The organism is Vibrio sp. 1CM7H, assembly GCF_023161645.1.
Taxonomy (GTDB): Bacteria; Pseudomonadota; Gammaproteobacteria; order Enterobacterales; family Vibrionaceae; genus Vibrio; species Vibrio diabolicus.
In genome coordinates this window covers 57,672-173,014 of the sequence record NZ_JALNTV010000002.1, presented here as the reverse complement: position 1 = coordinate 173,014, position 115,343 = coordinate 57,672, and the positions used below count along the sequence as shown (strand labels likewise).

The 115,343-nt window shown below is 44.1% G+C and carries 109 protein-coding genes and 1 pseudogene (1 of these 110 only partly in view); 38 read left to right on the top strand and 72 right to left on the bottom strand.

Translation table 11 applies throughout. The annotated features are described in order from the left end of the window. Positions 1–10,432, bottom strand: partial view of a tandem-95 repeat protein gene (locus MSG33_RS09165; protein ID WP_248380748.1) — the 5' portion only. Its footprint begins 3,584 nt before the window's first position; only the first 10,432 of its 14,016 coding nucleotides appear in the window; it begins with the start codon at positions 10,430–10,432; its stop codon lies beyond the left edge, outside the window. Positions 10,433–10,832: 400 nt separating this feature from the next. On the opposite strand from MSG33_RS09165, the gene MSG33_RS09160 reads away from it, so the two are divergent. The 4 genes from MSG33_RS09160 (at position 10,833) to MSG33_RS09145 (ending at position 15,442) form a co-directional block, all read left to right on the top strand. After that, positions 10,833–12,143 (top strand): TolC family outer membrane protein, encoded by a 1,311-nt coding sequence (locus MSG33_RS09160; protein WP_005395046.1) that lies wholly within the window; start codon positions 10,833–10,835, stop codon positions 12,141–12,143. Positions 12,144–12,145: 2 nt separating this feature from the next. Further along, positions 12,146–12,760, top strand: coding sequence for an OmpA family protein (locus MSG33_RS09155; protein WP_046874949.1), 615 nt, complete (start codon positions 12,146–12,148; stop codon positions 12,758–12,760). Positions 12,761–12,927: 167 nt separating this feature from the next. Then, positions 12,928–13,281 (top strand): DUF2750 domain-containing protein, encoded by a 354-nt coding sequence (locus MSG33_RS09150; RefSeq protein ID WP_005395049.1) that lies wholly within the window; start codon positions 12,928–12,930, stop codon positions 13,279–13,281. Positions 13,282–13,468: 187 nt separating this feature from the next. Beyond that, a complete protein-coding gene (locus tag MSG33_RS09145) occupies positions 13,469–15,442 on the top strand; it encodes a diguanylate cyclase (RefSeq protein ID WP_248380746.1) in 1,974 nt (657 codons plus the stop codon). A gap of 12 nt (positions 15,443–15,454) precedes the next feature. On the opposite strand, the gene queC is transcribed toward MSG33_RS09145, so the two are convergent. Then, a complete protein-coding gene (gene queC, locus MSG33_RS09140) occupies positions 15,455–16,150 on the bottom strand; it encodes a 7-cyano-7-deazaguanine synthase QueC (protein ID WP_065646445.1) in 696 nt (231 codons plus the stop codon). A gap of 14 nt (positions 16,151–16,164) precedes the next feature. After that, positions 16,165–16,815: a 7-carboxy-7-deazaguanine synthase QueE gene (gene queE / locus MSG33_RS09135; RefSeq protein WP_041852955.1), complete on the bottom strand. Its 651-nt coding sequence runs from the start codon at positions 16,813–16,815 to the stop codon at positions 16,165–16,167. 216 nt (positions 16,816–17,031) lie between these two features. On the opposite strand from queE, the gene MSG33_RS09130 reads away from it, so the two are divergent. Further along, entirely contained in the window at positions 17,032–17,841 is an 810-nt protein-coding gene (locus MSG33_RS09130; protein WP_046874945.1) for a Cof-type HAD-IIB family hydrolase, read from the top strand. A gap of 160 nt (positions 17,842–18,001) precedes the next feature. Here the strand turns inward: MSG33_RS09130 and MSG33_RS09125 are convergent, their stop codons facing one another. From MSG33_RS09125 to MSG33_RS09080, 10 genes are all read right to left on the bottom strand, one after another. Beyond that, entirely contained in the window at positions 18,002–19,447 is a 1,446-nt protein-coding gene (locus MSG33_RS09125; RefSeq protein WP_006741551.1) for a bifunctional NUDIX hydrolase/phosphatase PAP2 family protein, read from the bottom strand. Between the two features lie 388 nt (positions 19,448–19,835). Beyond that, on the bottom strand, positions 19,836–21,167 hold the full coding sequence (locus tag MSG33_RS09120; RefSeq protein ID WP_248380744.1) for a trypsin-like serine protease: 1,332 nt from the start codon (positions 21,165–21,167) through the stop codon (positions 19,836–19,838). A gap of 194 nt (positions 21,168–21,361) precedes the next feature. Further along, positions 21,362–21,838 (bottom strand): GNAT family N-acetyltransferase, encoded by a 477-nt coding sequence (locus MSG33_RS09115; RefSeq protein ID WP_012841786.1) that lies wholly within the window; start codon positions 21,836–21,838, stop codon positions 21,362–21,364. A 190-nt stretch (positions 21,839–22,028) separates the two neighbouring features. Continuing rightward, on the bottom strand, positions 22,029–23,906 hold the full coding sequence (locus MSG33_RS09110) for a propionyl-CoA synthetase (RefSeq protein ID WP_248380742.1): 1,878 nt from the start codon (positions 23,904–23,906) through the stop codon (positions 22,029–22,031). 57 nt (positions 23,907–23,963) lie between these two features. Continuing rightward, positions 23,964–25,160 (bottom strand): 2-methylaconitate cis-trans isomerase PrpF, encoded by a 1,197-nt coding sequence (gene prpF, locus MSG33_RS09105; RefSeq protein ID WP_248380741.1) that lies wholly within the window; start codon positions 25,158–25,160, stop codon positions 23,964–23,966. A 9-nt stretch (positions 25,161–25,169) separates the two neighbouring features. Continuing rightward, positions 25,170–27,773, bottom strand: a complete 2,604-nt coding sequence (gene acnD / locus MSG33_RS09100; RefSeq protein ID WP_248380739.1) for a Fe/S-dependent 2-methylisocitrate dehydratase AcnD — start codon at positions 27,771–27,773, stop codon at positions 25,170–25,172. Positions 27,774–27,929: 156 nt separating this feature from the next. After that, positions 27,930–29,072 (bottom strand): 2-methylcitrate synthase, encoded by a 1,143-nt coding sequence (gene prpC / locus MSG33_RS09095; protein WP_005395067.1) that lies wholly within the window; start codon positions 29,070–29,072, stop codon positions 27,930–27,932. A gap of 130 nt (positions 29,073–29,202) precedes the next feature. Then, a complete protein-coding gene (gene prpB / locus MSG33_RS09090) occupies positions 29,203–30,099 on the bottom strand; it encodes a methylisocitrate lyase (RefSeq protein WP_005395068.1) in 897 nt (298 codons plus the stop codon). 12 nt (positions 30,100–30,111) lie between these two features. Beyond that, positions 30,112–30,825 carry a GntR family transcriptional regulator gene (locus tag MSG33_RS09085; protein WP_005395069.1) on the bottom strand — a complete coding sequence of 238 codons (714 nt, stop codon included), beginning with the start codon at positions 30,823–30,825 and terminating at the stop codon, positions 30,112–30,114. A 265-nt stretch (positions 30,826–31,090) separates the two neighbouring features. Continuing rightward, a complete protein-coding gene (locus MSG33_RS09080) occupies positions 31,091–31,489 on the bottom strand; it encodes a GFA family protein (RefSeq protein ID WP_053807462.1) in 399 nt (132 codons plus the stop codon). 259 nt (positions 31,490–31,748) lie between these two features. On the opposite strand from MSG33_RS09080, the gene MSG33_RS09075 reads away from it, so the two are divergent. The 5 genes from MSG33_RS09075 (at position 31,749) to MSG33_RS09055 (ending at position 36,645) form a co-directional block, all read left to right on the top strand. Then, positions 31,749–32,720: a tripartite tricarboxylate transporter substrate binding protein gene (locus tag MSG33_RS09075; protein ID WP_005395072.1), complete on the top strand. Its 972-nt coding sequence runs from the start codon at positions 31,749–31,751 to the stop codon at positions 32,718–32,720. A 239-nt stretch (positions 32,721–32,959) separates the two neighbouring features. Continuing rightward, positions 32,960–33,454 carry a tripartite tricarboxylate transporter TctB family protein gene (locus MSG33_RS09070; RefSeq protein WP_012841781.1) on the top strand — a complete coding sequence of 165 codons (495 nt, stop codon included), beginning with the start codon at positions 32,960–32,962 and terminating at the stop codon, positions 33,452–33,454. A gap of 19 nt (positions 33,455–33,473) precedes the next feature. Next, positions 33,474–35,000: a tripartite tricarboxylate transporter permease gene (locus MSG33_RS09065; protein WP_248380737.1), complete on the top strand. Its 1,527-nt coding sequence runs from the start codon at positions 33,474–33,476 to the stop codon at positions 34,998–35,000. 277 nt (positions 35,001–35,277) lie between these two features. Continuing rightward, complete coding sequence (locus tag MSG33_RS09060) at positions 35,278–35,793, top strand: adenylate kinase (RefSeq protein ID WP_248380735.1); 516 nt, start codon at positions 35,278–35,280, stop codon at positions 35,791–35,793. Positions 35,794–35,874: 81 nt separating this feature from the next. Continuing rightward, a complete protein-coding gene (locus MSG33_RS09055) occupies positions 35,875–36,645 on the top strand; it encodes a sulfite exporter TauE/SafE family protein (protein ID WP_005395076.1) in 771 nt (256 codons plus the stop codon). Between the two features lie 305 nt (positions 36,646–36,950). On the opposite strand, the gene MSG33_RS09050 is transcribed toward MSG33_RS09055, so the two are convergent. From MSG33_RS09050 to sctW, 13 genes are all read right to left on the bottom strand, one after another. After that, positions 36,951–37,922, bottom strand: a complete 972-nt coding sequence (locus MSG33_RS09050) for a TAXI family TRAP transporter solute-binding subunit (RefSeq protein WP_006741544.1) — start codon at positions 37,920–37,922, stop codon at positions 36,951–36,953. Between the two features lie 1,059 nt (positions 37,923–38,981). Beyond that, on the bottom strand, positions 38,982–39,986 hold the full coding sequence (gene vopD, locus MSG33_RS09045; RefSeq protein WP_248380733.1) for a type III secretion system translocon subunit SctB: 1,005 nt from the start codon (positions 39,984–39,986) through the stop codon (positions 38,982–38,984). Between the two features lie 10 nt (positions 39,987–39,996). Continuing rightward, on the bottom strand, positions 39,997–41,196 hold the full coding sequence (vopB, locus tag MSG33_RS09040; RefSeq protein WP_248380731.1) for a type III secretion system translocon subunit SctE: 1,200 nt from the start codon (positions 41,194–41,196) through the stop codon (positions 39,997–39,999). 7 nt (positions 41,197–41,203) lie between these two features. Continuing rightward, positions 41,204–41,689: a SycD/LcrH family type III secretion system chaperone VcrH gene (vcrH, locus tag MSG33_RS09035; protein ID WP_005377258.1), complete on the bottom strand. Its 486-nt coding sequence runs from the start codon at positions 41,687–41,689 to the stop codon at positions 41,204–41,206. A 12-nt stretch (positions 41,690–41,701) separates the two neighbouring features. Continuing rightward, positions 41,702–43,750 (bottom strand): virulence-associated V antigen, encoded by a 2,049-nt coding sequence (locus MSG33_RS09030; protein ID WP_281190184.1) that lies wholly within the window; start codon positions 43,748–43,750, stop codon positions 41,702–41,704. Between the two features lie 19 nt (positions 43,751–43,769). Continuing rightward, on the bottom strand, positions 43,770–44,054 hold the full coding sequence (locus MSG33_RS09025) for an LcrG family type III secretion system chaperone (RefSeq protein ID WP_054867031.1): 285 nt from the start codon (positions 44,052–44,054) through the stop codon (positions 43,770–43,772). A 60-nt stretch (positions 44,055–44,114) separates the two neighbouring features. Beyond that, on the bottom strand, positions 44,115–44,528 hold the full coding sequence (locus tag MSG33_RS09020; RefSeq protein WP_248380726.1) for an LcrR family type III secretion system chaperone: 414 nt from the start codon (positions 44,526–44,528) through the stop codon (positions 44,115–44,117). After that, positions 44,528–46,654, bottom strand: coding sequence for a SctV family type III secretion system export apparatus subunit VcrD (gene vcrD, locus MSG33_RS09015; protein WP_281190183.1), 2,127 nt, complete (start codon positions 46,652–46,654; stop codon positions 44,528–44,530). The genes MSG33_RS09020 and vcrD overlap by 1 nt, the downstream gene beginning before the upstream one ends. Beyond that, a complete protein-coding gene (gene vscY / locus MSG33_RS09010; RefSeq protein WP_248380722.1) occupies positions 46,638–46,982 on the bottom strand; it encodes a tetratricopeptide repeat protein in 345 nt (114 codons plus the stop codon). The genes vcrD and vscY overlap by 17 nt, the downstream gene beginning before the upstream one ends. Positions 46,983–46,987: 5 nt before the next feature. Then, a complete protein-coding gene (gene vscX, locus MSG33_RS09005) occupies positions 46,988–47,365 on the bottom strand; it encodes a type III secretion system protein VscX (RefSeq protein ID WP_005377246.1) in 378 nt (125 codons plus the stop codon). After that, positions 47,362–47,736 (bottom strand): type III secretion chaperone SycN, encoded by a 375-nt coding sequence (gene sycN / locus MSG33_RS09000; RefSeq protein WP_248380720.1) that lies wholly within the window; start codon positions 47,734–47,736, stop codon positions 47,362–47,364. The genes vscX and sycN overlap by 4 nt, the downstream gene beginning before the upstream one ends. Further along, positions 47,723–48,007, bottom strand: coding sequence for a TyeA family type III secretion system gatekeeper subunit (locus MSG33_RS08995; RefSeq protein WP_012841775.1), 285 nt, complete (start codon positions 48,005–48,007; stop codon positions 47,723–47,725). The genes sycN and MSG33_RS08995 overlap by 14 nt, the downstream gene beginning before the upstream one ends. Further along, a complete protein-coding gene (gene sctW, locus MSG33_RS08990) occupies positions 47,988–48,881 on the bottom strand; it encodes a type III secretion system gatekeeper subunit SctW (RefSeq protein ID WP_048626445.1) in 894 nt (297 codons plus the stop codon). The genes MSG33_RS08995 and sctW overlap by 20 nt, the downstream gene beginning before the upstream one ends. Before the next feature lie 185 nt (positions 48,882–49,066). Between sctW and vscN the strand changes: the two genes are divergently transcribed. The 9 genes from vscN to MSG33_RS08945 all read left to right on the top strand — a co-directional run bounded on the left by vscN (position 49,067) and on the right by MSG33_RS08945 (position 56,652). Further along, complete coding sequence (gene vscN / locus MSG33_RS08985; RefSeq protein ID WP_005395117.1) at positions 49,067–50,389, top strand: SctN family type III secretion system ATPase VscN; 1,323 nt, start codon at positions 49,067–49,069, stop codon at positions 50,387–50,389. Beyond that, a complete protein-coding gene (locus tag MSG33_RS08980) occupies positions 50,386–50,847 on the top strand; it encodes a type III secretion protein (RefSeq protein ID WP_048626446.1) in 462 nt (153 codons plus the stop codon). The genes vscN and MSG33_RS08980 overlap by 4 nt, the downstream gene beginning before the upstream one ends. A gap of 9 nt (positions 50,848–50,856) precedes the next feature. Next, a complete protein-coding gene (locus tag MSG33_RS08975) occupies positions 50,857–52,005 on the top strand; it encodes a type III secretion system needle length determinant (protein WP_248380717.1) in 1,149 nt (382 codons plus the stop codon). After that, positions 52,002–52,970 (top strand): type III secretion system cytoplasmic ring protein SctQ, encoded by a 969-nt coding sequence (gene sctQ / locus MSG33_RS08970; protein ID WP_203342390.1) that lies wholly within the window; start codon positions 52,002–52,004, stop codon positions 52,968–52,970. The genes MSG33_RS08975 and sctQ overlap by 4 nt, the downstream gene beginning before the upstream one ends. Further along, positions 52,967–53,617 (top strand): SctR family type III secretion system export apparatus subunit VscR, encoded by a 651-nt coding sequence (vscR, locus tag MSG33_RS08965; protein WP_005377232.1) that lies wholly within the window; start codon positions 52,967–52,969, stop codon positions 53,615–53,617. Before sctQ ends, vscR begins: the two co-directional genes overlap by 4 nt. A 13-nt stretch (positions 53,618–53,630) precedes the next feature. Continuing rightward, positions 53,631–53,897: a SctS family type III secretion system export apparatus subunit VscS gene (gene vscS, locus MSG33_RS08960; RefSeq protein ID WP_005377227.1), complete on the top strand. Its 267-nt coding sequence runs from the start codon at positions 53,631–53,633 to the stop codon at positions 53,895–53,897. Beyond that, positions 53,894–54,679, top strand: a complete 786-nt coding sequence (gene sctT / locus MSG33_RS08955; protein ID WP_031780447.1) for a type III secretion system export apparatus subunit SctT — start codon at positions 53,894–53,896, stop codon at positions 54,677–54,679. The genes vscS and sctT overlap by 4 nt, the downstream gene beginning before the upstream one ends. A 15-nt stretch (positions 54,680–54,694) precedes the next feature. Beyond that, entirely contained in the window at positions 54,695–55,750 is a 1,056-nt protein-coding gene (gene vscU / locus MSG33_RS08950; RefSeq protein ID WP_248380715.1) for a type III secretion system export apparatus subunit SctU, read from the top strand. 299 nt (positions 55,751–56,049) lie between these two features. Then, positions 56,050–56,652 carry a TetR/AcrR family transcriptional regulator gene (locus MSG33_RS08945; protein ID WP_248380713.1) on the top strand — a complete coding sequence of 201 codons (603 nt, stop codon included), beginning with the start codon at positions 56,050–56,052 and terminating at the stop codon, positions 56,650–56,652. Positions 56,653–56,703: 51 nt separating this feature from the next. On the opposite strand, the gene MSG33_RS08940 is transcribed toward MSG33_RS08945, so the two are convergent. Further along, the gene (locus tag MSG33_RS08940; RefSeq protein ID WP_248380711.1) at positions 56,704–58,236 is read right to left on the bottom strand and encodes an MFS transporter; all 1,533 of its coding nucleotides are present in this window, start codon (positions 58,234–58,236) and stop codon (positions 56,704–56,706) included. Between the two features lie 5 nt (positions 58,237–58,241). Beyond that, the gene (locus tag MSG33_RS08935) at positions 58,242–59,255 is read right to left on the bottom strand and encodes an HlyD family secretion protein (RefSeq protein WP_005395128.1); all 1,014 of its coding nucleotides are present in this window, start codon (positions 59,253–59,255) and stop codon (positions 58,242–58,244) included. A 446-nt stretch (positions 59,256–59,701) separates the two neighbouring features. Here MSG33_RS08935 and MSG33_RS08930 point away from each other — a divergent pair, with 446 nt between their 5' ends. The 3 genes from MSG33_RS08930 (at position 59,702) to MSG33_RS08920 (ending at position 61,762) form a co-directional block, all read left to right on the top strand. Next, entirely contained in the window at positions 59,702–60,154 is a 453-nt protein-coding gene (locus MSG33_RS08930; protein ID WP_248380709.1) for a MarR family transcriptional regulator, read from the top strand. Positions 60,155–60,217: 63 nt separating this feature from the next. After that, complete coding sequence (locus MSG33_RS08925; RefSeq protein WP_248380707.1) at positions 60,218–60,961, top strand: SDR family oxidoreductase; 744 nt, start codon at positions 60,218–60,220, stop codon at positions 60,959–60,961. Positions 60,962–61,558: 597 nt separating this feature from the next. Further along, entirely contained in the window at positions 61,559–61,762 is a 204-nt protein-coding gene (locus MSG33_RS08920) for a hypothetical protein (protein WP_005395134.1), read from the top strand. Between the two features lie 75 nt (positions 61,763–61,837). Here the strand turns inward: MSG33_RS08920 and MSG33_RS08915 are convergent, their stop codons facing one another. From MSG33_RS08915 to MSG33_RS08820, 20 genes are all read right to left on the bottom strand, one after another. Beyond that, positions 61,838–63,316 carry a hypothetical protein gene (locus tag MSG33_RS08915; protein ID WP_048626456.1) on the bottom strand — a complete coding sequence of 493 codons (1,479 nt, stop codon included), beginning with the start codon at positions 63,314–63,316 and terminating at the stop codon, positions 61,838–61,840. Positions 63,317–63,325: 9 nt separating this feature from the next. Continuing rightward, a complete protein-coding gene (locus MSG33_RS08910) occupies positions 63,326–63,784 on the bottom strand; it encodes a CesT family type III secretion system chaperone (protein WP_248380705.1) in 459 nt (152 codons plus the stop codon). Between the two features lie 230 nt (positions 63,785–64,014). Next, positions 64,015–64,989 (bottom strand): type III secretion system effector VopR, encoded by a 975-nt coding sequence (gene vopR, locus MSG33_RS08905; protein WP_248380703.1) that lies wholly within the window; start codon positions 64,987–64,989, stop codon positions 64,015–64,017. Positions 64,990–64,999: 10 nt separating this feature from the next. Beyond that, a complete protein-coding gene (locus MSG33_RS08900; RefSeq protein WP_248380701.1) occupies positions 65,000–65,446 on the bottom strand; it encodes a type III secretion system chaperone in 447 nt (148 codons plus the stop codon). Between the two features lie 264 nt (positions 65,447–65,710). Beyond that, the gene (locus MSG33_RS08895) at positions 65,711–66,874 is read right to left on the bottom strand and encodes a VopS family T3SS effector adenosine monophosphate-protein transferase (RefSeq protein ID WP_248380699.1); all 1,164 of its coding nucleotides are present in this window, start codon (positions 66,872–66,874) and stop codon (positions 65,711–65,713) included. Positions 66,875–66,877: 3 nt separating this feature from the next. Beyond that, entirely contained in the window at positions 66,878–67,363 is a 486-nt protein-coding gene (locus MSG33_RS08890; protein WP_226421728.1) for a CesT family type III secretion system chaperone, read from the bottom strand. Between the two features lie 131 nt (positions 67,364–67,494). Continuing rightward, positions 67,495–68,133, bottom strand: coding sequence for an HrpE/YscL family type III secretion apparatus protein (locus MSG33_RS08885; protein WP_248380697.1), 639 nt, complete (start codon positions 68,131–68,133; stop codon positions 67,495–67,497). After that, a complete protein-coding gene (vscK, locus tag MSG33_RS08880; RefSeq protein ID WP_124008916.1) occupies positions 68,112–68,777 on the bottom strand; it encodes a SctK family type III secretion system sorting platform protein VscK in 666 nt (221 codons plus the stop codon). Before vscK ends, MSG33_RS08885 begins: the two co-directional genes overlap by 22 nt. Then, positions 68,770–69,516, bottom strand: a complete 747-nt coding sequence (gene sctJ, locus MSG33_RS08875; RefSeq protein WP_086015689.1) for a type III secretion inner membrane ring lipoprotein SctJ — start codon at positions 69,514–69,516, stop codon at positions 68,770–68,772. The genes vscK and sctJ overlap by 8 nt, the downstream gene beginning before the upstream one ends. Beyond that, positions 69,516–69,860, bottom strand: coding sequence for a SctI family type III secretion system inner rod subunit VscI (vscI, locus tag MSG33_RS08870; protein ID WP_005377202.1), 345 nt, complete (start codon positions 69,858–69,860; stop codon positions 69,516–69,518). The genes sctJ and vscI overlap by 1 nt, the downstream gene beginning before the upstream one ends. Before the next feature lie 8 nt (positions 69,861–69,868). Further along, positions 69,869–70,504 carry a YopR family T3SS polymerization control protein gene (locus tag MSG33_RS08865; protein WP_248380695.1) on the bottom strand — a complete coding sequence of 212 codons (636 nt, stop codon included), beginning with the start codon at positions 70,502–70,504 and terminating at the stop codon, positions 69,869–69,871. Further along, positions 70,501–70,860, bottom strand: a complete 360-nt coding sequence (locus MSG33_RS08860) for a YscG family type III secretion system chaperone (RefSeq protein WP_145473958.1) — start codon at positions 70,858–70,860, stop codon at positions 70,501–70,503. Before MSG33_RS08860 ends, MSG33_RS08865 begins: the two co-directional genes overlap by 4 nt. A gap of 3 nt (positions 70,861–70,863) precedes the next feature. Beyond that, the gene (gene sctF, locus MSG33_RS08855; RefSeq protein ID WP_005377199.1) at positions 70,864–71,112 is read right to left on the bottom strand and encodes a type III secretion system needle filament subunit SctF; all 249 of its coding nucleotides are present in this window, start codon (positions 71,110–71,112) and stop codon (positions 70,864–70,866) included. A gap of 18 nt (positions 71,113–71,130) precedes the next feature. Next, entirely contained in the window at positions 71,131–71,334 is a 204-nt protein-coding gene (locus MSG33_RS08850) for an EscE/YscE/SsaE family type III secretion system needle protein co-chaperone (RefSeq protein WP_012841766.1), read from the bottom strand. After that, on the bottom strand, positions 71,321–72,622 hold the full coding sequence (sctD, locus tag MSG33_RS08845) for a type III secretion system inner membrane ring subunit SctD (RefSeq protein WP_012841765.1): 1,302 nt from the start codon (positions 72,620–72,622) through the stop codon (positions 71,321–71,323). The genes MSG33_RS08850 and sctD overlap by 14 nt, the downstream gene beginning before the upstream one ends. 5 nt (positions 72,623–72,627) lie before the next feature. Further along, positions 72,628–74,511, bottom strand: a complete 1,884-nt coding sequence (sctC, locus tag MSG33_RS08840) for a type III secretion system outer membrane ring subunit SctC (RefSeq protein WP_139060541.1) — start codon at positions 74,509–74,511, stop codon at positions 72,628–72,630. Beyond that, the gene (locus MSG33_RS08835; RefSeq protein WP_074191269.1) at positions 74,499–74,927 is read right to left on the bottom strand and encodes a YscB family type III secretion system chaperone; all 429 of its coding nucleotides are present in this window, start codon (positions 74,925–74,927) and stop codon (positions 74,499–74,501) included. The genes sctC and MSG33_RS08835 overlap by 13 nt, the downstream gene beginning before the upstream one ends. 12 nt (positions 74,928–74,939) lie before the next feature. Next, positions 74,940–75,920 (bottom strand): T3SS regulon anti-activator ExsD domain-containing protein, encoded by a 981-nt coding sequence (locus MSG33_RS08830; protein ID WP_006741518.1) that lies wholly within the window; start codon positions 75,918–75,920, stop codon positions 74,940–74,942. 148 nt (positions 75,921–76,068) lie between these two features. Next, positions 76,069–76,929: an AraC family transcriptional regulator gene (locus tag MSG33_RS08825; RefSeq protein ID WP_248380693.1), complete on the bottom strand. Its 861-nt coding sequence runs from the start codon at positions 76,927–76,929 to the stop codon at positions 76,069–76,071. A gap of 615 nt (positions 76,930–77,544) precedes the next feature. Further along, positions 77,545–77,952, bottom strand: a complete 408-nt coding sequence (locus MSG33_RS08820) for a YscW family type III secretion system pilotin (RefSeq protein ID WP_237311615.1) — start codon at positions 77,950–77,952, stop codon at positions 77,545–77,547. 387 nt (positions 77,953–78,339) lie between these two features. Here MSG33_RS08820 and exsC point away from each other — a divergent pair, with 387 nt between their 5' ends. Continuing rightward, the gene (gene exsC, locus MSG33_RS08815; RefSeq protein WP_248380685.1) at positions 78,340–78,786 is read left to right on the top strand and encodes a type III secretion system chaperone; all 447 of its coding nucleotides are present in this window, start codon (positions 78,340–78,342) and stop codon (positions 78,784–78,786) included. 8 nt (positions 78,787–78,794) lie between these two features. Continuing rightward, positions 78,795–79,100 carry a T3SS regulon translocated regulator ExsE2 gene (gene exsE2 / locus MSG33_RS08810; RefSeq protein WP_005397379.1) on the top strand — a complete coding sequence of 102 codons (306 nt, stop codon included), beginning with the start codon at positions 78,795–78,797 and terminating at the stop codon, positions 79,098–79,100. A gap of 134 nt (positions 79,101–79,234) precedes the next feature. Here the strand turns inward: exsE2 and MSG33_RS08805 are convergent, their stop codons facing one another. Further along, entirely contained in the window at positions 79,235–80,755 is a 1,521-nt protein-coding gene (locus MSG33_RS08805) for an aldehyde dehydrogenase family protein (protein ID WP_248380683.1), read from the bottom strand. 239 nt (positions 80,756–80,994) lie between these two features. On the opposite strand from MSG33_RS08805, the gene MSG33_RS08800 reads away from it, so the two are divergent. Beyond that, positions 80,995–82,755 (top strand): sigma-54-dependent Fis family transcriptional regulator, encoded by a 1,761-nt coding sequence (locus MSG33_RS08800; RefSeq protein ID WP_248380681.1) that lies wholly within the window; start codon positions 80,995–80,997, stop codon positions 82,753–82,755. Positions 82,756–82,815: 60 nt separating this feature from the next. Here MSG33_RS08800 and MSG33_RS08795 read toward each other — a convergent pair whose 3' ends face one another. Then, positions 82,816–82,953 carry a hypothetical protein gene (locus tag MSG33_RS08795; RefSeq protein ID WP_005464410.1) on the bottom strand — a complete coding sequence of 46 codons (138 nt, stop codon included), beginning with the start codon at positions 82,951–82,953 and terminating at the stop codon, positions 82,816–82,818. Positions 82,954–83,528: 575 nt separating this feature from the next. Here MSG33_RS08795 and MSG33_RS08790 point away from each other — a divergent pair. Beyond that, on the top strand, positions 83,529–83,732 hold the full coding sequence (locus tag MSG33_RS08790; RefSeq protein ID WP_005464314.1) for a hypothetical protein: 204 nt from the start codon (positions 83,529–83,531) through the stop codon (positions 83,730–83,732). Positions 83,733–83,742: 10 nt separating this feature from the next. On the opposite strand, the gene MSG33_RS08785 is transcribed toward MSG33_RS08790, so the two are convergent. The 4 genes from MSG33_RS08785 to zwf form a co-directional block, all read right to left on the bottom strand. Continuing rightward, a complete protein-coding gene (locus tag MSG33_RS08785; protein ID WP_225461723.1) occupies positions 83,743–84,270 on the bottom strand; it encodes a hypothetical protein in 528 nt (175 codons plus the stop codon). Between the two features lie 231 nt (positions 84,271–84,501). After that, the gene (gene gnd / locus MSG33_RS08780) at positions 84,502–85,950 is read right to left on the bottom strand and encodes a decarboxylating NADP(+)-dependent phosphogluconate dehydrogenase (protein ID WP_005397369.1); all 1,449 of its coding nucleotides are present in this window, start codon (positions 85,948–85,950) and stop codon (positions 84,502–84,504) included. A gap of 37 nt (positions 85,951–85,987) precedes the next feature. Next, on the bottom strand, positions 85,988–86,704 hold the full coding sequence (gene pgl, locus MSG33_RS08775; RefSeq protein ID WP_152814862.1) for a 6-phosphogluconolactonase: 717 nt from the start codon (positions 86,702–86,704) through the stop codon (positions 85,988–85,990). Further along, positions 86,701–88,203 carry a glucose-6-phosphate dehydrogenase gene (zwf, locus tag MSG33_RS08770; protein WP_005397367.1) on the bottom strand — a complete coding sequence of 501 codons (1,503 nt, stop codon included), beginning with the start codon at positions 88,201–88,203 and terminating at the stop codon, positions 86,701–86,703. Before zwf ends, pgl begins: the two co-directional genes overlap by 4 nt. 539 nt (positions 88,204–88,742) lie before the next feature. Between zwf and MSG33_RS08765 the strand changes: the two genes are divergently transcribed. Then, a complete protein-coding gene (locus MSG33_RS08765; RefSeq protein ID WP_248380679.1) occupies positions 88,743–89,675 on the top strand; it encodes an AraC family transcriptional regulator in 933 nt (310 codons plus the stop codon). A 118-nt stretch (positions 89,676–89,793) separates the two neighbouring features. Then, a complete protein-coding gene (locus MSG33_RS08760) occupies positions 89,794–91,929 on the top strand; it encodes a TonB-dependent siderophore receptor (RefSeq protein WP_248380677.1) in 2,136 nt (711 codons plus the stop codon). Between the two features lie 77 nt (positions 91,930–92,006). On the opposite strand, the gene MSG33_RS08755 is transcribed toward MSG33_RS08760, so the two are convergent. Continuing rightward, a complete protein-coding gene (locus MSG33_RS08755) occupies positions 92,007–92,693 on the bottom strand; it encodes a response regulator (protein WP_006741509.1) in 687 nt (228 codons plus the stop codon). Continuing rightward, entirely contained in the window at positions 92,690–94,309 is a 1,620-nt protein-coding gene (locus MSG33_RS08750; RefSeq protein ID WP_248380675.1) for a sensor histidine kinase, read from the bottom strand. The genes MSG33_RS08755 and MSG33_RS08750 overlap by 4 nt, the downstream gene beginning before the upstream one ends. Before the next feature lie 477 nt (positions 94,310–94,786). On the opposite strand from MSG33_RS08750, the gene MSG33_RS08745 reads away from it, so the two are divergent. The 7 genes from MSG33_RS08745 (at position 94,787) to MSG33_RS08715 (ending at position 102,189) form a co-directional block, all read left to right on the top strand. Beyond that, the gene (locus MSG33_RS08745; protein ID WP_005377125.1) at positions 94,787–95,014 is read left to right on the top strand and encodes a hypothetical protein; all 228 of its coding nucleotides are present in this window, start codon (positions 94,787–94,789) and stop codon (positions 95,012–95,014) included. 130 nt (positions 95,015–95,144) lie between these two features. Further along, on the top strand, positions 95,145–96,563 hold the full coding sequence (locus tag MSG33_RS08740; RefSeq protein ID WP_248380673.1) for a TolC family protein: 1,419 nt from the start codon (positions 95,145–95,147) through the stop codon (positions 96,561–96,563). 3 nt (positions 96,564–96,566) lie between these two features. Next, on the top strand, positions 96,567–97,547 hold the full coding sequence (locus MSG33_RS08735; protein WP_248380671.1) for an HlyD family efflux transporter periplasmic adaptor subunit: 981 nt from the start codon (positions 96,567–96,569) through the stop codon (positions 97,545–97,547). A 22-nt stretch (positions 97,548–97,569) separates the two neighbouring features. Then, the gene (locus MSG33_RS08730) at positions 97,570–98,736 is read left to right on the top strand and encodes an ABC transporter permease (RefSeq protein WP_248380669.1); all 1,167 of its coding nucleotides are present in this window, start codon (positions 97,570–97,572) and stop codon (positions 98,734–98,736) included. Beyond that, entirely contained in the window at positions 98,733–99,884 is a 1,152-nt protein-coding gene (locus MSG33_RS08725) for an ABC transporter permease (protein ID WP_248380667.1), read from the top strand. The genes MSG33_RS08730 and MSG33_RS08725 overlap by 4 nt, the downstream gene beginning before the upstream one ends. 258 nt (positions 99,885–100,142) lie before the next feature. Then, complete coding sequence (locus MSG33_RS08720; protein WP_248380665.1) at positions 100,143–101,207, top strand: HlyD family secretion protein; 1,065 nt, start codon at positions 100,143–100,145, stop codon at positions 101,205–101,207. After that, positions 101,197–102,189: a DUF2955 domain-containing protein gene (locus MSG33_RS08715; RefSeq protein ID WP_248380663.1), complete on the top strand. Its 993-nt coding sequence runs from the start codon at positions 101,197–101,199 to the stop codon at positions 102,187–102,189. Before MSG33_RS08720 ends, MSG33_RS08715 begins: the two co-directional genes overlap by 11 nt. A 221-nt stretch (positions 102,190–102,410) precedes the next feature. Here the strand turns inward: MSG33_RS08715 and MSG33_RS08710 are convergent, their stop codons facing one another. Next, positions 102,411–103,328 carry a LysR family transcriptional regulator gene (locus tag MSG33_RS08710; protein WP_114324197.1) on the bottom strand — a complete coding sequence of 306 codons (918 nt, stop codon included), beginning with the start codon at positions 103,326–103,328 and terminating at the stop codon, positions 102,411–102,413. A 302-nt stretch (positions 103,329–103,630) separates the two neighbouring features. Here MSG33_RS08710 and MSG33_RS08705 point away from each other — a divergent pair, with 302 nt between their 5' ends. Genes MSG33_RS08705 through MSG33_RS08695 form a run of 3 tightly spaced genes read left to right on the top strand, consistent with a single transcriptional unit; the run spans position 103,631 to position 106,087 of the window. Further along, positions 103,631–103,843: a DUF1656 domain-containing protein gene (locus MSG33_RS08705; protein WP_048626481.1), complete on the top strand. Its 213-nt coding sequence runs from the start codon at positions 103,631–103,633 to the stop codon at positions 103,841–103,843. Between the two features lie 10 nt (positions 103,844–103,853). After that, complete coding sequence (locus MSG33_RS08700) at positions 103,854–104,717, top strand: HlyD family secretion protein (protein WP_031780619.1); 864 nt, start codon at positions 103,854–103,856, stop codon at positions 104,715–104,717. 14 nt (positions 104,718–104,731) lie between these two features. Next, the gene (locus MSG33_RS08695) at positions 104,732–106,087 is read left to right on the top strand and encodes an FUSC family protein (RefSeq protein ID WP_114324198.1); all 1,356 of its coding nucleotides are present in this window, start codon (positions 104,732–104,734) and stop codon (positions 106,085–106,087) included. A gap of 47 nt (positions 106,088–106,134) precedes the next feature. Here MSG33_RS08695 and MSG33_RS08690 read toward each other — a convergent pair whose 3' ends face one another. From MSG33_RS08690 to MSG33_RS08615, 15 genes and pseudogenes are all read right to left on the bottom strand, one after another. After that, positions 106,135–106,476, bottom strand: coding sequence for a hypothetical protein (locus MSG33_RS08690; protein WP_114324199.1), 342 nt, complete (start codon positions 106,474–106,476; stop codon positions 106,135–106,137). A gap of 141 nt (positions 106,477–106,617) precedes the next feature. Next, positions 106,618–107,244, bottom strand: coding sequence for a LysE family translocator (locus MSG33_RS08685; RefSeq protein ID WP_248380661.1), 627 nt, complete (start codon positions 107,242–107,244; stop codon positions 106,618–106,620). Positions 107,245–107,542: 298 nt separating this feature from the next. Next, positions 107,543–107,896, bottom strand: a complete 354-nt coding sequence (locus MSG33_RS08680; protein ID WP_012841750.1) for a DUF1428 domain-containing protein — start codon at positions 107,894–107,896, stop codon at positions 107,543–107,545. A 97-nt stretch (positions 107,897–107,993) separates the two neighbouring features. Then, complete coding sequence (locus MSG33_RS08675; protein ID WP_248380660.1) at positions 107,994–108,599, bottom strand: hypothetical protein; 606 nt, start codon at positions 108,597–108,599, stop codon at positions 107,994–107,996. A gap of 81 nt (positions 108,600–108,680) precedes the next feature. Next, the gene (locus MSG33_RS08670; protein ID WP_176320614.1) at positions 108,681–108,977 is read right to left on the bottom strand and encodes an antibiotic biosynthesis monooxygenase; all 297 of its coding nucleotides are present in this window, start codon (positions 108,975–108,977) and stop codon (positions 108,681–108,683) included. 143 nt (positions 108,978–109,120) lie between these two features. Then, positions 109,121–109,408: an antibiotic biosynthesis monooxygenase gene (locus tag MSG33_RS08665; protein ID WP_170903382.1), complete on the bottom strand. Its 288-nt coding sequence runs from the start codon at positions 109,406–109,408 to the stop codon at positions 109,121–109,123. Positions 109,409–109,551: 143 nt separating this feature from the next. Further along, positions 109,552–110,193 carry an alanyl-tRNA editing protein gene (locus tag MSG33_RS08660; RefSeq protein WP_248380659.1) on the bottom strand — a complete coding sequence of 214 codons (642 nt, stop codon included), beginning with the start codon at positions 110,191–110,193 and terminating at the stop codon, positions 109,552–109,554. 448 nt (positions 110,194–110,641) lie between these two features. Further along, on the bottom strand, positions 110,642–111,055 hold the full coding sequence (locus MSG33_RS08655; RefSeq protein WP_248380658.1) for an RDD family protein: 414 nt from the start codon (positions 111,053–111,055) through the stop codon (positions 110,642–110,644). Positions 111,056–111,206: 151 nt separating this feature from the next. Then, positions 111,207–111,815, bottom strand: a complete 609-nt coding sequence (locus tag MSG33_RS08650; RefSeq protein WP_248380657.1) for a pyridoxamine 5'-phosphate oxidase family protein — start codon at positions 111,813–111,815, stop codon at positions 111,207–111,209. Positions 111,816–111,962: 147 nt separating this feature from the next. Beyond that, on the bottom strand, positions 111,963–112,370 hold the full coding sequence (locus MSG33_RS08645; protein ID WP_248380656.1) for a DUF2007 domain-containing protein: 408 nt from the start codon (positions 112,368–112,370) through the stop codon (positions 111,963–111,965). Between the two features lie 23 nt (positions 112,371–112,393). Then, positions 112,394–112,915: pseudogene (locus MSG33_RS08640) on the bottom strand (GNAT family N-acetyltransferase). Positions 112,916–113,061: 146 nt separating this feature from the next. Continuing rightward, entirely contained in the window at positions 113,062–113,658 is a 597-nt protein-coding gene (locus MSG33_RS08630; protein ID WP_248380655.1) for a glutathione S-transferase family protein, read from the bottom strand. A gap of 174 nt (positions 113,659–113,832) precedes the next feature. Beyond that, positions 113,833–114,324, bottom strand: coding sequence for a hypothetical protein (locus MSG33_RS08625; protein WP_248380654.1), 492 nt, complete (start codon positions 114,322–114,324; stop codon positions 113,833–113,835). After that, on the bottom strand, positions 114,324–114,896 hold the full coding sequence (locus tag MSG33_RS08620) for a hypothetical protein (RefSeq protein ID WP_248380652.1): 573 nt from the start codon (positions 114,894–114,896) through the stop codon (positions 114,324–114,326). The genes MSG33_RS08625 and MSG33_RS08620 overlap by 1 nt, the downstream gene beginning before the upstream one ends. Positions 114,897–114,962: 66 nt before the next feature. Further along, entirely contained in the window at positions 114,963–115,214 is a 252-nt protein-coding gene (locus tag MSG33_RS08615; protein WP_248380650.1) for a hypothetical protein, read from the bottom strand. Positions 115,215–115,343: the final 129 nt, after the last annotated feature.

Here is a 115,343-nt window from a genome sequence, read left to right as displayed (position 1 = left end):
GAGTCTCTCCATTGACCCCCATACCATCACTAGAACCAACTTGAACATTACTCCATGTCGTAACGTTAAACTCTTGTTGGGGTAATGAGTTCTCGTGCGTCACTGCGATTAAGTTCGGTTTATCAGCGATAGGGTTTACGTCTATTGTCAGTGTTGACTCTTGACCGGTACTCTGTCCATCTGTTGGTTTAAAGCCAATTTGAGCGTAACTAGACTCCTGGTCTCCGACTTGATTTCCGCCGAAACTGTCACTGCCAGACTCATTTAATTCAGGTACAAAACGAACACTGTTTTCATCAAAGAGCGATTTATCAAGCACTTGATCGATTTGGACAGACTGCCAATCGCCCTGCGAATCTTTATACTCTAATGACCCATCACTAGGAAGCGTTGTGATTTGGACGGAGAGCTCTGATACGTTAGAGTCCACATCGCTAATACCGAATGATGACCAATCAAGCATCACTTGGGTATCTTCACTCATCTCAACCGCGGAAGGCGAAGATTCAGGTGCATCATTCACATTTACCAGAGAAACATTGACCTCGGCAGTATCAATCCCGCCAGTTCCATCGATAACCTCAACCTGAAGCGTATAATCGCCCAAGTCAACATCATCGATTGTCTTGTTCAATGAAATCTCTCCGCTTGTCGGGTCGATATCAAAAATACCATTAGTGGTCGAGCCATCTGCAAAGCGGTATACAAGCACGTCATTATCGTGATCTTCAGCAACGACCGTACCAATAACGGACCCACTCACCGTGTTTTCGTTAACTGACCCGAAGTCGTAAACATCATCATTTGGTTTGTCACCAGCACTATCGCCGCCAGAAATAAACTCTGGAGCGTGCTGAGCATCTATAATAGAGACTGTTGCTTCATTCGAGTCACTTGCAAGCGTCGAATCTGCACCAACCGTACCAATTAGAGTCACAGTTAGGTTTTCAAGATCTTCGTAAATACCATCATCGAGAGTTCTTATATCAATCGGCGCCGACGTTTTACCCGCTGGAATCGTGACTGTGTAAGTACTTGGAGCAATATAATCTTTGTCATCAACATTTCCGCCGATTGTGAATGTTACCAGTACATCTTCATCTGCTTTTTGGCCAATGTTGACGATAAATTTTGCATCACTACCTTCATCAACTGAGGATTGATCTGAGCCAATAGTCACTTTCGGTGCACTTTGGGCATCAACGATCACAACACTTGCGCCGTTATTTGAAGCAATGCTCGCATCAGCGCCATCCACCTCTTTAATGGTTACTGTGACAGATTCTGCGCCCTCATAAATACCATCGGTGAGCGTCAGTAAGTCAAGAGCAGCTGAAGATTGACCCGCAGGAACTTCAACACTCAGAACGCCAACAAAATCTTTTCCATCTTGGGCCACGCCACTATATTCGACATGAACCGTAACGCTCTCATCTGCAACTTTATCAAGTGTCAGCGTAAAGCCTGCCGTTTCACCTTCATTTACGCTGTTTTGATCGGCACTAATACTAACTAAAGGTGCAGGATCAGAATCCACAATATTTGCGTTACCAGTTGCAATACCATTACTGGTGACACTACCGATTTCCGTAACCGTCAGACCAAAGCTCTCATCACCTTCATGGACATTATCTAGTTTGGTCGAGACTGCGACTTTAATTTCAGCGACACCTGGAGGTATAGTAACGTCTCCATTAGGCGCTATATCTAATGTTTGAGTTTGACCATGAGTATCCACATAGGTCACTACCATAGTGCCTAGATCAACATCTTCCGCAGTATAGCTATCATTTGTTGTTGACTTCAGATTGACGACAACGGCCTCTTGAACAGGGTTAGAGAGTAAAACGGTAAATATTGCGTCAGTTCCTTCAATGACATCGCCGGCATCTACTACGCTAAGTTCTGAACTATCATTATCAAGAACTGTTGCCGTCCCCGTTTCACCGCCGAGCTCAAGAACGATCGTTTCGCTGCTTTCCACAACCAAGTCATCAATAGTCGGAATCGATATTTCGAAGCTACTTATACCTGCAGGAACAATCAAGTAACCACCTAAGAAAACAACACCATTTGTGTAGGTTGCATTTGATAGATTTACGTCATTCTTATCAACTGAAGAACCTTGAGCAAGCATATCAACTTGGTACTTAACAGCAGTACTGGTGACTTCATCTAGAACAACCGAAAAAGTGACATTGTCACCCTCAGTCACGCTATCACCGACCACAGACAGACTTGGCCCATTTTCAGCAACATTACCATCTAGCATTTCATTAACGATATTGACTGTAGATGGATCGCTAACGCCACTTTCAGAGTCGACGGCCACATATCCAAAGCTGTCCTCTGCAGGAACACCTTCTACATAACGTAACTCCCAGTTACCTTCATTTTTCGTAGAAAAATCTAACTGAGTAATGACCGAACCTTCAGGAAGAGCTAGATCTTTCCCATAACCAACGCTTGTTTCTTGGAATAGCATGAAGTTGCCTTCAGGCTTCAAAAACTCGAACGTTTGAGTCTGTTGGACATTATTTGAATCTAAGTATGTAACCGTAATAAGCGCTGCGTTGTCATCACCGTAATCAAACAATCCACCTAGTCCATCTAGTCCAAGGTTTACGCTGCCCACAGGGTTATTAGACAAATCGATCGTAATCGTTTCACCCTTCTCAATACCCTGCCCATCATTGTCAGCGATACCATTGCCGATGTGTGACACCTGGCGGTTGTATTGCGCAAGCTCATCGCTATCAGAAGAAATGGTGATAGAGGCTCCATTTGCTAAATGCTCAGTACGGGAATGTGATGGACCACCATCTTCACTTAATCCCCAGTTATTGAAATCTGTTGTAGATTCCGAGCCATTAGGCGTATTTGGACGATCTTTGATACCTAATAAGAAGCCAACATTATCAGCTTCATAGTAAAGGCTGTCTTTGTCATAAAGCGTATCGCTTACTTCTTTAATTTCGTGCAACTCACCATCACTATCTTTAAAGAATAACGTACCTGAGGTTGGCAGTTCAGTAATTCGGACATGTAGATCGTTGCCTTTTAAGTCGTCTTCAACATCCGCGATATGATCTTGAGAGTCACCGCTACCCAGAGGTTTCGTATCGGTATCAAACACAATGTGCGTAAGCTGATCATCGGCCACATGCGTAAAGTCTTCACTGTCAGGTTTGTCGTTTACTGGCGTGACATCAACTTTAACAATGGTGAATTCACTGACACCACCAGAGGTGACGATATAGGTGAAGCTGTCTGTACCGTGGTAGTTGTCGTTTGGCGTGTAGGTTACGCTGCCGTCAGGGTTGACCGAGACCGTGCCGTTAGCTGGGCCTTTATTGGTATCAAGCGACACTACTTTATCGTCGCCATCAAACGTGTCGTTACCTAAGACTTTAATGATGGTTGGCGTGTCTTCCACGACTGTCGCGCGGTCAGATTCAATATCCGCCACAGGTGCAACCGTAAAGTTCACCGTTTGGCTAATACTCTCGCCGCTTGGATCGGTGGCAGTAAAGGTTAGGATTTCTGAGCCGTTCCAGTCTGCAGTCGGAGTGATATTGGCAACGCCATTCACAATAGAGACTTGGATGTTGTTATTGCCAGAGACGGAGAATTCTAGCGAGGAATCGGAATCTTTAAATACTTCATTCAAGTCGATCGTGTATGCATCGAAATCTTCCGATAAAACTTGGTCTGCAATCGCATTTTCAACAGTCGGTGCATCGTTAACACGATTCACAATCAAACTATCACTGTCGTTAGCCGTTGGATTAACACCATCCGATACTGACGCGCTTATAGTCAGATCTTTAAGGTTGAGTTCATCGTTGTTAACTGCATCAACGCCCGCTTGAGTTAGTTTGACTTCATTGCCAACCAACACGAAGTAACCGTTTGAATTGTTCTCTAAAGAAACGGTTAATTGGTCTTCTGGCGTATCAGAATCAGCGACTTCCAACGTCGCCACTACCGTATCCGTGTTCACTGCGTCTTCAGTAATGCTTTCCACGGCATCGACCTTGATGGTTGGCGCATCGTTTACTGGGTTAACGCTAACTACCACTTTCGCTTCGTCGGTCAATTGACCATCCGTTACGATGTAGGTAATTTCAGCGTCGCCATTGAAGTTTTCTGCAGGAGTGAAAACGAGTTTTCCATCCACCACTTCAACCGTACCCTGCTCTTTAGGTACAGAGGCTGATTCAATACTCAGCTTATCGTCATCCACATCAGTGTCGTTTGGCAGAACATCAATAGTAACTGCGGTGTCTTCTTGTGTCGTAGCGATGTCATCTTTCGCCACTGGCGCGTCGTTGACCGGCGTCACATTGACTTCAACGGTAGTGAATTCGGATACACCGCCTGATGTCACGACATAAGTGAACGTATCTTTGCCGACGTAGTTGTCATCTGGTGTGTAGGTCACCGTGCCGTTGTTATTCACAATGACGGTGCCATTTTTAGGACCATTATCGGCGTCCAAAGACACCACTTTATCAGTGCCTTCGAACGTGTCGTTACCTAAGACGTTAATGATGGTTGGTGTGTCTTCGACTACATCCGCACTATCAGCCTCAATGTCAGCTACTGGTGCTACCGTAAAGTTCACCGTTTGACTGACGCTTTCACCGCTTGGGTCTTTAGCTGTGAACGTAATTGTCTCTTTGCCATTCCAATCCGCAGTCGGAGTGATGGTAGCAACACCATTCACAATAGAAATTTGGATGTTGTTATTGCCAGAGACTGAGAATTCTAGCGAGGAATCGGAATCTTTGAATACTTCATTCAAGTCGATCGTGTATGCATCGAAATCTTCCGATAACACTTGATCTGTAATGACATTATCAACTGTTGGCGCATCGTTAACACGATTCACAACCAAGCTATCACTGTCGCTAGCCGTTGGATTAACACCATCCGACACTGACGCGCTGATAGTCAGGTCTCTAAGGTCGAGTTCATCGTTGTTAACCGCGTCAACACCCTCTTGAGTTAGCTTGACTTCATTGCCAACCAACACGAAGTAACCGTTTGAGTTGTTTTCTAGCAACACCGTAAGCTCATCTTCCGGCGTGTCAGTATCGCGAACCGTTAAGGTTGCCACTACCGTATCAGTGCTCACTGCGTCTTCAGTAATGCTTTCCACGGCATCAACCTTGATGGTTGGCGCATCGTTTACTGGATTTACTGTAACAGTTACTTTCGCCTCGTCGGTCAATTGGCCGTCCGTTACGGTGTAAGTGATTTCAGCGTCACCATTGAAGTTTTCTGCCGGTGTGAACACCAGTTTGCCTTCAACAATCTCGACTTTACCTTGTGCTTCAGGTACGGACGCCGAGTCAATAGACAGCTTATCGCCATCAATATCGGTGTCGTTTGGCAGGACATCAATCGTCACTGGTGTGTCTTCGTCAGTAACGGCATTGTCATCTTTCGCCACTGGCGCGTCATTGACTGGCGTCACATCGACGTTCACCGTGGTGGATTCCGATACCCCGCCTGACGTAACGATGTAGGTGAAGCTGTCTGTACCGTGGTAGTTGTCGTTTGGCGTGTAGGTTACGCTGCCGTCAGGATTGACCGAGACAGTACCGTTAGCTGGGCCTTTATTGGTATCAAGCGACACTACTTTATCGTCGCCATCAAACGTGTCGTTACCTAAGACTTTAATGATGGTTGGCGTGTCTTCCACGACTGTCGCGCGGTCAGATTCAATATCCGCCACAGGTGCAACCGTGAAGTTCACCGTTTGGCTGATGCTTTCACCACTTGGATCAGTAGCAGTAAACGTTAGGGTTTCTGAGCCGTTCCAGTCTGCAGTCGGAGTGATATTGGCAACGCCATTCACAATAGAGACTTGGATGTTGTTATTGCCAGAGACGGAGAATTCTAGCGAGGAATCGGAATCTTTAAATACTTCATTCAAGTCGATCGTGTATGCATCGAAATCTTCCGATAAAACTTGGTCTGCAATCGCATTTTCAACAGTCGGTGCATCGTTAACACGATTCACAATCAAACTATCACTGTCGTTAGCCGTTGGATTAACACCATCCGATACTGACGCGCTTATAGTCAGATCTTTAAGGTTGAGTTCATCGTTGTTAACTGCATCAACACCCGCTTGAGTTAGTTTGACTTCATTGCCAACCAACACGAAGTAACCGTTTGAATTGTTTTCTAAAGAAACGGTTAATTGGTCTTCTGGCGTATCAGAATCAGCGACTTCCAACGTCGCCACGACCGTATCCGTGTTCACTGCGTCTTCAGTAATGCTTTCCACGGCATCGACCTTGATGGTTGGCGCATCGTTTACTGAGTTAACGGTAACGGTCACCTTCGCTTGATCAGTCAGCACACCGTCGGTGATGGTGTAAGTGATCTCAGCATCACCATTGAAGTTTTCTCCCGGAGTGAAGACGAGTTTTCCATCCACCACTTCAACCGTACCCTGCTCTTTAGGTACAGAGGCTGATTCAATACTCAGCTTATCGCCATCCACATCACTGTCGTTTGGCAGGACATCAATCGTCACTGGTGTGTCTTCGTCAGTAACGGCATTGTCATCTTTCGCCACTGGCGCGTCGTTTACTGGCGTGACATCAACTTTAACAATGGTGGATTCACTGACACCACCGGAGGTGACGATATAGGTGAAAGTATCTTCACCATGATAGTTGTCGTTTGGCGTGTAGGTTACGCTGCCATCAGGGTTGACGGAGACTGTACCGTTAGCTGGGCCTTTACTGGTATCAAGCGACACCACTTTATCGTCGCCGTCAAACGTGTCGTTACCTAAGACGTTAATGATGGTTGGCGTGTCTTCCACAACCGTCGCTTTGTCTGCCACGATGTCCGCCACAGGCGCTACCGTGAAGTTCACCGTTTGACTGACGCTCTCGCCGTTTGAATCGGTAGCAGTAAACGTTAGGATTTCTGAGCCGTTCCAGTCCGCGGTTGGAGTGAACGTAGCAATGCCATTGACGATCGCCACTTGAATGTTGCTGTTGCCAGAGACGCTAAACGTTAACTCGCCATCGGCGTTATCCACATCGCTGAAAGCGGTATTTAGATCGATGGTGTATGGCGTGAAATCTTCCGCCAAGGTTTGGTCTGCGATGTTGCTTTCAACCACAGGTGTGTCGTTCACCGCATTCACGGTGACGGTGACCGTCGCTTGGTCAGTCAGCGAACCATCGGTGACGGTGTAAGTGATCTCAGCATCGCCATGGAAGTTCTCTGCCGGTGTGAACACCAGTTTTCCATCAATAATTTCGACTGTACCTTGTGTTTCAGGTACAGACGCTGATTGGATAGACAGCGTATCGCCATCCACATCGGTGTCGTTTGGCAGGACATCAATCGTCACTGGTGTGTCTTCGTCAGTAATCGCCGTGTCATCTTTTGCCACAGGCGCATCATTGACTGGCGTCACATCGACGTTCACCGTGGTAGACTCCGATACCCCGCCGGACGTAACGATGTAGGTAAAGCTGTCTGCACCGTGGTAGTTGTCGTTTGGCGTGTAAGTCACGCTGCCGTCCGGGTTGACCGAGACCGTGCCGTTAGCTGGGCCTTTATTGGTATCAAGCGACACTACTTTATCGTCGCCGTCAAACGTGTCGTTACCTAAGACGTTAATGATGGTTGGTGTGTCTTCGACTACATCCGCACTGTCTGCCTCGATGTCGACTACTTGTGCAACCGTAAAGTTCACCGTTTGACTTACGCTTTCACCGCTTGGGTCTTTAGCTGTGAACGTAATTGTCTCTTTGCCATTCCAATCCGCAGTCGGAGTAATGGTAGCAACGCCATTCACAATAGAGATTTGGATGTTGTTATTGCCAGAGACTGAGAATTCTAGCGAGGAATCAGTATCTTTGAATGCTTCATTCAAGTCGATCGTGTATGCATCGAAATCTTCCGCTAGCACTTGATCTGCAATGACGTTATCGATAGTCGGTGCATCGTTAACACGATTCACAATCAAACTGTCACTGTCGTTAGCCGTTGGACTAACACCATCCGATACTGACGCGCTAATAGTTAGGTCTTTAAGGTTAAGTTCGTCGTTGTTAACTGCATCGACGCCTGCTTGAGTTAGCTTGACTTCATTGCCAGCCAACACGAAGTAACCGTTTGAGTTGTTTTCTAAAGAAACGGTTAATTGATCTTCTGGCGTATCAGTATCAGCGACTTCCAGCGTCGCCACTACCGTATCCGTGTTCACTGCATCTTCAGTGATGCTTTCTACAGCATCAACTTTGATAGTTGGTGCATCGTTTACTGGATTTACTGTAACGGTCACCTTCGCTTCGTCGGTCAATTCACCGTCCGTAACGGTGTAGGTGATTTCAGCGTCACCATTGAAGTTTTCTGCCGGAGTGAAGACGAGTTTGCCATCAACGATCTCTACTTTACCTTGCGCTTCAGGAACAGACGCAGATTGGATCGACAACTTATCGCCATCCACATCAGTGTCGTTTGGCAGGACATCAATCGTCACTGGCGTGTCTTCTTGTGTTGTTGCCGTATCATCTTTCGCCATTGGCGCATCGTTCACTGGCGTCACATCGACATTCACCGTGGTGGATTCCGATACCCCGCCCGATGTAACGATGTAGGTGAAGCTGTCTGTACCGTGGTAGTTGTCGTTTGGCGTGTAGGTTACGCTGCCGTCAGGGTTGACCGAGACCGTGCCGTTGGCTGGGCCGTTATTGGTATCGAGCGACACCACTTTATCGTCGCCTTCGAACGTGTCGTTACCTAAGAGTTTGATGATAGTTGGTGTGTCTTCCACGACTGTCGCGCGGTCAGATTCAATATCCGCCACAGGGGCAACTGTGAAGTTCACGGTTTGACTAACACTCTCGCCGCTTGGATCGGTGGCGGTAAAGGTCAGTGTTTCTGAGCCGTTCCAGTCCGCAGTTGGAGTGATCGTGGCAATACCATTGACTATCGCTACTTGAATGTTGCTGTTGCCAGATACGCTAAACGTTAACTCGCCATCGGCATTATCCACATCGCTGAAGGCCGCATTCAGATCGATCGTGTATGGCGTGAAATCTTCCGCCAAGGTTTGGTCTGCAATGCTACTCTCAACCACTGGCGTATCGTTCACGGCATTCACCGTAACTTTGACCGTCGCTTCGTCAGTCAGCGCACCATCGGTGACGGTGTAAGTGATCTCAGCGTCGCCATTGAAGTTCTCGGCTGGCGTGAACACCAGTTTACCGTCAATAATCTCGACTTGACCTTGGTCACTCGGCACAGACGCCGATTCGATGCTTAACACATCGCCATCGATGTCAGTGTCGTTTGGCAACACATCAATCGTTACTGAGGTATCTTCCTCTGTAATTGTTGCGTCATTAAGGGCAATAGGCGCATCGTTAACTGAGTTTACTGTTACCGAGACTTGAGCTTCATCCTCTAGCTCACCATCTGAGATGGTGTAGCTAATAGTTGCATTACCATTGAAGTTTTCAGCCGGAGTGAAAACAAGCTTACCATCGACAATCTCAACGATACCTTGCTTTTCTGATACAGAAGCAGAAGTAATGGATAAATCGTCACCTTCAATGTCACTGTCGTTAGCGAGCACATCAATTACAACCTGGGAATCTTCGTCAGTTTGAATCGCATCGTTAGTCGCTATTGGCGCGTCATTAACAGGCTTAATATCTAAATTAGCAGTGCCATTAATAACACCCCCATCGTCATCAATGATGTCATAGGAGAATGACACTTCAGTATCATCATCAGCTTCTGGGATATAAGTCCAAGATCCATCGTTGTTATCAATTAAAGTACCATTCCCACTCTCAATAGTGACGTTTGTAACGATAAGAGTATCAGCATCGTCAATATCGACATTCGATAGTAATTCTTCGGTAGTTATCGTGATGGGATCGCTATCTTCTTCGATAGCGCTTAATGTCACTGGAGAATTAGTAAGTGGTTTATTTGAGCCATCTCCACTGGTTTCTATATTTGTTGCGAAAAAGTCATTTAAGGTCAACGCTTGTGTTTCAGATAAACCGAGGGATTCCAAGCCAATAGTTTCAAAATTTGTTGAGGCCAGTACTTCAGTGCCATCCCGTGCAATCGTGGCACTATTTTGTAAACTTGAACCACTGTTTTCACCCGCAGCTGGCGCGAGTTCTTCATCAACTATAGAAGGGTCTTGACCTTGCTCAATAGCACCAATAATTCGTGCCACATCATCAGAAATATCTTTTGAGCCTTGCTCTTCAGTTAGTTGAATGTTCAAATTTAGAGGTGCAGCATCTGTCGTTGCCACTACCACTTCACCTGGTAGGGGCTGTTGTCCTTCTGTTAGGACTCTCAGCTCCCCATCTAAACCTATTACGACGACTTGATTACCGAGTGACACTAACGCTGTACGATCCATATAAATCTTAACCCTAAATAACTGTCAAGTTTTTGACTAACAATACTAATTTGCTATATATTGCCTGATTATATAGTGCAATAACAGCAATTTGATGCTCAATTAAGTAATTATGTGTCATACATCAATAGGAATCTATGCGCATATTTGTCTTGTTTTAATAAAAGCCACTCAACTCTTGTTAAACATCAATTTCACTTTAAAATTGGGATCCTTATTCAAAATTTATACCCACCAAATGAATTGATTTATCAAGAATGAAACAAATGAACAATGAATCAACAGGTTACTTCATCGTGTATTAATGTTATTGTGCGCTAAATTATTGACGCCCTTATAGGTATCCCACTTATAAGCCCTCTCACCTCGAGAAATTTTATTATTATCTAGGAGAATCACAGTGAAGTGGACTCGTGCCAACGCCTTTTGCATTGGTGTGTTCGCAGCTAGTCATGCTTTTGGGCAAACACTAGAGCAAGCGGTTGAAAACACATTAAAAACCAATCCTGACATCAAAAGTGCGTTCAATGAATTCGTTAGCAAGCAGTATGTGAATGAAGCATCTGGCGGTGCTTACCTCCCATCCGTAGATTTAGACGCCGGTATCGGTTATGAAGGCATTAACCCAGCAGAAGCAGGGCGAGATTCAACGGATCTGACAAGAAAAGAAGCCACCGTGACACTAACCCAGTTGATATGGGACGGTTCTGCGACACTTAACGATATGGATCGAACAGCAGCTGACGCAGAATCAGTTCGTTATCAACTGCTCGCTGATGCTCAAGACACGGCACTCGAAGTGGCAAAGGTTTACTTAGATTCAGTAAAAGCTTATGAAATTCTTACACTTTCAGAAAACAACTTGAAGGTTCATAAGAAGATCTACGAAGACATTAAAAAGCGAGTTAACTCAGGACTTGGGTCTACCGCTGACCTAACTCAAGTAGAAGCTCGTTTAGCAAAAGCTCACGGTAACTTGGTGGCGGCTCAGAACAACTTATATGACAGCCACACCACGTTTACACGCCTTGTCGGACAGTCCCCACAAGGATTGATTTTTCCGCGAGCGGACCAGAACTTTATTCCCTACACCATAGATGAAGCAATTGACTTGGCATTTGAATCGCATCCAGTAATCAAAATTTCGATGGCAGATGTAGACTCAGCTAAGTTCCAATATAAGCAATCTAAGGGAACTTACTATCCAACGATATCTGTAGAAGCGGCTCAAACGTGGCGTGATGATGCAAGCGGTATCGAAGGAAGCAGCGATGAAACGACAGCGATGCTGCGTATGCGTTACAACCTCTTTAATGGTGGTAGTGATGTCGCCAATGCTGAAAACTTTGCCTATCAACTAAACAAAGCCAAAGATTTACGAGAACGCGCATACCGCAGCGTTGAAGAAGGGCTTCGTCTATCATGGAGCGCGTTAGATTTAACGCTTCAGCAAAAAGAGTTTCTGGCGGATCACGTAGATTCGGCATCTGAAACTGTTATCGCCTACGAGAAACAGTATCGCATCGGTAAACGAACCCTTTTGGATTTGTTAAATACTGAAAACGAGTTATTTGAAGCGAGAAAAAACTACTTGGATGCTCGATATTCAGAGCAATACGCGAAATACCGTGTAATGAATGCGACCGGCCAATTGTTAAATGCCTTGCGAGTCGATGTGCCTACGGAATGGAATGAAAAGGTGGAGTACTAATCATGAAACCAATGAAAATTCTATTTGCATTAAGCCTTCTCGCCGTTACTCAACAGGTTGTTGCTGAAGACGAGTATGACTATCGACCTGTACCAAGTGCAGAGCAAATCGCTGACCTTCAAGATGAAGATAACGATGGCGTCATCAACGCTCGAGATATGTGCCCTGGAACACCGGAAGGCTCAGAAGTCGACAATGACGGTTGCGGCGAATACATTAAAGCATCAGATAACATGCAAGTAAGAATACTTTTTGCCAATGATTCTGATGAAATCAATCCCGTGTTCAGAAGACAAGTACGTGAACTGTCCGATTTTTTAAAAGAATACCCTACTACGTCGATCGAACTGCACGGCTACGCGAGTAAAGTTGGTGGCTCTCAACACAACCAAGATCTATCAGAGAGACGAGCACGCAATGTCCGTGAGGCGCTATTGAGCTACAACATCGAACCGAGCAGAGTTCGTATTGTTGGCTTTGGAGATACTCACCTAGCGCAACAAGGTACCGATGAAGTCAGCCACGCTTTAAACCGCCGAGTAACTGCTTCTGTCGTTGGTTATAAAGGCGAGATTAAAAAAGAGTGGACAATATTCACTACCCTCCCTGAAAGGTAAAAATATCTGTATTAATGTTTGTTCAAACAAGCATTAATAAACCTAGAACGACATAAGAAAAGGAGCTTCGGCTCCTTTATTTTTACTCATTGCAATAACCGTATTATGCTTTAGGAATCGGCACTTTAGTGTTACCCTAGCGGCGTCATAACAACGAGAGTTTTGAAATGAGCAAACTTACATCAGATATCCAAGCAAACCTTGACCTTTTTGTTGCAGAAACAAAAGAAAACCAACTGGTTTGGGGTTTACGCAATGAAGAAGGTTGGCTATCTTGCGATTCAACTGAATTCGAAAACAGTGAAGTCATGCCTTTCTGGTCTTCGAAAGAAGATGCAGAAGCGCACAATGTTGAAGAATGGGCTGACTTCACTGTACTAGAAATCCCACTAGATATCTTTGTTGAAGATTGGCTTTTAACTCTTGCAGAAGATGGTGTTCTTGTTGGTACTAACTGGAACGATCAGCTAGAAGGCAAAGAAATGGAGCCTCAAGATCTAGCAAAGCTTTACATTGCATAACGACTCCTAGACCTCAACTTTATGTTGGGGTCTTTCTTTTGATGCTCTTTTTTTGATATATCGACCAAGTGCATAGTTTTCCTATTCTTTTTCTTCGTACACCCAACTCAATCACAACGCTGATCAATTAATAGCGCTATGATTCTCCAATTCCAAAGCAACAAAAGAACATAAGGCACGTTTAAATATGCGCACGCTCTATCCTTTGCTTGCGTCACTCTTACTCGCCCCGGTATATGCTAGTGACACTCAAGATATTGAGCCAGAACAAAATATCACGCAGTGGCACGCCGTTTATCAAACCACATTGAGAAGTAATCCTGACTCAGCATTAAGCATGCTTCAAGATCGATACCACACCGCGAAATCGCACAGCGAAAAACTCTACGTCAGCGGGCTGATTTATGAATACATGTCGAACATAAAGCAGCCGTACTATGGAAGCAGCCAAGTTCTCAACAATAACTTTGCTCAGTTAGAGTCAGAGTACATTCTTGCCTTAAATGAACGTAAGCATGGTAGTTATGACGCCTCAGTAAATAGCTTTTCTTCATTGCGACAAAAAATGAAGCAGACTTCAGATTCTGAAGGCAAAGCTTTGATGAACTATCAGCTCTGTTATACGTTGAATCAACAAGGTCGTTATCACAAAGCAAACTTTTATTGCTCGTCGTTAGAAAGCCATCTAAGTCAACAACACCAAGAAAACTTCCCTATTGATCTCGCGTTACGTGTGGTAGCGAATAACTATAACTATCGTGGTGACTATGAAAAAGCGCTGAGCCTTTATCGAAAGCTGCTGGCCAACATGTCTGCTCAAAGCGATCCTTCTGGCATTTACAATGACGTCGGAAATTTGCTAGCAGAGCTTGGGCAGTTTGAACAATCAGAACAATATCTCATCCAAGCCCTACTCGCTCGTCAAGATGAAGGGACACCACTCAAAGTCGCCCAGGTCGAACATAGCCTTGGGGCAATGTATAAGAAATCCAAAGAATTCGATAAAGCCATCAATCATTATCAAAATGCATTAACAATACTCAACCAGCTCCACTACCCATATGGTCAAGGGTTAAGCTACTTAGGGCTGTCTGCGGTTTTAGCCGAAAGTGGGCAACTGGATACCGCAGTAGATTACATTAGAAAAGCTTTAGACATTGCTGAAACGTATGAAAATACGCACCTCGAAACGGAAGGGCATTTAGCTGCTGGGTTCGCGTATTTGAAAAACCATGCTACTGAAAAATCGATTGCACATGGCAAAGTCGCGTTAACACTAGCGATCAATAACTCTAGGCCATTATTACAGGCACAAGCTCAATTACTCCTTTCCAAAGCGTACCAAGCCCAAGGTGATTATAAACTGGCATTAGAGCACCACGAAGCCTATTCAACCATTGAATTGGCCAACCGAGACGCTAGCAATATTAAAGCATTAGAGGCATTAGACCTCACAAAGAAAGAGTACGAATATGATCTTCAAGTCGCTCGGTTGAATAATGAAAAAAGCTTAAATCAGCATCAATTTGAGAAGCTTACCGATCAAAAGCGCACTTATAATTTTGTGGTTTCCTGTTTGTTGGTCTTGCTCATTCTGGCATTGATACTTCAGCGACAAACACGACAAAAAGCCAAAATAGATAGTCTAACATGTGCGTTGAATAGAGCGGCAATTATAGAGACCATCAAAGGTCAAACCTCCAAAGCGGACGAAGACTTCCGCTATGTTTTAGCATTAATCGACCTTGATGACTTTAAGACGATAAATGATCAATACGGTCATCCGACTGGCGACTTGGTGTTACAGCAAGTTTGCCAAGTGCTTAAAGCTAAGCTCAATAAGGGAGAGTATATCGGCCGTTTGGGTGGAGAAGAGTTTATCTTATTATTGAAAAACGTCGATGAAATTGACGTTCCTTTCCGGGTGCAAAGCCTACACAAAACGATTTCAGAGAAGTGCGTACGCACGGTAAATAATAGTGATTTGAGTGTAACTGCTAGCTTGGCCTATCTCTCAACATCAATGCCGCTTACCAACTTTGATGAACTTTATTCGATACTAGACCAAGCTTTATACCAGGCTAAAAAGCAGGGAAAAAACATCATTATAGACGCATACGATGAGCCAATTAGCCTAAGTTCTGACTATGTTAGCCAGTAAAGCAAGGCACGACTAAACGTCAGCAGCCTGCTTGTTCACAAGAGACTGCATTACGGTCTCTTTATTGTTTAGGTAATCATCTAAGCCAGCTTTGCGCAAATCGCACGATGGGCAATCACCGCAACCATCACCAATGACCCCGTTGTAGCAGGTCAACGTATTTTCACGAACCAGTTGCAACGCGTCATATTGATCAGCTAACGCCCACGTTTCTGCTTTATTTAGCCACATTAACGGTGTTTTGATCGTCAGGTTACGGTCCATCCCTTTCACCAAAGCCGTGTTCATTGCTTGCACAAAATCGTCACGACAATCTGGATAACCACTAAAGTCAGTTTCACACACGCCAGTAATTACGGTTTCAGCCCCAATTTGGTAGGCGTAGATTCCTGCGAGCGTTAAAAATAGAATGTTACGGCCAGGAACAAAAGAGTTTGGTAGGCCGTTTTCTTGCAATTCGTGTGAGACAGGGATGTCATCGCGCGTGAGAGAGCTAATCGCAAGTTCGTTTAAAAGGCCAACATCCATCACTTTATGCGCTTTGACACCAAGATCCTTTGCGATCTTTTGTGCCACTTCTATCTCTAACTTGTGGCGCTGACCATAATCAAAAGTAATGGCATGAACTTCATCAAACTCTTTAAGTGCTTGAACCAGACAAGTCGTGGAATCCTGACCACCACTAAAAACAACAACGGCTTTTTTCATTTCTCTCTCCGCTCTTAAGCAATACTTAGGTATTTATGAGTTTGAACAGACAAGCGCCAATTGCGAGCAATGCACGTTTCAATACACAATTGCGTTGCACGAGGCTTTTGGCTAATAGGCTGCAATGCAATGACAGTCTCAACCGCGACATTCGCATTTGCCAATAGCTCATCAAGGTGGTCGATGTCTTTTTGCGTACCAACTGGGTGCTTAATCTCATTCGCACGCTCTAACGCGCTATTGAGAACTGGCAGTTTACCCTTCATCGCCACTTTTGGTGACACGGTCACCCATGTATTTTCTGACGTGATGACTTCTGATGTGCCACTGGTTTCGATTTGGCATTGGCAACCCATATCTTCAAACGCCTTTGTTAAAGGGCGTAGATCATAAATACAAGGCTCACCACCAGTAATCACGATATGTTTAGCATTAAAGCCTTGCAGTTGATATTGCTCTACGATGTTCTCGGCAGATGCGACGCACCATGTCGGAGAATCTTCCGTCTTCACCAAAATATCACCAATTTGACGTTGGTCATTCTCATCTGCATACCAAGTTTGTTTGGTATCGCACCATGAGCAACCAACCGGACACTCTTGAAGGCGAACAAAAACAGCAGGTACTCCAGTGAAAACCCCTTCCCCTTGGATGGTTTCAAACATCTCATTTAGCTTATACAACGTAGAACTCACTCAACTCATAATACTTCGAGGCGAAGACCTTAATGGACACACGTGTCTAGGTCAATTTAAACCAAAAATTAATTGTTAAAATAGACCATTTTGTAGTTTCATAGTCGCGGTGAGCGTAGGTTTCTGGTTAGCGTTATACCAAACCTTATTCACTTACAGTTCCCAAAAACTTTAAGGTAAGAAATGATGTATAAACTGATCGCATTAGATATGGATGGCACACTGCTTAATAGTGATAAAGCAATCTCTGAAGAAAACAAACAAGCGATCGCAAAGGCTCGAGAAGCAGGCGTTACTGTCGTTCTCGCTTCTGGTCGCCCATTAGAAGGAATGCAAGGCAAGCTCGACGAACTGAATATCCATTCCGATAAAGATTTTGTCCTTTTCTACAATGGCTCTATGGTTAAGAACGTAGGAACAAATGAAATCATCCACCAGCAAATCATTGATGGTAAGGCAGCAAAATTAGTCGCTCGTAAAGCGAAAGAATTAGGCGCTTATGTGCACGCATTCAGCCAAGTACATGGCTTGATCACCAATGAGAAAAACCCATACACTGACATCGAAGCCAACATTAATGGCTTAAATGTAACAGAGATTAATTTTGAATCGCTAGAAGATGATCATCCAATCATCAAAGCAATGATGGTTGCCGAGCCAAGTAAGTTAACTGAGGTCATCGCTGCGCTGCCGTCTGAAATGCGTGAAGAGTTTACGGTGGTTCAAAGCGCTCCGTTCTTCCTGGAATTTCTTAACCCAGCGAGCAACAAAGGTATTGGTGTTGCTGCAATTGCTGAGTATCTAGGTATTCAACCGGAAGAAGTAATCTGTATGGGTGATGCTGAAAATGACCACCACATGCTGAAGTACGCTGGCCTTGGTATCGCGATGGCAAATGCAATGGAAGAGACCAAACAAATCGCTGATTACATTACGGCAAGTAATGATGAACACGGTGTAGCTAAAGCTATTGAAAAATTCGTCCTTAACGCTTAATTCTCTCCGCCGCTATGGCATCAACGTTATTACCTTTAACTCAGCCATGGCGTCAGATATGCGCAAAGCCACATTGTTGAGCTACTCAACGAACAAAAAAGCCTTGCTGTAAAGCAAGGCTTTTTTTACTCGTATGCCTGAGAAAGAAAGCATACAACCATCAATCTAGCACTGTTTCTCTCTGTTGTTTTTCATGAATCAGCTTTCTTGCAAGCAAGATAAACAGCAACATCAACAATGGATAATGCAACGTCGACAATACCAATGACCACAAACCACTAAACGAGACAACAGAGCTTGAGTATAAATAAAGTTGCTCAACGAATACCAACGCAAGCGTTACAAAAATCATCTGACGAGAATCCAAATGCACTTTTGACTCTCTAAACGTCATAACCAATGCTGATGCCGTAATTAAAATAGCCAACCAACGACCAAACACAGGTAATGGCCAGATAACAGAGATGACCGCCGTTACCGCAGTCATAATGAACCAGACGCCTTTTGAGCTCAACACTTGATCAACATTCACGTCTTGATTTGTTTCCAATCGCAGAACATGCCAGGCCACCAAGCTTCCTAACAGCGCACCAAACAGCATATCTAAGAAAAAGGCGCTACCAAGGAAAAACTTACATAACATAATAGTAAGCGTGATGAGCATCATGACAGCGGTCGTACCATTCAAACCGAAATAATGCGTTCTCTGAAATAAAAAGGTTAAAACACAAAACCAAACGGCAATAGGCAAACTTGGAAAACTAAATCCAAAGCTGTGTGTTAACTCCATCATTGGTATATAGACATGCGGGCGAGGAAGCGCAAAGCCCTGTTGAGCTACAAGTACCATCAGGGACGTCGCGCTAATAGCGAAAAAGAGTCGGAATACAAATCGACTGCCAAAACGCATCATTACTAACGGAAATAGAAAAAGCAGTATCGTAGGTTCTGTCAGTTCTATAACAAGATTTGAGATCTGATTCGCTACCTCGAAACTCGTTTCTGATAAAGCCCCTACCCAACTTTGTAAGTCTTTCATCCACCTCAATTCAATCTGACGAAATGAAGGCGCGGATTCGATCAGCTGAGTCACATAAGATGCGGACTGCTGAGTAGCTTGTTCAAAAAACTGAATGGCTTGTGGCCATTGAGCGGGATAGCGGTACAAAAATGATGGCAGCTCGGATGGTCCAAGTAACATAGCTGATGCGATTTCTACTCCATAGTGAGGAGCAAACCAAATAGGTAACTCATTCCCACCTAAGGAATTGTTCATCGAAAAAGCAATAATCTCAGAATCTGATATGCAATCGTAATAAACCGCGGTGTCAGTTCTGCCAAGTTCCTCCCCAACCGTGACCACTAAACCCGTTTCTTCCCACGTTTCTCTTTGCGCAGCAACTTTGGGAGATTCTCCATCAATAATTGTCCCACCAGGTAGAGAAATCTTATCCGTCAATATTTCATGAACTAGCACTAACTTGTCGTCAGCACGAACAACGCAGAGCGCCCCTTTTACTTCGCTCGCGGCAGCTTTAGCCGTAGAGATTGGTGAAACAGGTAACAAAATAAAACAAAGGATGAGTAATAACAGCTGTCTCAACACAAAATATGACCTTAAGTAAACATTATGATAGCCAATGAATAATGGCAGTTAATCTTATCTTTTTCGATAAAAATTAAGTAACGAGTTATGCCAAACAACGTTGATCGAATAAAGCATGATCTTGAAGCTCATTGGAGAGTAATTTAATGCAAACCTGACAAAAATCAGACAAAACATGAAATGTTGATCGCAATTCTGCCAGTTATATGAAGGTAGCGTCAGGATAAAGTCATACACATTTTATGGGTTCTCAAAGTTGGAACAATAAAAAAGGGCTTATTATTCGAAAACAATAAACCCTGCTTATGATAACTATGCGCTGCTCGTTGAAACCAAGAATGAATTCTACCTCAAGTCACCAACGAATCAGCTTTTGAATGCTTGATGGTTAGTTAGACTTGCAATGTGCGTCGCGAACTTCTTGCCAAACACCCCAAGGTCCAGAGTCTGCTGGGTTATCGCCTTGAGTCCACCACTGCGCGTGCCACACTTTGCCATTCCAAGTAACGTTATCCCCTTTGAGATACACCGTACTCGCTTGCCATTCTGCTGCGCAGTTATCTGTTGGAGGCGTTGTCACTGTTTTCGCTTGAGCCGACACTAGCGCCTGATATTGTGTACTGGTCTTATCAACGTTGAAGTTCAAAGCAACTCTTGCTTCTCCCGCCTGAGCTGCTCCAAATTCGACATCGACACGACAGCTTGCATTCATTGCTAACGTCGCCTGAGAACACTGATCATATGCAATAACGGCAGCATCAGCAACGCCAGAAGCAAACGCGCGAACGTTTTCTACAGTGAACGTCGTGTTACCTGAATTTTTGATAACAAAACTATGTTGCTGCAACTCGCCAACATTAAATGATGCCAATGTCTGTTCGGTGGTATACCCAACAGAAACATTCTCTTTCGGAGGTGTAGTCGTGCCAATGACACCATTAACAAAATTGCGCATGGCGGCGATATCGCTATAAACACCATACATACCCGGACGAGCACAACCTATCCCCCAACTGACCACACCAAGTTGAGTAATTACGCCACCACGATTAATAACGATTGGGCCACCGCTATCTCCCTGACAGGAATCTATCCCACCTTGAGGAATTCCCGCGCAGAAAGACACCTCTCCAACGGTTGTGTAATTACCACCGGCTTGACGACAAGTAGTGTCCGACACGAGCGGAACGTCAACTTCTTGCAATCGAGATGGAGAGCTTCCTCCTTCAGAGGTTCTCCCTAAACCTGCGACTGTAAGCCAATCTCCGATGCTGGCGTATTGCGTTAGACTGCCATCGGCAATTTCAACCGCAGCAACACCTTGAGGTACAGAGTCCAACTTTAATACTGCGAGATCGTGAGAAAGCGTTGCTCGGCGATATGCCGGGTGCATGTGGATTTCACTCACGTTAGCTCGAACACCGTCAGTGCCATTGTAGACGACGCCACCAATTTTAACCGCAATCTGATTCGGTGAATCACCCTCGACACAGTGTGCCGCAGTCAGGACGTAGCCATTCCCAATATAGCTGGCACCACAATATGATCGGTTACCATAACGGCTAACAATTTGGGTGTAGAATCTCCACTCACTAGGATCAGCAGTGATGCCGCCTACGATCTGGGGTTGTATAGTGTGATTTTGTGTCTGTGACAAATCATCAGCACTTGCGAACATTGGCAAAACAGCCAACGCAAGTAACGATTTTGTTAGTTTCAAAATATTGTCCTCTTGTTTTTGTAAGCACGATCCTCGTGCTACTAATAAACAAGCAGACAAAAACGCCAATACCAATGTGGGCGCATATTAATTTACTAACATTGCGAGCAACTTATAGAGAAAAGTCTATTGACGAACTGAATGATTTCAATTCGCTAGAATGTGTATCACAATATTAAAATTAAGCATGGTCATTAGCTCAACGGCTTTCTTAGATAGTGAATATGGTGTGCAAACCCTTGTTTTTCATACAAAGAGACTGCACCCTGGTTAAAGTGCCATACTTCAACAAACATCTGTTTTGCACCGTAATCAGAGAACGTTGACTCAATTTTGTTAATCAATGCCTGAGCTGTGCCTTGTTTCCGAAACTCAGGTAATACATAGAGCTCATCCACACTTCCCATCATAACCGGCTGACTGACGGTAGAAACAAGTTCACAGAAATGACCAGAGATAAAACCAATAATTTCATCTCCTTGTTTTGCTACATAAACAAGACATTCAGGATCATCAATGTATCGAGCAATACTCTTTTCTTGCTCTATCTCCTCTGCAGTTTTGAACAGCTCAGGAGATTGAAGATGATGCTCATCATGCAGCTCAAACATAAGGTCGTTGAGCGACTCAAGGTCGCTAAAACACGCAGATTTAATTACAAACGTGGTCATACAAAGGGTCACTAAAAATTGAATGGCTGTAGTTTGTGAGGAAAATGCCGTATTGGCAAGTCACAAAATTGCCTGCACGAGACGTTTACGCTATCTACAAACAAAAAAGCCCCTGCACTTAATAAGCGTACAGAGGCAGAACCAACCTACAGAGTTCGAGGATCAGGGGTTAGTTAGAATTGAGTTTTAATTAACGTCTTAACACTCGTTCAATTTCGTTCAAGCTACTTGGGTCATCAATCGTTGACGGAACGGTGTATTTTTCACCATCGGCTATTTGACGTATGGTTCGGCGCAGAATTTTACCCGAACGTGTTTTCGGTAGGCGATCTACAACCAATGCATGCTTAAAGCAGGCAACTGCACCGATCTCACTACGTACCTTGCCAACAAGCTCACCTTCAAGATCAAGCTCGTCCACTTTGACACCATCTTTAAGTACCACAAAGCCCAGTGGAAGCTGTCCTTTCAGGTCATCGTGAATACCAACTACCGCACATTCTGCGATGGCTGGGTGTCCACCGACAATTTCTTCCATTTCGCCTGTCGATAAACGATGCCCCGCGACATTAATCACGTCATCAATACGTCCCATAATGAACAGGTAACCGTCTTCATCCAAATAGCCACCATCACCTGACACATAGTAGCCAGGGAATTGGCTGAGGTAACCGGTTTCAAAACGGTCATGGTTACGCCAAACCGTTGGCAGACAACTCGGTGGCAGCGGACGTTTTAATGCGACAAAGCCTTGTTGGTTAGGCCCGACCGACTCTCCAAGTTCATTCAGAATCTCGACCTGATAACCCGGAATTGGCTTCGTCGAAGAACCCGCTTTAACTGGCATCATTTCAACACCTGTTGGGTTGCCCGCGATAGCCCAACCCGTTTCCGTTTGCCACCAGTGGTCAATAACGGGTTTGTCTGCTTTGCTCTGAACCCATTCCAGTGTTGGAGGGTCAAGGCGTTCTCCTGCCATAAAGATGGTTTTCAATTTAGAGAGATCATACTGTTTTAAAAACTCACCTTCTGGGTCTTCTTTCTTGATCGCACGGAACGCTGTCGGGGCAGAGAACAACGCATCTACTTTGTATTCGTCACACACTCGCCAGAATGCACCAGGATCCGGTGTTCGGACGGGCTTGCCTTCGAATAAGATTGTTGTGCAACCGTGAATCAGTGGCGCGTAAACAATGTAAGAGTGCCCTACTACCCAGCCAACATCAGATGCCGCCCAAAATACGCCATCTTGAGGAATGTTGTAGATTGCGCTCATAGAGTACTTCATCGCGACGGCATGGCCACCGTTGTCACGCACAACGCCTTTTGGCTTACCTGTCGTACCCGAAGTATAAAGAATGTAGAGTGGATCGGTTGCTAACACCGGAACACAACCGTGTGGCAACGCTTGGTTGTACTCTTGCTGCCAATCCAGATCTCTTTCTTGGTTTAGATCGGCTTCGCACTCAGGACGCTGGAATATAAATACTTTTTCAGGCTTCCATCGGCTGTCCATAATGGCCTTGTCTACCATTGGCTTATATGGAATAACTTTGTTGATCTCAATACCACATGACGCCGTCATGATGACTTTCGGCTCTGCATCTTCAATTCGTACAGCAAGTTCATTAGGTGCAAAACCACCGAATACAACGGAGTGAATCGCCCCCAAACGCGCACAGGCTAGCATCGCCATTGCGGCTTCTGGAATCATCGGCATGTAAATAACGACTCGGTCGCCGTTTTCAACGCCTTGGGCAGACAGCATGCCGGCAATTTTTGCCACTTGGTCACGCAGGTTACTATAGGTATACGTGGTTTTATTGCCGGTTACTGGCGAGTCATAAATGAGTGCCGTATTATCACCGCGTCCTTGCTCGCAATGGTAATCCAATGCTAACCAGCACGTATTCATTACACCATCTGGAAACCAACGTTCTATGCCGTTTTCATCAGATTTCAAGATAGTTTTAGGAGATTCGAACCAATCGATATTCTCCGCTTGAGCGCGCCAAAAACTCTCCGGTTCGTTTTTCGCCCATAAATATTCTTTTTCGTATGAAGACATATTGCTTCCTCCAGTATGTCCTGACATTGCTCTCGTTCTATTCAAAGACCGTTCTTTTCACTCAAAGACATCAGAGGGTACACGCACAAATCCCTCCATTAGTATTCTCGCACTTCGGCTCATGATGGCTTTTTGTACCACCCAGCCCTGTTCAGCTTGCTTCGCTCGTGCTCCAACTTTTAACGTTCCTGAGGGGTGGCCAAAAGTCACTGACTCTTTTTCACCGCCACCAGCCGCCAAGTTAACCAACGTACCCGGCACACACGCCGCTGAAGCGATAGCAACGGCTGCTGTTCCCATCATTGCATGGTGAAGTTTGCCCATCGACAACGCACGAACCAACACGTCTATGTCCGACTCATTTACCGCTTTGCCACTTGAAGACAGGTAACTTTTCGGTTTAGAAACAAACGCAATTTTCGGTGTGTGCTGGCGTGTTTGAGCTTCTTCTAAATCAGAAATCAGGCCCATTTTTAACGCGCCATGTGCACGGATGGATTCGAACATCGCTAATGCTGTGTCATCGTTGTTGATATCGTCTTGCAGCTCGGTGCCCTGATATCCAATCGATTCAGCATCAATAAAAATGGTTGGTATGCCCGCGTTAATAAAGGTCGCGTTGAACGTACCCACATCCGGCACCACTAAATCATCGACTAAGTTGCCTGTTGGGAACATGCTGCCCTCGCCATCAGAAGGGTCAACAAAATCGACTTGAATCTCGGCGGCCGGAAACGTCACGCCATCGAGCTCAAACTCGCCGGTTTCTTGGACAAAACCATTAACAATTGGAACGTGAATCAAGATAGTTTTGCTGATGTTCACCTGCCAAACACGCACCGTCACAATGCCATTTTCTGGAATGCGATCTTGTGGAATCAGCCCAGCATGAATGGCGAAAGGACCGACAGCGGCAGACAAGTTGCCGCAGTTACCACTCCAATCGACGAATGGTTTGTCGATCGACACTTGTCCAAACAAGTAATCAACGTCATGATCGTCTTGGCTACTGCGCGAAACAATCACTGTTTTACTGGTGCTGGAGGTTGCACCACCCATACCGTCGATTTGCTTCGCGTAAGGATCCGGGCTGCCGATAACACGTAACAACAGCTTGTCACGCGCGGCTCCAGCCACTTGCGCTTCTTGAGGCAAATCCTCTAGGTTGAAAAAGACACCTTTACTTGTGCCGCCACGCATGTACGTCGCCGGCACTTTGATTTGGCTCATTTGATTCGGAGTTTTGCTTTCCATAACCGCTCCTTATTGCGCCAAGAAATCTTGCGCGAAACGCTGCAAAACACCACCTGCGTTGTACACGTGAACTTCGTCAGCGGTGTCTAGGCGGCAGGTAACAGGAACGTCAACTTTATCGCCGTTGCTACGCGTGATAACCAAGGCCAGATCCGCACCCGGTTTAATCTCGCCAGCTACGTCGTAAAGTTCCGTACCATCCAGTTCTAACGTATTACGGTTTACACCTGGTTTGAATTGCAGCGGCAGTACGCCCATGCCAACCAAGTTAGTACGGTGAATACGCTCAAAGCCTTCAGCAACAATGGCTTCTACGCCTGCCAAACGAACACCTTTTGCTGCCCAGTCACGAGATGAACCCTGACCGTAATCCGCGCCGGCGACAACAATCAATGGTTGTTTACGATTCATGTAGGTTTCAATCGCTTCCCACATGCGTACAACCTGGCCTTCTGGTTCGATTCGCGCTAGAGAACCCTGAACCACTTCACCATTCTCTTTCACCATTTCGTTAAATAGTTTCGGGTTAGCAAAGGTCGCACGTTGCGCCGTTAAGTGATCGCCACGGTGAGTCGCATAAGAGTTAAAGTCCTCTTCCGGAACGCCCATTTTGGCAAGGTATTCACCCGCAGCACTGCTCGCCATGATCGCGTTGGATGGCGATAAGTGGTCGGTGGTAATGTTGTCACCAAGAATCGCTAATGGACGCATGCCAGACAGTGTTCTTTCACCCGCTAGCGCACCTTCCCCCTCTTTTTGCCAATAAGGAGGACGGCGAATGTAGGTACTCATCGGACGCCAGTCGTAAAGCGGACTAGAGCTTTTCTCTGCGTCATCCAGCTTAAACATCTGGATGTAAACTTGCTTAAACTGCTCTGGCTTAACGTGTTTGCCGACAACTGCATCGATCTCTTCGTCACTTGGCCACAAATCATTTAAGTAAATTGGTTTACCGTTTTGGTCAATACCCAGAGCATCGCGCTCGATATCAAAACGAATGGTTCCTGCTAGCGCATAAGCGACAACTAACGGTGGAGATGCTAAGAAGGCTTGTTTTGCGTAAGGATGGATTCGGCCATCGAAGTTACGGTTACCAGACAGAACGGCTGTCGCATATAAATCGCGATCAATGATCTCTTGCTGGATTTTTGGATCCAACGCGCCACTCATGCCGTTACAAGTGGTACATGCGTAACCGACGATACCAAAGCCAAGCTTTTCTAACTCTGGTAATAAGCCCGCTTCTTCCAGGTAAAGACGCGCTACCTTAGAACCCGGAGCAAAAGACGACTTCACCCAAGGTTTACGTACAAGGCCGAGCTCGTTGGCTTTCTTCGCGACAAGGCCAGCAGCGACGACGTTTCTAGGGTTACTGGTGTTAGTACAAGATGTTATCGCAGCGATGATCACTGCACCATCTGGTAACTCGCCTTCTTTCTCTTCCCACGCACCAGAAATGCCACGCTGCGCCAACTCAGATGTTGGTAAACGGCGGTGAGGGTTTGACGGGCCGGCCATGTTACGACTTACTGATGATAAATCGAATTCCAGTACACGCTCATAAACGGCAGTATCTAGATCGTCAGCCCAAAGACCGGTTTGTTTTGCGTATTTCTCAACTAAGTTAACTTGCTGTTCATCACGACCAGTCAGTTTTAAGTAGTTGATGGTCTGCTCATCAATATAAAACATGCCAGCTGTCGCGCCGTATTCTGGTGTCATATTGGAGATGGTTGCACGGTCACCAATTGTTAGGTCGCGAGCACCTTCACCAAAGAATTCAAGATATGAAGAAACAACCCGCTCATTACGCAAGAACTCGGTAATTGCCAGAACGATATCCGTTGCGGTAATGCCAGGTTGACGTTTACCCGTTAGTTTTACACCGACAATATCAGGTAGACGCATCATTGATGGTCGGCCAAGCATTACGGTTTCAGCTTCCAGACCACCAACACCGATCGCGATAACACCGAGGGCGTCTACGTGAGGCGTATGACTGTCCGTACCCACACAGGTATCTGGGTAGGCAATACCCTGCTTTGCTTGCACCACAGGAGACATTTTCTCCAAGTTAATTTGGTGCATGATGCCGTTACCCGCAGGAATCACGCTTACGTTCTCAAACGCTGTTTTACACCACTCGATAAAGTGGAATCGGTCTTCATTACGGCGCTCTTCAATCGCGCGGTTTTTGTCGAAGGCATCAGGTTCAAAGCCCGCATGCTCAACCGCTAAAGAATGGTCAACGATCAATTGAGTCTCAACCACAGGGTTCACTTTTGCAGGATCGCCGCCCTGATCCGAAATAGCATCGCGCAGACCCGCTAAATCTACCAGAGCGGTCTGACCAAGAATGTCATGACAAACAACGCGTGCTGGATACCAAGGAAAATCAAGATCACGTTTACGTTCAATTAACTGTTTCAGGCTATCCGTCAATGTGTTCGGATCACAGCGACGGACCAGTTGCTCAGCTAGCACGCGGGAGGTATAAGGGAGTTTTTCATAGGCTCCAGGAGAAATGGCATTGACGGCTTCGCGTGCATCAAAGTAATCCAGTTGAGTTCCCGGAAGCGGCTTACGATATTGGGTATTAATATTTGTGTTCATGGTTTGCTTCCATTCAGTCTGTACATCTTGCCTTCATCAACGTTTTTCCATTGCTCCAGAAACATCGTGATGAGAGGGACTCCTTCCTCTGTCAGAGAGAGGTACAAAGGAAGGAGGTGGTCAATCAAAGCGTATGTGCCCTGATTGGCCTTCGCGCTAGCGATTCTCGATAGGTACCCATTCTTGATGATCTGGGCCTGTGTAATCAGCACTTGGGCGAATGATGCGGTTATTGGCACGTTGCTCATAAACGTGTGCCGCCCAGCCCGTTAAACGACTCATCACAAAAATTGGTGTGAACAGCTTGGTTGGAATGTCCATGAAGTGGTAAGCCGATGCATGGAAGAAGTCCGCATTACAGAACAGACCTTTCTCTCGCTTCATCACTGATTCCACACGCTCAGAAACAGCATATAGATGTGTATCACCGACTTGCTGTGACAGCTCTTTCGACCATCGCTTAATCAACGCGTTGCGAGGATCACTTTCGCGATAGATGGCATGGCCAAAGCCCATGATCTTGTCTTTGTTGGCCAGCATTTTCATGATGTTCGCTTCCGCCTCGTCTGGCGTTTGCCAATCTTCAATCATTTCCATCGCCGCTTCGTTTGCGCCGCCATGAAGTGGCCCGCGAAGCGTACCGATTGCTGCCGTGATACAAGAATGAATGTCTGATAACGTTGATGCACAAACACGCGCTGCAAAAGTTGATGCGTTGAATTCATGCTCAGCGTAAAGGATTAAGGAACAGTGCATCACTTGCTTGTGCAGCGCTGATGGCTTTTTATCTGTAAGCAATCGCAAGAAGTAACCGCCGATGCAGTCTTCGGTTTGATCTTCTGTATCGATACGAACGCCATCGTGACTAAAACGATACCAGTAACAGATGATAGCTGGGAAAAGCGCTAGCATACGTTCCGTCGAATGCAATTGCTCATCGAAGCTCATTTCTTGCTCTAGGTTTCCTAACACAGAACAACCAGTGCGCATCACATCCATTGGATGAGCAGTAGCAGGAATAAGCTCTAACGCTTGCTTAAGCTCAGTTGGTAAGCCGCGAAGGTTTAAGAGATGTGTCTTGTACGCATCCAGTTCTTTCTGAGTTGGTAAGTGACCGCGTAACAGAAGATGTGCAACTTCTTCAAATTGAGCATTATTGGCAAGGTCAGTAATATCGTAACCGCGATAAGTCAGACCGGTCCCCGTTTTTCCGACAGTACATAAAGCTGTGCTTCCGGCGCTTTGACCGCGTAGGCCTGCACCACCTAACTCTGCTTTCTTTTCTGCAGTTTGAGACATTGTTTGAACTCCTTTTCTGTCTGGCTTTGCCCTCTTTGGAGCGTTTTTTAGCCAGACGAATTTCACGTTATTGAATTAGATAAATTCCGATTATCTTTTCTTGGGCTTCCGTCTATCTTTTCTTTTCCCGCTATTTTCCTTCAGAGAATAGCTGGTCAAGTTTGTCTTCGTAATCGTGGTAGTTCAGGTGCTGATACAACTCTTTGCGTGTTTGCATTGAATCAACCAAAGCTTCCTGATTGCCCACTTCTAGCAAATGCTTATAAACCGTTTCAGCGGCTTTGTTCATGGCACGGAACGCACTTAATGGGTAAAGCACCATATCGACTTTCGCTTTTGCAAGCTCGTCGCAGCCGTACAGTGGCGTTGCGCCGAACTCGGTAATGTTGGCCAGAATAGGAACGTGCTTTCCAGTTGCTTGCTCAAGTGCGTTTGAGAACTGAAGGTACTGATCCAGCTTGGTCATCGCTTCTGGGAAAATCATATCCGCGCCAGCTTCCACACACGCAATCGCACGCTCAATTGCACTGTCCATGCCTTCAACAGCTAGCGCGTCTGTACGAGCCATAATCACGAAACTTTCATCATTGCGTGCGTCAACCGCGGCTTTTACGCGATCAACCATCTCTTGCTGGCTCACAATTGCTTTGTTCGGACGGTGCCCACAACGTTTCTGTGCGACTTGGTCTTCCATATGAACCGCAGCAGCACCCGCCTTTTCCATTGCTTTGATCGTGCGAGCAATATTAAATGCGCCTCCAAAACCGGTGTCGATGTCGACCAATAGCGGTAAATCACACGCGTTAGTGATGCGGTCAACATCGACCAGTACGTCGTTCAATGTTGTAATACCGAGATCCGGCAATCCGTATGACGCGTTTGCAATACCGCCGCCAGACAAATAAATCGCTTGATGCCCCAAGTTTTTCGCCATCATGGCGCAGTAAGGGTTAATGGTGCCAACAATTTGCAGCGGATTGTTTTGTTCAATAGCGAGTCTGAACTTCGCTCCCGGTGTTAAGCTCATGACGAATTCCTTCTAGTCTTTGTCTAAACTTTCTGTATGTATAATTTGCGATTGGATGAGCTTTCGACTTCCTGAGATGTGTCTTCTCATCAGCATTTCTGCAAGCTCTTCATCGCGATTACGGATGGCTTCCAGAATGAATTTGTGTTCAGTCAGCGCTTCATTTGGACGAGATTGCGCGCGCGGTGACTGATAGCGATACATGCGTAACAAGTGGTAAAGCTCGTCGCACAGCAGAGAAATCAGCTTGCTGTTTCGGCTTGCTTGGATGATGCGATAGTGAAAATCAAAATCTCCATGCTGATGGAAGTAAGAGGCTCCCTCCACTTGATCGATGTGCTTAGAATGTGTCGACAATAGCATTTCCAAGCTCAAGAGCTCTTCTTGCGTAATATGTCGCGCTGCTAACCTTGCCGCCATACCTTCTAGCGCTTCGCGAACCGCATAGAGTTCTATCAGCTTTTCTGGAGAAAAAGTGGTCACTCTAGCCCCGACATGAGGAATACGTTCAATGAGCCCTAGCCCCTCTAAACGCATTAATGCTTCACGCAAAGGGCCACGGCTGACTTGATATTTCTTCGCCAGTTCAGGCTCCGAGATTTTATGACCAGGCTTAACATCGCCATTCACAATGACTTCAATCAGTGTTTCTGTCAGTGTTTCTGACTTGGTGTGTTCTTTCTCAGAACCCAGTACTTTATAACGAGTTTTCAACTCAGAGTTCATACTCAGATACTCACGTTACCGACATCAAAATGTCTACAATTTCTTAACCTGAATATAAAGTAGTCGATCAAAGTGTCGACAATCAAGTAAATTGTCGACAATTTAGACTAAGGTCGTAATTTAAATCGACGAAAATCGTCTATTACGGGCTTAATGGAGGGATAATTGCGAAGGAAAAAATAAATTGTCGACACCCAAACACCTCTTAACATAATGATATAAAAGAAAAATAATTAAGCCGTCGAACAATTAAGGATACAAAAGGCTATTCTTTAGGTGAAAATTGCTCAAAAACTTGCTGCGATGTCATCTTTTGTGAGGTGGGATTGAGGTCATAATACGCGGGCTTTTCATCGGTAAAGATCTCTAATGAGAGTTTGAAATCTGGATTGTCGAACAAACCAGCGGAGAGAATGTACTCGCCTGTCGGTAACAAATGATAGAAAAGGTTTGTGCCGCATTCACCACAAAAACCTCTCACCGCCCAGTCAGACGATTGATAACGCTTTGGCTCGGCCCCCTTAAACGTTACGTTAGGACCACAATGCACAGCATGGAGTGCTCCACTCGACCATTTTCGACACATCGAGCAGTGGCATAGACTCACTTCATTCTTAGCATCTGCGATCACTTCAATAGCGCCGCACAAACATGTCCCTTTCATTCTCTGTTTCCTTATTCGTTTGATGCCATTCCATTATGACGCAATTGTTAGCACGCACGCGTGATGTGCAACCAATTTTTCAGCGTGAACTTTATGAACAAAATATCCGTTATGCTCAATATTCTCTTTATCGACGTTTTAAAGACATCAATTTAACACTTGATTAACCTTTGACACATCAGCATCCAGTTCGAGTTAAAAGCTGAAACAAAAATAAGACTCATCTAAAAATAGAGTCACCAACATAAGGAACGTGAACATGTTAAAGGTAATCAAACCAACGCTCGCCGCATCGATCATCGCAGCTTCATTTTCATTTAACGCTTTTGCTGCTGATGTAGAAAAAATGCATTTCTTGATCCCTGGAGGTGCCGGGGGCGGCTGGGATATGACCGCACGAGGTACAGGTGATGTGCTACTCAAATCAGACATCGTTGAGACGGTATCTTTTCAAAACCTTTCTGGTGGCGGCGGCGGTAAAGCCATTGCGCACTTGATTGAAACGGCAGATCGTCAAGAAGATACACTCATGGTGAACTCAACACCGATCGTCGTTCGCTCTCTAACAGGTATTTTCCCTCAATCCTTTAGAGATCTCACTCCCGTTGCAGCCACCATTGCGGATTACGGTGCCATCGTAGCCTCTGTTGATTCGCCATACAATTCTTGGGAAGACGTAGTAAAAGCATTTGAATCTAACCCTCGCAAAGTGAAAATTGCGGGTGGCTCTGCTCGTGGTTCTATGGATCACCTCGTCGTTGCCGCCGCATTTAAAGGCGAAGGATTTGATGCGCGTAAAGTGCGTTACATCGCTTACGATGCGGGCGGTAAAGCCATGGCAGCCCTTCTTTCTGGCGAAACTCAACTGCTCTCTACGGGCCTAGGTGAAGTACTGGAGATGTCAAAATCTGGTCAAGTAAAAGTGCTAGCGGTAACTGCACCAAAACGCCTAGAAGCCGCACCAAACATCCCTACGCTAACAGAATATGGTAACGAAACGGTCTTCGCTAACTGGCGTGGATTCTTTGCTGCACCAGGTACTAGCCAAGAAAAGCTGGATGAATGGAATGCAGCATTTACCAAAATGTACAACACTGACGAATGGCAAGTCGTCCGTGACCGCAATGGTTGGATAGACAACTACAAAGCGGACAAAGCGTTCTTCGCGTTCCTTGAAGAGCAAGAGCAGCAAATGGGTGACCTAATGCGCGAGTTAGGCTTCCTAAAGTAACAGTCGAACAGGGTCCCTAAGATTCCAACCTCACCCAATAACGTGAGGTTGGTATTTCCCCAACTGTATTTGCACTCTAAGTTTCACCGTATATGGATATTGTCGACAATCGGCATGCACACTCCTTTGTTTATATACCCAAAGCAGCTCGACTAGCAGCGAAATGCTTAATTGTTAATGGTTTAGTTTATTCATTAACGTCCATATGCGGTCTTTTTTATTTTTGTTAGGAGTTGAATATGTCTCGTTCAACCAACTTTTTCACCAAAGAATATTTGCTCTGTCGTGACCGTGTCGGCGCAATGATCTTTCTACTCTTCTGTCTTTGCTACGGTTATCAAACCTCACAAATTCCATTGTTCCCTGGTGATGAATACGAACCGTTCACCGCACGTACTTTGCCAACCATCCTGACTTACGTTGGTGCAGGCCTTTCTTTGTTATTGCTGGTAACAGGACAACCAGATAAACAAAGTGGCGCGGTGCTGAACTTTAATTGGAAGTTACTGATCGCTTTCTTGGTTTTGATGGCGCTTTACGGCGTAGGCCTGACTTACCTAGGCTTTGTTATAGCTACTGGCTTCTTTTTATTGGCTGGCTTTTATCTGCTGGGGGAAAGACGTAAACCCGTTCTGTTCGGCGCGTCGTTTCCATTCGTGATCGCGTTCTATTTATTACTCACTCAAGGTTTGGACATCTATCTCGAACCGGGTTTGATTTTCACCATCTGGTAGTCAAAGAAAGGACTGAATTATGTTAGATGGAATTCTACAAGGTTTATCCACTGCAGTAATGCCAATGAACATCATGATGGTGATCGTTGGTTGTTTCGTCGGTACATTTATCGGCATGTTACCAGGGCTTGGGCCGATCTCAGCCATTGCTTTGATGATCCCAATTACTTATGGCCTAGAGCCCTCTTCTGGCCTTATTTTAATGGCGGGTGTTTATTACGGTGCGGTATTTGGTGGTTCTACATCGTCGATTTTAATTAACGCGCCGGGTTGTTCTTCAACCGTGGTGACAGCATTCGACGGCTACCCGATGGCTCAAAAAGGCCAAGCAGGTAAAGCATTAGCTTTGGCAGCTTATTCGTCTTTCACTGGCGGTACGCTATCTGCCATTATGTTGCTTGTCGCAGCACCAGCATTGGCTAGCGTTTCACTTAGCTTCCAATCGTCGGACTATTTTGCGTTGATGCTACTTGGGTTATCAGCAGTCGCAGCTTTTGCTGGGAAAGGTCAGGTAATCAAAGCGTGGATGATGACCATTCTTGGTTTGATGCTATCTACAGTTGGAATCGATAAAGGCGTAGGCATTGAACGCTTTACCTTCGGTTTAACGGATTTAATGGATGGCTTTAGCTTCTTGTTGCTTGCAATGGCGACATTCGCACTGGGTGAGACGCTGATGGACATTCTTAAACCATCAAAAGACACCAGCGATGAAGAACAGGAAAAGCTGAGTAACATTGGCTCAATGAAAGTGACGAAGGAAGAAATCAAAGACGTCGCGCCTGTTTCAATTCGCTCTTCAATATTAGGTTTCTTCACTGGCGTTCTTCCTGGCGCAGGAGCAACCATTGCTGCTTTTTTAAGCTATGGTATGGAGCGCAACCTCGCACCTAAAGAGAAAAAGGAAGAGTTCGGTAAAGGCAGTATCCGTGGTTTAGTCGCGCCAGAATCAGCGAACAACGCAGCGTCTAGTGGTTCATTTGTTCCACTGCTAACGCTTGGCATTCCAGGTTCTGGTACAACAGCAATAATGCTCGGCGCGCTGATCGCTTACGGTATTCAGCCGGGCCCTCGCCTGTTTGTTGAGCATCCAGATGTGTTCTGGTCAGTGATCATTTCCATGTACTTCGGCAACATCGTACTCGTGATCCTGAACTTACCGTTGATTCCGTACATCTCAAAGCTTTTGGCGGTTCCTAGAACGGTACTTCTGCCGATGATTTTATTCTTCTCAATCACCGGAGTTTATTTGGTCTCCTTTAATACTATGGATGTGTTCGTGATGCTGATTGTCGCTATGGCTGCCATTGCACTTCGACTCGCTAACTTCCCACTTGCGCCTTTATTGCTGGGTTTCATCCTTGGGGGATTAATGGAAGAGAACTTACGCCGCGCATTAATGATTTCAGACGGCGAATTAAGTTTCCTATGGGAGCGCCCTATTACCCTTACCTTTACTGTTTTAGCCGTATTGGTACTGGCAAGTCCACTAATCGTAAAGCTGATTCAAAAGTTTAAAGCACAGCCAGTGAGCGTTGAGCAGTAATAGCTGTCTCTTTCAACCTAGACAAAGCCATCCATCGCGATGGCTTTTCTTTCTCCTATCAAATCGTTCACTTATTAAGCAAAACAATATTGACAAGTCATCGCCTATATATAAGAGTAGTTGCATGAATACACACTTAGCGCAACTTAACCAACGAATTATCATCATTCCATAGGAATGGTGGGATATTTGATGCGCTCAATATTTATCGAACCCACCCATAACGGTGGGTTTTCTGTCTCTGCCGTATGGGAAATATTCTCTTGGAGGCGGTCACATGCAAAAAGTAGCGGTTTTTGGTAAGCCCGGCAGCGGAAAATCGACGATAAGTAAAGCAATCGCGTCTGCTACCGATCTCCCTCTTCATCAATTAGATTCCATGGTCTATAAACCAAACGGTGAGCCCGTTGAGCGTAACGTTTTTGATGAAGCACATAGCAATATACTTCACTCAGATCGTTGGATCATAGATGGTCTGGGGCCTATCAGCTCCTTTAATGCTCGTTTAGATGCAGCCGATACTCTCGTTTATATTGATCTACCATACTCCGTAAGCTATTGGTTTGTGACGAAACGTCTCCTTAAAGGACTATTCATTAAACCCGAAGGTTGGCCTGATGGCAGTTCGGTATTGAAAGGGACATTACAAAGCTACAAAGTTCTTCAGCAATGCCCTGCATTCTGGAATGATGACTTTATGTCTCGTCTCGAAGGGTACTCTCAAAGTAAAACCGTTCATGTCATCAAAAACGTCACAGAACTGAACAATTTTGTTTTAGAGCGGGTAAAGTAAACTTCATATCAGAACACTAGAGCATGTGGGATGGGCCATCTAAAGCTCTAACAATGAAAAAGAACATAACAAGGATTGTTTATGCTTTTAGAACTAGCGCTTTTATTCGTTGCCGGCGTAGTTGGTGGGATCATTAACTCCATTGCGGGAGGCGGAAGCTTTATTACTTTTCCGGCCCTATTGGCGGTTGGTGTGCCTCCAATTATGGCCAACGCAACAAATACTTATGCTTCATGTGCAGGGTACATTAGCGGAGCCGTTGGCTTCAGAGAAGAGATCATGAAGAACAAGCAAGAACTGTTGTTCACAGTCTCATTCAGTTTAGTAGGTGGCGCTGTCGGAGCATATCTGCTGCTCAACACACCAGAATCGCTATTTTTGGAAGCCATTCCTTGGCTACTCTTGTTTGCCACCGTGCTTTTCCTGACTGGTTCTCGTTTAACAATGCTTATCAAAACTGTCGCGAAAGAGCACAAACACGCAGGAATACTCGGAGCAATCGCTTTGGGTCTATTACTTGTTGGTGTCTCTGCTTACGGTGGTTTTTTCAACGCAGGTTTAGGGGTTATTGTTCTGAGTTATCTGGTAGTAGCGGGTCACCAAGACATTAATTTAATGAACGGTTTGAAATTGCTGGTATCTACGTGTGTTTCACTCATTGCTATCGTGATTTTTGTTGCGAATGGTTCCATTGACTGGCGCACAGGTAGCGTTGTTTTGGTCGGTACGTTGGTGGGTGGTTATCTTGCAGCTCGTGTATCTCGTCAACTTAATCCCAATCATGTTAAAGGGTTTGTTGCTCTTTCTTCTATTCTCATCACTATCTACTTTTTCATTGATGTTTATGCTTAAGTAAAACTTGCACATGTAGATAACACTCCTATAAAAAACGCCATCGCGAATGATTAATGCTGATCGCTGAACGAGGTTTTTGTGTCATTACAGCGAGCCTTGGCGTGACTAGGGATCTAATAGCAGTACGCTGAGCGGCTAGTGAAACAATTTTGACCATAAAGGGCTCGGATAGAAGATCCTGTATCACGCTCCTCCGTCGCTGTACAGGATGACGAGAGATAGAAATATGCCACTCGCTGTTAAACGAGTGGCATTAATCGAGAAAGATGGCGTTTTACATCAATAAGAAGAGAAAGTAACGGTTACTTAATCAGCCCTACTTCTTTGTAGTATTTGAGCGCACCTGGGTGAAGAGGCGCAGATAAACCGTCTTTTACCATTTCCTCTTTCTTCAAGTTCGCAAACGCTGGGTGGAGACGGCGGAAATCATCGAAGTTTTCAAATACCGCTTTAACCACGTTATAAACCACATCTTCTGGTACAGCAGTAGAGGAAACAAACGTCGCACCCACACCAAAGGTTTGAACATCACTATCTGTGCCACGATACATACCACCCGGTACATTTGCGACACGGTAGAAGCTATTGTCTGCAACCAATTTTTCTACATTAGGTCCAGCTACCGTTACGATATTACTATCACACGACGTAGTGGCTTCTTTAATCGCTCCACTTGGGTGACCAACGGTATAAATCATCGCATCAATTTTGTTATCACAAAGTGCTTTTGATTGCTCTGCTGCTTTTAACTCAGACACAAGCTTAAAGTCATCGTTACTCCAGCCATACTGGCTCATTAACACTTCCATGGTGCCTCGTTGACCTGAGCCAGGGTTACCAATGTTGACGCGCTTACCTTTCAAATCATCAAAAGTTTTGATGTTCGCGTCTTTACGTGCAACGACAGTGAACGGTTCTGGATGAACGGAGAATACGGCGCGTAGTTCTTTAAAAGGCCCGCTTTCCTTAAACTTACTGGTTCCTTTGTAAGCATGATACTGCCAGTCTGATTGAGCGATACCGAGATCCAATTCACCAGCACGAATAGTGTTGATGTTATAAATCGATCCCCCAGTACTTTCTACCGAACAACGGATACCGTGATCTTCTCGCGATTTGTTAACCAAGCGACAAATTGCTCCACCAGTCGGATAATAAACCCCTGTTACGCCACCAGTACCAATCGTGACAAACGTTTCTTCCGCAGACGCAGAAAAGCCAGTTGTGAGTGCCGCTAAAGAAGCAGCAAGTGCGATTTGCTTAAACTTAAACATTGAACATCCTTTTTACCTGTGTTGATGACCGTTTAAGTATAGCAACCGTTAACAATTTGATAACGTTTGAGTTCTCATCCTTGCAGATTGGCTTAGCAAGCACCATTTTTATCAGCATATTCTGCCATCATACAAGGCTCTATATAAGATGTAATCGCAACCCGTATCGCATAGAAAATTAAATCTTTTTAAAATTTTTCATTTATGAAATGTTTAGACAGACATATCTATTCGAAATTATCTATTAAATAGAAACAATCAGGTCAATTACAATAATCTTGTTAAACAACCTTTATTCTATATAAATATGATGAATTATAACTCCAGACAAAAGACATGAGGCACTTGAAATAAACAAGACGAAAGAGAGAACAAATAATCGTTTAATATGCTTTGGAACTTTATCTCTCTTCTCTAGCATTTTATACCGTTTCGCATGAAACTTGCTCAGAAAGACAGTGCCATATTGTAGGACACCTTGACCTGATAAGAATATATTCAGAGTGTAGTATCGGACTCCATTATCAAGAGTATCTTCAAGATACTTCAACCAGTTGGATTTCAAATAAATAACAAACAAAACCCAAGTGAATATACCTAAAATTCCAACCGTAGTCAGATAAATAACTAAATCTGATGCTAAACTGATATCTTCCATCTTCGACTACTTATTAAGTTGAGTTTTATATAATTCTGTTCCCAAATACTCACCAGTCGAACCGCCATATTTTCCTTTTAAGTACTCCCACTACAAAAAACACTTTTTGTGAGTAATAATGACACTCTAACTCAATTTTATGCAACAAAGCCACTATGGAGTGATAACTTTGAGCTGAGTTCAACAAAAACAACAACTTCTATGCAAGATAAATCTCTTTTAGCATGATGATCAGATCATTGATGATTACTAAGGAAGCGGGATAGAGTAAATGTTTAACTACGTTATATTGTGTTACAAACCAATTCCTCAGTAAGTATCAATATCTAGTTGTTAGCTTAGATAACTGAAACAAAAAAAGCGTTGTATAAACAACGCTTTGTAGTTAATGAGATGGACGGTTACACCGTTGGGACTGACGCTCGCCACGCTTGGTTCTGACTATCTGAGATAGAACGGAACAATTCACGTAGCTCTTTCAACAGACCTTCTTGGAAACCAATGTTTTCATCGGCTTTCTGTTTGGCTGCTTGTGCGCGAGTCGCTTGTACTTCATCATCTTTGCTGCGCGCTTGCGCTTTGGTTTGCTCTACATTCGATGCTGAGTTTGCCATCTGGCCCAAAGCTTGAAGAATAGCGTTCTTCGCTTGGTTTGAGCTCATCAACTTATCGAACTTACGGCCACCACTTGTCAGCTGCGCTGTCGTGTCTGCGATATTGTCTTTCGCTAGTGAGTGCGCACGCTTAACCTGATCTTGCTGAGTTTTAGACAAGCTATTGTTATTCAATAACTCTTCTGCTTGATCGAAGCCAGCTTTTTGCGTTTTCAGTACATTATTGCTCGCCATTTCATTCTTGATTTCTTTCCCTGCTTTGAAAGAACCAAGGGCACCAATAATTGCAGTAGCACCCGCTAATACACCCGAAACGACTGCCATCGCGATCATCGCACTTGCCGAGTTGTTTAGTTCTGCCGCTTGGCTTTCTAAACTCGCGACGTTTGCTTCAACAGCAATTTCACGTTGTAGCACTTGCTGCTCACGGCTCAGCTTTGATACTTGATACAACAATGTTAGTAGCGTCAACGATTGTGATACCGCATCTGATGGTGACTTGATCACCTCTTCACCGTTAAGCGCTTTCATTGTTGTGCTCATTAGCGAACTGACCGTCGGTGCAAGAGCGTTCATTAAGTTTGCAACAACTTGAGCTTGGTTGCTCACTGCTGGTGCTTTAGGAGCCTCTAACTGGTAGCGTGCAGCACCAGAAACACCTGATTCACTATGGCTTTTAATAGAGCCCGCTTCAAGCTTTGTTTCTGGTGTTTTTTCTGCTTTGGTTGTTTTAATAGTGTCGCCTAAACCATACAGTTCGCCGCGTCCCGTTCCGCCTACTTTATCTAGCATAATAAACTCCTTATACCGTTGCAGGACGGCTTAACACCGTTTGCATGGTTTCACTTTTCGCTTGGATCATTTGCATGATGACGCTCATCAGCTCTTGGAAATCTTCCATCAACTTGCCAATTTCTTCTTTAAGCTTGTCGATGACGGCCTGGCTTAAGGTCATTTTGGCGCGAAGGTCCGTGATATCTGCCTGAATCTCTGTCACTTGAGCATTGTTAGCAGCATGGACACTGTCCGTTGCGCCTTTACCCACATTGACGGCAAGATCGACGGTTTCTGCTCCGTAACGAATCGCTTTCGCTGTTGTTGTCGCAGCTTTTGTGCCCATATCCGCCACTTTCGCCATGTTTGCAGCGGCTTTCGTAGCGATTTCCGTGACCTTTTGAGCTACCTTACCAGCACCTTTTGCTGCAAGTTTCGCGATACCGCCAGCTGCTGCACCACCAAACGTCACAACAGCTCCGATAACCGCGACTGCGATTTCTAATGCCATTACGACTTTGTTTAGCACATCGACATTTACGCCCGCTTCTTTTAGCGCATCTTGAACGGCTGGCTCTTGCAGCGCCATGCTCACTGCTCCCATGACGCCACCAGCGATCATAAGAGCACCAGCTGCTGCACCAACACCCGTTGCCACCATTACGGCACCAACAACAATAGAAACCACCGCACTGATCCAACCAAAGATCTTCGCTGCTAAGCCTGATTTTTGGGCTTCTTTTGCAGCGGCTTCCGATTCTTTGATTTTGTCTTGGTTTTCCACCATCTCTTTTTCGTGCTTAGCTTTTGCGACCTTCACTTCCTGAATTTTCAGCTCGTTTTGAGCACTTTTCAGTTTATCCGTGATAGCAGCAAGCTCTACTTCAAAATCATCAGCAGAACCTGCGATGATTTTGACTGCAATCGAACCTGTTTGATCTGCAACTGCATGGAGAGATTTTGCAATGGTATCGACGATCTTTTGCAGCTGTGCCATGGCTTTTAGCGTCAAATCATTCACTTTGTCGCTAACAGCTGCGTTAGGTGCATCTAACTGAACTTTTACTTTTCCGGTGTTCAGTACATCTGCATCTTTACTCTTCACGTTTTCTACCGTCACAGAAGGCGTCGCTGTAGACGCCGTTTTCTGCACGTTATCTAACGTGGCTTGGCCAGATTCAGGGCTATAAACCTGTGTCTGGATGCGGTCAAGTGCAATAGAACTCATAGTCTAATTACTCCTTTTTATTTCTCACCGCTTCTAACATGATGCCTGCACGCTCATGCAAATCTGCATATTGTGATTTTCCGGCAGACATCTCCTTCGCGCTGTAAAACCCACTCTCTGCTTCTGTCAGTTGTTCCAGTTTCAGGTGACATTCAGCAGAGTGAAAAGGTGGACGTGGATCATTTACGTCCACTAGCGCTGCGTAGCTGTAGGCGTCTATTGCCTGCAGATACTCACCCAACTCCTGACGAGCCGCGCCAAGGCCAATGAAAAATCGCGCCTGATAATGATCAAGCATGCTGAGTAATTGAAATACTTTCGCTGCTTGCTCAATCTTTCCCGATTGGAAAAAGTTGTAACCTACGGCATAAATATGTTCGATGGTGTCCTGAGACACATCGTGCAACATTTTTAGCGTGCCTCCCTCTTCAAGAAAAGACAGCAGCTCTTCTGCTTGCATTTGGGATGGATCGGTCGCGTTTGTTTTAGTCATGGTTGGTTATCCTTAAATGGCTCGTAGGATTTCTTGTAAAATACTGTGGTACTTCTGAACAAACTTGTTCATCGCTTCAACGGTCGAGTTGTATTGGGAGCTTGTATCATTTAGCTCTGTCGTTTTGATTTGAACTTCGTCGTTGAGTAGTTTGGATTTGTCACTGATCGAACTGGAAAAGTTAGATAGTTTTTTAACCTTTTCACCATCTTGATAGCTCTGATCTTTTACATCGACACCTTCATACTTTAAAAACATAAGGTGAGTGACCCTTACATCTTCAGGAGCGGGATTTACTCCACCATCAAGAGCTTGGTATTCGGGCTTAATATATTTCTCAATGTTTTCTTTGGTAAAAACAAACTCTACCCCATAAGTGTCGGCACTCTTGTAGACACTATCGGTATCAACGTTGTCTCTGCGTATTGCATCAAAATCGATGTAACTGTTGTTCAGTCTTAGAGTCTTACCTGGTCCAGGGGATCCCCACCCTTTATCACTACGGAAAACTTCCGCTAGATGTTTTAACTCAGGTGATTTGTAGAACTCTTCTCTTGAACTGTAGTTAAAACTGCTATAGTCAAAGGTATAATCTTTAGGGTTATAACTTTCACCATATGTACCGCCTCCGCTTTGTTTGCTATGAACCAAAGACTGCACTTCACCAAAGATTTTTAGCCTCGCTGTAAAAGATTGAAGCTCCTCTTTTTGCTGATTACGTTTCTCTAAACGGTTAACACGACGCTCATTTAGTGCAAGCAGCACTTGCTCATCAAAACGATCACCAATGCTAGATTCAACAACGGCCAACAAATCACGAGCCGTTAGAGAGTGCTCTGCTCTCACCTCGCGATCCGCTTTCTCTTTGTCGGTGATATTGAGTAGACGCTCTTTCAATGCCCCTAAGTTCTTGCGCAATGCCTCGTATCGCTCAGCAAATGAAGCCCCGGTAGATTCATCTTTTACTATTTTTTCAAACTGTAATCGGATGTCTCGTTCGGTGTTTTCTTTGATCAAAGTAACTTGAGCTGACGTTATTTGTGTCTTTTGGACATCGGCTATCGCGCTGTCCTGGTAAAAGTCGTCGATTTCTATATTTGTTAAACTCACCGCGAAGTTGGCGAACAGACTAGAAAGGGTCAAAGGCTCGGTTCCGCCAATGACGGTGTTAAGTGCTGCTTTTAGGTTGTTTGTTCCAGCCGCCTCCCCATAAGCTGCGCTATATTGGCCTTTCACTTGAGCGGCCATTTCATCTAACGCTTCTTTAAGCTGCTGTTTAGAAATACCAGGAGTCCATGTAATTCTGTTAGCTAGCGCACTTGCGTCATCGGTGCTTAAAGTAATACCGATACCTTGAAAACTACTTTTTAATTGAGCTGAGACTTGAAGAGCGAAACTCTCTTTAGTCAACAGGAAGTCCGAGATCTTCAGTTGCGCGAGATTAAGGGAACCTAAGCTACTAAAGGCATTGCGAAGAAAAGAAATAGAAGCATCTCTCACTTCACGGGAGCTCATTTGATTAGCAAGCTCTGCAACAAAAAGAGAAATTTCTTTGGTGGCATTAGCCAGACCTGTCTCGGAGAGGTTGGCGATCTGCTCCGCTTGGTTACTCTGAGTGCCCAAATTAAATTGACTAACAAACTCAGTAGATAACGAGCTATCTACGTTTTCCGTCAGTAACTTACTAAACCAAGACTGAAACTGATTTGATAGCGTTTGGTTTGTTTGAGCATTGAACTCGGCTGCGGTTAATTCGCCATCTGAATTAGCACTTTGTAGCGACTTTATCCAAACAGATGCGGTGTCGGTCAATGATATACCAGCAAACGCGTTATTTTTCGCTTTTAGGTTTTCAAGTGTATCAACATAAAGCGCGATGCTTTGTGATTCCGTTTGTCCCGAGATAGTTGGCAATGAAGAGATTAGAGAGGCAAGTTGCTGAGTCTCTGCTTCACCCAGTACAGGGGTAAATGCCTCTATCAAGTTTTGTTGGAAAGTGGGTAATGGTGCACTACTCGCAGCTGTGTCTGTTGCTCCTGTCGTAGAGCCAGTCGTTTTCATATTCGTCATTTCCAAACCTCTAAATCATCATGCCGCGCATCACTGTGGGACGCTTTCTGCGTTTACCTGACGTACCTTGTAGCTGATTTTGTTGTTGCCGGCGGCGCTGGACTTCGTCTATTAGCTCTTGCTCTGCACGTTTCATGGTATTTACTGGCGCTTTTATGCCGCCAAGTAAAACATCACCCGCAACAGGACCAACACCTAAGCCTTCCAATAGCTCGTTAAAAATATCGGTTCTGTCTTCAGCTTTTCTAATGGCAAGCTCAGCGTTCTCAATCGCATCGGTAAACGGTTGCTTCATCTTGATTCCTATCTTAAAGCGGGTCATCTCATCGGTGCTGTCAGTAACAGTCGTGAGTTTTTACTTTTTCAACTTTTTCAAAGGTCTATAATCTGCTAGGCGTAAACAGTACCAGTCTTCTAGCTCATCATGGCTTGCACCGCATGCTTTTAGATAGAACTGTGCCAATCGCTGGCTGCTCATATTGCTACCACGTAATACATCAACGTTTCCGCGAATGACCCAATCGGAGGGATAAAGTTGAATAGCATGCTCAGCTAAGAGAAATAAGCCTGCAAAAGGGTTACTCAACCCTAGGTTTGGATGCACACGTTTCAAAAGAACGATGATGATTTCACCGTCCTCCACACGAAAAACGAGCTCTAAACCCTCAACTTCAATTCGATAACCAAGTTGAATTTCACTTTTTTGCCAAAAGTATGGCGTCACTTCGATCCCCGCTTGCGCGAGCGAGAGCATTAGTTTTGTTTTCATTACATCCCCACCCTTCCAAGTGGCTGAATATTGATTTGCTGAGTTAATTCTTGAAATGACAAAACGGGCAGATCGTAGTACTCCGATTCAATAAGCTTTCGCACATATCGGCGTACATCCATAGACACAACTAACACAGGCTTATTCGGCATGCGGCTTAAGTCACCAATGGTCTGTTTCACATCACTGACAAATTGTTGCGTTACTGACGGATCTAACGCCAAGTAACTCCCTGCTGAGGTTTGACGAATACCGCTGCGTATTGTGTCTTCGAGACTTTGATCCAATAAGTAAGCGGGCAACATGTTTTGTCCGCTCGCGTATTTGTAGCAAATGTAACGTTTTAAGCTGGAACGAATGTACTCCGTCAGCTGTACAACATCTTTCTCTTTTTGGCCCCACTCAACCATCGCTTCCAAGATCACGCGAAGGTTTCGGATAGAAATGTCTTCAGAAACCAAGCGTTGCAAGATTTCCGTCATTTTTTGCAACGGAACAATACGCTGGGCCTCTTTAACAAGCTCCGAATAACTGCCTTCCATCTGCTCCAATAGATAACGCGTCTCCTGAATACCAATAAAGTCTTGTGCGTACTCCTTGAGAACATGAGACAAGTGGTACGTTAAAATTCTGTCGGGTGTGAGAAAGCCGACATGGCTAGTCGTGAGTTTTTGCTCGTAACTTTGTGCCACCCAAATGCTAGAAATACCGGGTAGAAAATCTTCATCTTGCTCATAAGGCACGCCTAATAAGTCGATCTGCTCATTCCCTTCTGTCACCAAGAGTTGGTCTTTTACAATTCGTCCTCGTGCAACCGGAACTTCTTGTAACTGAATTAAATATTCGCCATTTTGCATCCCCTCGTTAAAACGCAGGTGGATACCCGGGAAAGGCACGCCGAGATCGAGATATAGTGCGCGCCTCACCCTTGCTAGCTCTTCATTCAATGCGACCGCTTCCAAGCTTTCCTGAAGGCTCGCGTCAAGATCGATCAAGAGTGGGACCGTCATAGCGAACTCTTCTTGCTCACCTAATTTTCCTTTACTGTTTCTAGATGGGGTTGGTTTGCTTGGCTTCGCTGCTGGTGAACCCGCCCCTTGCGAAACAAAGCTTGATAAGTCGGTACTATCTGATTCAGTCTGTTTTTTCTGTTGATAGAAAAGGAAGAAACCACCACCACCAACCACTGTGGCCAAGACCAGAAAAGTAATTTTTGGAAAACCAGGAATCAGTGCGAACAGCACCAAAAGCACACCGCCAATAAGAAGCGCACGTGGCTGAGCAATGACCTGCCCACCAATGTCCGAGCCAAGATCAGAAGAGTCTTCATGAGATACACGCGTCACGATAATACCGGCCGTAATCGCGATAAACAGTGCCGGAATTTGCGATACCAAACCATCGCCAACGGTCAAAATCGCAAACAGCTCAAGCGCTTCAGAAGCACTCATACCTTTTTGCGTAACCCCGATAGTGACGCCACCTAAGATGTTGACCACAATGATGACCAGACCGGCAATGGAGTCGCCTTTAACGAACTTCATCGCGCCATCCATCGAGCCATACATTTGGCTTTCTTTTTCAATCAGTGATCGTCGGTGCCGTGCTTCGTGTACGTCAATCACCCCAGCGCGCATGTCACCGTCAATACTCATCTGCTTACCAGGCATCGCATCAAGTGAGAATCGCGCACTAACTTCTGCAACCCTCTCCGAGCCTTTGGTGATCACCATAAACTGGACAATAGTAATGATCAGGAAAACAACAATACCGACCACCAAGTTACCGCCCACGACAAAGTTACCGAAGGTATAAACGATTTGACCAGCATCGCCTTGCAGCAAGATCAAACGGGTTGTCGTGATGGATAAAGACAAACGAAACAATGTCGTGATCAGTAGCACCGCGGGAAACGCAGAGAACTCAAGCGGCGTAGTGATGTAAATCGCTAACATAAGCAGCACCACCGCAATACTCATGTTGGTGCCAATCAGCACATCCACCAGCGCGGTAGGCAGTGGCAATATCATCATAAAGACGATCGCGAGCAACATCACAGCAAGCATAATGTCTTTACGTTGCCCCACCTTGTTTAAAATATCGATCAACTTATTCATGTGATTCACTATTTAAAGATTGCAGATAGCGTCGGTGCGCTTGGCGTGCCCCATCGACGTCGTTTTGTTTCCAACGAGCTTGGCTTAAGCAAAACCAGAGTCCTGCCGAATCAGGTTTAAGGTCGGATTTTAATAAGTGCTCACATACCTCAACCGCACGGGCATATCGACCACTTTGTAAACACGCCACTGCGAGCGTTTGCATCGCCTCTTTGTGTTGCGGGTCTATCTCTAAAACCGCCTCGAGAATAGAGATAGCATGCTCTGGCTTTTGGTATTGAACTTGTAGTGCAGCGTGAACAAGCAACAGTTCAATGTCTTTGGATCTCAACTTCATGTTGGTTAGACCTGGATAAGGAGATTGAGCGCCATAGTGAGGTAACGCTGATCAAGTTGCGTACTTTGTAACGTTTCGGATGCTTTGATAAAAGAAGCGGAGCCTGAATCCTGTGCAAGAACTTGCAACTGAGCTAACGTTTCATCAAATTGTTGACGGTATTTTTCTGGACGCAGCAACTCTGAGTGCAACAATTTTGGCTTGGTTAACGCGATTAGGTATTGGTCTGAAGGCCTGAGGTCATAGAGCTTCTCTAAATGTGTAGCGACCGCCTGTCCATCCGGAAGTAATTGAAACCGTTCAGGGAAATCGGCCTTAACCTCACTATGCGTAACATGCGTGAAGGCTTCTATGCCTACGTTTAAAGTGCTTACTCGAGTCATGAGGTTGCCACATCGTTATGTAGACGAACCAAAAGCGTAAACGCTTGTTCTAAAGTCGGAAGCGTGACCTCTTCTCCGTTTAACCGCGCGGAAAAAACCAAAGTTTGCTCATCTAACAAACCAGTTTTAATTTCGAAAGGCCAGCCTTGATCGGTATGACACAAACTGAGTGCGCTTTGAATGATGTCACTGGTTTGATGCCAAGATAACGCTTGAGACAACATAAAGAATAGCTGCTCCCCGTGTCGCTCAATATGTAGTGTACCGCTTTGCTCAAAATCCAGCTGCACCCGTCCAGCTGATGAGAAATCGACGGCATCGAGCCCCATTCCTCGGCAAAATTCATTGACGGATGCATCAATCCAACTCATCTTCCCACGCTTCCTCTTCTTCTATATCAATGGCTTCGTCTAGCGCCTTTTGTACCGCTTGGATTAAATTCTGTCGTTGTTCTTCATCGGCGAATACGTCAATTGGGATTGCGCGAACTAACTTGTGGAACTCTCGAAAAAAATCGATTTTTTGTTGTACCGCCGTCAATTCCATTGCGTTGGCGACTTTCCAAATCTCATCACTGCTTACCCATCGCTGCTCTACCAACGCAATCACATCAGCCATCAAATTAGAAACTTGATAAGCCATAACTCGTCCTTTCCGGTTTAAACATTTGGAACAACTGACTCACGCGATCTTGCAACGTATTCAGAGTTTTGAGTTTTTGCATATCGGACATCAACCACTGCAACTTAACCGAGTCGATACTGCTGCCTTGAACACTAAGATCTGCACTCATGCCTTGCAGCATAAAGTCAACAGCGGTCGATACCTCCTGCTCACCAAAGCGCGCCACTACGTCTTGATAAGCAGCGCCGAGCCCTTGATAGCTATGAACGGTATCGCGATAGAAACCGCGCAGCTGATGTAATGAGCTAAACTCTTGCTCTTGGCTGTACTCATCAGCAAAGTTTGAGACGCGAATTTCCGTATCAATTTGAGCCCAAGAATCTGGGTTTTGCTCGATTCTCAGAATCGCTTGGTCAATCAGCGCTAGTAGATGTTTACTTTCTGGGCTCGCACTCAAAAACTTTTTAACGGCTTTTAACGCAAGGTATTGATGGCTTTTCTCCTCTGAAAATCCATTCAAATAAGCTTGCAATTGAGCGATGGTCGAGATATTTCCTCCCGCCATTTTTGCAGCCAGATCTTTGATCTTTTGGTTCTTTTCAAGATCAGGGACTTTTCGCAGATAGTCAGAAACGAGTTCGTGCGCTTCATTAACTCGAACGCCACTGTCTTTCACTTTACGCTTGGTCAAATCTTTTTCTGCTTTTTCGGAACCGAGTGAAGTGAGCTCTTCCATCGCATCAAAAAGTGATTGTGTGGCATTGTGAACACGGACCGTTTCACCGCGGTAATTGCCTTTTCGTGAAGCGTCGGTACGAGACGATTCCAACCCGTTTTGGATAGACGCATCAAACTTCGGGTTTGTTGCGATATGATTGTTGATAATACTCATTCACTTGCACTCCTTCCGTACAATACAGGCGAATTATAGGAAGTGCGCTTTCTCGAAGCTGTCAAAATCAGACGTGTTTTTTTAGTGCGTTTTCAGTTTTCTAAAAACTCCCGACTGATATTCACTATAAATACCCCCTCATCCTTTCTATCCTCCCAACATCAATCATTGCGCATATTTTTACCTTGAACGATTTCTCATACATCACTGATATCCAACAATCTGCGATCAGGCAAACTCGTCTGATCCAAATTCGCGGGCGCGTTACGCAAGTAACCGGCACCATCATCAAGGCCGTTGTCCCCGGCGTTCGTGTTGGTGAGCTGTGTGAGTTGCGTAATCCTGATCAAACTCTGTCTTTATTAGCGGAAGTCGTTGGCTTTCAACAGCATCACGCTCTGCTCACACCGTTAGGAAATATGTTTGGAATTTCCTCAAATACAGAAGTTAGCCCAATGGGAAAAATGCATGAAGTCGGTGTTGGCGATCACCTGTTAGGTACAACGCTTGATGGGCTTGGGCGTCCTTTCGATGGTACGCAAAGCCAGGAACCAAGTGCTTGGTATCCGGTTTATCGCGATGCGCCACCACCAATGCAACGTAAACTGATTGAAAAGCCAATCTCTCTTGGGGTTCGATCCATTGATGGACTACTGACCTGTGGTGAAGGTCAGCGCATGGGCATTTTTGCAGCGGCGGGCGGTGGTAAAAGTACCCTACTGGCAAAACTGATTCGATCCGCAGACGTCGACGTGACCGTTCTCGCCTTGATTGGTGAACGCGGACGCGAAGTACGAGAGTTTATTGAGCATGACTTGGGCGAAGAAGGAATGGCCAAATCGGTTTTAGTGGTCGCGACATCCGATCGCCCGGCCATGGAACGTGCCAAAGCCGCTTTTGTTGCCACTTCTATTGCTGAATATTTTCGTGACCAAGGTAAACGCGTGTTACTGCTGATGGATTCTGTAACGCGTTTCGCCCGCGCACAGAGAGAAATTGGACTAGCCGCAGGCGAGCCACCAACACGACGTGGCTATCCGCCTTCCGTTTTTGCCGCTTTGCCAAAGCTGATGGAACGAGCCGGCCAATCTGACAAAGGGTCAATTACAGCGCTGTACACCGTGTTGGTTGAAGGCGACGACATGACAGAACCTGTCGCCGATGAAACTCGCTCCATTTTAGATGGGCACATCATTCTCTCACGCAAACTTGCGGCAATGAACCATTATCCCGCCATTGATGTACTCCGATCAGCAAGCCGCGTGATGAATCAAATCGTTGAACCTGATCATCAGGCGTCTGCTGCTCACCTTCGCGAAATGTTAGCCAAGTACGAAGAAGTTGAGCTACTGATAAAAATTGGCGAGTACCAGCATGGGGCAGATAGCCGAGCAGATATGGCGATTGCACAAAGTGATGATATACGCGCCTTTTTACGTCAAGGAACGCATGAGCCAAGTGATCTTGATGGTGCTATCGCTCAACTAAAAGGGATGGCGAACCAATGATCGAACGGTTACTAGAGATCAAACAAATTCGAGCGGAACGTGCGGATAAAGCCGTTAAGCGCCAAGAATACCGAGTATCAAATTCGGCAGCACAGGTTCAAAAGGCCGAACGTTCCGTAGCGGACTATCACGTTTGGCGTCAGGAAGAAGAAGAACGACGTTTTGCCAAAGCAAAGCAACACACACTCGTTCTCAAAGAGTTGGAAACATTGAGACAAGAAATCGCGTTGTTGAGAGAGCGAGAAGCCGAGCTTAAACAGCGCGTTGCCGAAGCAAAAAAAGCGCTTGAGTACGAACGTTCGGTACTTAAAGAAAAACAAAAAGAGGCACGGCAAGCCCATAAAACCAAAGAAAAATTCGTTCAGTTGCAACAACAAGAACTCGCGGAACAGTCGCGAGAAAGACAATACCAAGAAGAACTCGAACAAGAAGAGTTTCGCACTGTCGATATTATCTAAAGGTTCATTATGCGCATTACTCCAACAGAAGAAACACCGAATACGCTGTACAAATCAACGCCAGAAAAAAAGCCCCTGGAACGAGAGGTTGAGCTTCAATCACAGTTCGAGCGTGCAATGACGGAGAAACCTAGCAAGGAAGAAGAATCTACCGTTGCGAGCAAAAAAGACACTCAGAGCAGAGACGAGAGCCTTCCGTTAAGACATGAAGCATCTCAAAGCCTAGACAAACAATCGAAACTTTCTAACCAAGAAGCCAGCACTTATAGAAATACCGCCACATCAAAAGGCAAAAGTGACGTCGTCACCAAGAGAGGCGTAGAGAAACCACAAGACGACGCAACAAATAGCGAAGAACACCTAATTGAAAACAGTAAATTGCATGAGAAAGATAAGAAACTTGAGAGCGATCAGGCTCCAAACTCATCCTCGCTTGAGCGCGCAGGCACCCATTCTCAAGCACAAGCTTCTCTCGACGGTTCTCTCCCTAAAAAGGCCGTAGGGAAATCGCTCGCTCAAGATGCAATTAACAATGCCAACTTCACGACGAAACAAACCGAAACGACACACAATAAGCGTGCAACGCAGCGACTACAAGACACAGGCAAACTAACAGATAAAAACGATAGTCGTTCTGAAACTAAATCGCTTGAGAAAGTCGAGACGAAAAGCGCACTAGTGGCCGTTAAAGCGGATGACGAAAAAGCAGAACCTCAACACCTTGCGAGCGCGGCAACACAAGGCGATGTCATTTTAAAGAGTGTCGCTTCACAGGCTCAGCCGGCCCCTGTACGAGAAGTAAATACGTTACTCCAACAATTGGTGGACAAAATCTATGTTTCTCTGCCAACCGCATCGGACAACAAAGAGGTTCGGCTGTTTCTGAGTGAAGGACAATTAAAAGGTGGCGAAATCCACATCAAGTTGGACACGCAAGGTTATAGCGTGACGATTCGACAAGAGCATGCCCTTTCCATTATTAGCCAGCAAGCTAGACAAGATCTTGCCGAACGCCTAAACCGATTTGGCGGTGATCAGCCACTTCGTCTAGCGATCAGCGAACAAACTCAGCAGTTCGATCAACAACAGAATGAACAACAACACTCACGCCAGAAACGTAGCGTGTATGAAGAATGGCAAGCGGAGAATGACCTATGACGCCGTTAACGATACCCAAAGTCGATTCAGACAGTATTGCGCTCAGTAATCAACTTTGTGCAAAGCAATGCCATTTCCAAGGGGCTGATGGTCAGAGCGTATCGATTACTGTTTCTCAAATCCCTTCATTTGAAGGATTCCGTTTAACCACGTTGATTGGAGGGCAAACGATCCAAGTGGATTTTTGTCGTGCGCAACTCCAGAAATGGCTTGAGTCTACTCTGAATGCCACTGCATTCGAGTCACTGCCCAACTCGCTCCAGTTAGCACTTTTGAGTTCTCAGATTGAACCGCATAGTGAGGCATTCAAAGCACTATTTGGTCAGTTGCCCATTCTTAGCCAGTTACAACCGTTAGAGTCGAGCCAAGTTCAAGAGCATACCTTGATGTTAACCCTCAATAAACCTAACGGCTCTCTTTGTTTGTGGGTTAGCGAAGGAGCAAACGTGCTGTTGGATGCACTACCAAACAGCGATTCTCTTCAGGCGCGACATCTCGCTTTACCTGTGTGGTTAAGCCTTGGAAAGACCCATTTAATGTTAAGCGAATTTAATTCGCTCGAACTGGGAGATGTGATCTTTTTTGACGATTGTTATATCGCCCAACAACAAGCCATTTTTCAAGTATCTAACCAGAATCTCTGGCGCTGCCAACTGGATGACCAAATTCTTCACATTATTGAAAAAGAAACCAATATGAATGACCTAAACACTTCAGAAATGTTAACCGACCACCAGCAACTGCCCGTGGAACTCACGTTTGATATCGGCCATCAAACCATCACTCTAGAACAGCTTAACCAGCTTCAGCCTGGGTACGTATTCGAGCTAAACCAACCTGTATCTAAGCCGGTAACATTGCGTGCCAACGGCAAAATCGTCGGTGAGTGTGAACTGGTTAATGTTAATGAGCATTTAGGTGTGCGCGTACTGGAACTGTTTGGTGGCACGCAGGAGCCAGCATGATCCAGTTACCTGACGAGCTCAATCTCATTGTCAGCTTAGCACTGCTGGCACTGATCCCATTTATCGCGATGATGGCGACGTCGTTTGTAAAACTCGCCGTTGTATTCTCACTGCTGCGTAACGCTCTCGGTGTACAGCAAATTCCACCGAACATGGCGCTGTACGGATTGGCGATCATTTTGTCTATTTTCATCATGGCTCCCGTCGGGTTTGAAACCTACGACTACGTAAAGCAGCATGATATCTCCCTCGAAGATTCTGCAAGTGTAGAAGGCCTCATTGAAAGCGGTTTACAGCCTTATCGAGAGTTTTTGAAAAAACATATTCGGGAAACCGAAGCCATATTCTTTACCGATGCTGCGCGCACATTATGGCCTCAAAAGTACGTGGACCGTTTAGAGTCAGATAGCTTGTTGCTGTTGCTGCCAGCGTTTACGGTCAGTGAGCTTACCCGTGCTTTTGAAATTGGCTTTCTATTGTACTTACCGTTCATCGCTATCGACCTAATTGTATCGAATATCTTGCTCGCCATGGGCATGATGATGGTATCGCCAATGACGATTTCCCTCCCCTTCAAATTGTTACTCTTTGTCTTGCTTGACGGCTGGACGAAACTCACTCACGGCTTAGTGCTGAGTTACGGTTAATCACGGAGAAAGTATGCATTCTGCTGAAATCATTCATTTCACGACTCAAGCATTAACCCTAGTTTTGTACTTGTCGTTACCGCCGATTTTAGTCGCAGCGTTGGTCGGCACATTGGTATCGCTTATTCAGGCGCTCACTCAGGTCCAAGAGCAAACGTTGGGGTTTGTGGTCAAGCTTATCGCGGTCATTATTACGCTGTTCGTCACAACGCAGTGGCTAGGGGCAGAGCTCCACGCCTTCGCCTCGCTTGCCATGGATAAAATTCCTCAAATACGATGAGTTATCACGACTTACACCAGGCCTTATTTTTGTACAGCCTGACGTTGCCTCGGTTAATGGCATGCTTCATCTTTTTGCCTATTTTGAGCAAGCAAATGCTAGGCGGCACCATGGTGAGAAATGGTGTGCTTTGCTCACTCGCACTGTTTATATTTCCGATGATTAATCAGCAAAGCTTGCCCGCAGAAACCGACGGTATTTGGCTGATAGTGATTTTGGGTAAGGAGGTATTAATTGGGCTATTGATCGGGTTTGTTGCTGCTATCCCCTTTTGGGCAATAGAAGCGGCTGGCTTTCTGGTCGACAACCAACGTGGTGCTGCCATGGCAAGTATGTTTAACCCAACGCTAGGCTCGCAATCGACGCCAACCGCAGTGTTGCTGACCCAAACGTTGATTACCCTGTTCTTCTCTGGCGGGGGCTTTGTCACTTTTATCTATGCGTTATTCAAAAGCTACACATCTTGGCCGATCGTGGACTTTTTCCCAACCGTTAGCGATGCATGGGTAAGCTTCTTCTACGCGCAATTTGAACAGCTTATGTGGCTTGGTGTGTTGATGTCCGCTCCATTAGTGTTGGCAATGTTTCTTGCTGAGTTTGGTCTGGCGCTTATCAGTCGTTTTGCACCGCAATTGAATGTTTTTTTCCTTGCCATGCCAATAAAAAGTGCCATCGCGAGTGTTTTACTGATCGTGTATCTCGGGCTAATGATGGATCACTTTGAAGTGCAATTTTATGGCATTACCCGATTCGCAGAACAACTCAATACCATTTGGCAATAACGCTTAGGATTCTTTATGAGCGCAGAAAAAACAGAGCAACCCACCGCAAAAAAGTTACGCGATGCCAGGCAGAAAGGTCAGGTAGCCAAAAGCCTAGAAATCGTATCGTCTGCATTAATTTTGGCGCTCATAATTGTACTGTTTGCGTTCGCCGATTATTACATGTCGCACATCTCAGCGCTTATTCTCCTACCAAGTAAGCTTGCTTATCAGGGCTTCCAAGATGCGCTAGTCGATGTCGCTATTGCCATCGCAAAAGAAATTGCCTATCTACTCGCCCCGATTATTCTGGTTGCTGCACTCGTCGCCATCTTTTCCAATATGGGGCAGTTCGGCTTCCTATTTAGTGGTGAATCCGTTAAACCAGATATCAAAAAGATCAATCCCGTCGAAGGTGCCAAACGCATTTTTTCGCTTAAGAGCGTGATTGAGTTTATCAAGTCGATCCTTAAAGTCTCTCTTCTTTCCTGCATTATCTGGGTGACCTTACGCGGTAACATCAACGCTTTGATGCAAATTCCAACTTGCGGGCTAGAATGTGTCCCGACCATTACTGGTGTCATGATTAAACAATTAATGATTATCTCTTCGGTAGGTTTCATCGTCATCGCTGCAGCTGATTTTGCGTACCAAAAATTTGACCACACGAAGAAACTCAAAATGAGCAAGGACGAAGTGAAACGCGAATACAAAGAGATGGAAGGCAGCCCTGAAATCAAAAGTAAACGTCGTCAGTTGCACCAAGAGCTACAAGCCTCCAATCAACGCGAAAACGTTAAACGTTCTAATGTATTAGTTACAAACCCAACACATATAGCAGTTGGTCTTTATTACAAGAAAGACGAAACGCCCCTGCCCGTCATCACCTTGATGGAAACCGATGCGGTAGCCAAACGTATGATCGCAATCGCTAAAGAGGAAGGCGTTCCTGTGATGCAAAAAGTCCCTCTAGCCCGTGCACTATACGCGGACGGCAACGTCGACCAGTACATCCCAAGTGATCTTATTGAGGCAACCGCCGAAGTGCTTCGTTGGTTGGCATCATTGGAGTCCGATAAGACGCTGAACTAACATGATTTCGAGAGTAAAGGCTATCGTACGAAGAACGGTTACCACTTTTCTATACATAATGATATTTTTAAATGTGTCATCCTTCGCTATAGGTTTCAGCATATCGAATTTGCCTACTTTTGCTTGTCTCAATGAAGCACTTGGTTCAGAAGCACTTGGTTCATGAAAAGTCGTGTTTACTAACGTCAATAGTGGTACTGTACTGGACAGTTTTACTTTCATCTCTAAACCACCTAGAGCTCGGTAAGAAACCACGCCAGCCACAACAAAGGTGGATTTTTGCTTAGGTTGATTTATTTATGCGCATATCTACCGAAAAGAAACGAACTCGAATCATCAAAGTTGCCACTGACCTTTTTATAAAACAAGGTTACAAAGACACATCACTCGATCAAATCGTCGCGATTTGTGGAGGCTCAAAGCAGACGTTATATCGCTATTTTTCGAACAAAGAAGGGTTATTTGTTGAAGTTTTAGCATACAATACCAAAACCAGCTTAGAGTCCGTCTTCCAGCTTGCCGACAAGCAATCGGAGCCTTTACAAGAAACATTGAATGACTTCGCCAAGAAGTACCTAAAAGGTGTATGCTCCAATCCTATGCTATCACTTTATCGGATCGTTTCGGCTGACTTCAACAAACATGATTCCGTACCAAATCAATTCTGGCAGACAGGGCCGCATCGCATTCATCAATACCTCATCGACTTTTTAAAGAGTGAAACTGTCAGCTCACAACTCGATGTTAAAAATGCCGACCTCGCTTGTGAGCAACTACTTGCATTAATTAAACTTGATTACCAGAACATGGCACTAATTGGCTTCGATTTTCCGACAGATGAAGAGTTAGATGCACATACGAAAAAAGCGGTCACCGCCTTCCTAAATCTATACCAAAGATAAACTCACTGAATATAAAAGGGAGCATCATCGCTCCCTTGTTGTTTCTATGGCTTAGTGAATCTCTCGCTTCGCCGCCAGCTTTTTACCGATTATTAAGATTGGCGCGAGAGCAAAGACCGAGATAATAAACATCAATAATGAATTACTCAGTGCTAGAGTGGTCGCCTGCTCTTTGACAACAGAACTAATTTGGCTCATTCCTAATGCCGAATTTGGCAAGTGTCCATGAGTCAGAATCGTACTGCTCAACGCATTTTTATAAGCACCAAAAGCATGATTCACATCATCTAGCGTTCGGCCAATCTCTCCAGCAGCTTGTGCACTATGGCTTTGCATTACCCGTGAGAACACGGCACCAGCGATCACACCACCAATGGTACGAAAGAGGTAGAAATTGGCGATGCCTTCTAAACGCTGCCCGACCTGGAAGTACATCAAGACTGCAATGGTCACAGACACATTCAATAAGCCGACACCAAACCCACGCAACATCATCGGAACGGACAAAGATTCCGTACCAGCAAAGCTAGGTAACTGACTAAACTTATGTACCGAAAGTATAATCATCACCACACCAAACGGGACGACGGCATCCGCTAATGGACGGCGGAAGTAATACACCAGCACACTGACTAGCATACCACCTAGCATGGCATAAAATGCCGGCAATTGGGCATATCCAGCATTAAGGTTGTTGTACTGCAACGCCATTTTCAAAAAGCTAGTAAACAACACATTGCTCGCCATAACAGCAAAACCTGCCAAAAAAGCGTTGTACATAAAAACATTAGTTTTCAACTTACTATGCAGCTGTATTGATGCTGTATTTAAAGGACTGGTTCTCACAAAGTAATACACCACTAATAAAGTCAGAGCCGCGGCAATCGAAGAGGCTTTAACAAACCATTCCGAGTCAAACCAGTTGTAATAACTGCCTCTCATCAATAGAAATACAACGAGGCTTATTGTCAGGGCAAAAACTAAATAAAACGAACAGCCAGATTTGGGTTCGGCCTCGATTTGAATCGACTTTGGATTGTAGATGCATGCAATTACCAAGGCAGAGAAGTACAGCCAAGCCGACACGACACACAACAGTGACCAGTCAAAAATTTCGACAATATTGGCCACTACCCAAGGGTAAGCGCCGATCGGTAGCAAGGTTGAGAATACTAGCGTTAAAGCGATAATGGCAGGTAGCCAACGCTGTTCAAAGAAGTGGAGCAAGTAAAGGTTTAATACCACCATTAACATGCTCATAAAAAAGCCACTCGAGAGCCAAGTCAGAGTGAACACCAGTTCTTGCTGTCCGCCCCAGTAAAGTACAAGATTGCTCGCTAGACCTACCAATAAAATGGCATGTAAGAGAATTAACGTACCCAATCTACGCACCAATATTGGTGTGAATATAAAACCTAATACCTGAGTAATCATAAAGCCGACTTTAACCAGAGCAACTTCATCGACAGATAAGCCTGACGTTGCCGCCATCTCATACGATAACTCGGTAAACATCACGGAGTTAATACCAAAAGCAGCAATCGCAAAAAGCGTCAAAATCAGCAGCGGTGAACGTTTTTCCATTGCAGTTAACCTTGTGCCGCGGTCTCGATCGATACTTCTGCAGACAACCCCGGATAGACTCGTTGACTCAACTCTTGAGGGATCTCTAGCTCAATACGTACTGGTACACGTTGTACTACTTTTACGAAATTGCCTGTCGCATTTTGAGGTGGCAATAAACTAAACTGTGCACCAGTCGCCGGGGTGATCGAAGAAACACGGCCATGCAATGGATGGTTTGGAAACATATCCAATACCACTTCAACCTCTTGCCCAGGCACAACGTTCTCAAGTTGTGTTTCTTTAAAGTTTGCCTCTATCCAAACATAATCTGGCACCATCACGATGAGCCCCATTCCTGGTTGTACAAACTTGCCGACTTGCACTTGTCTATCTGCCACATAGCCATCGAATGGCGCACGCACCGTGGTTCTTTCCAGTGAAATATTAGCTAGTCGTAAGTTTGCTTCTGCTTTTTTACGCTGTGCTGTCAGTTGCAACTTCTCAGTCATCAATGTGTCGAGCTGTTTTTGCTCAGCAGCTAAGCCCAATTTAGCGGTTTCAAGATTACTGCTTGCTTCAATAGATCGCGTTTTTTGTGCTTCAAACTGATTTTTGCTCACAGATTGCTTTTGTACCAAACGAGAAAGACGTTGAAACTCCGCCGCTTGGTGTTCGGCATTTGCACTCGCGCGGCGAATACCTTGCTTCGCCTGCTCAATTTTCATTAACTGCATATCCGTTTTGATTTGATTTGCAGTAAGCTCAGATTTCGCAACGTCTAGTGCTGCTCGAGCAATTTCTTGGTTGGCAATAAAGTCTTCATCATCAATGACAAACAAAGGAGTTCCTTCTCTTACCCACTGGTTATCTTTGACAAAGATTTCGCTTACTTGCCCCCCAACCTCAGGTGAAATGGCCGTAACGTCTGAATGAACATATGCGTTATCCGTCATTACAGTATTCGGCTGGTATAAGGCACAGCCAGCAGCAAATAACGAACCAACAACAAGCGACAAGGCGATAACTTTCTTCTTCATGTTTGAAACCCATTTTATGATTTTCACAAACTGTACTGTACCGTACAGTTTTAGTAAAGACACATTTGATCATTGCCAATCAAAAAGATCAATCTCATTGATTTATCATGAACTTCTTGAGAAAAGTGTTTCGAATGAAAAGAATTAAAATCTAACCATTTGTAATGTAAACAAAAAACACATTTAAACTGAATAAGTAAAGAGAGGACTGCAACTCCCCTACCTTTAATGAAGCTTGCTCCCCAACTCGGTGCATCAGGCGCAAACATTCGACTGGCCGAAGTTTTCGAAGCTACCTCACCAATTTTCATTAGCACCTCAATCTGACACATCAACCCAACGATAAGCACAAGCTAGTAGCATTTTCTTCAAACGAATTTGACATCGCCCAATATAGTTGTGTATACAACCATATTGTTCGTTCATGTTATTTGGTAAAATTTTCCATGTCCCAATACAACCATCATCAGTCTCTCGGTCACCTTACGGGGCTTGCTAGTCGTCTGTTTAACCGATTACTCACTACCCGTTTCAAAGATGCTGGTATTAATATGACAGCAGAACAATGGGGTGTCGTGTTGCTGTTACGAAACAACGGTGCCCTTTCTCAAAGTCAGATTTGTGAACTGTTGTACTTAGAAAAATCGAGCGTCAGTCGATCAATTGATGGGCTTGAAAAGCGCGGTTGGACAGAGAGGAAACCTTCGCCAACGGATAGTCGAAGTAAGTTAGTCGTGCTAACAGAAAAATCTTTAGACACCGTTGATACATGTGCAAATATCGCTTCGCTAGTACTGCAAGAAGCCCAACAGAACCTTGCTGATGCCGACCTAGACAACAGCAAACAGCAACTTTCTAACGTGGTAGCGAACTTACGCAAGCTTAACGGACAAATTTAACTTATCAGCGTACGTTGCGACAGAAGCTGGTTTAACAGTCAGGCTCAACCTTGGAGAAATACGATGACAAAACGCAATGCTTTAATTACAGGTGGCGCTCGTGGAATTGGTGCAGCAACAGCAAAAGCACTCGCTGCAGATGGTTACCGAGTTTTTATCAACTACGTAAATAGTACTGCGGTCGCGGAAGCGTTAGCTCAAGAAATTCAAAACGCCGGTGGTGAGGCGTACACTTTAAAAGCTGACGTTCGAGATGACGCACAAATACAAGGAATGTTCGACAGCATCGTAAATGAACATGGTGGCGTTGATGTTCTTGTCTCAAACGCAAACATGAGCTTTACCGCTAAACCTTTCACTGAGCAGTCGTGGGAAGAGTTTTCACAAAAGCTAAATGACGAAATGCACGCTGCATATCAAACGGCAAAATTGGCGGTAGAAAATATGAAAGCCAACCAGTTTGGTCGCTTAATTTTTATCTCTAGCACCTTATCAGAAGCTCCTGCACCAAGCTTTATTGCTCATGGTAGTGCAAAAGGTGCACTTGATAGCTTTAGTAAATACCTCGCTCAAGAACTTGGTCCTTTCGGGATTACGTCTAATGTCGTTGCTCCGGGCCTTGTAGAAACAGACGCAACAAAAGGTGCTCCTGAAGAGTTTAAAGAAACCATTCGAATGTTCACACCAACGCAGAAAATTGCCACACCTGAAGACGTAGCAAACACCGTGAGCTACTTGGCAAGTGAAAAAAGCGGACATATCACGGGCACATACAATCCAGTATGTGGCGGCGCCTACCTACCATAGTGCCATTTGTGCCTCGCACACATACAAAGGCATGTACGCATGCCTTTGTATCTTTAGGTATTGCTTTGCAACGCGCAAGCTTCCTTCATGGACGGTTTTGTCTGAAGAAAAATAGAAAGTCCTATCTATTTCTTATAATCGGTGTATAGTGAGCTCAGCTCCTAACCGTGAGCTATTGATGAAATATTTAGTTCGAGTCTCTTCTTAGTTTTCTTTCGAGTCATTTCGTTACTCAACTCCTGTAGCAACTTATTCTTTATCTTCCATTAAATAGCCTCAGTTTTGATTTAAATACGAACGAGAGTTAGCTCTCTTAGCATGGTTATCACAACGCGCTGTCTTTACATCGATAGGTTTATAAGGAATTTAACCTTATAAAAACAATCAGTAAGCGTCAAAATAAGACATAACGCTGCATAGCCACTTCGTGTATACATCATCACTATTTAGGAATAGTCATTAGCGGTGGAATATATTAATCAGCGCGATGACAATGGAATATTTAGACTTAATTTAAACCATTTTGACTTCGTTATTCCTATAAAAGTAGAGGTTAATTAGATTGACCTTTAATAAACACGCTCTAGAGGAATAAAAATGAGAAAAAAACGAGATAGCTTTCAAAAAAAGAATAAAAAAAGCAATTATGAAGATAAATTTGAGTTGATGGTAAAAGAATACCACAGCGCAAAAGAAGTATTAGACGCAATGCCAGAAGGTTCGGCTGACTACGACAAGCAGAAAAAGCACTGTGAATCTCTATTTGCTAATGCCGAGCGCTTTTTTAAGCGAAATCAGTAGGCCAATTTAACGCCTAGATAAACATCCGGAAAAACACCATATACGGTAAGGGAGCATCTGCTCCCTTACTTTCAATTAAACCCAACCTTCCGCTAAGTACATCAGTCGCAATTGACTTGGTGAGCCCAGTTTATCTAATGCATCCAACTGAGCGTCACTCAGGTTTGGGCATTTATCAAGGTATACTCGTCCATTTTCGGCATCAAGTGGCAGTTTGTAAGTCAGCTTTTCATTGATTTGACTCGCCTCACCTTTATCGATCGCTCGAACTGCAGGCATGAGCCAATCCCAATCTTCGCCCAACAGCTTTTTAAACGCACTATGAGCAGTTGCCTCAGTTTTACTTGGCGCATCTTCTGGACTTAGCTTCAAGATAGAATCAACGTCAGGGACTAAGTGTTCACCTGGCTCTGATCCCAACATCTTTTTCAACGTTAAGCGAGCCGCTTCCATCTCTTGTGCTTCTTTAGGCGCTTGAGGTGATGTCATCGCCGTGTTCTCTTTAGGTCCAAGGTACGCCATCAATGCGCGTACAGAAGCTGGATCTTGCATGCTGAAGGTAAAGTCTCCTTTGGCATTAGAAACTTCAAGCCTTGGTAAAACACCAGACATCTCACCTTGCATGAGTTGCTCTTTGACTTCCGTATTTAACCCGTATGCTCCAGCTTGGTTCGCAACAAAACCACCACCACTGATGATGCCAGTCGTGGCAGCCGAACCAATGGCTTCTTTTGCTATCGGCGTAACACCCGCTGTCGCTACGGAGCTCACACCAAAAGTACCCAAGCTCCCTGTCGCCATGCCCAATGTTGCCCCAACTGCACCTTCAGCTGATAACATTGCATGACCTTGAGCCAATGTTTGTTGCATCGGCATAGAGAGACGTTGGTCTCGCCCTGGAAGCTGCGAAATTTGCTCCAGCTGATGGTGGTAAGCTTCAGCATCGCCATTGACTGCCGCTTTGTGCAGCTCGCGTCCTGTTGAAATTAATAGCCCTACGCCAGGCAAAGCTAGGTTGATGACAGCATTAACGCCAGAACCTTTCAGTTTTTCTTTGCCCATCTGTAACAGTTCGGCACCAAAACCATCCATTTTCCCCGGGTACTGAGCCTCTAAACTCACCTGCATACGCGGATCTTTGCTGATCGCATCAAACGTATTTTTAAGCTGCTGGTACGTATCGCTGCTCACCTTGACTTCATCCAACAAGCTGACAACTTCTAAGATTTTGCGCTCAGTAAGCGGCTCACCGCGATAACCAGAAGGACTCACTAGGGAGTAAGCCAACAGCGCAACCTCAGGTTTTTCTTGCTTAAGTAGCGCCTGCTTTAAATCAAGGTGAGTTTTGATGTTTTCTTGGAAAAACTTAGTGTATTTGCTTCTCAACACGCCTTCGTGGATAGAAGCAAACTTGTGACCTTTATGGAACGTTGAAGGTTCTTTTACCTCACCTCTTTTACTGATCACTCGGTCATCTTTTTGCGCAGCGACTGCACGAAACTGTTCTAGATCAGGTACTGGGCTTTGGCTGATTTTTTGCGTTGTATTGACCATTTTTCTCTCCTACACACGAAGTGATTGAACATGAGCTTGTTCATGATTAGGGGGGGTTGGAATCGCTTGATCCAACATTGCAAAACGCGCTTGCCACAATTCAGCCTGTTCAATAACCTCATGAAACCAAGCAGTAAGATTCGTCGTGTTTAGGTGCTCAACAGGTTTACGTCCCGCTAAGACAAGCTGTCGACCATTTGGGGCTAAAGCAAGTGCCAGGCTGCCACTACCGATGCCCTGATAATTAGCATGAGCAAGAAGCTCTAAACCTTTTAGTCTTTGTTCGCCCGACTTTTCTAATCCTCCGAACGTCACGGACAACATTAAGTCATCCGTATCTGTCGCGATGAAATACAGCATGTAGCGGTCGTCGACCAGTAGCTGACAACGTTCATTGTCTTCAAAATTCAGTTCGGGTAACTCATTGAGTTGGCAAAACTCCAAGAGCAGTTGTTGAATCGTGTTCATAACTTTTTCCTTTTGTTTCAATAACTCTATTGAACAACGATTGCAGATTGAACGATGTCGGTAATGGCTTTATTTTTGTCACTTTCTCGTCTTCATTGTGAGGTTTTCCGCAGAAATCTCGCTGTGAAAATGAGTTGCCAGAGTAATAAAAAAGAGCAGCTCAGGGCTGCTCTTTCAATAAAGGTTAGAAGGTTAGTATTATGTGTTTGCTCACTTCTTTTGCAGAGCGACTAACCCAGTTTATGGCTATCAAAAATGACTTCTGTTGGCGGGAACATATTCGAAACAGGTGGTCGTTGCGCATCTCCAAACATTGGTGCACCGAATGCGGATGTTGCCCAAGGATCAACAATTTTCACATCCTTACTCCATGTTGATGGATCTTTGATATCACTCCCCTCTTGTCGACCAACCAGTACATAAAGGTGTGTACCTGAATGACCCTTTTTAAACGCAACCACTTCTACTTTAGGCTCACCTTCAGGTGTGCCTGACATACCTTGAATCATCTCAGCAGCGGCAGCAAAGGCAAATGTAGTACAGCAGCCGGCTTTCGCGTTTTGTACTGCCTTGGCAATGTTCTGTAGAGTGCTTAATTGCGGTGCGGTCCCTCTTTGTGCTGCAGCTTGAACTCCGTTTGCAGACATAGTCGCTCGTTGATCTTGCATGATTCGCGCTTGATTCGCGTGAAGCGCTTCTAATCTAGGCTTTCCTTTGGTTTCATAAAACTGCGAACCTTTTACACCAAATGTATTTAAGTCTGTACAGGCAAAATCACCAAGCTTTTGAAGGTTAGCTTTATGTTCGTTGATCAGCGCGACACTCGATGAAGCTTTATTGGTTTTGGAAGAAGAGGCCGTTTGCGCGGCTGGCCAATGTGAGCTCGGACCAGACGACAATCTCTCAAGATTTTTCAGACTACCAAGCGTTAACTTGTTTTCACCGTTCAACACATTTTGCAGCATCAGCTTAGCAACATCTTTAGGAATGCCCTGCTTCGTGAGCAGATTCACCACAATGTCTTTCGCTTTATTCTGGTGGCTAATACGCGCGCTGACGCTTTTGTTTTTGGGCGCCCCTTCTTTAACAAAAATATCTTTGCCATTATGCGCTCGAACCTCTTTATCGTCAGATTGATTTTGTGTCGCCAAATGGGACGTTAACTGACTCAACGAATGCATGTGTGATGTATTAATATTGACCATGTTTGATGCCTTAAACCTGAATAAATGCGTGTACGTCTGTTTGGCTAAAATCTACGACCGTATTGTTCTGAAATAACTGAGCCCAAGTATCCACTAGCTCATTCAGTTGACTCATCAAGTTAGCAATGTTGGTGAGTTCACTCTCGGCCGCGATGGCAACCTGAAGAACCACATCTTTAGTGGTTGGATTAACGCAAAACTGCACACCGCCGGTTTCTCGATATAAGAAATTGTATTCAAGTAAAACTTGAAGTTTGTCTAACGTAATATCCTCTTGTTCTATATGCAGATTTTTAGAAATCAACAACTCGCCTTTTTCTTCCACGAGCAGAACATCGACACTGTTATTTTCAGCAAAATGCAGTGACCACATTTGATCGTCATACGCTGTCACGCGCTCAAGGTTCAGCACTTCTCCCAGTTCAGAGAGAAGCATATTAATCTTTCCTGTATCCATGTTGTGTCCTGTCTAATTTAATATACCTAAGTAGCCTCGAAATATCTGATGCAGCGAGACGACTTGGGTATAACGGCTTATTTAAATAAGCTCATAAGGATAAGAGCGATTTTATGGCGTGATAGACACAGGAGCTTTATTTAAACGTCTCAATTTTATTGCTATTAGCCGTTTTAGCGAGGTAGAAAAATGAAGAATAAGTTGGATAAAGAAATAAGAAAAGAGCGGCAATCGCCGCTCTAAAATTGGAATAGAAGAGAAAAATTACTTGATGCCGTGAAGGCTGTTCTCTGCGTTCATAGCCAAAGGATTGAATGAGTCGTTACGAAGTTCTGCTATCGCGTATAGCATGCGTCCCATGCGACCGTTTCCATCAGTAAACCCGTGATACCCAATGACTCCTGCAAACAAGTGTTTACCCAGCTCTTTATCCGCCACTGGGTTTTCTTTCAAAAATCCTTCAATGTGCTGCTTTAGCATCCCCTCACCGCCAATACTTGAAGGCAAAGTACCACCCGAAATATTTGGCCCTCGGTAGTCACGTTCAACATCAGGTACCAATCGAGCGTGTAGCTCTTTTAAGTTGTCTATATTCAATAAGTCTTTACCATTAGACGCGTATTCTTTAAGTAAAGACGTAATGTTTTCGGCATCGTTTCCTTTAGAGTTAGAAGCATTAATGATCCACGCCGCAGCTCGTTCGACATTATCGGTGATGCCACTTTTGTTAAACGCGTCCTCTGCCAGTCCTTCAGCGTATACACCTTGGCTTAGATCGGTGCTTGCTAGACCTTCGATATGGCGTTGCGCCGATTTAAGATGCATCACCTCCATATCAAACACCGCTTGCATTTGATTGATGCTACCTGCTGGATTTTTTTGCGCTGCAGACACACCACCGCCATAGTCTTTTACTACACGTCCAGCAAGCGACTTCGCTGCACTTTCGCCAATCAGTGATGTGAGGTTTTTACCAGAATCGGTTTCTAGCATTGATTCTGTCATTGCTCGCTCCGCTAACTGGTTTAGCTCAGCAGAGTGCGATTGGACCGTTTTGCTATCCAATTTTGCGAATGCATTTAATACATCTGATGCGGTTTTTATGTTTCCATCTTTGAAGAACATTTGTCCATGCTCAACAGAAGAAGCAGCTCGTAAACGCTGAGCTTGGCCTTGCTCATTATCAAATACGGCTTTTGTAAGGGCTTTCGCAACCGATTGTGGGCTGCCTTCGCGAAACAGTTTTCCTGTCGCTTCAAAAAATCGTGCTACCGCACCATTAGTAGGATTGGCACGAGTAAATTCTTGGGTCGCTGCGTTGATTTGGTATTCTTTGCCACCAATACTCAGCTTGCCTTCGTTTAGTATCTCGTTGCGAGCTTGCGGCATGGCAGCCTGCAATGCGCTAACACTTCCAAAACTGATCATGTTTTAAACCCTTAATGTGGAAAAATGAGTAGTACTCGTTACCGGGACTTCGGTTGTTTTATTGGTTACTTTTTGCGTGTTCGCACTTTTTAGCCATTCGATGAAATTCGCTAATGATTCATCAAGAAAAGAAGCAGTTAACAGTTGCTGGTGCAGGTGTATGAAACCGATGTATCCCGTTTCTGCCTCCCAGAATACCGCTGGAGAGCCTTGCGTTAAGGCATCTTTCATATGTTGATGCAAAGCATCATCACTCGGCTTATCGCCTGAAATCAGCCCAATAAGTGTCAGGCGATCTTCTTGTGCGCGAATTGTGATTGCTGTGTTTTGGTCAATGAGTAGATGACAACAATCATCCTCATCAAAAACCAGCGACTCCAGTTGGCAGCGGCTGGCAAAATCTGTCAGTAAAGAAGTTATAAATCCATTAGCCATTCGACTAAATAATCCTATTTTTGTTGTTTTAGAGGCGCTGCTTGGTTGCAACACTTATCAACTAAGCAGCTTTCTTAGGTGTATTCTTAAGGATTTATGGCAGTGAATATTTTAGAAATGGTCGGATTTTTTTTGTTTAAAGGCATTAAAATGAAAAAACTCAGCAAGTGCTGAGTTTTTAAGATTTATTCATGAATCGTAATTTTACGCTCACTGAGCTGCTTCACCATCGCTTGCTTTAATGCATGCAACTGTCCATCAATACTGGCGTCGATGATCCCAACTTCTGTTTCCAAAATGCAGCCTCCATTTTTCAAGCGCGCATCTGCTACCACGTCAACGTAACCGACTTCAGGGAAATCACTTAATACACCAGCCACCTTTTCCCTCACATCAACAACCTGCTCTGGATGGACATGTAAAATGACCTGCTTTTGATTGCTCACCAATTGCAACGCTTCTCGCACGACGCTCACCGTGGTATCGACATCATCAAAGGTATCGATGATCTTACGTACCGCTTCCAACACCACGCCTGTCATTTTTTCTTCGACTTGCTGATAGTAATCATTACAACGCGCTAGGGTTTCAACCATCGTTTGCGCATTTTCAATCTTGGCTTGTGCAAGGCCATCTTGATAACCACGTTGTTTTTCGGTTTCGTAGGCTTGTTGGGCATTAGCAATGATGCTTTCAGCTTTGGAGTTCGCGGCTTCAACTAAGTGTTGCGAATCAAGATAACTGGCATAATCTTTCGCTTTCAGCACCTTTAAGCCAGGTGCCAGCTGCAAGTTGTCTGTTTTTATTTCAACAAATGAAACCATTGGGGAATAACCTGTTTTGCGATTTTTTTTGTGAGTCGATACGCCAAATCTCGCTGATCTTTTGCCAACCAGCTAGCCATTTCCGTACTCTCGCTGAGCTGCTGTTCTAGTTTGAATTGCCAACGCAGGACAATATCTTCTGGCGAGTTAACTAAAACAAACCTTATCCAGGAGTACCCAAGCGCTTGCATTTTTGCTTCAACAGACCGCTCATCCAATGATTCTGGCAACGGATGTTGCCAACCTTGCGGCCAACTGGATAACAACATCGGCCCGTTTTGAATCAAGAACCGAGTGCCTTCCAATCCAAAGACGTTGTTCAGAACCTGTTTCGGATGTTTTAAAACAACGCCTCGCATTGCCACACAATGTAAAGCTCCGCCCACCATCAATACGAGTTGGTTCAACGCATCCGCTGGGAGCAACGCCAAGCTATGGCAAGGTTTGTTAAAAGCCGTCTCTGGAACCGGAGATAACGCCCACTCATTTATGCACCATTGGTTAAACATGGGGTTATCTCTCCAACCTTCAATATTTAATAACCAAGGCTGTTTCTGTTCTATCCAACTTTTATGGATGTATTGGCAAGGCGCGTAGTTAAATTGATGTTGTACCTGCGCGAGTGGTGTTTCTGGTTTAACCACGCTTTGTGTTCCTGCGGCACCAAGTAAAAGTAGCGATATTTGAACCGATAAGCGCAGCTACCAAGAACACCAGGATGGCGACAAAATTATTCGCCGTCTCTTTGGTGACCTGAACCGACAAAATGCTTTTAAATTGATTGTTTTGAGTAGCAACTCGTACCTCTGATGAGGGTACCATCACTACGCTGATTCGATCGTAATTCAACCCCTCAATACTGTTGTTCACCAATAATTTGATCTGCGGAACATACGAATCAAGCGCAATATCCGCCGCGTGTTTAATAAACACAGAGGCAGATGCAGGCGTTGGACGCTCTCCTGGACGTAGATCTTGATCTTCCAAAACAACATGAACACGTGCCACCAGCACGCCATCAATCTGAGATAAGGTTGAAGAAAGTTCTTGAGATTTCGCGTACACCAAACGTGCTCGTTCTGCTAATGGCGACGAGATCAAATCGTCTTTGGGAAACACCTCTTTCAATGTAGAAAACTGCTCTCTTGGATACCCTTTTCGCTTCAGCGCGTCTACAGCGAAGGCGATTTGAGAACTGTCTACCATTAACTTGACGGTGTTGTCTTTGTCAGGTTCTTTTGTTGCAACGACACCTTCGGATAATAAGATCGACAACATCTCATTCCCCTCTTTCTGAGTTACGTTGGTGTACAGTTCGGTCTGACAACCCACCAGAAACAACGTGAGCATGATGAAAACCGCTCTCATTTTATTCATCATCACTATTGTGCCTTCAATAAGGTTTCTACGTTTTGTGTGGTTTTACCCACGGTTTTCGCGATCAGCTCTTCTTGAAAAGTAATGCGCGTCAGTGCCCACTGCATTTGCAGTAATTGCGCCGGATCATCACCCACCATCTTCATGTTGTCTTGCAGGTTACTTTTCGCGTTATCGATAGTATTTTTTAACTCGCTGATGTTTTCGAGCAAACCGCCCTCCAGGCCATTATTTGCCTCGGGAACCGACATAGCTTGTTCGAAACGTTCACTTAAACCGTCCTCGACTTGTGCATCCTGCAACTTATCAATGTTGGTTTGCATCACCTCGGTGTACTGCGTGTTTATCATATGTACTCCTAAGACAAATCTAACTTGTGACTATGAGTCACGATGTTTTTTACCATCGCATTTTTTTGGATCATGAAGCTAAGCTCATCACGGACCATGTCCAGTGTTGATGCCATATCAGGTAACGACTTCAACTCAGCCCAGCAGTGCCACAAGGCTTGTTCTTTCTGGGCACCAAGTGGAAAATGCTGCGCCAACATTTCTTTAAGTGTTGCTTTATCGACAGGTGGCTCGGCAATAAGCTGGCCCGAAAAATCCCCTAGCAACTCCTGCTTCAACACCTTTAATAAATCGGCTTGCGGGTGTTCGGTGCCCTTTGCACTCTTCGCCTCATAAAAGGCGTACCACATTGCCTCTCGTTTAACTTGAGGATCGGAGAACACTTCATTCAACGACGATAAGACGCTTTGTTTACTGACAACATCTGCCTCTTTTAGTGATTCATACCACGCTTTGATGTCCGCCAGTTTCGCTTCTGTTTTCTCTAACGTCTCTTTTGGAGAGGCGTGTGAGGCTTCCGCTTGCTTGGCATTACGCTCCATGAGCATATTCATCTTATCTTCATCGCTCCGCTCATAATGGCGCGACTTCGATTGGCGCAGAGGTTGAGGCTGAAGAGTTAGATTACTTGAATCAACGATCATCCAAGGTTCCTAATGTCCTGAGAAAAGCTTGATGCAAATGCTTGGCTTTCTTCGCTTCCCTGTGATGCGAGTTCTACCCAACTTTCCGCTTTGCTCAATAAACCAGCTTTGGCGGAAGCAAGGGCCGCTAAACTGATCAGATCTGGATAGGCGTTGCAAAGTGGTTCGAGCAATTGATGAGCCTCTTCGTACAAGCCTTTATTCATGAGGCTCATTGCACGAATCATCACCACAGTCTCTTCAGAACCGGAGCTTGCTTCAAGGCCGTCCGCAATCGTGTTAGCTTCTTGATGACGATGCATACCGGTTGCCATCAGCGCGATTTCAGCCAGCAGTTGGCGCGTTTCTCGTTCCATGCTTTACACCTTCTGGAGAATCGACTGCATCACATCTTTAATCGCACGAGTGGTGGTCGCATTGATATTGTAAACAACAGACCATTTGTTGATCGCGTGCTGAAGCTCGGCAAGCTTTGATGGATCATCGGCATTGGTTTCTAGGTTCTTGATGGCTGCCGTCACTTCTGTGTTGGCATCTTTCGCTTGTTGTTCTAACTTAGCTTTAACATCATCAAGGTTTACACTGTTACTAGCATCGTAAAATGACATAAGACTTCCTCGTATTTTTTAGTTAGCTTCGTATGATTCAACGACCGCATGGGCGGCTGTGTAAGCTTCATACTGTTTGAGTAGCAATTGGTACTGCTGTGGTGAGCACCCTAAATCCAACTGACGTTTCACCACCGCTTGTGCTTCTAAGAGCTTGCTCTTAATCTTGTGCACTTCCGCACCGTTTTTGTCGTTATTTAAAATTTGTTCAAGATTTGTCATTGTTCGTCTCGCCCTCGTATCCGAGTTCTATTGTTATCACCCGCCCGCCTTTGACCAGCTCAATGCCAGCAGGCGTAACACTGGATATGCGGTAGCCTTGAGGCGTTCTTGCACCAACCATGTAACGAACGTTATCAGTCAGAATCACATATGGAACCTGACCAAAGTTAACGCTACGAAACGGGAAATCGATGTTGGTGCCTTTACTCACCTTAGGTATGGATTTCAAAACTAAATATGGTTTTTCACCATATTGTTCTCGGAAGTCTCGAGTCACACCGTAAAATCGAGTCGTTTCGATATCATCAAGTTCCCCGCGTACTTCGATGCGATCACCGCTGGTAACCAACTGGACTTTTTTCAGTAGCTCCGCATCCGTCAATAAGGCTTTTAGCGTATCCATGTAGGCACCCGCTCTTTGCAGTTCGACCTTCCACGCTACGAGGCCCGGTACGTCTCGCTCTAAAATTTGCTCAACTTGGTTCCAGCGGCTTGCATCATCGATATAACCCGTCAGTAACAGTGTGCCCGTCTCATCCCCATTTTCGACTTTCACCTGGTGATAGCCGAGGTTTCGCAAAATAAATCTAACCCCGCGACGGATTTCTTCCATCGTTCTTAAGTCACTTTTGTAATTGATACCTAATACATCAATTCGACCAAGCAGATCGAGTTTCTGAGTTCGATCTTCAACATAGCCTTCCAAAACCGCTTGGCGTGCGGCGGCATTCCATTCCACACGAACGTCGCTAAGTTTGAGCTCGCCTAAGATGTTGCGCACCAAAACAATGGGTTCTGCTTCTGTGACAGTCTCATTATTGTTTCCGTTAGCTTGGCTGTACCACATACCAGCAAAAATGACACTCGGGACAAAACTACAAAGCAAGGCGATGAGCGTTGTTTTTTTCCAGCTAGAGCGTTGTACAGCAACAACAGGTGTATCCTGTTCGCTAGATTCGTCGCTGACGTTACTCACGATTAACGCATCTTCTGCGTACCCCAGTGCGAACTTCACAACGCCTACAGAGACAACGGCATGGCGTGACAACTCGATCCCATCATCTTCAACAGAGATGTTTTCACCGTTAATATTTGCCTCTTTGCAACCTCGTAAAATGACCGAGTCTTGCTGGCAAACCAACGTGAAATGGTTAGCTTCGACCCCAGCATCAGACAGCACGAGATCTGCGATAAAGTCGTCACTGCCAAGCACAAGAGCGCCCTCAGGTAAGGTGACTTCAACTCCGGAATGCACGCCTGATAAAATACGAATTTTCCATTGCTGCATCGCGGTTAAGGCTCCTCTGATGGACGCACACACTCACTTTGTGAGTCATCGCATTCCAATACTTTTACACGCCAACCCTTTTGCCCTGTCGGCAATTGGCACTGCGTCAATTGAGACGACTGTTGCTGTGACAATAAGTCTTGCTGATAGCGCTCTGCTTGAGTCTTTGATGTGCAGCTATACACTTCGACGACCGATTTAAATTCAGCACTGTTATTGGAAATGTTGTTGAGCTTGCCAATGCTTGGTCGCAGATCGTACTCATTACCAATCAACACACTATCGCCAATACCATCCACAACGATTCGCGGTTCTAGAATAAACATGCGCACCGTGCGGCGTTTAGTGTTGGTATTACTTCTAAACAACGCACCTAAATATGGGATGTCTCCCAACAGTGGTACTTTACGTAACTGATGACTCACTTCATCTCGATAAACACCACCGATGAGCAAGCTCTGTCCTTGCTTCACCGTCGCCAAGGTACTGATTTCAGTTTTACGAACGGAAGGAAGGTCGTCGACACCACCATCGGTAATCTTTGCCCCGTCTTCGAGATGAAGGCTCAGGTTGATTTCTGGTCGGGCTGCAAACCTGTCACCAACGATACGCGGGACAATTCTCAGTAACGTGCCATACGTGACCTCTTCCAGTGCTGCGGTCTCTTTACCAACCAGCTTGACGTAAAACGTGCTGCTGTTGTTCAGTACCGCTTCGACATTTTCTTGGGTTAACAGTGTTGGTCTTGAAACCACTTGAGCACTGCCTTGAGATTCCAATAATCGGATTTGAGCCAACAGGTAATTCAGATTGGTTGAATCAAGCAAAGACTTAAAATTTTGTCCGCTGCCGAGAGTCACATCACCCGAACTCACATCCCCTGTTGTTTTGATATCAACAATTCGATTATTTCCGACAGACACTCCCGCTCGCCAATCCACGCCTAACTGACTTAAATCGTTGGCACTGATGTCGACAATCGATAATGCAACTTCAATTCTTGATTGCGGTTGGTCCAATTGAGCGACCAGTTTGCGATAGAGCGGTAATCGCGCTTGAGTATCACGAACAATAATCGCATTAAGGCCCGGCTCTGCTTCAACCGTTGCTCCGCCATGAACTGAGGCGGTTTTATTGCTTTTTACAGGCTTATCTGAACTGGTAACTTCTTTGTTCGACGCACTCGCCACTTGAGTTTGAACACCAGACACGACTCGCTTTAAAACCGACGCGATACCCGGAACCGTAATGGTCTGATCTCGATATGCAATTTCTCTATCCGTTGCAGAAGCGTACTTCAAAGGAATTATTTCAACGAATAACTCGTCGGTTGAATTCGATTTCTGCAGCAGGCGCGTTTCTAATGCTTCGGCCGTTTGTACAACTAAGTCGACATAACGTGGAGGACCTGCAAGATAAACCAACCCTTTACTTTCAGCGGCTCTCCACCCATAGCGCGAATCCCACACTCCAGTGGAAATTAACGTGCTTCGTAGCTCTCTGGCGGTCAATAATTCTAATTGGAGTAAACGTGAGCGCGTTTCTGTCGCCTTATAGACATGTAAGACGGCACCATCGAAATACCACATCAAGTTATAGACTTGCGATAAGTAGTCGAGGAACTCAGCCGGATCATCAGGAGTAAAACGTCCACTCACTCGATCATTAACTTTGTCACTCACCGAAACCGAAACGCGATAGTTTGCGCCAAAGTTATTCAACAACTCTTTTAATGAGTCGTTATCTGCATAGTATCGGAATGGTTGTTCGGGCCAGTGTAAGTCTGTTGCTTGTGCGAATCCCAACGGAGCAAAGCTCACAGCACACAACAGTATCTTTGTGGCAGCACGTCTGATGTTCGGAAAGACTTTTCGCATCATGGCAACCACACATTATGATTAATCGTGTGGTTCACGCGCTCTTGCTCCAATAATGCCATATAACGCTCACATAGATTAACGTGCTTGGAAAGCAAAGAAGAGAACAGCTCAATCGAACAGTCCTCGATCCTCACTTTGCTTTGTAAAATCAGCTGCTGATCATCATTCGCTGTTAGTACGCAGCCATCTTCACGGATTGTTTTTAATGAGAGCTGCATGCAACGTTGCAACGCTTGTTCTTGTTGATAATCTAGATGCTCTTTAAACTGGAAAGGTAAAGCCGCTTCCCATAAAAACCATGATGCGTGTTGTTTGATGGTCAGTGACAACTGATCAACCTCGATGTTGTAAGAGCCATTTTCTGAGGCAATAAAATCCCCTACCTTTAGCGTTTCCGCTAAAGATTTCATCATCTTATCTAACATTTAACGCCCTATTTAAATCTGGCTGAGGTGATTGCAAGCCTGGCCGCACTGGCCGCTTTGAGTGTCAAAATAGTAGTGATCGATGTCGCCAACAATTTGCATGCTCTTGAACCACTGCCATACTTTCGCAACCGCATTTTGGTCGTTGTAAACCACATCACATGCATCCCAGACTTCGTTCAGCTCAGGAGCTTCAAGTCGAACTTCCGAACACCACTTTTTCCACTCAGAGATAAACTGAGCAGTCGTAGAAGTGTACTCTGCGAACCCTTTAAGCTCGTCTAGGGACGGTTGCCACTTCTCAATTAACGAACGATGACATTCAATCACTTGCATCTGTTGTTCGCTCAACGTCCCGAGTTGATCTTTCAACTGGTGTTGTTGGCGCTCAATTAAATCGAGTTGCTGTTGCACAAACACCGCACTGGTGTCCTCTCCCGATAGTTTCGACCAATATTCCTTTTGAATATCGAGCTGATTGATAAGCTGTTCCACTTTGATGGAGGCATGCAAAGCGCTTTGATCAACTTGACGGTTAATCCACTCGTTTAGCGATAAATGAAAACAAAGCATCAACGTTTTTGGTACCGCTAAATTGAAGCGAAAACCAAGACGCGCGTTGATGTATTCCAGTCTTTGTTCAAAGGTCACGAGTGTGCGGCTATCACTGAGCTGCGACCCAATTTCCAAAAATAAACGCATGGCGAATCGGTCAAGCGACGCACCGAGCTTTTGATACGTTTTCACCAACTGGCTTGCGCACAGGCTATCGACGACGCTTCTATCCAACAAGCGCTGAAGTAAAGATAACTGTTCATAATTAATGACGCCTTCACTCAACAATTGTCGGTGATTGACGTGCACAACATTGAAATCCTGCGTTGATCTAGAAGCACTTTCATATCGAGCTCCTCTCTGCAAAACAGTCACTTTCCGTTGTGTCACAATGCTGTCTGGAAAAAGCGAACGGCGTCGCCAATGCTGCTTTTTCATTTATGTTCGTCTCCGCACCCCTCTCGAACGATCCAGAAAGAAAGAGGTGTAATAATTTTTAATCGTTCGTTGTTACATGACGCATAATAGAATTTACGCTGATGAGTGACTTTCAAAATTAGTCAGAAAATTTTAGTCCCAAGTCATTTCATTTCGCGATAGCTACTTGATCGTCTCCCGAACGTACACGGCTTGGCGTCGTTCCAAAACGACGGCGGTAACTCTGCGTAAAGTAAGACTGACTAGAAAACCCAGCCTCCATCGCCACATCCACGATGCTCATCTTGCTCGTCAACAGGAGTTTATGAGCGTGCAACAATCGGCGCTCACTGATCCAAGCTCTTGGAGAAATGCCATAGTGCTCATTAAATAGCTCTTTAAAAGTCGTTAAGCTAGCACCAAACTCTTGCGCATAGTCCGTCAACTTCCACTCTTTGAGATAGTGTTGTTCCATAAATCGACGTAACCGTTCCGATGTTCGGTTAGTTTGTTGTGACAGCAACGCATAGAGTGATTCTCCCCCTTTGCCGTGCAGCAAAAGAATGAGTAACTCTTCATATTTTAGGCACATGATCGCATCTGGATACGCCTGTTGCTCAAGCGTCTGCATGCTGGAAAGCACTTGCTCTACGAGTATGTTCAAACCAAAAGTAAACAAGCCAGAACAAACTTTATCTACCTTGGGCAGCATCATCAAAAGATCACTGTGCTTTTGTAATAGCTGGCTAACGAGTTCGTTGTCGTAGGTTATAATCGACGCTTTGTATACCCCGTCTAAGGGCGAATACTCGAATAAGTAATCCCCTTGGGATAGAAACACCCCGTTTTCTGCCGCGACATCGATTGTGCAATCACCTGTTTGAACTCGAAGCTGACCATTGTGAACGACAACAATGTGAGATTGGTCTGAGTGAAATACTTCGTCAGATTTTTCATAGCGGGAAAAACTACGAATTTTTCGCGAGCTCGAGCCGACCCTTTCTGTGTTTAGTTGGCCTGACACATCCATTTTCTACCCTTCATTATTTTGAGTTTCTCAGTACGAGTGTTGAGAAACTTTCAAAGCAATACTTTGATTGTTGTTATTTCTAAGTACTGCTATATCAATTAAAGAAGCAAAGAAAAGAGCATAGAAGTTCATATCACTTACCATACCCCCCGAATAATTAGCGAATATCCTAAGCATTACCCTTACCTAAAGGTAAAAGTTTATCTTAGTAAACTCTGCTGTCCGTCTTTATTATTTTTATCAGATAGCGTTTATTATTAGCCAAAACTTAAATATCATTTCGTTATTAAAGTTTAGGATTTTTGTTATACATTAGAATAAAATTAAATAGATTATGGTATCGTTTATCGAACAAACTGAAATTTCCAAAATCTTAAAATTGTATGTTTTATAGCCTAAAACGCCAAGCCAACGTGTTCAAGGAGCGAGATATAATCATAAAGAATGCTATTTTTGCAACAAGTATAAGTCTAAAAAACAACTGACCCGATGACTTAAACCATGTGATTAATGTTTGTAAAAAACAACAAAACTTTCACAACAGGAAAGAGCAAATCTTTATTTTTAATAATTTAGTAAGGTCTAATTAAATGTAACCGATTACTTTTCATCTGGTTATTTTTTTGGCACGAGTATCAAATTTTCCTGCTTTCCCTCCACTGAAAATAAATAGTTCTTTTCTTTTTCCGCTACAAGTTCCCCATTCGAGTATAGCTTTCCAATTATCTTCATGTTTCCGTCACCAGCTTGAATCGGTGCAATTAAAAATGAATACTGTACGGGTAATTGAACGCCTTGGTAGTGCTGCGAAGCAGACCTAAGGCACTGATTTTCAATCACTTTGCATATCTCCACATCAAGAGACGTAATCGAAGGTGGAAAGTATCCATCGACAGAAACCCAACCATAGAGTGCCGCCTGACTCTTTGTGTCAAAGCTACCTTCCCTTACAATCGGCACAGACTGACTACACCCACTTAGTAGGAATAGTCCGACAAAACCAGCCCACATAGAATTGTTCATTATGACACCATAAACTTATTTTATAGACTTAGTTCATTTTAATTTCACACAATTCTTTATGTAAAAATATAAAAGATCAACTTATATTTATACTACAAGCGGACAATAAATCGCATTCTTCAACAACACAGATTTAACATTAGATTTAATTTAACTCATAGTGACTGCGCCCTAATACACTTTCAATTAGGTGGGTATATTAGAGAACAAAGATATTTAAATATCTAAGAACAACCACAATATGCATCAGAGCACATTTGTTATCGCTGTTCTATTTAGCTCACCGAAATTAAAAACCAAAATATAATAACAACCGACCAATATTGATAAACACGAAGAGATACATCTAATATTTTCCTTGATAAAATTTCAAAAGGGACTATTCCTATGTCAGCACGCCAAAGTATCGATGAGATTTTGCTAAAGTTTGCTCATCAAATAGGCTTGCCTGCACTGCATCTAACGGAAAATGAAGTAAGCTTAGCGTTTGATGATAATCTAAGAGTGCATATCATCTTTCATCCTGAATCGACAACCCTCCAGCTCGAAGCTGAGATTGTTGGTCTTCAAATCGTTAATTCCGATCTCTATCGTTCTTTCCTAGCCTTTAATTATCACTGGCCTGAGCATCAATTATTCTTTAGTTTAGATAATCATCGACATGTACTCTGTTTAAACCGACTCATTAACATTAAGCGACTGGATTATGAGTATTTTGAAACAGCTTTGGCGGAATTGTTGACGCAAAGTGAGTCGTGGGAGTCGTTATTGTCTGCTCATGTCGCCACTGCTGAGGTAGCTCCGATGCCACAAACTTTAGACTTAAGAGTTTAGGTGTCTCTATGTCCAACGACATCCAATCTAAATACACTAACTTACCGGTTCATGAAGTAAAGCAAGCACAGCAAAGTGATGCTCTGCCACAAGGAACGTTTCATGGCCGCAAAGTGACCCTACTCTCTTCATCAGAAAGCAGTTTGGCTCGAATGAGCTCTAAAAGAGAACTTAGCGAATGTTTAAACCAGTTTGCGAGTCTTGAGTCTTGTAATCGCGTCTTGGATTTTGATCAGCAGTTTAGTCTTGAAAAGCAAAACACCGCGGTCGAAAAACTACTTGAACGAAAAGTGACAGTAATTCAACGTTCCTGATCACGCAATATAAATGGGTTCAAAATATAAATTTCACGTATATACACCCTCCCACCCGCAAGCCCATGCAATAAAAAACCCCGAAGGCTCGGGGTTTTGGTTAGTACTGCTTTTTCTTTGTTAACTACTTCAATTTAGAAGAAGCCTAGTGGATCAACACTGTAGCTAATCAATAGGTTTTTCGTATTTTGGTAGTGATCCAACATCATCTTATGTGTTTCGCGGCCGATACCCGACTTTTTGTAACCACCGAACGCTGCGTGTGCAGGGTAAGCGTGGTAACAGTTAATCCAGATTCGACCAGCTTCGATATTACGGCCCATACGATATGCGACGTTCGCATCACGCGTCCAAACGCCTGCGCCTAAGCCATATTCGGTGTCGTTCGCGATTTCTAATGCTTCCGCTTCATCTTTAAACTTAGTGATAGCAATCACTGGGCCAAAGATCTCTTCTTGGAAAATACGCATCTTATTGTGGCCTTCCAACATTGTCGGTTGAATGTAGTAACCTTGATTGATTGACTCTGGCTGTTCAGATACGCCACCACCAAAGACCACTCTTGCACCTTCTTCACGGCCGATTTCCAGGTAACTTAAAATCTTATCAAACTGTTCTTGAGAAGCTTGGGCGCCTACTTGAGTATCGGTATCGAGCGGGTTACCTTGCTTGATTAACTGCGCACGTTCCGTCAATTTCTCTACAAACTTATCGTAAATCGCTTCATGAACTAATACGCGAGATGGACAGGTACAAACTTCGCCTTGGTTGAAGAAACCAAGTAGCGTACCTTCGATACACTTGTCGAGGTACTCATCTTCGTAATCGAAAATATCTGAGAAGTAGATATTTGGAGATTTACCACCCAACTCAACAGTCGAAGGGATCAAGTTGTCTGCTGCACATTTTAGAATATGATTGCCAACTTGTGTTGAGCCCGTAAATGCGAGTTTCGCAATTCGGTTGCTGGTTGCTAACGCTTGACCTGCTTCTGAACCAAAACCATTAACAACGTTAATGACGCCCGGAGGCAGTAGATCACCGATCTTTTCCATAAGAACCAGAATCGACGTTGGCGTTTGTTCTGCTGGCTTCAATACCACACAACAACCTGCCGCAAGTGCCGGTGCCAGCTTCCAAGCCGCCATCAACATTGGGAAGTTCCATGGAATAATTTGACCAACAACGCCAATCGGCTCCGGGAAGTGGTAGCTTGCGGTGTGCTCATCCAGCTCCGCCGCACTGCCTTCTTGTGCGCGAATACAGCCAGCAAAGTAACGGAAATGATCTACCACTAAAGGTAAATCTGCCGCCAAGGTTTCGCGAACTGGTTTGCCGTTTTCCCAAGTTTCGGCAACTGCCAACTCTTCTAAATGCTGCTCAATACGAGCAGCGATTTTCAGCAAGATGTTAGAGCGTTCAGTCACACTGGTTTTCGCCCATTTTGCTTTGATGTTGTGTGCCGCATCCAATGCTAAGTTGATATCCGCCTCGCCAGAACGAGCAACTTTACAATACGCTTGTCCGTTGATTGGTGAGATATTATCAAAGTACTCACCGCCCGTTGGTTTTACCCATTCCCCACCGATAAAGTTATCGTAATGCGATTTGAAATTAACGATGGCATTTTCACTACCTGGCTGTGCATAGATCATAACTCTTCCTTTTGTTTCTCGTTCAATGTGTTATTGCAGTGTCGTATCGCACTGTTCACAAAGAGCATTACGCAAGTCACACGCCAACTACACCACACTTGTTGTTAATTAAATGTAAAACTATGATTACCAAGCGATAACAAACCAAGTGAGCGATGTTTGAGCGGATGTATGGTGTGAACACCAATGTTCAAGTGTTCCAAAATGGCACACCCTCACTGTGACAAAATGGTACAGTCATGGAACTTCAACACATTAGCGATAACAATTGGCTTTCAACTTCATGGATCCGAAGTGAACAGGCGGGTTTAAAACAGCGTCGACGCCCTGAAGATATTCGAGTGACACCAGCGACACTTCAAGATAGGCGTCACCAACTCAACTTCTTATTGGAAACCGTCACCCAGTTTGCTCTCCCGCTGTTTAATCAGCTTTTTGCTCATAGTGACAGCCGCTTAATTCTGACGGATGCCGACGGCGTCATCATCGGCAGTTGGGGACAACCTAAGTTCCGCGAGAAGTTGACCGAAATTGCGCTAAGCTCTGGTGCGTGCTGGCAAGAAAAGGTCAAAGGCACCAACGCGATTGGGACTGCGATAGTTGAAGCAAAACCGGTCTCAGTCATCGGCGATCAACACTTCATCCAACATCATCGTTTTATTAGCTGCTCGGCCAATCCTATTTTCGATCATCTTGGTCATTTGATTGGTGTGCTAGATATCACCAGCGAACAAAAGAAACATGATTTCTCAACGCAAGTGCTGGTACAAAACATGGTTCAGCAAGTTGAAAATCAATTGCTTAACTTGATTCCACAAGGGCATATTCGTGTGGATTTGGCGTGTGAAAAAGGCTTACTAAACAGTGGATGGCAAGGCATTATCATCGCTAATGAAGATGGACAGATTCTCGCGCACAACCAAGTTGCTTCTCAGCTCCTCGCGCAACAAAACGTCATCGGGCAATCGCTCGACGACATTCTTTCTATCCAAAGTGCCGACCATCCTTTCGTGTTCAAAACAAAGCCGTTGACCAACAAAAAAGTGAAGTCTCGTTCCGTTACCGCTTCCAATGATCTGCATTACGGCGATTCTACTGTCGAACATTGCTGGCAACAAGCCAATCGCGTTATCGATAAAGACATCAGCTTACTGATTCTCGGAGAAACTGGGGTTGGTAAAAATGAGTTTGTGAAAGCGCTACATAAAAACAGCCAGAGAAAAACGGGGCCGTTGGTTTCCGTCAACTGTGGCGCACTACCGAAAGATTTGGTTGAGTCCGAATTGTTTGGCTACGTAGCTGGTGCATTTACTGGCGCAAACAGCAAAGGCTATCAGGGAAAAATTCGCCAAGCACACAAAGGGATTTTGTTTCTGGATGAAATCGCAGATTTACCCTTGGAAGCTCAAAGCCGTTTACTGCATGTATTGCAAGATAAAACCGTGCTTCCTGTGGGTTCAAACCAAAGTGTTCAAGTCGATACGCAAATCATTGCGGCCACACATAAAGATCTCGAGAACTTGGTTAGCGAAGGATTGTTCCGTCAAGACTTATACTATCGCCTCAATGGTTTGATCATCGAATTGCCTCGCTTCGAAGAGCGAGATGATAAGCAACAACTGATCGAGAATATTCATCGACGTCACGCTGAATCTGAACAACAACTCTGTCCTCACCTATTTTCTCTGCTGCTTTCTTACTCTTGGCCAGGAAACTTGCGTGAACTCGATAGTTTAATCAAAGTATCCGCGTTAATGGCGCAAGGTGAAGAAACGTTAGAGCTCGCTCACGTACCGACTCACTTGAGTAAGAAACTCAGCCAAGCTCAAGACGTAACAACCTCTGCCGAACCCACGTTAGAACTGCGTGCAACCGTCGAAGACAAACTGCTCAAAACATATCAAGCCAATCAGGGGAACATCAGCAAAACATCTCGCATGCTTGGCGTCAGTCGAAATACGATTTATAGAAAGCTGAAAAGCCTCGGCATATTGGGTTAATCCATAACCTCAGATACAAAAAGAGCACCTTTGCGGTGCTCTTTCTATTTGAAACCTAGCTTACAGGCCGCCTTGTTGTTGAGCCTGTTTTACTAATGCCTGACGTTGAGTTTCCTTCTCAGAGATCACTTGGTTGTCCTTGTGTATTTCCTGATCCAATTCTGCCGGAATGAAAACAAAGTACTTGTTAAGAGTCATCTTAGAACCTCAATTTGTTGTGTTAATCACCTTCTTGGTCAACGTAAACAACACCAGAAAAACACTTTTTACTGGATCCTTGTTGCTGGTTTCAAAAAATAGAAGATGTTCATTTATTAAACATCCTCCATGTGGGCGCTAATTATAGGCGTAGTTCAAAGGCTTACCTAGCACTCTTTTTCGCCTTTCTTGCAACCTTAGTTTCATTCTCAAATCTGATGCAATCACACATATTCAATAAAGTATTGTTAAGCAAAGAAAAGTGATTTTCATCGTGACTGATAATGAGGATGAGCTTCCCGGAATTATTGACTTGCAATTACGCCTAGTAAACTCGAAGGCTGCAATAATAGCGTTAAAAGGCCTTAATCCGCACAGCAAAAACTTTGAAGTGATAGACAAATGCATTCATATATTTGTAAATCCGTTTATGGATTTGTCTACCAGTTCAATATTTCACCTTTTTTGAGAAATCTTTAGCCGATTTTTTGTGTGAAACGCCAAAAAAGAACAGACAATCAAAGCGTGGTATATGACCACACTTGTCTATCCCCACTCAGCTTTGGGAGGCGTTTATGAAAAGTAACAAACTTGGCCATGTGATGTCTTTCAGCAGAATGTTTTCCTTCATTGCGTTTTTGACGGCTACATTCGCATGGATTCTTAGCATGTATGCCCTATTTACTGTTTCTGTAGTGGCTCTTGTGGTCAGCGCAATTCTCTACCTCAAAGACAGGTTTTATCAAAACAAGAAAACGACCACAGAAAAGAGCGCCTAGACGCTCTTTTCTATTGAATGTAATTTTCCTGTGACTTGATATAGTTATCAATCCGTTCGAGTTCGTGAAAATAGCCATACACCGCAATGCGATTAATCTCAGCATCCAAGCAAAGCCTCTCATCTTTCACCATAGCTTCAATCGACATCCCACTGGACGCGATTGTGAAAGGTGGGCACGCTGAGTAACCATTATTTTCTGCAATATACCTCAATCGCCCAAATTCCAAAATTTGAACTGGAATAGCAACGATAAGGGACAAGACAACTGTTATGGTTATCACTTTAATCGGCACTTTGACTAACTGTGTCATTCGATCAAATAAAATATAAACCAATAATGTAGGACACAAGAGTAAGCTTGCGATACTTAAAACATATGACGCATCAATGTAGACCACTTGAAAGCCACTACTGAGCTGAAGCGGTAGAGATTCGAAAGCGAAATGATGATAAAGGCGATAAATGGAGTAAATGATCAGTAATATGAAAATAAGCAACACGAAAGCTGTGTGAAATGGATGCTTCTGTTGTGTCATTTCTATTACCTTGAGCTTGTAGTTGAGGAGATGCAAGAGAGCGGCTTAGCTTCATCTTCGAAAAGAAATATTAAACTGCTAGCAAAAGCATGCTCTCCCATTTCTGAGAAGTGCGTGACGAATCAACGTTTAATGTAACTTACAAATCTACCAATATATCAATATCTTACGGACACAAAAAAGGATGCCACTTGGGCACCCTTTTGCTTTTATCCGTTTACTGACTGCGGATTAAACGTCGTAAGTTGTAGACGCTGTGTCGCCGCCTGTACCAGTCCAGTTCGTGTGGAAGAATTCACCACGCTCACGGTCGATACGCTCGTAAGTGTGAGCACCGAAGTAGTCACGTTGAGCTTGCAGTAGGTTCGCAGGTAGACGAGCTGTTGTGTAACCGTCTAGGAACGTTAGTGCAGAAGTCGTACATGGCATTGGGATGCCTGCTTCTAGAGACTTAGCCGCCACTTTACGCCATGCTACTAGGCTGTTTTGTAGGATACCTTTGAAGTAATCATCAGAGCCTAGGAATGCTAGTTCTGGATTCGCTTCGTATGCATCACGGATGTTGCCTAGGAACGCGCTGCGGATGATACAACCACCACGCCACATAAGAGCAACGTTACCGTAGTTTAGGTCCCAGCCATTCTCGTTTGATGCTTCGCGCATTAGCATAAAGCCTTGAGCGTAAGAGATGATCTTAGACGCTAGAAGCGCTTGACGTAGTGCGTCAACCCACTCTTGCTTGTCACCTTCTACTGGCGTGATTGTCTTACCGAACAGTTTCTCAGCTTCAACACGTTGATCTTTTAGTGCAGATAGGCAACGAGAGAATACTGACTCAGAGATAAGCGTTAGTGGAATACCTAGGTCTAGTGCGTTGATACCCGTCCATTTACCTGTACCTTTTTGGCCAGCAGTGTCTAGGATTTTTTCAACTAGAGGTTCACCATCTTCGTCTTTGTAGCCAAGGATGTCAGCCGTGATTTCAACTAGGTAGCTGTTTAGCTCAGTGTTGTTCCACTCAGCGAATACCGCTTGCATTTCATCTGCAGACATACCAAGGCCGTCTTTCATGAACTGGTAAGCTTCAGTGATCAGCTGCATGTCGCCGTATTCGATGCCGTTGTGAACCATCTTAACGAAGTGACCTGCACCATCGTTACCAACCCAATCACAACAAGGCTCGCCAGCGTCAGTTTTCGCAGAAATACCTTGGAAGATAGGCTTAACCGCTTCCCAAGCTTCTGGAGCGCCGCCAGGCATGATAGATGGGCCAAAACGTGCACCTTCTTCACCACCAGATACACCTGTACCGATGAAGTGGATACCTTTTTCGCGTAGTGCTGCAACGCGACGGTTTGTATCTGGGTAGTTCGTGTTACCACCGTCGATGATGATGTCGCCCTTATCTAGTAGAGGGACTAGCGCGTCGATGAATTTATCGACAACGTCACCTGCGCGAACCATTAGCATCACTTTACGTGGCGTTTCTAGCTTCTCTACTAGTTCTTCTAGAGAGTATGCACCGATGATGTTCGTGCCTTTCGCTGGTCCTTCCAGAAACTCGTCTACTTTGGCAGCAGTACGGTTGTGAGCGACCACTTTAAAACCGTGGTCGTTCATGTTTAGGATAAGGTTTTGACCCATTACCGCTAGGCCAATTACACCGATATCACCTTTCATTGTTTCTCTCCAATTTTGTTTCATTGACGAGCAGCGTTTAAGCAATTTTTGCTGCTGCGTCCAAATCTAAATACCATTCCGTCAGGCCAGATTTCGCTTGAATCTTAGCCGCTGGGTATGGCAGTGCGTGTGCAGGTGAACTGTTGATCTCTTCAACGATGTCCGCTTTTCCTGCACCCAGCACTAAGTAACTGATGCGTTTTGCTGCTTCTAAAACGCGTGCCGTTTTTGACACACGAAGCTGGCCTGACTCAGGATGAGGCGCCACAAGAGATAGATTCGCATCATCATAATTGGTTTGGCCAGGGAACAGAGAAGCGGTGTGACCATCTGCACCAACACCTAATAAGATCCAGTCAAACACAGGGGTTCCGTTTTCAGTCGGAATCACCTCTGACATCTCTTTCGCAAAGCGTTCCGCTTCCACTTTAGGGTCATCTTCACCGCGTATACGGTGGATGTTTTCTGTTGGAATGTTTACTTGGCTAAACAGTAGCGCGTTCGCTTCTCCGTAGTTGCTTTCCGCATCGTCAGGTGCGACACAACGTTCGTCACCCCACCAGAAGTGGAGATTTTGCCACTGAATAGAGGTTGCGTAAGCCTCTGAAGCCAACAGTTTGAACAGCATTTTAGGAGTGCTGCCGCCAGAAAGAGAGATGTGAACAGGTCGGCCCATTTCGCTGAACGCTTTCATGTCGTTAGCTAGGCTTTCAACTACCTGCTCTGCTGTTTGGTAGATCTTATGGTTGATCATAGTTCACAGTAATCCGTATCTGTTAAGTTTTTACATGGGAAGCGCCAAGCGCGACCATCACGCTGTAGCAGGTCGTCTGACTCTTTAGGACCCCATGTGCCGCATGCGTACCCGAAGAGGGATTGTGGATCTTGTTTAAAATCTAAAATTGGCTGTACGTACTGCCAACACGCTTCCACCGCATCACTACGTGCAAATAGCGTAGCATCACCATTCAAAGCATCAAGTAGAAGACGCTCATACGCAGTTAGCATTTGCGTTTCTTGTAGGTCAGCGTAATGGAAGTTCATTTTCACTTCTTTCGCTTCAAAACCTGCGCCTGGCTCTTTCAAGCCAAAGCTCATTTGAATGCCTTCGTCTGGCTGAATGCGAATGATCAGCTTGTTTTCTGGTGCGTTTTGACCAAACACTGGGTGCGGTGTTTGTTTAAAGTGGATAACCACTTCAGTCACGCGTGTTGGAAGACGCTTACCAGTACGCACGTAGAATGGCACGCCATTCCAACGCCAGTTGTTAATGTATGCTTTCAAACCGATGTAAGTTTCGGTACGTGAGTCGTCTGCAACCCCCGGCTCTTCACGGTAGCCACGTAGACTTTGTCCACGAACTTCAGAAGCGGTGTATTGACCTAATACTAGATCGTTACGCAGAGCGTTTTCGTCCAAAGGTTTTAGACACTGGAGTACTTTAACGACTTCATCACGCATCGAATCTGCATTGATCTGTGCAGGTGGCTCCATACCCACCATCGCCAATACTTGTAGCAGGTGGTTTTGGAACATATCGCGCACGGCACCCGAGTTGTCGTAGTAACCACCACGCTCCTCTACGCCGAGGAATTCTGCTCCCGTGATTTCAACATAATCAATGAAGTTACGGTTCCAAAGCGGCTCAAACATCGCGTTTGAGAAACGAAGTACAAGAAGGTTTTGTACCGTCTCTTTACCTAAGTAATGGTCAATTCGGTAGATTTGATGCTCTTGGAAGTGCTCGTGAATTTCTTTATCCAGAATACGCGCTGATTCAAGGTCATAACCGAATGGTTTCTCAATAATCAGGCGTTTCCAACCATCTTCTTCTTTGTTTAGGCCGTGTGCTGCAAGACTTGCAGGAATCACACTGTATAAACTTGGTGGGGTTGCTAAGTAGAAAAGCGTATTGCGCTGATCGAAACGATATTCGTCAGCAAGTTGGTCTAAACGAGAAGATAGCTTACTGTAATCTTGTGTGTCAGAAGTATTGATAGCTTGGTAGTGCAGATGGTTAATAAATGCATCAAGCGTTTCTGGCTCAGTCTTTTCCATTTCCTGAAGCGATTTTTTCAGCTTCGCGCGGTAAGACTCATCACTGTATTCAGTACGACTTACACCCAGAATGGCAAAATTTTCTGGAAGCTGCTTGTTCGCATAGAGGTGGTATAAAGCAGGAATGAGCTTACGATATGTAAGGTCACCTGAAGCACCAAAAATAACGATGCTGCTGTTTTCTGGTATTACCATCATCTTTCCCTTAAAAACGAGGTACTTATTGTGTGCCCGGATACGGCTAAAGGATGAGCCAACCCTATCAATGGCACCTCAAAATAGAAAATTGGTCTTACCTATTACGTTGATAGGTAAAGTCTATAGGCCCAAAGAACCTCAAGAAGTAGCACTCCCAAATCTTTTGGAAACACGACGTATTAAGGTCATTTAGGTCACTTATGTCTCAAAAGTACACACTGTACTCGCTGGAGGAGAGTCCGACACGGTGCAGTATTGTCTACGACTATTTGATTTACATCAACACTTGCCAGTGCAAACGTTTAAATAAGTTACACAAAACATCATAAATATTTGTATTTTATGGATAAAAAAAGTTGCACTAACGTAAGACAAAAATTAAGCAAAAACTCTAATATGGACAATCCTTACCCACCCTTGCAATCCATTACAATTTTATTGTGATCTATGTAGCCTGAATTTTATCCTCTCACTCTATTGATAATGATACTCAATTAAAGATAATGAGGATACTATTAATGCGAAAGTAGAACGCCATGAAACCAGGCACAAAGAATCTGCACCCGATAAACCGAATACACTCTGTGCTTGATTACATTCACAACAATCTAGATATCGCACTTAGTGTGGATGAAATCTCGAAAGCAAGCTGCTGGTCACGTTGGCAACTGCAACGCGTTTTCCAGCAACACACTGGCGTATCCGTCGCTCACTATATTAGAGAGCTAAAACTAAGCCTTGCGGCTGAACGCTTAATCCATACATCAGATCGCTCGTTAGATATTGCGATAGAAATGGGGTTTGCGTCTGAACATGCATTTAGTCGAGCGTTCAAAAATATGTTTTCAAAGAGTCCTCGAGACTATCGTAAAGCTCAGCAACTAACGGGCTTGAGGCAACCTTTAACGTTGCGCGATACACCAGAAGACGAAAATAGACATAAGTGCTTTATCGAAGTCCGAATAGAAACAAAACCTGCTTTTGTGCTTGCTGGTTATCATGAACCTATTTATGGATTGTTTTCCGCAACGCCCAACTTCCAATCCAAGGTGCCCTCGCTGTGGTCACAGCTCTACTCATCTGAAAACCATACTCACCTGGAAAGAAACTATCTTGGTGTGATTGACGTAACAAAAGCGTATTCAAGCAACCAGCAACTCGAGTATTGGGCAGGTTATGAGTACAACTCAGCGTCAAAAACTTCAATATCCAAAGTCTCTACGCAAGAACCAGATCTTCTGGTTGTTCCTAAGCAAACCTACGCAGTGATTACGCACATAGGTAAAGCATCAAATCTAGCGGCGACGCTTGAGTGGTTCATTTTGCACTGGCTCCCCTATTCCAATTATCACGGTATTGATGGCTACGAGTTAGAAGTTTATCCAGAAGACTATGATGTTGAGAGCGAGAATGCCCAAATGCATTACTGGATACCTGTTAAACCGAACGAAGCCATGTCCATTAGATAGAAGCCTAAGCACTTAGGTTCTGGCTTTGCACCAAATTGTTAACTTTTCCTATTTCTTTCGCTATAGAATGCAAACAACAATCATTATCAACAAATAAAAAGTAGTGGAATTAATAAATATGGAAAGTCCGAATCGATTTCATCGTTCTGCGGTTGCAGTCGTGGTATCCGCGCTTATTGCTGGTCACGCCAGTGCCACTGAGAGCACTTCTCAGCACGAAACTATCACAGTACTTGGCGAAACATACCGAAACACCGCAACTAAAACCGTTTTAGAACCGGAAGAAACGCCGCAAGCGATCACGGTAATCACTAAAGATGACATGGACCTGCGCGGCGTAAACTCAGTGAGCGAAGCATTGCGTTACGCGCCTGGCGTAAATACAGAGCTGCGTGGCGGTGCCGTTTCCCGACTTGACCTATTCAATATTCGTGGTTTTATTAACTACACCAACTTTTATGATGGTCTTCCTTTGCTGTACAACGGCTGGAACCTTCAACCTCAGGTCGATTCCGTTGCCCTTGAACAAATCGAGGTTTTTAAAGGGCCAACGTCTGTTCTTTACGGCAATATTCCACCAGGAGGCATGGTCAATATTATCGCCAAGGCGCCTCAGTCAACACCTTCGCACTATGTCTCGATTAGTACTGGGACTAACAGCCTAAAAGAACTGACGTTCGACACCACAGGACAAATTGGTGATTCTAATGTTGATTACCGTATTATCGGCCTCGCAAAACAGCGAGATGGTCAAGCCGATACGTCTGAAGACGAACGTTATGTCCTCGCTCCATCTTTCAATTGGCAAGCGACAGAAAGCACCTTAGTCAACGTGAATGTTTACTATCAAAATGATCCATCAGCAGGTATCTACACGACCGTGCCAGCGTCTGGCTCAGTGATTGACAACCCACTTGGCTCGATGTCACCAAGCACTTATTTGGGGGATGAGGACTGGAACACTTACGAACGCGAAGTTCTGATGATGGGTTACAAAGTCCAACACGACTTTAACAACAATTGGAAATTTCTACAGAATGCCCGCTACATGACCGCCGATGCCTATCAGGAAAACACATATAACGGTGCACTTGAAGCGGATAACCTTACCGTTGGTCGAAATGCTTATTTAACCGATGAAAAGTCCAAATCCTTTGTGATTGACAACCAACTATCTGGCTACGTTAAAACAGGAAATTTTGAACATAACTTATTGTTCGGACTTGATTATCAGTATCTAGATTCAGATGTAAAATACAAAGACACGCTTGGGTATTCGCTAACTCAGGACATTTTTAATCCTGACCACAACAGCATTGATCGTAATGCACTGAATTTCCAATACAAACAAAACTTAGATATCAAAACGAAGCAGATTGGCGTTTATTTGCAAGATCAAGTTCGTTACGACCAACTTGTAATGATTGCGGGTCTTCGTTGGGATAAATACGATTCAAATACAGACGCCGTGAGCGATTACCTAGGAGCAATATCCAACAGCAAGGAAGAGTTAGACGACACCAACGTATCTTTCCGAGTCGGCGGTTTGTATGAGCTCGACTTCGGCTTATCCCCATACCTTACTTACTCCGAGAGTTTTGAGCCAATTGCGGGTGCAGATGCCACAGGCAAAGCGTTTGAACCATCAACCGGGCATCAGTGGGAACTCGGTTTTAAATACGCGCCATTGTCTGGCGATATTTCGGGTAATTTAGCGTTCTTCCATATTACGAAGAAAAACGCGATCTTGACCGATCCGAATAATCCTTATGCACCGAACTATCAAGCGGGCGAAGTGGTATCACAGGGTGTTGAACTAGAGGCAAAGTGGCAAGCCACAACACAAGCTGATTTCACTCTAGGCTACACGTATACCGATATGGAGATTACCGAGGACAGTTATTACAACCAAGAAGGTAAAACGCCAGTTTGGGTACCTGAGCAAACGGCCTCTTTATGGGCCAATTACTTCTTTGAAGGAAATCTTTCAGGCCTTCGTACCAGTGCTGGCGTTCGCTATGTCGGAGAAGCACAAATTGATGCTCAAAACAGCGAAAAAGTGCCTGACTACACCTTGTTTGATTTGGCAGCAAGTTACTATTTCTCAACAGTATCTGAATCAATGAAAGGGGCTAGCGTCACCCTTTCAGCAAGCAATCTATTCGATAAAGAATACTATTCTTGTTACGACAAAAATAACTGTTGGTTTGGCGCTGAGCGCTCTATTGAAGCGAAATTAGAATATAATTTCTAACTCCTTAGCGCGAAAAAGCGATGGTTTGTTTAAAACAAGCCATCGCTTTCATTTCGTATTTAGCATCAAAACCTACGTTACCGTATCACTTTCTTATAGCACCTTTCAGGCCTACCTACCGACCCATAGTTTAAATCAGCCTCTAGTTCACCAGTGCTGATCAGATACTCCAAATAGCGCCTTGCCGTTGTTCGGCTAGCACCGATCTTTTCGCCTGCCTCATCAGCGGTAAGCACACTACCATTTGGGAACAACTCTCTGATCTTATCTAAGGTTACACCATCAATCCCTTTCGGTAATCGGTTCGGCAAGTTGTCTTGATTGGCGTGAGACTGCAGCATTTTATCAACGAGGTTCTGATCCAAACTCTCTGCGATGTCTAGTTGTTGGCGTTGGGACACATACTTTTTCAGTGCGGCATCTAAGCGTGGAAACATCACTGGTTTGAGTAGGTAATCAACGACTCCCCCTCTCATTGCCTGTTGTAGCGTATCGACATCCCTTGCCGCGGTAATCAAAATGACATCACACGTTTGGTTGTTCGCACGTAATGTATTGAGTATCTCAAGCCCTGTTCCATCAGGAAGGTATACATCCATCAACAAGAGGTCTGGCTTAAGAATATCGAGTTGCATTTCCGCTTCCATTCTCGTGGTCGCAATGCCGACCACTTCCAAACCTGCCAATTGGCTTAAGTATTTGTGGTGCAGCTCAGCAATAGCCAGATCATCTTCAATGATCATTACGCGAGTCGCCATACTCATAATTGTTCTTCCTTGGGTAAATACACCGTTATTCTTGTTCCATAATTTGTGTTGGGCATCATCTCAACATGGCCGTGATATCGAGTAGCCAACTGGTTGACAAGATGCAATCCTACCCCCCGATTTTGACGAGATTTCGTCGACACCCCTTTTTTAAATAGCGCCTGCGGCTCTATATCGCTTGGTAAACCACAGCCTTGATCTATCACCTCAAGTATCACTTCATTTCCGTAATCGCTCACTGACACATCGATATTTCTGCGCTCCGATGCGACATTCGATTCATCACGAATCGAGGTTAACGTTGCGTCGAAAGCGTTATCAATTAAGTTGCCCAGAATGGTGACAAGGTCTTCCGAATTTAGCCACTCAGGCAGAGGCTCCAAACGACTGCCTTCTTCAACCACCAGCTGTAAGCCTAACTCGCGAGCACGTTCTGTTTTTCCAAGCAACATACCAGCAATTAACGGGTCTTTAACGGTGTCTCTTAAAAATTCGATCATCGCTTGATAGTGTGCGGTTTCTTGCCCAATTAACTTTTGTACGGCATCCAGCTCACCCATCTGAACTAACCCGCTAATGGTGTTTAGCTTATTTCGATGCTCATGGGTTTGCGAACGTAATAAATCTGCATATTCTTTGGTTTGTGATAACTGCTCGGTTAGGTCATTGATTTCATCCCTTAAACGGAAACTCGATACTGCCCCCACTATTTTTCCATCCACATAAATTGGCGAACGGTTTGCGATCAGACGTTTATGATTAAGGAATATCTCAATATCATGATCTTCCTGTCCGGTTTCTAGCACCGTATATAAGTCACTATCGCGTAACGTCTCAGTCAACGGTTTATTAAGAGCTGCCTCTCTATCAATACCGAGAATCTGACAGGCGCTACGATTGATCGAGCGAAGTATCCCTTGGGCATCAATACTTAACACGCCCTCTTTAATGGTACTCATCGTCACTTCTAATTCGCCGTACAACCGCCCTATCTCTTCAGGCTCGAACCCCAAAATGGCGCGCTGAAACTTTCTCGACGCATAATTGGATACGATGGCATTAGCGACAACAACTACGATGACCATGAAGATCAAAAAAGCCAAAAATGGCTCGATGCGGTCTTGCAGCCGGTCGAGCAAATAGCCAACCGAAACCACACCAATGATGTTCCCTTGCTCGTCAAAAATCGCAGCTTTACCACGAACTGAATAACCTAACGACCCCTGAGCTGTCGAGACATAAGACAACCCCTGCTCTAGCGCTCGACGATTGTCGCCACCTCTCATTGGCTTACCCAACCGCTCATCAACGGGGTGGATTAAGCGCACTCCCTCGTGATCGCCAATAACGATGAATGCAGCACCGATGGCTTCGGTTAATTCTCGGAAACGAAGTTGGTATGGCTGGGGATTTTGGGTTACGACCATTTCGCGAACAACGGCGGAGTCTGCTAAAAAACGGGCAACACCCTGTGCTTTTTCTCCCATTTCTTGCTCTTGATTGATTTTGAGATAAGTGAATCCTGCAGCGACAAGTAATAGAAGTTCTATCAACCCCGACAGCGTCATAATAATGAGCATTCGCTTACGAAAGCTGATCGTTTTCCAACTCATTGATACATCCTTATGATTCACTCCCAAGCGATTACGTTAACACTCAGTTAACAGCATGGCTTTGTTGCGGTGATAAATCTGTGAGGAAGGCAAGCAAACCGCAGAGTTTACGGTTAATTAATCGACGAGCTGAAACATAAAATTACAACCATTCACCAAATTTAGCATTCCTCTCTGATACTCAATTCCATACATAAATTGCCCTTTAAAACATGATCGTGATCACATCGATTTTAGCGGTTTTTGAGGCGTTTTTAGACTTTCCAACGTATAATTTTTAATCAACGAAACCATTGAGAGTTTCGGTTAGAAAGCAGTGAAGCTGGAAGTCTATTAAAAGCTCAACATTGATGTCAGTGATTTGGACACAAATAAAACAAAACACAAATACTGACTATATGACAAACACTTAGACACCATCTGAAAACTGGAAAACTATAAACAGAGGTGCATTTATAGTTAGAAGGAACACCAAACATGGAACGCGATACCTTTGGAATATGCCTGAATAAGGCCATGCTGTCAGAGAATATGTATTCAACGTTTACACACGTCAGGGCTTATGAAAAAAACGGAGGCGGTACTTCTGATCTCAAGGTCCTGTTATCATTCCCTCAAATGAGTGGAAAAGACCTATTGAATACGATGCGAGGTTCTCGTCAGCTTGAGTGGAGAGCAGAGTTTCACTGTCCATATACGAAGTAAACTTGTAACATCTCCCGCGCCCAGCACAAACATAACTGGGCGCATACTACTATCCAATTTCCCCTCCTACTTAACACCAAGTTACGAATCCTTTATATTAGAGCTTATACTCTACGACAAAGCAGCCATTATGAAAAAAACAGGAAAGTTTTGGATACTGGGCTTACTTAGCAGCTCGATTTCCCTTGCCTGTCATGCGGCACCGATCACTTTTGATACCGCATGGCAGTTATTGCTAGAAAACAACTATTCTCTTAAAGCTCAACGCTCAAACGTCGAGAATTACCAATACCAAGAGAGTGCCACCAGCAATCTCAACTTACCTCAGGTTACCATTGGCGCGAATTACACGCGTTTAGATACCGATATCACGTTATCGGGAAAGCAAATATTGGATAGCACTGAATCGCCAATCAGTATACCGATTCCACTACCACCAGCTGTCGTTGGAGCAATAGCAAACACCACTTCGACCATAACCGAACGCGATATTTTCTCTTCGTCTATTCGTGCCATTTGGCCAATTTTTACTGGTGGTCGTATTTCTGCTGCTCAATCAGCAGCAGAAGGTAAAACAGATGAGGCTAAAAGCCAGCTTCTAATGGAACAACAAGCGCGCTTTGAAGATTTGTCGAAGTACTACTTTTCTGTCGTGCTGGCAAAGGAAGTACTCGCAACGCGGCAAGCGGTTGAAGCTGGACTAAAAAAGCATAGAGATTTTGCCATTAAGCTTGAAGAGCAAGGACAAATCGCACACGTTGAGCGCCTGCAAGCCGAGGCTTCTCTAGATAAAGCATCAGTAGAAACACGTAAAGCCGCCAGCGATTTGAGTATCGCTCAAGCAGCATTAGGTAAATTACTTGCACAAGATGACGCCGTAGAGCCCGCTGAATCTTTGTTTATCAACGACAGTCTTCCCCCTCTAACCGCTTTTGTCGATCAAACGTTGCTTACCTATCCGGGGTTAGACCTTCTGAGCGCTAAACACAAACAAGCCTCTAGCTTAATCAAAGCAGAAAAAGGGAAATACTATCCTGAAGTTTACCTTTACGGAGACTACAGCTTGTATGAAGACGATTCTCTCGCAAGCCAAATGAAGCCTGACTGGTTAGTTGGTGTCGGTGTGAGCATTCCACTGATTGAATCAACAGGGCGAAGCGAAAAAGTCAAAGCAGCTCAAAGCGTCGTCTCGCAGGTCGATTCATTAAAGTCCCAAGCCAAACAAGATTTATCGCTGCTAGTCCAAAAGACATACTTGGAGGCTCAGCAAGCCATTGATGAAGTACAAGGGCTCGCATCTAGCATTGAACTCGCTAACGAAAACCTGCGCTTGCGTGAAAAAGCATTTACTCAGGGTCTGTCGTCTTCTCTGGATGTTGTGGATGCACAACTTTATGTCGCGAGTATAGAAACACAACGTTCAGCGGCACGTTTCCGCTATTTAATATCTTTAACGAAACTACTCGCATTGAGCAGTGAAATGAACAGCTTCGAACAATATCAAAATACCGCTTATATCCCTGCTTCAACATCCAAAGAGGTGAAATAAATCATGGCAGCTAAATCACTAAAACCTGTTTTACTCTCACTTTGTGCTTTGGGTGTTGCCTCTTGGGTTGGGTATCAATTTTACCAAGCCTATCAACCGGAACCGGTCCGCTTACAGGGATTAATTGAAGCCCAGCAATACAGCATTTCCTCAAAAGTTCCAGGGCGTATTGATGAGGTCATGGTCCGTAAAGGCGACGATGTAGAGAAAGGCCAGCTTATTTTTACCCTTCATAGTCCTGAAATTGAAGCGAAGTTAGAACAAGCAAAAGCAGGTGAAAAAGCGGCGGACGCCTTAGCTCAAGAAGCTGAGAAAGGCGCACGTGAGCAACAAATCCAAGCAGCAAAAGATCAGTGGATGAAAGCTAAAACCGCTGCGAATTTAATGGAAAAAACCTACAATCGTGTAAATAACCTCTATAACGATGGCGTGGTTGCAGAACAAAAGCGCGATGAAGCTTTAACTCAGTGGCAAGCAGCGAAATACACCGAAAGTGCCGCATTTCAAATGTACGAAATGGCAAAAGAAGGCGCGAGAAGTGAAACTAAAGTAGCTGCGGCGGAAAAAGCGCGCATGGCATCGGGTGCCGTAGCCGAAGTAGAAGCGTATGCGAAAGATACTCAGATCTACAGCTGGTTTGACGGCGAAGTCTCTCAAGTTCTACTTCAAAGTGGTGAATTAGCACCTCAGGGCTTCCCGGTTGTTACTGTGATAGATACAGAAGATGCCTGGGCGACACTGAATGTGCGTGAAGATTACCTTCAACACTTTAAAAAAGGAGCAACCTTTGATGCCTATTTGCCTGCCTTAAATAAAAATGTTGAGTTCAAAGTAACGCATGTTGCCGTTATGGGTGACTTTGCAACGTGGAGAGCAACCGATGCTTCTCAAGGTTTTGATCTTCGTACCTTTGAAGTAGAAGCTCGTCCAGCTCAACCCGAACCTGAACTGCGTATGGGAATGAGTGTTGTCGTTGAACTTTAATCACAACCACTAGGTTAATGCTATGACGATTAAGATTTCACAGCGGCATATCTTACGACGAGACAAGTGGTTACTTTCGTGCCTTACTTGGATACCGATTTTGCTCGCGATGATGATTTGGGGAGTGTTCTCTGCGGGCATTGCCCGGGATCTGCCAATCGGTGTGGTTGATCTACAACATTCCCAACTTTCTCGAAAGCTCATTCAATCTTTGGATGCGTCGTCGAGTCTGGCTGTTAACTATCACTACACCAGTGCAAGCGAAGCAAAAAATGCGATGATTGAAGGCGATATCTACGCTTACGCGGTCATCCCATCTAAGTTCGACCAAGATATTCTCCAACACCGCCAACCTCAACTTTCTGTCTTTTACAACAGTCAGTACATTTTGGTTGCGAAACTGATCAACTCTGCCGTTGCGCAAGCACAAGGCTATTTCGATGCTCAGGTTGAAGTAATGAGCAACTTGGCTAAGGGTAACACCACAACGTTAGCAGCGGCTGCACAGGCTGTACCCGTGTCGACACAAATAACCGCATTATTTAACCGTAACAATAACTACGCACAATTTTTGGTAACGGCTATCGTGCCAGCTATTTGGCAAATATGTATTGTAGTAAGCACTATTTTGATTCTTACCGCGCACTTTCGCATTTATGGTGGAAAGAATGGCTTTGCGTTTTTGGGCGAAAAGCCATACGCCAAGCTCACTTCCCTATTAAGTCAGTACATTCCGGTCTTTATGGCGCAAGGTGCGTTGTTCTTATACTGGTTTTATTCCGTGCTTGATTGGCCAATGGAAGGCAGTTTTTTGGTTATGCTACTAGCACAATTGGCGACGGTTATCGCCTGTATCATTATGGGATCGTTGTTCTTCTTCTTGTCGATGGATCCTGCACGTGCGATGAGTTTTGCTGGCGCGTTTACAGCTCCAAGTTTCGCGTTCATGGGAATTACATTCCCAGTTTCTGACATGAACACGCTCGCTTATGCATGGCGTTCGTTATTGCCGATTACCCATTACATTGAAGTGCAAGTGAGTCAAGCAAGCTATGGGGCATCGGCCGCACAATCTTTAAGCTCGCTATGGCCTATGATTGGCTACGTAGTGCCCCTGCTCATTACCGCAGCCTTGGTGGGTAAACATCGAACAGCTTCATCAACACGCCAAGCGAAGGAGGCGGTATGACATTGTGGCAACTGATTAAAGCGGAACTGAAGGCCGTTCTAACCAATCCAGTCGTTACGTTGACCGTGTTTGGTGGTGTCGTATTTTACTCGTTTTTATACCCTTTGCCTTATGCACAACAAACGCCTCGTGAACAACCAATCGCGATTGTTAATTTAGATGGTAGTCAGACGAGCTTAAAGCTGGAACGTATGGTTGATGCCACTCCACAAGTCAACGTAGTTACTCGACTTCATACGATTGCCGATGCAAAACAAGCATTTTTACAACGAGAGATCACCGGTTTTTTAGTCATACCAGAACACTTTTACAAAGACCTAATGCTAGGTAAAAGCCCGACTCTAGCCTACGCTGCGGACGCTTCGTATTTTCTCGTGTACGGAACCGTGGTAGAAGGATTGGCCCAAGCGGGAGGCACATTAGGGGCCCAAGTGAAAGTCAGTAAAATGGTGATAGATGGTGTGCCCATGAGTATGGCTAGCCATAATTACTCTGCTATTAAGCTTAATATGAAACCGACGTTCAACCCAACCATGGGTTACATCGAATACGTAGTGCCAGCAGTATTTGTTCTGATTTTACAACAAACGTTGATCATGGCGGTTGGATTACAAACGGGAATACAGCGTCATGGTCGTGGCTACTGGTCTCAAGTATCAACGGGAGCGCTGCTGCTTGTGAGAACGTTAGTATTTGTGGCAATTTATTATTTACTCGGCGCCTATTATTTTGGTTTTAGCTTCGAACGTTTGAGCGTAAACCATATCGCCAACGCGGGCGAACTACTGGCCATGTTGTTCCCGTTCTTTTTAGGTTGCTGCGGGCTAGGCTTCTGGCTGGGTTACTTATTACCTCGGCGTGAACTGGTTACCTTAGTCGTCCTCGTGAGCTCTATGCCTCTCATTTTCTTGGCGGGTTTTATTTGGCCGATTGAAGCCATTCCTGCTCCCCTACTATGGATTGCAGATTTAAGTCCAAGTACATGGGCGATCAAAGCTTTCTTATCGCTAAACCAAATGGGGGCAACCTGGCAACAAGTCGCTCCACATTGGACGGCACTTTGGGCACTCACCGTGCTTTGGGGTAGCGTTGCGTACTGGATTGCTAAGCGCAATAACAAGCCAGTTGTAACAGAAAGTCTAAGTTGATTTCTCTCTACAGCTCAAAGAGATAATCACAAATCAAAAACCTGATGGACGAGCTGAGGGGCGAAATGTCGCCCCTTTTTATTGGCGATGTTAGCCAACGTGATTGGAAAGTTCGTTTAGCATGCTTCAGCCTCTCTAAATGGCACCTTCGGAACAATCCTATAACCTTATCGACAAATAGTTGATTTTTTTGAAGCATTGTTTATGTCACATGTTGTAACATTGCTTATCTAACGTATTGTAACAAGAGAGAATTGGATGTCTAAAGCGGAATCATCTTCCAGAAAGTTAAGCTTTATTATTATTGGCCTCGTTTTTGTGGTTTGGCTATATAGCTTGTGGGCTGATCGAGTAACACCAATCACTGGCACCGCTCGGATTCATTCTTATCTTGTCCGCATTACTCCAGAGGTTTCGGGGAACCTAACTGAAATCCATGTTCGTAATAATCAAGTCGTTAATGCTGGTGATGTGCTTTTCGAAATTGATCCAAGAGATTATCAAATTAATCTGCGTTCAGCCGAAGCAAACTTAGCCATTGCTGGCCAAAACATTGGAGCCAACACCGCGGCTGTTGAAGTGGCACAAGCTAAGGTCATTGAATCACTCGCAGCTCGTGACAACGCAAAAGAACAAGCAGCTCGCGTAACCGAGCTCGCCGCAAAAGGGGTATTGAGTAAATCTGAGCTAGACAACGCCATCGAAGCTAAAGCACGAGCTCAAGCCACATTAGAGGCAGCAGAAGCGTCCTTAGCTCAAGCCAAGCATAATCTTGGCCCCGAAGGGCAAGATAATCCCCAGATTCTCGCAGCTATAGCAAATCTAGAAAAAGCGCAACTCGATTTACAACGAACGAAAGTGATTGCTCCATCAAAGGGGATCGTTTCTAACTTACAACTCACTGTTGGGCAAAAAGCGACGACTGGCTCACCTCTTGTCACTTTCATTGATCCGAGAGGCGTGTGGGTATCAGCGCTTGTTCGCGAAAACTCACTCGAGCATGTTCGTGCGGGACAAAAAACAAAGATTGTGTTGGATGCTTTACCTGGCAGAGTGTTTGAAGGGCGAGTAGAAAGCATTGGTTGGGGTACTGGTGGCAGTAACGACGTCGATCCGACAACTGGCTTTTTGGTTGCAGACAATAATTCCTTAAATGCACAGCGCTATCCTGTAAATATTGTTTTTGAAGGCGGAGATATTCCCGAAAACGTACGTTATGGTTCGAAAGCAACGGTCGCTTTTTTAACTGAGCAAAGCACCTTTGGAGAGTGGCTGGCCTCTTTCTGGATGAGAGTGTTGAGTATCTGGACTTATGTTTCATAGTTCAGCAAACCCAATCATTAGATTGGTTTTCACTCCGATTCTTTTACTGTTTTACTTACAGTATTCAGGTGCACCTACTCCCTTTATCGCGCCAATATTCGTTGTGATTTTTCTAACACTGATGCCATCTAAGCCCCCGTTCAACATGATGTTGAAATTGCTGGTAATACTCTCACTTCTCAGCTTTGGCATCGTAACTTTAGCAGGAGCGCTCATGAGCTCTCCTAGTGGCTTCTTACTGTTTACTTGGTCACTTCTCTGTTGGAGTTATTACCGAAGTCATCGCGATCCCAAAGACATCGTTTCGACACTCACTTTGATTGTTGTATTGATTATCGTGGTCACAAGCCAACAAATGGGGTTGTCGCTTGAGGGGTTGCCATGGGTCTTATTTACTAGTTTCATCGTTGCGTTGGTTGCCACATACATTAGCTTTTGGCTATTCCCTGGGGACGAAAAAGATATACAACCAGACCAAACCACTCTTGATGGTGCAAACGAACATATCGGGCTTATCGTCTTTAAAGCAACCGCATTGTGTGTTGTTTTGTACGCGCTAATATCATCTGGAAGCTCTCAAACGCTATTGATCGCAATAACATTTGGCAGCATGATTAAGCACCCAATTAATCAAGACAGTCATTCCTTTGGGCGGTATCGAATTATCACTACAAGCCTAGGGATCTTGTTTACTATTCCATGCATGCTTGCAGTAGCCACAGGTGCACCTACTTACGTTGTACTTGGCGTTACCATCTTTTGTGGCCTGCAACTAGCGTGTTTTGCAATACGTCGACAGACACACTTAACCATCTATCAATTGCTTTTTACTAACTTCACTGTGCTGACTTACCAGATTATTAACAATACGGGCATCGAATCATTTTCTGCTCAAATGACTCGATTCGTCTCTATTTCTATCGCTATAGTTCTAGGGGTACTGGTTCTCAATTTATTTAGATCAGAGCAAGAGGTGAAATAACTGCAGCCTCTCTTTCTTAAACTAACAGCGGCTGAGCGATATGAGCTTTCTCATTGAACGAAGCTTGAATAAATAAAAAAAGCATCGATCTTATACTCACATATAGAGGATTACTCCCTCCCAATAACCATTAACGTCCAATCAGAAGAAAAGAATTTTTCAAGTAAAAAAACAAGACTCGAATTGAGTCTTGTTTATAAATGTGGTCTGGATGAATACGGTTATGGCGTCGCTTTAAAATCGCGGATTAGCTTCTCCCGATACGCCGTAACAACCCTCATGATAGAGTCTTTTACATCCCCTATTTGCTTAGAGGGTTGACAGCAAAGGCCAAAACCAAACTTAAAGCCTTCTAGTAATTCACAGACTTCAACGGGCTCTATATCATTATTAGAAAATTCGGAATGAGCCAGCGTTCTAGGAAGAATCGCCCACCCTAGCCCTGCTTCAACCATTTTTACAACAAGAGCCAACTGATCGACTTCTTCATGATTCGAACTGACGATAACTTTTTCACCCATTCCTTCTTCAATGAAAGATCGCAACACAAATTGCTTGCTATTCCTCAACGCAGTTAACACTTGGTCGGGTGCCATAGAAGCCAGTTCACCACCTTTCTGGACAAAGGGAACAAATTCAAAGTGACCTAAAAACGTCGAGTCTAGACTGTGTATTGCACGGCTATCATGTACATTGACAATACCGAACTGGTACTCACCAGTCGCTAAACCTTCTTTGATCTCGTTACGGTTACGAACAAAAAAGTTAACTCGCATCATCGGAAAATCTGCCGCTAATTGAACACGAAGTAACACCAGCAAACGATGTGGGATAGCACTAGAATAGGCAATACTGACACTCTCTAAGCCACCATGAGCAAGGCTCAATGCGACTTTGTCGAACGTACGGGCTTGTTCAACTGTTTGCTTTGCATAGTGGTAAAGAAGGCGAGCATCTTCAGTGGGTTCTACGGAACGGCCAACCCGAGTAAACAAGCTCACAGCAAGTAAATCTTCTAAGTTCGTAACAACCTGCCCGATGGTTGTTCTGTGCTTATTCAATTTTACAGCGGCTTTGCTAAACGAAAGCTCCTCGTAAACAGCAACGAATGCCAATAGTTGTTCAAAACTAAAATTCATAGGTTTTCTTATATCTTAGGGCTACATGGCTAAACTATCACAAGTTATTGAGAATGCTAGCTCGAAAGAGCGACGGTTAACCCGAGGCTTTTATCTTCATCATTAGATACGTAGTTATTCCGCACGTAAATGCGAAAACTTATCGCACTCACACTCCCCTTAAAGCACGTTCGACATTAGACGTAACTCATTACGAACTCTCTAAAAAAATACATTGATGGATTTGATCCTACAAAAGCGATTATTACATTTGTAGGATTTCTCTTATCTTTGCATTCATCAAATAAATAGAGAAAAGCACCATGAACTCAATGCCACATGAGCTTGTGTGGGGTGAAGTTTACTTCCCACCCTTGCTGCTGGTTATTGCATTGGCTTACATGCTCACCATTTTGGTTGGAACCGTTGCGACAAAATTAGGGGTACACAAATACGTTGCGTTTCCAGCGCTTGCAGAGCTGAGCCTAATTGTGATTTTTACTGGCGTTATTGGTCGATTCATAACCATCTTTTGAGGCAAATTCCGTGATAAAACGTTATCTAATCACATTTTTATTACTGTGTTCCGCTGGCACTGTGATTTTCAGTTACTACCAATCATACTCAAACAATCCTTGGACTAGAGATGGTCATGTCAGCGCGTACATTGTGTCTATAACGCCCCGTGTAACCGGGCAAGTCATCAAGGTGTATGTTGAAGACAACTCCCAAGTTAATGCGGGCGACTTACTGTTTGAGATTGACCCAAGCATTTATAAAGCGTCTTACCACAAAGCCCAGGCGGCTCAAAAGCAAGCCATTGCGTTGTTAGCGAAAGCCAAAAATGAAGAACAACGTGCACTGGAACTAGAAAAGCGTACACCTGGCGCGGTATCGGTGCTGACGTTGAACAATTTGAACAACGCCGTAGAGACAGCAATCGCAAACGTGGAGCTGGCGAAAGCAAACGTCGAAGAAGCAAAACTGAACCTTGATTACACCAAGGTGTACGCTCCAACAAATGGTTACATCACCAATTTTAATCTGCGCACCGGCTCCCAAGTTGTCGCAAACTCACCAGTTGTAGCATTAATTGATGAAGACAGCTTTTGGATCGAAGGCTATTTCAAAGAAACGGATTTAGTTGGTGTTGATCCACAAGATAAAGCATACGTAACCTTAATGATGCACGACGAAATGGTGCTAGAAGGCAAAATCAAGAGCATTGGTTACGGCATCGCGAAGCAAGACGGTAGTACAGGTAACGACCTTCTGCCTAATGTGAACCCTAACTTTCAGTGGATACGCTTAGCTCAACGCATTCCAATTAAAGTGAAATTAGACAACTTACCAAAAGATTTTCAACTACGCGTCGGTATGACGGCATCCATCAAAATCATCAAACAATAAATGCGGTGAAATGTATGTTTAATGCCTCAACCAAAGAAGCAATAAAAGCTGCACTGTCTATCGTTATCGCAATCTGCCTCGCCTTATGGTTTCAATGGGAGAAACCCTATTGGGCAGCGATCGCCGTCGCGGTAATGGCATTAAATGAAAGCTTCGCTCACTCGATAAACAAAGGTCATAATCGCCTAGTGGGAAGCCTACTGGGCATTGGCTATGCCTTTTTCCTAATCACAGCATTTTCTCAAGATCGCTTTTTGTTCCTGACTTTTTTTACCCTATTTTTAGGTGTATGCATTTTCATGTCGAGCGACGAAAAGTACGGTGATGTGTTCTCCATAGGCTTTGCTGTGTGCTCTATCATCGCTTGTATGGGAGGGTTTGATAGTCAAGTGACGTTCCATTTCGCAGTACTTCGAATGCAGGAAACTATTCTTGGCATCATTACCTTCTCCGTTGTTTATCGTTTGGTTTGGCCAGTGAATACTGAAGAGAATTTCATTCAACGCTTTGAGAGCAGCCGTGAGGTGTTGCTTAAAGCTATGGACAAACCAAATGACATTGATATTGATGCGCTTGAAACCAACACAGCAAACATTGAGAAGATGTGCCAACTACTGGGATTACCGCTCACGGGCAGTTACCACCTCAAAGAACATCGAAAACTGTGGCATCAGCGCCTCGAAGAGATGAAACGTATTCAAGAACGATTACTTGAACAAGTGGAAAAACCTCACTGTGATGATATTGACTGGAAACCTGTGGCTCAAAACCTGACGCTATTTGATATCGCTCAGCCAACCACGCATCTAATTGGCCGTACCTTATTGACTGAACAAGTGAACCAAAAAACATCTTGGCATCGTGAACACCGGACTTTCATACAGCACTTGAAAGAAGACCGAAGAAAGGTTTTACAAGGCCTATCGATGTTTATCACCTCGTTATTGGTTTGGATTTATCTCCCTGTACCAGGTGGGTTTATCTTCCCTATGTTGGCCGGTGTCTTTTCATCAATAGTACCTACAATGCCTCCTAGCGTTGTTAAAGATGCCTTCTTTGGCGTTTTGGGAACAGGTTCAGTGATACTGCTGCAATACATCTTCTTGATGCCCATGATGACTGAGCTCTGGCAACTAGGGTTATTTTATTTCATCAATATTATTTTGATTTGGGAGGTATTTTCTACACCACAGCTGATGATCCATAGAGTCTTAGGCGTCAATTTATTGGTGGTATTAACCTCAGGCGCACTTAACTTGACCCCGGAGTATCGTATCGAAACACCTTTACTCATGCTGGTAAACATCATGCTCATTTTGATGATCGCCAAGTTATTTAATGACCTGTTTCATCCCCGCGTAACCACTTAAACAAACAATTAAACTTAATAAGGAAATGCTTTGAACAATGGGTTAGATCAAATTACGTAATGGCAAATAACACCGCCCGAAAAGGTAAAAATTAAAGACCAAACCAACACACTTTGAACAGGAAACATATGAAATATCAGCGGTGGGAATACTTTAATATCACGAAATGAGAATAATATTTGAGGTTGAAGATCCCAACATGTAGCTAAATATGCGCCTCTTTTGAGCCGAGGATGCTTGATCAAATACTCAGCATAGGATGAATAAACCGTCCACAACCCCAACAGCCCAAATAACTCGATGATAGAAATAACTTCCAGACTAAATGGCAATAGTGAAGGCCCACCAATGAGTAAGATAATTGCGAAGATCCACATCTTATTTTTCATTACACATCCTTGTTGCTGATTTACGCTTATGTATTACCAATAACAACACCAAGTAAAAGCTGTTGGCCATAAAAACGCAACCAACGTTGAATTGCTCATTTCAAGCGTTGAGGTTTTCTCTTATACAAATATTTCCACCCACTAGCGCTCACTGAATGCCACTTTACTCGCTAGACTGATAAGCAGAATACCCGAAACACCTTCAAGAGTTCTTGAGTAACGCTGAGAGTGTGGACGACTAAATACCCAATTACCCACAGATGCGTACAAAACGTTACATGTCGTCGCAAGCACGCTGAACAGCAAGCCAAGTACTAATAATTGCATTGATGTTGAGCTTGCAGACGTATCAATAAATTGAGGCAGAAACGAGAGGAAGAATAGCGCTACTTTTGGATTCAAGACGCTGACGATAACCCCCTGAACAAACACATTTTTATTATTATCAACATTTTTGTTTTCAACGATTTTACTTTCTCCACGCCACATGGACAGTAATGACTGAACACCTAAATAAACTAGGTAAGCGGCCCCTAACCATTTAACAACGCTAAAAGCCAAAGATGAACTCAGAATTATTGCTGACAAACCTAAACATGCCGCTAGTGTATGAAAAAAGTAACCAACACCAAGCCCCAGAGCCGCTTTCAGCCCAGCAGATAATTTACCTTTCATTGTATTGGAAACAATATAAATTACATCTGGTCCAGGAATCATGTTGATAGCGAGACAAGCGACAACAAATAATAATAGTGAGTTTGAATCCATTCTTTTCTCCAAATTAACGTCTTGCGGGATAACATCTCATCGAACTATAAGTAATGCAACGTCTAGGTTTCCTTTGGTTATCAAGGCGTTGACCGTAGTTCATTAACGTGCCTGCCATCGCAGGCTCGGGGCTAGCTATAGCTGATACGACAATCAGTGAATAATTTATCCCTTCCATTTTTACTCTAAGCCTCCACATGGAGTTTTATCAACGCTTATCGCGGAATAATGTACATCAGAAGCGTAATCCTGATTAACGCGCCAAGTGTCACGAATCAAGCTGGGGCTCTCTGGTATTTTACTGCTCCAAAATAACATCAAATCCACCATAAATGAGACGCTTTCCATCAAAGGGCATTGGGTTATTCTCAGGACTCATTCGAGGATCACCCATGATCCGCTGCCACCCTGAGTCTCGCACTTCTTTTGAAGGCCAGACTACCCATGAAAACACAACGGTTTCGTTGCTTTCAGCTTTAACTGCCATGGGAAACGATGTGATCTCACCATCTGGTACTTCACTTCCCCACGTCTCAATAACCTTTAAGGCCCCAAACTCCCTGAACATTTCTGCTGCTATTTTTGCGTGTGCGATATACTTTTCTTTATTCGCTGTCGGTACTGCAGCGACAAACCCATCAATGTATGACATAAGTAAACTCCTTTCATTGGAGTTATAACCATAGCTCAATAAAAAGAATGCACATGATGCCAAATCATAGAAGCAGGTACGTAATACAGCTTGAGAGCTACATTCCTAGCTTGGACTTTATATGCATATTTGAAAGGTATGTGTTTGGATCAAGCTTGGCTAGCGTATTTATAATTTCCAAAACGCTCGAATACTCAATACGTTCCTCTTCTGCATGCCCGATCCCACCTATTGTAAAGTGAGTAAAGCGGTAATCACGATAAACGTTTTGCAGCTGGCTAGAAATATCTTTGAGTAATCTTTTACTGAGGGCGAATGCAGGGTATTCACTATTTTCTGAAAGCTCTGCTGTAGATCCAATAGATACAATATTGCATTTATCGTTAAGTGAACCTAAAGCGTTAAGCTCATTGACTAAATTAAGATACCCAATCGGGCCAACATTCATAAACTCAATCAGTTCGTTTGTTGTCAATTCTGAAGACTCTCCCCACATCGACGCCAAATAAACTATGATGTCAAACTCTACACCTTTGAAGCACGTATAATCTGGTTTTTTACCGGGATCAACGTCAATACAAACAGAAGCGACTCCATCCTCAACTAGCTTTGATCTAGAAATCGCATAAATTTCTGTACCCTGTAAGTTCGTAGCCAAGAACCTTCCTAGCCCCTTACTACCTCCAACAATTAAAATCTGCATAACCCTGTTCCTTGGTTAAGATTGTCTTTCATATTATCCGCCAAACTGTGCATTAGGCATCACTTTAACGTTTCTATTGCCCTACTTAGTTCTATCTTCAATTTCATCGAATGGTTCGACTGAAATACGCTCTGCAATTTCACTCATCTTCTTCATTTTTTCTGGGTTACTAGTTCCCCAAAACCGCTCCCAGTCTTCACGTGTTCGCCACTTGGCAATAGTTAAAACCTTTTCCGGTACATCGTAAGAACGAAGCATAAAGCTACCAAACGCCCCATCTACTGACTGATGAATTGAATCTGTCGTCGAACGCCATATATTTTGAAACTCATCCATTTTTTCACTTGGCACACGCCATTCATACACAACTCTAAACATGACACTTCCATTAAAATTTCTAGATTTAATACGGCAAAGTATCAAGAACACTAAGCCAGGTTAATAGATGAATAAAGCAACATAGTAGAGCGTAGAGCAACTTGAAAAATAAAGCGTAAACGCTCTAAATCACTCCGATTCGATTAGTCATGCACACATCCAAAGATTTCGTATTGACGTTTAACATTGGCTGTTACTTTTCCCCAATGTGAGGCTTGAACTCTTTCCTGATGTTGTTTAAAAGAGGCTTTGTCGACGAACTCCTCATAGACATCAAAACGAAAAGGATTAGTCGAGCTTTGAGTCACAAGAAAAGTAAGGCAGCCCGGCTCTTCTAACGTGAGCCTTTTGTGAGTTATTAACTCATGTTTTACTAATTCTAAATCCTTTTCCGGAACTAAAATAAAGCCTTTCAATGCTACCTTCGACATATCATCCTCCCACCCCTATCGTGTAGCGTTGCATTAAGAAGTAGCCAACGCGCCCTCAATCTCAATCATCATATCGCAAATGTGAATCTCACCATGAACTAAAATGCCAGGTGTTAGGAATCTATTTCGAATGCCCTATCGACTTACGAGCATAAGGTTATCTCAACCCTTTCTTTGCCTTTACCGATGTTCTTGCGTTTTAGTTGAATTTGGCCGACTTCTGATGTGCGCTTTAAATGAGTGCCACCGCAAGGTACTTGCGCAAACCCATCCACTCTCCAATACCTTCTTTCACTCTCTTGATCGGAAAAGTCACTAATAATAACTGAATCAGAGTTAATCAAATCTTGCACATCAGTTTCAATTTCTTTCAATAGCGGCCCAATACTTTCAGACCACTCGAAATCTATGCGACTCTTATTTTCAGAAATATGCGCGCCTATCTTAACAATGCCTTCTCGACGCTGATAAAACATCTCGAGCACCACTTCGGCAGCAAAGTGTAGCTTCATTAAGGCGAACCTACGCTTCCAATCAACACGCGTGGTTACAGTGTCACCAAAAGTAAAATTTGGAGTAGATTCCAATGTGTAAATAAGTCGAACCCCTAACTTTTGAGCAATCAAAACCGGAATACCATTAATCGTTCCTTTATCACTCTCTTGACCTCCAGACTCCGCAAAGAAGATAGTCTGATCCAATTCAACCTTATTTCCGTCTACATTGGTCACTCTTGAGTTAAGTTCTGTTTGGTAGGGATTAACCCAAAATAATTTCTCGCTCATGCTGCTATCCTTGCAGTAAGTCCTATCCTTGATAGTACATTCAGTGACCACTAAGTCAATTCAAGAAACCTCACCGTCAAGTGTAAGGCTGTGTATAGAGCACGAGCAGGCTAGACCTATTAGATGCTTTTAAGGCCGGATACTAAACGCTGTCCAGAGGGTTAGCCAACAACCCATAAATTGCGGAATCTGATACAACTCCATTCACTTCCCAGCGCTCCCATACTCGTCTAGATTTGATAAACTTGAAACCGCTCGGGGCTAAAACCTTATCAATCTCCAAGATGAAAGCTTCGGAATGCTCTTTATTCATAATTACGTACTGATTCTGATTGCCTAACACCGAATTGAGGTGTGAGCAACGCCACCACCTAAGCGAAGCTGTTCCACCCTGAAAACAAAGCCCGACTTGAACCCAAACCCCCAGCGCTGTCAATTTTTAAACAAGCTAGTGAACTACCACTACTGTTCTCACTAACTTATCACCGAGCCGTTGCCTCTTTTTACCAAGAATGAAAATTGAGTCAATAAAACCGAAGAATGAAGTAATAATATTTCTAAAAAGTGACTGAAAAATATTGCACCTTTTACCCGTTCTTGCACTTATAACTGCAGTGCCCAAAAGTTTTTTGTCCACACTTTGACCATTTGGGAAACTATCAGAAAAAAGGTAATACGACACAGCCGCTGTTACTGCTGTAGCGCGAACAAGTTCCTTTTCAATACCGATTTCTAAGCCGCCCCACAAAACGAGTGTAAAAATGCTAAAACTGACAAAAAAGTCAATCATTGGTCCAAAACACCTAATTCCCGGACTAGCCAAAACGTAATTTTCTAGAGTAAAGTTTTCTACATTTTTCATTTTAATATTTGGACTAACAATTGTTTATTTGTGGACTAACCTTATGGGTTGAATAACATCCCCACCAAAACTAATCCATAGTGCCGTACAGCAGGTCAAACCTAAAGAGCCAAGCATTTTTCTCCCTTTTAAACACTTTACTACACTCGCTCTAAAGACTGGATTGGTAATATTTCAACATCTCTTCTTGATTAAGCGCTTTATTTTCTAACTTTTGTTGATCTTTAAAGATTTGAGCTAATGAAGGGAGAATTGAGCGATTGACTTTATAGTCATCAGACCAAAGTTTCCCTCTCATCACAGCTTTCGCACAATGAAAGTACATACTCTCGATGACTATTTTGATAACAACCTTAGGAGCTTTACTTCCATCGGGGCAAGCAGATATCAATTTGGAGTCTGTGTGAATACTTGCAATTCCTTTAATACGGAGTACTTCATCAATACCATTTACCATCAATAACAACCCAACTTTGGGGTTACTAATGATATTTTTTAGACTATCTATACGATTATTCCCCGAGCTATCTGGGAGCAACAATGTTGATTCATCTAAAACTTTTACGAAGCCAGGCTCCCCTCCTTTCGGAGAGAGATCGATATAGCCTTGAGTATCGGCGGTACTTAGAACTACAAAATGGCAATTATTAATTAATGTAATCGCATGAACATCTAGGGCAGGCAACGCTTTATTTTTAGCTCTCGCACTTGGCTCTGCGTAAATTTCTTTTAACTGCTCTATTGTTTTAATTTCACTCATTAAATGTTATTCCTTAACTATTGTATAATGCTTTGCTTGTAAGCAAGCAGTAACTCTGACTTCTGCATAGCCACTCAACCTAAAGCAAAGTAAAAATGCTACGCGTGCAAATTATCTCTTCAACGCTTTGTTATCTAACGACTTAAATTAAAGCCTTTCACTGAATTCCCCACACTGCTTACACTTGTAACCATGCTTGTAAAAGAACAATGGAAAACCCAGTAAAATAAAGACTAAGAAAGCTGGACGCTTACCTTTTGTAAATGCAAATAGCTCTTTACTACCACAGTTAGGGCAAACATCTTTTCCTTCATCAACGGCAAGTTCACTTTCTAATGATTCTGAGAAATCACTGCTAAGTATTTGTTTCGCGTCTTCTGCATCACTCTCGGCCACCATCAGACGAACGCCGCCCATTGCGTTTGAATAAAGCCACTGAGTATTCACCGTGTGTTCGTCAGCGATGTGACTTTCTATTCCGACACTATCTAGGCTTGCTCTCGTAAGGTATAAGCTACGTGAATTGAAAGTGCCACGTGTAGCGTTTCTTTTCAAACGGTTTATTAGCCCACTACAGACTAGTACATATACCCTAACCAATCTATATGACCAACAGCCCAAATTTTGCCGCTGATAGGTTTAACATATAAATCATCGACTTGCTCTACAGCAACACCGTAATTTTTATGTTCATGAACTCGCAACCAAGAACTTAGAGAGTTAAGGCGCACATAACCATTAGCCACATAAAAACGCTCCAAATCGGAGACTAAAATGATGAAGTCGACATCTTTAATTGACGCATACTCGCTGAGTTGACACAACATTGTTGTGCCAATACCTTGCCTTTGAAGTGTGCTCTCGACACAAAAATCACTCACACCTAATACTTTATAAATTTCATCACCGACGCGAACAACTCTGTAGTCTCATCCCATGTAACCAACTAAGTGATCACCTTCGTACTTCAAAACTCTCATATGTGGGAGTTGCTTATAGTAAGAACGAGCAACCTGATGTTCAGGAAACGACTTGTTTCTCAGAGCTTCAATTGCATTATGCTGCGCTTTAGATAACTCGATTTCTGGGTAAATATCCATATTTGACCTTTGAGGGCTAATGACCAGTTAAAGGGTGATCAACACAATACCGAAACTCCCGCATACCACCTTAATCACTGAGCTCAACGCATAGTTAAAATGCCACGCATTGCGAATCTATCTTAAACGCTATGTTATGCGCGTGGTTAATACATATCTACATAACCGTCCAACTTGCGAATTACCCCAATCCAACGCTCGATATTTGGGTAAGTTTCTAGGTTAAAACCACCCTCATCTGCGACATGGGTATAAGCATACAGTGCGATATCAGCAATAGAAATATTATCACCAACTAAGAACTTAGTTTTTGACAGCTGTAGTTCCATGATTTGTAATGCTTTATGGCCGCCTGATTGTAGTGATTTATATTCTTCTAGACGGTGCTCCGGCATACCTTGATACTTCTGAATAAAACGCGCTACTGCAATATAAGGCTCATGTGAGTATTGCTCAAAGAAAAGCCATTCGTACATTTTTGCTTTTTGATAACTGTCCTTAGGTAGATAAGGTGTATCTTCTGCAAAGTACCCCAATATTGCATTGGACTCACAGAGTACTCGACCGTCATCCAGAACGACTGTTGGGATTTTTCCATTCGGATTTAGGGCTAAAAATTCTGTTGTTTTAGTCTCGTTATCTAAGATATTAACGTGTTTCCATTGGTGCTCAATGCCAAGGAATGACAATAGTAATTTTACTTTTAAGCAGTTACCTGACTGTAAATCTCCATATACAACCATTACACTCTCCATGTTTCAATTCATAAAGCACATAACGCGCAGTTAAGGCTCGAACTACGCTACCACCCAAACTAAACGATTTTGCCTTAAACACGAAACCCAACCTTGAACTGAAAATACCAAGCGTTGGGAATCACTCTTAAATGCTTTGTTACATGCGCACCAACGATGCCCCTATGGTTCCCCCCCAACACCAACATATAAACTAATCATTTCATGTAATACCGAATTTTTACTATATTCCCGTTTTCCAGATACTTCTATATTCGAGAATTTTGAATCAACCACAAGTTCAAGTTTTTCACTATCATAGAACCATATTGAAAAAAAGTCTGGGCTAACTGTTAATTGATGTTTATCTTTAATACCATCTAGTATTAAACCAACTCGTAACTTTAGCTTATCTAAATTTAGCTTTTCTGATTGATAATTAACCACATAGTTATTCATTAGACAATATTTATTTTCAAATATTAACTGGTCTCCATCACTAAAAGTATAATAGTGCCTTATTATTTTCTCATCACTATCTGTATCAATCCCCTCATAGACATAAAATGCAGAAGATCCTTTTATCAATGGCATGAAATAGATTTTATCACAGGCACTTGAGTAAAATGGAATTAAAGCCAAGCAAAAAAATAGTATGCAACTGGATACTTTCATCAATCAAACCTCGTAATTTTTTTTGCATTAGGGACAACTTCTATATGCCAACATTTATTTGACTTTCCTGTTTCATCAATGAACTTATTGATATATCCGTCTTCTGTTAATGCTTTCAAAACAGCAGTAAACTTTTTAATAGAAAAAAATTCACTATTAGCTGCTCTTGTAGAATTAACACCGATATCAATAACATTGTATTTCTTATAGTCTTCAACAGTTGTGCAATGCTTTGAAACCTTTTTACCATCTCTAGCTAACAGTTCTATTTTTTCTTTCATTAATCTTATAACTTCATGTTTATCTTTTTTTGAATTACTACTATAAACATCAAGAACAGCATCACCATTTTTACCATACAACTGTTTTTGTTTTTTCAAATCAATTCTAGCATTTCTATACATTATCGACGCTTGCTCTTCAGGAAATCTTAATGCACTAGTTATTACCGCACACTTCATTCCAGCTTGTGCTAATGCCAACCTAATAACATTAATAGAATAACTACTTACTAATCTTTTATCGCTAGAGAGTGATGATTTATAGCTAACAGAATAGTCTGTAGTTGACAATTTGTTTCTTGACTCTACTTCAACATTTATATTGCGAACAATTAATGGACTACTAAGTTTTTCCTTTTATTTTTTAGGCACATACATTAACAGCTCGCGAAAAGTTCTTCCATTCGGATCTACTCTACCATCAGGCTTCCAACCTGGCATTATAGTTCTTTGATAAGAAAGTATTGCCCCGATTGTCTTTGAACCACACAAACCATCGGTTATTAGCTTTCCTACCTTAGCTTGACTGTTTAGCAAAATCTGAACAATTTTTACATCTTTTTTCTTATTAACTCCACCAGCACCAACTGAACTCTCGATAGCTACCATCAACAAATACCCATAAACTTAAAACAGTAACATTCTATGTTATTCAGGCAATTCCAACCTTCAACAGGAGTCAATCAACATTCGACAGACTTCTAGAAATATCTATAGTAAATGTAATTAACAAACTAG

What these genes read in the sequence shown, in the direction of transcription:
- MSG33_RS08995 (WP_012841775.1), bottom strand. Translation starts at nt 48,007, where the DNA reads ATGGCTTATCAAGTTTCTAATTTGATGGCTGATGTGATTGCGTTGGTA.
- sycN (WP_248380720.1), bottom strand. Translation starts at nt 47,736, where the DNA reads ATGAGTTGGATTGATGCATCCGTCAATGAATTTTGCCGAGGAATGGGG.
- MSG33_RS08615 (WP_248380650.1), bottom strand. Translation starts at nt 115,214, where the DNA reads ATGGTAGCTATCGAGAGTTCAGTTGGTGCTGGTGGAGTTAATAAGAAA.
- MSG33_RS08830 (WP_006741518.1), bottom strand. Translation starts at nt 75,920, where the DNA reads ATGAAAAAGCAGCATTGGCGACGCCGTTCGCTTTTTCCAGACAGCATT.
- MSG33_RS08695 (WP_114324198.1), top strand. Translation starts at nt 104,732, where the DNA reads ATGTTTAATGCCTCAACCAAAGAAGCAATAAAAGCTGCACTGTCTATC.
- vopB (WP_248380731.1), bottom strand. Translation starts at nt 41,196, where the DNA reads ATGAGTTCTATTGCACTTGACCGCATCCAGACACAGGTTTATAGCCCT.
- MSG33_RS08835 (WP_074191269.1), bottom strand. Translation starts at nt 74,927, where the DNA reads ATGTTAGATAAGATGATGAAATCTTTAGCGGAAACGCTAAAGGTAGGG.
- MSG33_RS08785 (WP_225461723.1), bottom strand. Translation starts at nt 84,270, where the DNA reads ATGACACAACAGAAGCATCCATTTCACACAGCTTTCGTGTTGCTTATT.
- MSG33_RS08885 (WP_248380697.1), bottom strand. Translation starts at nt 68,133, where the DNA reads ATGGTTTCATTTGTTGAAATAAAAACAGACAACTTGCAGCTGGCACCT.
- MSG33_RS09145 (WP_248380746.1), top strand. Translation starts at nt 13,469, where the DNA reads ATGCGCACGCTCTATCCTTTGCTTGCGTCACTCTTACTCGCCCCGGTA.
- MSG33_RS08665 (WP_170903382.1), bottom strand. Translation starts at nt 109,408, where the DNA reads ATGTCGAAGGTAGCATTGAAAGGCTTTATTTTAGTTCCGGAAAAGGAT.
- MSG33_RS08720 (WP_248380665.1), top strand. Translation starts at nt 100,143, where the DNA reads ATGTCTAAAGCGGAATCATCTTCCAGAAAGTTAAGCTTTATTATTATT.
- MSG33_RS08805 (WP_248380683.1), bottom strand. Translation starts at nt 80,755, where the DNA reads ATGATCTATGCACAGCCAGGTAGTGAAAATGCCATCGTTAATTTCAAA.
- MSG33_RS09020 (WP_248380726.1), bottom strand. Translation starts at nt 44,528, where the DNA reads ATGAAAACAAAACTAATGCTCTCGCTCGCGCAAGCGGGGATCGAAGTG.
- MSG33_RS08760 (WP_248380677.1), top strand. Translation starts at nt 89,794, where the DNA reads ATGGAAAGTCCGAATCGATTTCATCGTTCTGCGGTTGCAGTCGTGGTA.
- MSG33_RS09110 (WP_248380742.1), bottom strand. Translation starts at nt 23,906, where the DNA reads ATGTCTTCATACGAAAAAGAATATTTATGGGCGAAAAACGAACCGGAG.
- MSG33_RS08685 (WP_248380661.1), bottom strand. Translation starts at nt 107,244, where the DNA reads ATGGATTCAAACTCACTATTATTATTTGTTGTCGCTTGTCTCGCTATC.
- MSG33_RS08915 (WP_048626456.1), bottom strand. Translation starts at nt 63,316, where the DNA reads ATGGTCAATACAACGCAAAAAATCAGCCAAAGCCCAGTACCTGATCTA.
- MSG33_RS08910 (WP_248380705.1), bottom strand. Translation starts at nt 63,784, where the DNA reads ATGAACACGATTCAACAACTGCTCTTGGAGTTTTGCCAACTCAATGAG.
- sctF (WP_005377199.1), bottom strand. Translation starts at nt 71,112, where the DNA reads ATGTCATTTTACGATGCTAGTAACAGTGTAAACCTTGATGATGTTAAA.
- MSG33_RS09050 (WP_006741544.1), bottom strand. Translation starts at nt 37,922, where the DNA reads ATGTTTAAGTTTAAGCAAATCGCACTTGCTGCTTCTTTAGCGGCACTC.
- MSG33_RS08745 (WP_005377125.1), top strand. Translation starts at nt 94,787, where the DNA reads ATGGAACGCGATACCTTTGGAATATGCCTGAATAAGGCCATGCTGTCA.
- MSG33_RS09130 (WP_046874945.1), top strand. Translation starts at nt 17,032, where the DNA reads ATGTATAAACTGATCGCATTAGATATGGATGGCACACTGCTTAATAGT.
- MSG33_RS09025 (WP_054867031.1), bottom strand. Translation starts at nt 44,054, where the DNA reads ATGAAGCAACCGTTTACCGATGCGATTGAGAACGCTGAGCTTGCCATT.
- gnd (WP_005397369.1), bottom strand. Translation starts at nt 85,950, where the DNA reads ATGAAAGGTGATATCGGTGTAATTGGCCTAGCGGTAATGGGTCAAAAC.
- prpB (WP_005395068.1), bottom strand. Translation starts at nt 30,099, where the DNA reads ATGAGCTTAACACCGGGAGCGAAGTTCAGACTCGCTATTGAACAAAAC.
- exsC (WP_248380685.1), top strand. Translation starts at nt 78,340, where the DNA reads ATGTCAGCACGCCAAAGTATCGATGAGATTTTGCTAAAGTTTGCTCAT.
- MSG33_RS08920 (WP_005395134.1), top strand. Translation starts at nt 61,559, where the DNA reads ATGAGAAAAAAACGAGATAGCTTTCAAAAAAAGAATAAAAAAAGCAAT.
- acnD (WP_248380739.1), bottom strand. Translation starts at nt 27,773, where the DNA reads ATGAACACAAATATTAATACCCAATATCGTAAGCCGCTTCCGGGAACT.
- MSG33_RS08765 (WP_248380679.1), top strand. Translation starts at nt 88,743, where the DNA reads ATGAAACCAGGCACAAAGAATCTGCACCCGATAAACCGAATACACTCT.
- MSG33_RS09085 (WP_005395069.1), bottom strand. Translation starts at nt 30,825, where the DNA reads ATGAACTCTGAGTTGAAAACTCGTTATAAAGTACTGGGTTCTGAGAAA.
- MSG33_RS08740 (WP_248380673.1), top strand. Translation starts at nt 95,145, where the DNA reads ATGAAAAAAACAGGAAAGTTTTGGATACTGGGCTTACTTAGCAGCTCG.
- MSG33_RS08735 (WP_248380671.1), top strand. Translation starts at nt 96,567, where the DNA reads ATGGCAGCTAAATCACTAAAACCTGTTTTACTCTCACTTTGTGCTTTG.
- MSG33_RS08945 (WP_248380713.1), top strand. Translation starts at nt 56,050, where the DNA reads ATGCGCATATCTACCGAAAAGAAACGAACTCGAATCATCAAAGTTGCC.
- sctD (WP_012841765.1), bottom strand. Translation starts at nt 72,622, where the DNA reads ATGCAGCAATGGAAAATTCGTATTTTATCAGGCGTGCATTCCGGAGTT.
- MSG33_RS08755 (WP_006741509.1), bottom strand. Translation starts at nt 92,693, where the DNA reads ATGAGTATGGCGACTCGCGTAATGATCATTGAAGATGATCTGGCTATT.
- vscY (WP_248380722.1), bottom strand. Translation starts at nt 46,982, where the DNA reads ATGAAGTTGAGATCCAAAGACATTGAACTGTTGCTTGTTCACGCTGCA.
- MSG33_RS08660 (WP_248380659.1), bottom strand. Translation starts at nt 110,193, where the DNA reads ATGAGCGAGAAATTATTTTGGGTTAATCCCTACCAAACAGAACTTAAC.
- MSG33_RS09070 (WP_012841781.1), top strand. Translation starts at nt 32,960, where the DNA reads ATGTCTCGTTCAACCAACTTTTTCACCAAAGAATATTTGCTCTGTCGT.
- MSG33_RS08715 (WP_248380663.1), top strand. Translation starts at nt 101,197, where the DNA reads ATGTTTCATAGTTCAGCAAACCCAATCATTAGATTGGTTTTCACTCCG.
- MSG33_RS08710 (WP_114324197.1), bottom strand. Translation starts at nt 103,328, where the DNA reads ATGAATTTTAGTTTTGAACAACTATTGGCATTCGTTGCTGTTTACGAG.
- exsE2 (WP_005397379.1), top strand. Translation starts at nt 78,795, where the DNA reads ATGTCCAACGACATCCAATCTAAATACACTAACTTACCGGTTCATGAA.
- MSG33_RS08925 (WP_248380707.1), top strand. Translation starts at nt 60,218, where the DNA reads ATGACAAAACGCAATGCTTTAATTACAGGTGGCGCTCGTGGAATTGGT.
- MSG33_RS08975 (WP_248380717.1), top strand. Translation starts at nt 50,857, where the DNA reads ATGCGCATTACTCCAACAGAAGAAACACCGAATACGCTGTACAAATCA.
- vscI (WP_005377202.1), bottom strand. Translation starts at nt 69,860, where the DNA reads ATGATAAACACGCAGTACACCGAGGTGATGCAAACCAACATTGATAAG.
- queE (WP_041852955.1), bottom strand. Translation starts at nt 16,815, where the DNA reads ATGTTTGAAACCATCCAAGGGGAAGGGGTTTTCACTGGAGTACCTGCT.
- vscS (WP_005377227.1), top strand. Translation starts at nt 53,631, where the DNA reads ATGCATTCTGCTGAAATCATTCATTTCACGACTCAAGCATTAACCCTA.
- vscR (WP_005377232.1), top strand. Translation starts at nt 52,967, where the DNA reads ATGATCCAGTTACCTGACGAGCTCAATCTCATTGTCAGCTTAGCACTG.
- MSG33_RS08705 (WP_048626481.1), top strand. Translation starts at nt 103,631, where the DNA reads ATGAACTCAATGCCACATGAGCTTGTGTGGGGTGAAGTTTACTTCCCA.
- MSG33_RS09055 (WP_005395076.1), top strand. Translation starts at nt 35,875, where the DNA reads ATGCTTTTAGAACTAGCGCTTTTATTCGTTGCCGGCGTAGTTGGTGGG.
- MSG33_RS08940 (WP_248380711.1), bottom strand. Translation starts at nt 58,236, where the DNA reads ATGGAAAAACGTTCACCGCTGCTGATTTTGACGCTTTTTGCGATTGCT.
- MSG33_RS09075 (WP_005395072.1), top strand. Translation starts at nt 31,749, where the DNA reads ATGTTAAAGGTAATCAAACCAACGCTCGCCGCATCGATCATCGCAGCT.
- MSG33_RS09080 (WP_053807462.1), bottom strand. Translation starts at nt 31,489, where the DNA reads ATGAAAGGGACATGTTTGTGCGGCGCTATTGAAGTGATCGCAGATGCT.
- MSG33_RS08865 (WP_248380695.1), bottom strand. Translation starts at nt 70,504, where the DNA reads ATGATCGTTGATTCAAGTAATCTAACTCTTCAGCCTCAACCTCTGCGC.
- queC (WP_065646445.1), bottom strand. Translation starts at nt 16,150, where the DNA reads ATGAAAAAAGCCGTTGTTGTTTTTAGTGGTGGTCAGGATTCCACGACT.
- MSG33_RS08820 (WP_237311615.1), bottom strand. Translation starts at nt 77,952, where the DNA reads ATGAACAATTCTATGTGGGCTGGTTTTGTCGGACTATTCCTACTAAGT.
- MSG33_RS08650 (WP_248380657.1), bottom strand. Translation starts at nt 111,815, where the DNA reads ATGAGTGAAATTAAAACAATAGAGCAGTTAAAAGAAATTTACGCAGAG.
- MSG33_RS08675 (WP_248380660.1), bottom strand. Translation starts at nt 108,599, where the DNA reads ATGCAGATTTTAATTGTTGGAGGTAGTAAGGGGCTAGGAAGGTTCTTG.
- MSG33_RS08730 (WP_248380669.1), top strand. Translation starts at nt 97,570, where the DNA reads ATGACGATTAAGATTTCACAGCGGCATATCTTACGACGAGACAAGTGG.
- MSG33_RS08630 (WP_248380655.1), bottom strand. Translation starts at nt 113,658, where the DNA reads ATGGTTGTATATGGAGATTTACAGTCAGGTAACTGCTTAAAAGTAAAA.
- MSG33_RS08860 (WP_145473958.1), bottom strand. Translation starts at nt 70,860, where the DNA reads ATGGAACGAGAAACGCGCCAACTGCTGGCTGAAATCGCGCTGATGGCA.
- sctT (WP_031780447.1), top strand. Translation starts at nt 53,894, where the DNA reads ATGAGTTATCACGACTTACACCAGGCCTTATTTTTGTACAGCCTGACG.
- zwf (WP_005397367.1), bottom strand. Translation starts at nt 88,203, where the DNA reads ATGGTAATACCAGAAAACAGCAGCATCGTTATTTTTGGTGCTTCAGGT.
- MSG33_RS08795 (WP_005464410.1), bottom strand. Translation starts at nt 82,953, where the DNA reads ATGACTCTTAACAAGTACTTTGTTTTCATTCCGGCAGAATTGGATCAG.
- MSG33_RS08625 (WP_248380654.1), bottom strand. Translation starts at nt 114,324, where the DNA reads ATGAAAGTATCCAGTTGCATACTATTTTTTTGCTTGGCTTTAATTCCA.
- vscX (WP_005377246.1), bottom strand. Translation starts at nt 47,365, where the DNA reads ATGACTCGAGTAAGCACTTTAAACGTAGGCATAGAAGCCTTCACGCAT.
- MSG33_RS08825 (WP_248380693.1), bottom strand. Translation starts at nt 76,929, where the DNA reads ATGGATGTGTCAGGCCAACTAAACACAGAAAGGGTCGGCTCGAGCTCG.
- vopD (WP_248380733.1), bottom strand. Translation starts at nt 39,986, where the DNA reads ATGCTAGATAAAGTAGGCGGAACGGGACGCGGCGAACTGTATGGTTTA.
- vcrH (WP_005377258.1), bottom strand. Translation starts at nt 41,689, where the DNA reads ATGACTAAAACAAACGCGACCGATCCATCCCAAATGCAAGCAGAAGAG.
- prpF (WP_248380741.1), bottom strand. Translation starts at nt 25,160, where the DNA reads ATGGAAAGCAAAACTCCGAATCAAATGAGCCAAATCAAAGTGCCGGCG.
- MSG33_RS09030 (WP_281190184.1), bottom strand. Translation starts at nt 43,750, where the DNA reads ATGAAAACGACTGGCTCTACGACAGGAGCAACAGACACAGCTGCGAGT.
- MSG33_RS08670 (WP_176320614.1), bottom strand. Translation starts at nt 108,977, where the DNA reads ATGTTTAGAGTTGTGTATGAATGGCGTGTGCCAAGTGAAAAAATGGAT.
- MSG33_RS08725 (WP_248380667.1), top strand. Translation starts at nt 98,733, where the DNA reads ATGACATTGTGGCAACTGATTAAAGCGGAACTGAAGGCCGTTCTAACC.
- sctW (WP_048626445.1), bottom strand. Translation starts at nt 48,881, where the DNA reads ATGAGTATTATCAACAATCATATCGCAACAAACCCGAAGTTTGATGCG.
- MSG33_RS08750 (WP_248380675.1), bottom strand. Translation starts at nt 94,309, where the DNA reads ATGAGTTGGAAAACGATCAGCTTTCGTAAGCGAATGCTCATTATTATG.
- MSG33_RS09155 (WP_046874949.1), top strand. Translation starts at nt 12,146, where the DNA reads ATGAAACCAATGAAAATTCTATTTGCATTAAGCCTTCTCGCCGTTACT.
- MSG33_RS08980 (WP_048626446.1), top strand. Translation starts at nt 50,386, where the DNA reads ATGATCGAACGGTTACTAGAGATCAAACAAATTCGAGCGGAACGTGCG.
- MSG33_RS08900 (WP_248380701.1), bottom strand. Translation starts at nt 65,446, where the DNA reads ATGGATACAGGAAAGATTAATATGCTTCTCTCTGAACTGGGAGAAGTG.
- MSG33_RS08790 (WP_005464314.1), top strand. Translation starts at nt 83,529, where the DNA reads ATGAAAAGTAACAAACTTGGCCATGTGATGTCTTTCAGCAGAATGTTT.
- MSG33_RS08680 (WP_012841750.1), bottom strand. Translation starts at nt 107,896, where the DNA reads ATGTCATACATTGATGGGTTTGTCGCTGCAGTACCGACAGCGAATAAA.
- MSG33_RS09150 (WP_005395049.1), top strand. Translation starts at nt 12,928, where the DNA reads ATGAGCAAACTTACATCAGATATCCAAGCAAACCTTGACCTTTTTGTT.
- MSG33_RS08930 (WP_248380709.1), top strand. Translation starts at nt 59,702, where the DNA reads ATGTCCCAATACAACCATCATCAGTCTCTCGGTCACCTTACGGGGCTT.
- MSG33_RS08935 (WP_005395128.1), bottom strand. Translation starts at nt 59,255, where the DNA reads ATGAAGAAGAAAGTTATCGCCTTGTCGCTTGTTGTTGGTTCGTTATTT.
- MSG33_RS09065 (WP_248380737.1), top strand. Translation starts at nt 33,474, where the DNA reads ATGTTAGATGGAATTCTACAAGGTTTATCCACTGCAGTAATGCCAATG.
- vscU (WP_248380715.1), top strand. Translation starts at nt 54,695, where the DNA reads ATGAGCGCAGAAAAAACAGAGCAACCCACCGCAAAAAAGTTACGCGAT.
- MSG33_RS08655 (WP_248380658.1), bottom strand. Translation starts at nt 111,055, where the DNA reads ATGAAAAATGTAGAAAACTTTACTCTAGAAAATTACGTTTTGGCTAGT.
- pgl (WP_152814862.1), bottom strand. Translation starts at nt 86,704, where the DNA reads ATGATCAACCATAAGATCTACCAAACAGCAGAGCAGGTAGTTGAAAGC.
- prpC (WP_005395067.1), bottom strand. Translation starts at nt 29,072, where the DNA reads ATGTCTCAAACTGCAGAAAAGAAAGCAGAGTTAGGTGGTGCAGGCCTA.
- sctQ (WP_203342390.1), top strand. Translation starts at nt 52,002, where the DNA reads ATGACGCCGTTAACGATACCCAAAGTCGATTCAGACAGTATTGCGCTC.
- MSG33_RS08690 (WP_114324199.1), bottom strand. Translation starts at nt 106,476, where the DNA reads ATGAAAAATAAGATGTGGATCTTCGCAATTATCTTACTCATTGGTGGG.
- MSG33_RS08850 (WP_012841766.1), bottom strand. Translation starts at nt 71,334, where the DNA reads ATGACAAATCTTGAACAAATTTTAAATAACGACAAAAACGGTGCGGAA.
- MSG33_RS09115 (WP_012841786.1), bottom strand. Translation starts at nt 21,838, where the DNA reads ATGACCACGTTTGTAATTAAATCTGCGTGTTTTAGCGACCTTGAGTCG.
- MSG33_RS08895 (WP_248380699.1), bottom strand. Translation starts at nt 66,874, where the DNA reads ATGATCAGTTTTGGAAGTGTTAGCGCATTGCAGGCTGCCATGCCGCAA.
- MSG33_RS09060 (WP_248380735.1), top strand. Translation starts at nt 35,278, where the DNA reads ATGCAAAAAGTAGCGGTTTTTGGTAAGCCCGGCAGCGGAAAATCGACG.
- MSG33_RS08800 (WP_248380681.1), top strand. Translation starts at nt 80,995, where the DNA reads ATGGAACTTCAACACATTAGCGATAACAATTGGCTTTCAACTTCATGG.
- vopR (WP_248380703.1), bottom strand. Translation starts at nt 64,989, where the DNA reads ATGGTCAATATTAATACATCACACATGCATTCGTTGAGTCAGTTAACG.